Annotated in this window: 80 protein-coding genes and 1 pseudogene (1 of these 81 cut by a window edge); 34 read left to right on the top strand and 47 right to left on the bottom strand. The window is 68.6% G+C overall.

Translation table 11 applies throughout. The features are described 5' to 3' along the window. The first annotated feature begins 106 nt into the window (after positions 1-106). Positions 107-1,012, top strand: a complete 906-nt coding sequence (locus MKD38_RS16120) for a polysaccharide deacetylase family protein (protein WP_252678215.1) — start codon at positions 107-109, stop codon at positions 1,010-1,012. Positions 1,013-1,103: 91 nt separating this feature from the next. Here MKD38_RS16120 and MKD38_RS16115 read toward each other — a convergent pair whose 3' ends face one another. From MKD38_RS16115 to MKD38_RS16100, 4 genes are all read right to left on the bottom strand, one after another. Beyond that, positions 1,104-3,209, bottom strand: coding sequence for a heavy metal translocating P-type ATPase (locus tag MKD38_RS16115; protein ID WP_252678213.1), 2,106 nt, complete (start codon positions 3,207-3,209; stop codon positions 1,104-1,106). Between the two features lie 346 nt (positions 3,210-3,555). Continuing rightward, entirely contained in the window at positions 3,556-3,966 is a 411-nt protein-coding gene (locus MKD38_RS16110; protein WP_252678211.1) for a VOC family protein, read from the bottom strand. Positions 3,967-4,082: 116 nt separating this feature from the next. Beyond that, positions 4,083-5,552, bottom strand: coding sequence for a heavy metal sensor histidine kinase (locus MKD38_RS16105; RefSeq protein WP_252678209.1), 1,470 nt, complete (start codon positions 5,550-5,552; stop codon positions 4,083-4,085). Continuing rightward, positions 5,549-6,238: a heavy metal response regulator transcription factor gene (locus MKD38_RS16100; RefSeq protein WP_018008628.1), complete on the bottom strand. Its 690-nt coding sequence runs from the start codon at positions 6,236-6,238 to the stop codon at positions 5,549-5,551. The genes MKD38_RS16105 and MKD38_RS16100 overlap by 4 nt, the downstream gene beginning before the upstream one ends. A 209-nt stretch (positions 6,239-6,447) precedes the next feature. Between MKD38_RS16100 and MKD38_RS16095 the strand changes: the two genes are divergently transcribed. Then, positions 6,448-6,885: a hypothetical protein gene (locus tag MKD38_RS16095; RefSeq protein WP_252678207.1), complete on the top strand. Its 438-nt coding sequence runs from the start codon at positions 6,448-6,450 to the stop codon at positions 6,883-6,885. Between the two features lie 41 nt (positions 6,886-6,926). On the opposite strand, the gene MKD38_RS16090 is transcribed toward MKD38_RS16095, so the two are convergent. After that, positions 6,927-7,178, bottom strand: a complete 252-nt coding sequence (locus MKD38_RS16090) for an H-NS family nucleoid-associated regulatory protein (RefSeq protein ID WP_371925703.1) — start codon at positions 7,176-7,178, stop codon at positions 6,927-6,929. 305 nt (positions 7,179-7,483) lie between these two features. Here MKD38_RS16090 and MKD38_RS16085 point away from each other — a divergent pair, with 305 nt between their 5' ends. After that, on the top strand, positions 7,484-7,759 hold the full coding sequence (locus tag MKD38_RS16085; RefSeq protein WP_252678203.1) for a hydroxyquinol 1,2-dioxygenase: 276 nt from the start codon (positions 7,484-7,486) through the stop codon (positions 7,757-7,759). Positions 7,760-7,802: 43 nt separating this feature from the next. Here the strand turns inward: MKD38_RS16085 and MKD38_RS16080 are convergent, their stop codons facing one another. Together MKD38_RS16080 and MKD38_RS16075 are read right to left on the bottom strand one after the other, a co-directional pair. Continuing rightward, entirely contained in the window at positions 7,803-8,690 is an 888-nt protein-coding gene (locus MKD38_RS16080; RefSeq protein ID WP_252678201.1) for a beta-keto acid cleavage family enzyme, read from the bottom strand. After that, entirely contained in the window at positions 8,687-9,664 is a 978-nt protein-coding gene (locus MKD38_RS16075; RefSeq protein ID WP_252678199.1) for a 3-hydroxyacyl-CoA dehydrogenase family protein, read from the bottom strand. Before MKD38_RS16075 ends, MKD38_RS16080 begins: the two co-directional genes overlap by 4 nt. Positions 9,665-9,798: 134 nt before the next feature. On the opposite strand from MKD38_RS16075, the gene MKD38_RS16070 reads away from it, so the two are divergent. Beyond that, positions 9,799-10,749, top strand: coding sequence for a LysR family transcriptional regulator (locus MKD38_RS16070; RefSeq protein WP_252678197.1), 951 nt, complete (start codon positions 9,799-9,801; stop codon positions 10,747-10,749). Positions 10,750-10,760: 11 nt separating this feature from the next. Here MKD38_RS16070 and MKD38_RS16065 read toward each other — a convergent pair whose 3' ends face one another. After that, entirely contained in the window at positions 10,761-10,931 is a 171-nt protein-coding gene (locus MKD38_RS16065) for a hypothetical protein (RefSeq protein ID WP_252666461.1), read from the bottom strand. 264 nt (positions 10,932-11,195) lie between these two features. Between MKD38_RS16065 and MKD38_RS16060 the strand changes: the two are divergent. Both MKD38_RS16060 and MKD38_RS16055 read left to right on the top strand, forming a co-directional pair. Then, a pseudogene (locus MKD38_RS16060) lies at positions 11,196-12,083 on the top strand (NAD(P)-dependent oxidoreductase); the annotation flags it as partial. Between the two features lie 170 nt (positions 12,084-12,253). After that, on the top strand, positions 12,254-12,430 hold the full coding sequence (locus tag MKD38_RS16055; RefSeq protein ID WP_082819097.1) for a glycine zipper 2TM domain-containing protein: 177 nt from the start codon (positions 12,254-12,256) through the stop codon (positions 12,428-12,430). Positions 12,431-12,499: 69 nt separating this feature from the next. On the opposite strand, the gene MKD38_RS16050 is transcribed toward MKD38_RS16055, so the two are convergent. Next, complete coding sequence (locus MKD38_RS16050) at positions 12,500-13,321, bottom strand: glycosyltransferase family 2 protein (RefSeq protein WP_252678195.1); 822 nt, start codon at positions 13,319-13,321, stop codon at positions 12,500-12,502. 39 nt (positions 13,322-13,360) lie between these two features. Beyond that, the gene (locus tag MKD38_RS16045; RefSeq protein ID WP_252678194.1) at positions 13,361-13,621 is read right to left on the bottom strand and encodes a phosphopantetheine-binding protein; all 261 of its coding nucleotides are present in this window, start codon (positions 13,619-13,621) and stop codon (positions 13,361-13,363) included. Positions 13,622-13,886: 265 nt separating this feature from the next. Here MKD38_RS16045 and MKD38_RS16040 point away from each other — a divergent pair, with 265 nt between their 5' ends. The 9 genes from MKD38_RS16040 to MKD38_RS16000 all read left to right on the top strand — a co-directional run bounded on the left by MKD38_RS16040 (position 13,887) and on the right by MKD38_RS16000 (position 23,852). Continuing rightward, positions 13,887-14,615: a COG4648 family protein gene (locus tag MKD38_RS16040; RefSeq protein ID WP_252678193.1), complete on the top strand. Its 729-nt coding sequence runs from the start codon at positions 13,887-13,889 to the stop codon at positions 14,613-14,615. Positions 14,616-14,664: 49 nt separating this feature from the next. Next, entirely contained in the window at positions 14,665-16,422 is a 1,758-nt protein-coding gene (locus MKD38_RS16035) for an AMP-binding protein (RefSeq protein ID WP_252678192.1), read from the top strand. Next, positions 16,416-17,390 (top strand): lysophospholipid acyltransferase family protein, encoded by a 975-nt coding sequence (locus MKD38_RS16030; RefSeq protein WP_252678191.1) that lies wholly within the window; start codon positions 16,416-16,418, stop codon positions 17,388-17,390. Before MKD38_RS16035 ends, MKD38_RS16030 begins: the two co-directional genes overlap by 7 nt. 17 nt (positions 17,391-17,407) lie before the next feature. Then, a complete protein-coding gene (locus MKD38_RS16025; protein ID WP_252678190.1) occupies positions 17,408-18,034 on the top strand; it encodes a LolA-related protein in 627 nt (208 codons plus the stop codon). Next, positions 18,031-20,445 carry an MMPL family transporter gene (locus MKD38_RS16020; RefSeq protein ID WP_252678188.1) on the top strand — a complete coding sequence of 805 codons (2,415 nt, stop codon included), beginning with the start codon at positions 18,031-18,033 and terminating at the stop codon, positions 20,443-20,445. Before MKD38_RS16025 ends, MKD38_RS16020 begins: the two co-directional genes overlap by 4 nt. Then, positions 20,442-21,290 (top strand): polysaccharide deacetylase family protein, encoded by an 849-nt coding sequence (locus MKD38_RS16015; protein WP_252678187.1) that lies wholly within the window; start codon positions 20,442-20,444, stop codon positions 21,288-21,290. The genes MKD38_RS16020 and MKD38_RS16015 overlap by 4 nt, the downstream gene beginning before the upstream one ends. A 65-nt stretch (positions 21,291-21,355) precedes the next feature. After that, entirely contained in the window at positions 21,356-22,558 is a 1,203-nt protein-coding gene (locus MKD38_RS16010) for a beta-ketoacyl-[acyl-carrier-protein] synthase family protein (protein WP_252678186.1), read from the top strand. Between the two features lie 9 nt (positions 22,559-22,567). Next, positions 22,568-23,380, top strand: a complete 813-nt coding sequence (locus MKD38_RS16005) for a beta-ketoacyl synthase chain length factor (protein WP_252678185.1) — start codon at positions 22,568-22,570, stop codon at positions 23,378-23,380. Continuing rightward, positions 23,373-23,852 carry a hotdog family protein gene (locus tag MKD38_RS16000; protein ID WP_252678184.1) on the top strand — a complete coding sequence of 160 codons (480 nt, stop codon included), beginning with the start codon at positions 23,373-23,375 and terminating at the stop codon, positions 23,850-23,852. The genes MKD38_RS16005 and MKD38_RS16000 overlap by 8 nt, the downstream gene beginning before the upstream one ends. 24 nt (positions 23,853-23,876) lie before the next feature. Here MKD38_RS16000 and fahA read toward each other — a convergent pair whose 3' ends face one another. The 3 genes from fahA to MKD38_RS15985 all read right to left on the bottom strand — a co-directional run bounded on the left by fahA (position 23,877) and on the right by MKD38_RS15985 (position 27,388). Then, a complete protein-coding gene (gene fahA / locus MKD38_RS15995; protein WP_252678183.1) occupies positions 23,877-25,139 on the bottom strand; it encodes a fumarylacetoacetase in 1,263 nt (420 codons plus the stop codon). A gap of 136 nt (positions 25,140-25,275) precedes the next feature. Next, the gene (gene hmgA, locus MKD38_RS15990; RefSeq protein ID WP_252678182.1) at positions 25,276-26,595 is read right to left on the bottom strand and encodes a homogentisate 1,2-dioxygenase; all 1,320 of its coding nucleotides are present in this window, start codon (positions 26,593-26,595) and stop codon (positions 25,276-25,278) included. A gap of 409 nt (positions 26,596-27,004) precedes the next feature. Further along, positions 27,005-27,388, bottom strand: a complete 384-nt coding sequence (locus MKD38_RS15985) for a helix-turn-helix domain-containing protein (protein ID WP_252678180.1) — start codon at positions 27,386-27,388, stop codon at positions 27,005-27,007. Between the two features lie 338 nt (positions 27,389-27,726). On the opposite strand from MKD38_RS15985, the gene MKD38_RS15980 reads away from it, so the two are divergent. The 3 genes from MKD38_RS15980 to MKD38_RS15970 all read left to right on the top strand — a co-directional run bounded on the left by MKD38_RS15980 (position 27,727) and on the right by MKD38_RS15970 (position 29,871). Further along, a complete protein-coding gene (locus MKD38_RS15980; protein WP_252678178.1) occupies positions 27,727-28,341 on the top strand; it encodes a TetR/AcrR family transcriptional regulator in 615 nt (204 codons plus the stop codon). A gap of 166 nt (positions 28,342-28,507) precedes the next feature. Continuing rightward, the gene (locus MKD38_RS15975) at positions 28,508-29,524 is read left to right on the top strand and encodes an alpha/beta fold hydrolase (protein WP_252678176.1); all 1,017 of its coding nucleotides are present in this window, start codon (positions 28,508-28,510) and stop codon (positions 29,522-29,524) included. Between the two features lie 14 nt (positions 29,525-29,538). Then, positions 29,539-29,871 (top strand): DUF2917 domain-containing protein, encoded by a 333-nt coding sequence (locus MKD38_RS15970; protein ID WP_252678174.1) that lies wholly within the window; start codon positions 29,539-29,541, stop codon positions 29,869-29,871. Between the two features lie 178 nt (positions 29,872-30,049). On the opposite strand, the gene aliA is transcribed toward MKD38_RS15970, so the two are convergent. Genes aliA through badH form a run of 4 tightly spaced genes read right to left on the bottom strand, consistent with a single transcriptional unit; the run spans position 30,050 to position 34,508 of the window. Further along, positions 30,050-31,693 carry a cyclohexanecarboxylate-CoA ligase gene (aliA, locus tag MKD38_RS15965; RefSeq protein WP_252678172.1) on the bottom strand — a complete coding sequence of 548 codons (1,644 nt, stop codon included), beginning with the start codon at positions 31,691-31,693 and terminating at the stop codon, positions 30,050-30,052. Positions 31,694-31,743: 50 nt separating this feature from the next. Continuing rightward, positions 31,744-32,895 (bottom strand): cyclohexanecarboxyl-CoA dehydrogenase, encoded by a 1,152-nt coding sequence (gene aliB, locus MKD38_RS15960; RefSeq protein WP_252678170.1) that lies wholly within the window; start codon positions 32,893-32,895, stop codon positions 31,744-31,746. A gap of 26 nt (positions 32,896-32,921) precedes the next feature. Continuing rightward, positions 32,922-33,704 (bottom strand): 2-ketocyclohexanecarboxyl-CoA hydrolase, encoded by a 783-nt coding sequence (gene badI / locus MKD38_RS15955; RefSeq protein WP_252678168.1) that lies wholly within the window; start codon positions 33,702-33,704, stop codon positions 32,922-32,924. 36 nt (positions 33,705-33,740) lie between these two features. After that, positions 33,741-34,508, bottom strand: coding sequence for a 2-hydroxycyclohexanecarboxyl-CoA dehydrogenase (gene badH, locus MKD38_RS15950; RefSeq protein WP_252678166.1), 768 nt, complete (start codon positions 34,506-34,508; stop codon positions 33,741-33,743). Positions 34,509-34,647: 139 nt separating this feature from the next. Here badH and MKD38_RS15945 point away from each other — a divergent pair, with 139 nt between their 5' ends. The 5 genes from MKD38_RS15945 to MKD38_RS15925 all read left to right on the top strand — a co-directional run bounded on the left by MKD38_RS15945 (position 34,648) and on the right by MKD38_RS15925 (position 39,462). After that, positions 34,648-35,169 carry a MarR family winged helix-turn-helix transcriptional regulator gene (locus tag MKD38_RS15945; RefSeq protein WP_252678230.1) on the top strand — a complete coding sequence of 174 codons (522 nt, stop codon included), beginning with the start codon at positions 34,648-34,650 and terminating at the stop codon, positions 35,167-35,169. 237 nt (positions 35,170-35,406) lie between these two features. Further along, the gene (locus tag MKD38_RS15940; protein WP_252678164.1) at positions 35,407-35,700 is read left to right on the top strand and encodes a GYD domain-containing protein; all 294 of its coding nucleotides are present in this window, start codon (positions 35,407-35,409) and stop codon (positions 35,698-35,700) included. 174 nt (positions 35,701-35,874) lie between these two features. Further along, on the top strand, positions 35,875-36,099 hold the full coding sequence (locus MKD38_RS15935) for a DUF2188 domain-containing protein (RefSeq protein WP_018008595.1): 225 nt from the start codon (positions 35,875-35,877) through the stop codon (positions 36,097-36,099). Positions 36,100-36,151: 52 nt separating this feature from the next. Then, complete coding sequence (locus tag MKD38_RS15930; RefSeq protein WP_252678229.1) at positions 36,152-37,198, top strand: AI-2E family transporter; 1,047 nt, start codon at positions 36,152-36,154, stop codon at positions 37,196-37,198. A gap of 164 nt (positions 37,199-37,362) precedes the next feature. Beyond that, positions 37,363-39,462: a TonB-dependent siderophore receptor gene (locus MKD38_RS15925; protein WP_256505060.1), complete on the top strand. Its 2,100-nt coding sequence runs from the start codon at positions 37,363-37,365 to the stop codon at positions 39,460-39,462. A 50-nt stretch (positions 39,463-39,512) separates the two neighbouring features. Here MKD38_RS15925 and fdhF read toward each other — a convergent pair whose 3' ends face one another. From fdhF to MKD38_RS15900, 5 genes are all read right to left on the bottom strand, one after another. Then, entirely contained in the window at positions 39,513-42,335 is a 2,823-nt protein-coding gene (gene fdhF, locus MKD38_RS15920; RefSeq protein ID WP_252678160.1) for a formate dehydrogenase subunit alpha, read from the bottom strand. A gap of 26 nt (positions 42,336-42,361) precedes the next feature. Then, positions 42,362-44,071 (bottom strand): NADH-ubiquinone oxidoreductase-F iron-sulfur binding region domain-containing protein, encoded by a 1,710-nt coding sequence (locus MKD38_RS15915; RefSeq protein WP_252678158.1) that lies wholly within the window; start codon positions 44,069-44,071, stop codon positions 42,362-42,364. 182 nt (positions 44,072-44,253) lie between these two features. After that, positions 44,254-45,573: an oxalate/formate MFS antiporter gene (gene oxlT, locus MKD38_RS15910; RefSeq protein ID WP_252678156.1), complete on the bottom strand. Its 1,320-nt coding sequence runs from the start codon at positions 45,571-45,573 to the stop codon at positions 44,254-44,256. 637 nt (positions 45,574-46,210) lie between these two features. Continuing rightward, positions 46,211-46,429, bottom strand: a complete 219-nt coding sequence (locus tag MKD38_RS15905) for a hypothetical protein (RefSeq protein ID WP_062802902.1) — start codon at positions 46,427-46,429, stop codon at positions 46,211-46,213. Positions 46,430-46,555: 126 nt separating this feature from the next. Beyond that, complete coding sequence (locus tag MKD38_RS15900; RefSeq protein WP_252678154.1) at positions 46,556-47,479, bottom strand: LysR family transcriptional regulator; 924 nt, start codon at positions 47,477-47,479, stop codon at positions 46,556-46,558. Between the two features lie 303 nt (positions 47,480-47,782). On the opposite strand from MKD38_RS15900, the gene MKD38_RS15895 reads away from it, so the two are divergent. Next, the gene (locus MKD38_RS15895) at positions 47,783-48,724 is read left to right on the top strand and encodes a LysR family transcriptional regulator (protein WP_252678152.1); all 942 of its coding nucleotides are present in this window, start codon (positions 47,783-47,785) and stop codon (positions 48,722-48,724) included. Between the two features lie 115 nt (positions 48,725-48,839). Continuing rightward, the gene (locus MKD38_RS15890; RefSeq protein ID WP_012356314.1) at positions 48,840-49,145 is read left to right on the top strand and encodes an HAD family hydrolase; all 306 of its coding nucleotides are present in this window, start codon (positions 48,840-48,842) and stop codon (positions 49,143-49,145) included. A gap of 54 nt (positions 49,146-49,199) precedes the next feature. Here the strand turns inward: MKD38_RS15890 and MKD38_RS15885 are convergent, their stop codons facing one another. Together MKD38_RS15885 and MKD38_RS15880 are read right to left on the bottom strand one after the other, a co-directional pair. Beyond that, positions 49,200-49,658: a DUF2269 family protein gene (locus MKD38_RS15885; RefSeq protein ID WP_252678151.1), complete on the bottom strand. Its 459-nt coding sequence runs from the start codon at positions 49,656-49,658 to the stop codon at positions 49,200-49,202. Continuing rightward, positions 49,640-50,920, bottom strand: a complete 1,281-nt coding sequence (locus tag MKD38_RS15880; RefSeq protein WP_252678150.1) for an SDR family oxidoreductase — start codon at positions 50,918-50,920, stop codon at positions 49,640-49,642. Before MKD38_RS15880 ends, MKD38_RS15885 begins: the two co-directional genes overlap by 19 nt. 12 nt (positions 50,921-50,932) lie before the next feature. Here MKD38_RS15880 and MKD38_RS15875 point away from each other — a divergent pair, with 12 nt between their 5' ends. Both MKD38_RS15875 and MKD38_RS15870 read left to right on the top strand, forming a co-directional pair. Next, complete coding sequence (locus MKD38_RS15875) at positions 50,933-51,487, top strand: hypothetical protein (RefSeq protein WP_252678149.1); 555 nt, start codon at positions 50,933-50,935, stop codon at positions 51,485-51,487. 262 nt (positions 51,488-51,749) lie between these two features. After that, positions 51,750-52,364, top strand: a complete 615-nt coding sequence (locus tag MKD38_RS15870) for a TetR/AcrR family transcriptional regulator (RefSeq protein WP_252678148.1) — start codon at positions 51,750-51,752, stop codon at positions 52,362-52,364. Here MKD38_RS15870 and MKD38_RS15865 read toward each other — a convergent pair. From MKD38_RS15865 to MKD38_RS15820, 10 genes are all read right to left on the bottom strand, one after another. After that, positions 52,331-53,908, bottom strand: coding sequence for an AMP-binding protein (locus MKD38_RS15865; protein ID WP_252678147.1), 1,578 nt, complete (start codon positions 53,906-53,908; stop codon positions 52,331-52,333). The two genes, MKD38_RS15870 and MKD38_RS15865, sit on opposite strands and share 34 nt — an antisense overlap. A 137-nt stretch (positions 53,909-54,045) precedes the next feature. Beyond that, positions 54,046-54,483, bottom strand: coding sequence for a PAS domain-containing protein (locus MKD38_RS15860; RefSeq protein WP_252678146.1), 438 nt, complete (start codon positions 54,481-54,483; stop codon positions 54,046-54,048). Between the two features lie 156 nt (positions 54,484-54,639). Continuing rightward, on the bottom strand, positions 54,640-55,890 hold the full coding sequence (gene frc, locus MKD38_RS15855) for a formyl-CoA transferase (RefSeq protein ID WP_252678144.1): 1,251 nt from the start codon (positions 55,888-55,890) through the stop codon (positions 54,640-54,642). Positions 55,891-55,930: 40 nt separating this feature from the next. After that, positions 55,931-57,670 carry an oxalyl-CoA decarboxylase gene (oxc, locus tag MKD38_RS15850; RefSeq protein WP_252678142.1) on the bottom strand — a complete coding sequence of 580 codons (1,740 nt, stop codon included), beginning with the start codon at positions 57,668-57,670 and terminating at the stop codon, positions 55,931-55,933. 432 nt (positions 57,671-58,102) lie between these two features. Continuing rightward, positions 58,103-59,500: a Re/Si-specific NAD(P)(+) transhydrogenase subunit beta gene (gene pntB, locus MKD38_RS15845; protein WP_252678140.1), complete on the bottom strand. Its 1,398-nt coding sequence runs from the start codon at positions 59,498-59,500 to the stop codon at positions 58,103-58,105. A 16-nt stretch (positions 59,501-59,516) separates the two neighbouring features. Beyond that, positions 59,517-61,076 (bottom strand): Re/Si-specific NAD(P)(+) transhydrogenase subunit alpha, encoded by a 1,560-nt coding sequence (locus tag MKD38_RS15840; protein ID WP_252678138.1) that lies wholly within the window; start codon positions 61,074-61,076, stop codon positions 59,517-59,519. A 37-nt stretch (positions 61,077-61,113) separates the two neighbouring features. Beyond that, positions 61,114-61,896 carry a fumarylacetoacetate hydrolase family protein gene (locus MKD38_RS15835; RefSeq protein ID WP_252678136.1) on the bottom strand — a complete coding sequence of 261 codons (783 nt, stop codon included), beginning with the start codon at positions 61,894-61,896 and terminating at the stop codon, positions 61,114-61,116. Positions 61,897-62,106: 210 nt separating this feature from the next. Continuing rightward, entirely contained in the window at positions 62,107-63,339 is a 1,233-nt protein-coding gene (gene frc, locus MKD38_RS15830; protein ID WP_252678134.1) for a formyl-CoA transferase, read from the bottom strand. Between the two features lie 314 nt (positions 63,340-63,653). Then, positions 63,654-64,373: a GntR family transcriptional regulator gene (locus MKD38_RS15825; protein WP_018008574.1), complete on the bottom strand. Its 720-nt coding sequence runs from the start codon at positions 64,371-64,373 to the stop codon at positions 63,654-63,656. Between the two features lie 268 nt (positions 64,374-64,641). Further along, a complete protein-coding gene (locus MKD38_RS15820; RefSeq protein ID WP_252678132.1) occupies positions 64,642-65,619 on the bottom strand; it encodes a 2-dehydropantoate 2-reductase in 978 nt (325 codons plus the stop codon). A gap of 187 nt (positions 65,620-65,806) precedes the next feature. On the opposite strand from MKD38_RS15820, the gene MKD38_RS15815 reads away from it, so the two are divergent. The 3 genes from MKD38_RS15815 (at position 65,807) to MKD38_RS15805 (ending at position 69,113) form a co-directional block, all read left to right on the top strand. Continuing rightward, positions 65,807-66,571: a TerC family protein gene (locus MKD38_RS15815; RefSeq protein WP_252678130.1), complete on the top strand. Its 765-nt coding sequence runs from the start codon at positions 65,807-65,809 to the stop codon at positions 66,569-66,571. A 107-nt stretch (positions 66,572-66,678) separates the two neighbouring features. Further along, entirely contained in the window at positions 66,679-68,292 is a 1,614-nt protein-coding gene (locus tag MKD38_RS15810) for an OpgD/OpgG family glucan biosynthesis protein (protein ID WP_252678128.1), read from the top strand. A 128-nt stretch (positions 68,293-68,420) separates the two neighbouring features. Next, positions 68,421-69,113 carry a GntR family transcriptional regulator gene (locus MKD38_RS15805; protein ID WP_092309989.1) on the top strand — a complete coding sequence of 231 codons (693 nt, stop codon included), beginning with the start codon at positions 68,421-68,423 and terminating at the stop codon, positions 69,111-69,113. A 22-nt stretch (positions 69,114-69,135) separates the two neighbouring features. Here MKD38_RS15805 and yedA read toward each other — a convergent pair whose 3' ends face one another. From yedA to MKD38_RS15755, 10 genes are all read right to left on the bottom strand, one after another. Next, the gene (gene yedA, locus MKD38_RS15800; RefSeq protein WP_252678126.1) at positions 69,136-70,011 is read right to left on the bottom strand and encodes a drug/metabolite exporter YedA; all 876 of its coding nucleotides are present in this window, start codon (positions 70,009-70,011) and stop codon (positions 69,136-69,138) included. Positions 70,012-70,227: 216 nt separating this feature from the next. Next, a complete protein-coding gene (locus MKD38_RS15795) occupies positions 70,228-70,413 on the bottom strand; it encodes a hypothetical protein (RefSeq protein ID WP_116296542.1) in 186 nt (61 codons plus the stop codon). 188 nt (positions 70,414-70,601) lie between these two features. Further along, a complete protein-coding gene (locus MKD38_RS15790; RefSeq protein ID WP_252678124.1) occupies positions 70,602-71,486 on the bottom strand; it encodes an SDR family NAD(P)-dependent oxidoreductase in 885 nt (294 codons plus the stop codon). 86 nt (positions 71,487-71,572) lie between these two features. Then, positions 71,573-71,959, bottom strand: a complete 387-nt coding sequence (locus MKD38_RS15785; protein WP_252678122.1) for a hypothetical protein — start codon at positions 71,957-71,959, stop codon at positions 71,573-71,575. Between the two features lie 52 nt (positions 71,960-72,011). Further along, positions 72,012-75,116, bottom strand: a complete 3,105-nt coding sequence (locus MKD38_RS15780) for an efflux RND transporter permease subunit (RefSeq protein WP_252678121.1) — start codon at positions 75,114-75,116, stop codon at positions 72,012-72,014. 9 nt (positions 75,117-75,125) lie between these two features. After that, a complete protein-coding gene (locus MKD38_RS15775) occupies positions 75,126-76,244 on the bottom strand; it encodes an efflux RND transporter periplasmic adaptor subunit (protein ID WP_252678120.1) in 1,119 nt (372 codons plus the stop codon). Next, the gene (locus MKD38_RS15770; protein WP_252678119.1) at positions 76,244-76,813 is read right to left on the bottom strand and encodes a hypothetical protein; all 570 of its coding nucleotides are present in this window, start codon (positions 76,811-76,813) and stop codon (positions 76,244-76,246) included. Before MKD38_RS15770 ends, MKD38_RS15775 begins: the two co-directional genes overlap by 1 nt. Then, on the bottom strand, positions 76,810-78,027 hold the full coding sequence (locus MKD38_RS15765) for a TolC family protein (RefSeq protein ID WP_252678118.1): 1,218 nt from the start codon (positions 78,025-78,027) through the stop codon (positions 76,810-76,812). The genes MKD38_RS15770 and MKD38_RS15765 overlap by 4 nt, the downstream gene beginning before the upstream one ends. A 100-nt stretch (positions 78,028-78,127) precedes the next feature. Continuing rightward, the gene (locus MKD38_RS15760; RefSeq protein WP_252678117.1) at positions 78,128-78,472 is read right to left on the bottom strand and encodes a hypothetical protein; all 345 of its coding nucleotides are present in this window, start codon (positions 78,470-78,472) and stop codon (positions 78,128-78,130) included. A gap of 148 nt (positions 78,473-78,620) precedes the next feature. Beyond that, positions 78,621-79,787, bottom strand: a complete 1,167-nt coding sequence (locus MKD38_RS15755) for an acyl-CoA dehydrogenase family protein (protein WP_252678116.1) — start codon at positions 79,785-79,787, stop codon at positions 78,621-78,623. A 305-nt stretch (positions 79,788-80,092) separates the two neighbouring features. Here MKD38_RS15755 and MKD38_RS15750 point away from each other — a divergent pair, with 305 nt between their 5' ends. The 3 genes from MKD38_RS15750 (at position 80,093) to MKD38_RS15740 (ending at position 84,265) form a co-directional block, all read left to right on the top strand. Further along, positions 80,093-81,406, top strand: coding sequence for an acetyl-CoA hydrolase/transferase family protein (locus tag MKD38_RS15750; RefSeq protein ID WP_252678227.1), 1,314 nt, complete (start codon positions 80,093-80,095; stop codon positions 81,404-81,406). 40 nt (positions 81,407-81,446) lie between these two features. Then, entirely contained in the window at positions 81,447-82,655 is a 1,209-nt protein-coding gene (locus MKD38_RS15745; protein WP_252678114.1) for an acetyl-CoA C-acetyltransferase, read from the top strand. 77 nt (positions 82,656-82,732) lie between these two features. After that, complete coding sequence (locus MKD38_RS15740) at positions 82,733-84,265, top strand: class I adenylate-forming enzyme family protein (protein WP_252678112.1); 1,533 nt, start codon at positions 82,733-82,735, stop codon at positions 84,263-84,265. 25 nt (positions 84,266-84,290) lie between these two features. Here MKD38_RS15740 and MKD38_RS15735 read toward each other — a convergent pair whose 3' ends face one another. From MKD38_RS15735 to MKD38_RS15725, 3 genes are all read right to left on the bottom strand, one after another. Further along, positions 84,291-85,193: a LysR family transcriptional regulator gene (locus tag MKD38_RS15735; RefSeq protein WP_252678110.1), complete on the bottom strand. Its 903-nt coding sequence runs from the start codon at positions 85,191-85,193 to the stop codon at positions 84,291-84,293. 74 nt (positions 85,194-85,267) lie between these two features. Further along, a complete protein-coding gene (locus MKD38_RS15730; RefSeq protein ID WP_240987846.1) occupies positions 85,268-85,840 on the bottom strand; it encodes an AraC family transcriptional regulator in 573 nt (190 codons plus the stop codon). Positions 85,841-85,982: 142 nt separating this feature from the next. Continuing rightward, positions 85,983-86,891, bottom strand: a complete 909-nt coding sequence (locus MKD38_RS15725) for a LysR family transcriptional regulator (RefSeq protein WP_252678108.1) — start codon at positions 86,889-86,891, stop codon at positions 85,983-85,985. 159 nt (positions 86,892-87,050) lie between these two features. On the opposite strand from MKD38_RS15725, the gene MKD38_RS15720 reads away from it, so the two are divergent. Next, positions 87,051-87,307, top strand: partial view of a M20 aminoacylase family protein gene (locus MKD38_RS15720; RefSeq protein WP_252678225.1) — the beginning only. 925 nt of this gene lie beyond the right edge of the window; the window shows 257 of its 1,182 coding nt (coding positions 1-257); its start codon is at positions 87,051-87,053; its stop codon lies off the right edge, out of view.

Here is an 87,307-nt window from a genome sequence, read left to right as displayed (position 1 = left end):
CGAGATCGGCATGGAAGCGGCGCTGCGGCGCATCTTCGAGGCGTACCGGGGCAAGGTGGTCGAGGCCCGCACGCTGGTCGATTCCGGCAACTGAGCGCGCACGCACATGGCACGGATCGCCCTGAAGGTCGACGTCGACACGCTGCGCGGCACGCGCCAAGGCGTGCCCCGGCTGCTGTCGCTGCTGGCGGCCGCGCAGGCGCAGGCCACCTTCCTGTTCAGCCTGGGCCCGGACCATACCGGCTGGGCGCTGCGGCGCGTGTTCCGGCCTGGCTTCCTGCGCAAGGTGTCGCGCACCTCGGTGGTGTCGAACTACGGCTTGCGCACGCTGATGTACGGCGTGCTGCTGCCCGGTCCGGATATCGGCCGCAAGGGCGCCGCCGAGATGCGCGCGGCGCGCGCCGCCGGGCATGAATGTGGCATCCACACCTGGGACCACGTCTACTGGCAGGACAACGTGCGCGAGCGCGATACCGCCTGGACCCGCGACCAGATGCAGCGCGCCTTCGCGCGCTTCCGCGAGATCTTCGGCGAGCCTCCGGCCACGCACGGTGCGGCCGGCTGGCAAATGAACGAGGCCGCGTTCCGCCAGATCGACATCTGGGACATGGCCTACGCCTCTGACGGCCGCGGCACCGCGCCCTATATCCCCACCATCGCCGGCGTGCCTTGCCGCCACGTGCAGATGCCGACCACGCTGCCGACGCTGGACGAGCTGATCGGCACCGACGGCCTGACCGAGGACAACGTCCACACGGCCCTGCTGAAACTGACCGCAGGCACGCGCGACCATGTGTTCACGCTGCATGCCGAGCTCGAAGGCGGCAAGCTGGCGCACGTGTTCGAACGGCTGCTGGCGGGCTGGCGTGCGCAGGGGCACGAGCTGGTGTCGATGGGCACGTGGTATCGCGGGCTGGATTGCACGACGCTGCCGCGCCTGCCGGTGACGTGGGGGGAGATTCCGGGGCGGAGCGGGGAGTTGATCGTGCAGCCCAACGTGGCATTGCGCTGAATCGCAGCCCACGCCGTATGAGCAAGGCTCCCCTCTCCCGCAGGCGGGAGAGGGGAGCAAACCGCGAGCGTGATACACCTCCTTGCAGTGATCACCCCCCGCGCCGCGCCCCCACACGCAGCCCATTGAACACCACCAGCAAGCTCGCCCCCATATCGGCGAACACCGCCATCCACATCGTCCCCATCCCCAGCACCGTCAGCACCAGGAACACGGCCTTGATACCGAGCGCCAGCGCGATGTTCTGCCTGAGGATGCTGGCGGTGCGGCGCGACAGCCGGACGAAGGCCGGGATCTTGCGCAGGTCGTCGTCCATCAGCGCCACGTCGGCGGTCTCGATCGCGGTGTCGGTGCCGGCGGCGCCCATGGCGAAGCCGACGTCGGCACGCGCCAGCGCCGGGGCGTCGTTGATGCCGTCGCCGACCATGCCGATGCGGCCGCCGCGGGCATGGGCCGCGTCCGCCAGCGCGGCGATGGCATCGGCCTTGTCCTGCGGCAGCTGATTGCCGCGCGCTTCGTCGATGCCGACCTGCGCCGCGATCGCCTGTGCCGTGTGCGGGTTATCGCCGGACAGCATCAGCGTCTTGACGCCCAGCGCATGCAGCTCGGCAATCGCCTGGCGGCTGGTGTCGCGCACGGTGTCGGCCACCGCGAACAGCGCCAGCGCGGTGGCCGCGCCCCGGCCGTCCACCCGCGCCAGCAGCACCACGGTCTTGCCCTCGCGCTCCAGCGCCTCGAGCCGCGCTTCCAGCGCCGGCGAGCATGCGCCCATCTCATGCACCAGCCGGTGGTTGCCGAGCCGGTATTCGACGCCCTGCACCGTGCCGCGCGTGCCGCGTCCGGCCAGCGCCTCGAACGTTTCCACCGACAGCGTGGCAATGCCGTCGGCCTGCGCCGCGGTGGCCACCGCGCGCGAGACCGGATGGTCGGAGCGCGCCGCCAGGCTGGCGGCAATGGCGCGCGCGTGCGGGACATCGTCGGCCAGCAGCGCGTGGTCGGTCTGCGCGGGCTTGCCGTGCGTGATGGTGCCGGTCTTGTCCAGCGCCACCCAGGCCAGCTCGCGGCCCTGCTCCAGGTAGACCCCGCCCTTGACCAGGATGCCGCGCCGCGCCGCCGCGGCCAGCCCGCTGACGATGGTGACGGGCGTCGAGATGACCAACGCGCACGGGCAGGCGATCACCAGCAGCACCAGCGCCTTGTAGATCCAGTCCACCCAGCCGCCGCCCGCCAGCAGCGGCGGCACCACCGCCACCGCCAGCGCGATCGCGAACACCGTGGGCGTGTAGATGCGTGCGAACTGGTCGACAAAGCGCTGCGTGGGTGCGCGGCTGCCCTGCGCGGCCTCGACCGCGTGGATGATGCGCGCCAGCGTCGAGTCGCTGGCGGGCGCGGTCACGGTGTATTCGAGCTCGGCGGACTGGTTGATCGAGCCCGCGTAGAGCGCATCGCCCTCGGCCTTGTCGACCGGCACGCTTTCGCCGGTGATGGGCGCCTGGTCCAGCGCCGACTGGCCGCGCACGACCTTGCCGTCGAGCGCCACGCGCTCGCCCGGGCGCAAGCGCACCAGCGTGCCGACGGCCACGCCAGCGGCCGGCACGGTGTCCCAGCTGCCATCGGCGCGGCGCACCGTGGCAAGTTCCGGCGCCATCGCCATCAGGCCGCGGATGGCATTGCGGGCGCGGTCCAGCGACGCCGCCTCGATGCGCTCGGCCAGCGCGAACAGCACCATGACCATCGCGGCTTCCGGCCACTGGCGCAACAGCAGCGCGCCGGTCACGGCGATGCTCATCAGCGCGTTGATGTTCAGGTTGCCGTTGCGCAGCGCGATCCAGCCCTTGCGGTAGGTGGTGAGCCCGCCCAGTGCCACCGCCGCCAGCGCCAGCACCGCCGGCAGCCACGGCAAACCCAGGCCCAGCCATTCCGTCGCCTCGGCCCCCAGCGCGGCGACACCGGCCAGCGCCAGCGGCCACCATGGCTTGCGTGCGGTGGTTTCGGGCAGGACCTGCTGCGCGGCTTCGGCGCTGAGCGGGACCGGCCGCATGCCCAGGCTTTCGATCGCGCGGGCCACCGGCTCCGCCGACGGCAGCGTGTGGTGCACCGTCAGCACGCGCTGGATCAGGTTGAATTCGAGCGCGGCGATGCCGGCCATGCCGCCCAGCTTGTTGCGGATCAGCGTTTCCTCGGTGGGGCAATCCATGGCGTCGATGCGCCAGGCAGCGGTGCTTGCGCCGGCCGGTACCTCGACCCGAGCCGGCGGCGTCAGCGCGACGGTGGACGCGCACCCGCCGCCGCAACACGCGGCAGGTGCCGGTTCCGGGGCGTGAGCGTGAGCGTGGCCGTGGTGATCGTGCTCATGCGCATGGCAGGCGCCATGCGACCTATCGTGCTGTACGGCGTGATCGTGTGGAAGAGCGTCTTCAGGTGACGTGCGAGCCATGTCTTGTTGTTCGCGCTGGTTTGACCTGATGACATTGAAGACCCTGTAGTGGCTACAGAGTCAAGCGGCATGGCCGTCGTGGTGCCGGCCATGCCGCGGCGGGCCGCTAGTGCTCGCAGTTGACCATCCACGACATGCCGAAGCGGTCCACCAGCATGCCGAAGCCTTCGGCCCAGAAGGTCTTCTGGTACGGCACCACCACCTGGCCGCCCTGGCTCAGGCCGTCGAAGATACGCTGGCCTTCGTCGCGGCTGACCTCGCCTACCGACAGGCTGAAGCCGCTGAATGCCGGGCGCTCGCCGGGACGGCCGTCGGAAGCCATCACCTGGTTCTCGCCAATCTGGAGATTGGCGTGCATCACCTTGTCCTTCCAGTCATCGGGCACCGCCATGCCCTGGTCCTGCGGCGCTTCCTTGTAGCGCATCGCAAACGTGACCTGCGCTCCCAGCACCTTGCCGTAAAAAGCCACCGCCTCGTCGAAGCGGCCGCCGAAGTCCAGATAAGGTTGCACCTGCATGTTGCTCTCCTGGTTATCCATCGGGTTGCATGACATGGAACTGCCGGACGCGCCGCAGCGGCGCGCCCGGCACGCGCGCCATTATCCGCGCGCGCAAGGCAAGTGCAAGAGCGGACTCAGGATACAGCCGCGGGGGCGGAAGGCAGCGACATCGGCACCGGCTCAGCCGGGAACTGCAGCGTGAACACGGTCAGTCCGTCGACGCTGCGCACCGTCACGCTGCCGCCGTGCAGCCGCATGATGGTGTCGACGATGGCCAGGCCCAGCCCGGTCGACGCCGCCGAGTTGCGCCGCGACGGATCGGCGCGATAGAAGCGGCCGAAGATATGCGGCAGCGTCTCCGGCGGAATCGCCGGGCCGGGGTTGCTGACGCGGATGCTGGTGCCCGTAGCGCCGCCGGTGCCGGTGCCCGCGGCCGTCGGCGCGCGCGCGACGTCGACCCGCACCGTGCTGCCCGCCGGCGCATGGCGCAGCGCGTTGTCGAGCAGGTTGGTCACCGCGCGCCGCAGCAGCGTCTGGTCGGCCTCCACCGGCGCGGAGCCGGAGACCGTCAGCACCACCTCGCGGTCCGCCGCCACGGCTTCGAAGTACTCGGCCATCTTGTCGAGCTCTTCGCGCGCGTCCAGCGTGCGCACGTCCAGCGCCACCTGCGCATGGTCGGCGCGCGCGAGGAACAGCATGTTCTCGATCATGCGGGCCAGGCGCTCGTACTCCTCCAGGTTGGACTCGAGCAGCGCTTCATACTCGGCGCTCTTGCGGCTCTGTGCCAGCGTGACCTGGGTCTGCCCGATCAGGTTGCTGATCGGCGTGCGGAAATCATGTGCCAGGTCGGCCGAGAACTCGGACAGCCGCGAAAAGCTGTCCTGCAGCCGCGCCAGCATGTCGTTGAGCGCGGCCGCCAGTTCGCGCAGCTCCGCCGGCGCGCTGCCCACGTCGAGCCGCGTGGCCAGGCGGCTGGTGGTGACCGCGGCGGCGTCGGCGGCCATGCGCCGCAGCGGCCGCAGCGCGCGCCGCGCCAGCGCAAAGCCCAGCCCGGCGGCCACCGCGGCGCCGCACAGCGTGGCCCACAGCAACTGGTGGCGATACTCGCGGATCAGCGCCACGCGATAGCCGGCATCGCGCAGCACCACGATTTCGACGGCCTTGTCCGAGTCGCCCAGCTGGCCCAGCGCGGCAATGCCGCGCGAGGGCACGCCGTTCTTGGGGCGCCAGGTCTGCAGCATGCCCTTCTCGGGCTGCGTGGTGGCCGGCAGCACGCGCAGCGGCGGCACGGTCTCGTTGCGCGGGTTCAGCGTCACCAGCGGCTCGCCCTGGCGCGTGCGCACCACCAGGATCAGGCCCTCGTGGCCCATCGCGATATCGGCAAAGCGGTGGGTATCGGCGCGGATCTCGGCTTCGCTGCGCACCTCGCGCAGCAGGTGGCGCACCAGCAGCACCTCGCCCACCAGCTCGCTCTCGTCGCGCCCTTCGAGCTGGGCCGACAGCGCGCTCGACAGGTAGGCCGCCACGCTGGCCAGGATCGCCGCGGTGGCCAGCCCGTAGGCCAGCGCCAGCCGCGTGGTAAGCGAAGACGGCAGCCGCATCATGCGTCCTGCACCCGCTCGTCGCCGTCGTCCAGCACATAGCCCATGCCGCGCCGCGTATGGATCAGCTTGCGCGGGAACGGGTCGTCGACCTTGGCGCGCAGGCGCCGGATCGACACGTCGACCACATTGGTGTTGCTGTCGAAATTGACATCCCACACCTGCGAGGCGATCAGCGAGCGCGACAGCACCTCGCCGCGCCGGCGCGCCAGCAGGTACAGCAGCGCGAACTCCTTCGAGGTCAGGTCGATCTTCTGGCCGGCGCGCACCACGCGGCGGCGGATGGCGTCGATCTGCAGGTCGGCCACTTCGATGAATTCGCTCTCGCGCAGCGGGCCGCGGCGCAGGATGGTGCGGATGCGCAGCACCAGCTCGGCAAAGGCAAAGGGCTTGACCATGTAGTCGTCGGCGCCGAGCTCGAGGCCCTTGAGGCGGTCCGACAGCTCGTCGCGCGCGGTCAGGAACAGCACCGGCGTGTCGCGCTCGCGGCGCAGTTCGCGCAGCACTTCCCAGCCGTCCAGGCCGGGCAGCATCACGTCCAGCACGATCAGGTCATAGGGATGCTCGCGCGCGTGGGCCAGGCCGTCCGCGCCGTCGCGCGCCAGGTCCACCACGAAGCCGGATTCGGTCAGGCCCTTGTGCAGGTAGTCGCCTGCCTTGGGTTCGTCCTCGACAATCAGGATACGCATGATTCAGTCACTTTCGGGCGGCCCAGTGCCGCCATGGCGTAACGCTAGCCGAGGATGGCGGCAAATGGGTAAAGATTGCAGAAATGTCATCGCCATGCCAACGCATTAACACGGCATGGCCGCGCAGATCCCCGGTAGAATGCGCGCTCACCTCCCGTGCGCGCGACTGTCCCGCGCGCACCGTCTCCCATTCTGCCGGTTTCCCTGCGATGAAACGCCTGCCTAGCTCCTTGTTGCTGTCCCTTGCCCTGCTTGCGCCCGCTGCGGGCATCGCGGCGGACGCCCGGATGTGCGGCGCGGTGCAGGCGGCTGCCCTGTCGCTGCCGGACCGCCATGTCGCGGCCAAGCTGGCAGCGGAAGCGTCGCTGGACGGCGCCGCCGACGCGGGCTGCGGCGGCAGCGCGGTGCGCGTGATGGCCGAGCCGGCCGGCGCCGGCGCGCCGTTGCAGCTGGGCGAGCCGGAGGCTCCGCAGGACACTGCCGCGGGCACTGCCCCGCAGCCTGCCGCGGCTGCCGACGTGCTGCGCGAGCTGCCGCCCGAGGTGTTCGTGCACCGCTCTCATGTGGCGCCCATGGCCACGCCGGCGGCATTCACCGGCATCCTGCCGATGCTGCCGGTGCTGCGGCTGCTGCCCCCGCACTGCTGAGCTCGACGCTCACACGGAATTAGCAGGGACCTGGCAGCGACTTAATCGACGCGGAAAAATTCGATCGACTGCCCGGCGTTGACCGCCCGCTGCAGCCAGTCAGGATATTCGCCCTGCCCGTCCCAGCTCTGGCCCAGGGCATTGCGGTACAACGGGCGCGCGCCCGCGGGCTTCGGCGCCGCGGCGGTGGCCGCCGACGGCGCGGCTTCTTCGGCGCCTGCCGATGCCGTCGCAACGTTGTCGAAGCACCCGGCCTCGACCAGGTCGTCGAGGGTCAGGGCATGACGGTCCATTTGCTCGCGGATCCACGCCACCGCAGCGAGTTTGGCTGAATCAGACTCGGACATGACTCTTGTGAGAGGCCCGCTGCATTTCCGCGGGCAATGAAAAACCGGCGATGGAACCACAGGCCGGTCGGACAGCCATGATTCTACAGCCTTTGCCCGGCGGCAGCTTCTCCGGCGTGCTTGCGGTGCCGACTAATGCCCGCGGGATGACGGCATTGTCATGTGGCGGTCATGCTCGTGTGGGTGGCCGACACCTAGACTAGCCACACCGCCGCCCATTCCGGGCCGGCAACCTTACGGAGAAGCGATCCATGCATGCACTCAGGCAAGTCTTTGTCGCCACCGCCCTTATTGCCGGCGTTGCCGGCGCCGCGCAAGCCGCGCCACGCAGCGTCGATCCGTTCAGCGATGGCGCGCACGGCATCACCAGCACGCGCAGCCCGTTCACCGACGGTGCCAACGCCGCGACCGGCACCCGCAGCACCTTTGCCGATGGCGCGCACACCGCGACCGGCGCGCGCAACCCGTTCGCCGACGGTGCCCACAACCCCAACGGCCCGCGCGACAGCTTCAGCGACGGCGCCTGATGGCCCCTGACGGCTCATTAAAGCGCCGCGCGGCGCGCCCTCCTCAGCGCACCTCGCCGTAGATGCGGCGCGCATCGGCCGCGACCGCGATCGGCCGGCCAAGCGTCAGCCCGCCCTGCACCGCCTGCGCCACCAGCGCATGGTTGCCGGGCGCACGGCTGCCGTCGCGCAACAGCAGGTTGTTCTCGAAGCCCACCCGCACATGGCCGCCGAACGCGGCGGCCGCGGTCACGCAGGCATTCTCCTCGCGACCGAACGCGCAGATCGCCCACGGCAGCGCATCGCCACCCTCGGCGGCGGCCTGCAGGAACGGCAGCAGGTCGTGCGGCGACGACACCTGTCCCGCCGCGTAGCGTCCCAGCACATACAGCACCGACCACGCACCCGGCGGCACCATGCCGCGCGCGCGCATTTGCTGCCAGCGGCGCACGTCGGCCGCGTCATACAGGATCACCTGCGTCATCACGCGTTCGCGCGCCAGCCAGGCGAAGAACGCCGCCAGTTCGCTGTCCGCGATTTCCGGCACCGCGACTTCGCGCAGGCCGACCGAGACCGCCTCGGGGCGCAGCGCGCGCACCATCGCCATCTGCTCGGCGGCCTGGTACACGCCGGCGGCCTCGCTGGTCACCTGCACCAGCAGCGCGTCGCCGACGGCCTGCCTGACTGCCGCCAGCGCGTCGCGGTAGGTCTGCACATCTAGCGAATGGCGGCCCTCGGCATCGCGCACGTGCATATGCATCATGGCGGCGCCGGCTTCGAGGCAGGCACGCGCTTCCGCCGCCAGCGCCGCCGCGGTCAGCGGCACCGCGGGATGGTCGCTGGCGCGCTTGTAGGCGCCGTTGGGCGCCACGGTGACGATCAGCGGCGAGTCGGCCAGTGCGGCGCGCTGCGCGGCAGTCTCAGTGCCGGCCTGGGAGGGGGTATGGGTCATGGCTGGATCTCGGGCAGTTCGGGCGCGATCAGCGCCAGGCCGGCGCGCAGCAGTTGGTCATAGCGCGCGCGCTCGGCGGCGATGGTTTCGGGCGTCCATGCGTAAAAACCTTCGCCGCGCTTCATGCCGTGGCGACCGTCGGCGGCGCGCTCGGACAGGCAGCGCGCGGGATGGTCGTCGTTGCAGAAGGTCGGGTACATGGTGGCGCCGGCGGCCGCATGCACGTCGATGCCGGCGTGGTCGCGCTGCAGCACCGGTCCCGCCGCCAGGAAGCGAAAGCCGAAGCCGAAGCGCACCGCCGCATCGACGTCCTCGGGCGAGGCAATGCCGCGGTCGATCAGGCTGAAGGCCTCGCGCGACAGCGCATGCTGCAGCCGGTTGGCGAGGAAGCCGGGCAGGTCCTTGCGCACCTTCACCGGCACCATGCCGCAGCGGCGCATGAACGTGGCCAGCGCGTCGGCATGGCCCTCGTCGCTGGCCTCGGCCATCACCACCTCGACCAACGGCACCAGGTGCGCCGGCATGAAGAAGTGCAGGCCAAGCATGCGTTCACGCGTGTCCAGGCCGGCGCCGATCGCGCTGATGGGGAAGCTGGAGCTGTTGCTGGCCAGCAGCGTGTGCGGGCGCGCACGCGCCACCAGCTCGGCAAACAGCGCCTGCTTCAGCGCCAGGTCCTCGGGTATGCATTCGATCACCAGGTCGACCGATGCCCAGTCCACGGCGTCGAGCGTCGCCGCCACCGCAAGCCGTTCCGCGCCCGCTTCACGGCCGATTGCGGCGAGGTTGGCGCCCACGCGCGCGGGCAGCGCGCCGGCACGCCCGGCATCGGGTTCGACCATGGTGGTGCGGCACAGCGCGCGGGTCAGCACCACGGCGACATCGGCGCCCATGGTGCCGCCGCCCACCACCACGGCATGGGCGGCGCCTGGCCGGCTCAGGGTGGATGGCGTTGACGCGGGGGTGGCGTTGGACATGGTTTCTCCTGGCATCCCGCCAGTGTAGAGAAGCCGCTTTGATTGAAGAAGTCGATTTTCTGGATAAAATGATCACCAAACCAGATCAATCGACTTGAGGGTCCGGCCACGGCTGCCGCCGTACCGCCGCTCGCATGAACATCAACCTGTCGATGCGCGACATCGAAACCACGCTGGTGCTGGGCCGCACGCTGAACTTCCGCCAGGCCGCCAGCCAGTTGCACCTGTCGCAATCCGCCCTGTCCACGCAGATCCTGCGCATCGAGGAAGCGCTGGGCGTGCGCCTGTTCGACCGCACCACCCGCACCGTGCGCCTGACCGCGGCGGGCCAGGTCTTCATGCAGCAGGCCGCGCTGCTGCAGGCGGCGTTCCGCGGCGCCATCGACGCCGTCACCGGCATCGCCAGCGCCGAGCGTGGCCAGGTGGCGGTGGCCGCGCTGCCATCGCTGGCGGCGCGGGTGCTGCCGCGGGTACTGATGGCCTACCACCAGGCCCGTCCCGAGGTCGCGCTGAAGGTGTTCGACACCCTGTCCGGGCCGGCCTTCGACCTGGTGCGCGCCGGCGATGTGGATTTCGCGCTGACCGCTGCCAACCCGCAGCAGGCAGACCTGCAGTACGAGCCGCTGCTATCGGACCGCTTCGTGCTGCTGATCCCGTCGGCGCACCCGCTGGCGCGCAGCCCGGGCCCGCTGCGCTGGGCCGATACCGCCGCCGCGCCGCATGTGTCGATGACCCATCCCAGCAGCGTGCGCCAGTACGCGGAATGGGCCTTCCTGCAGAACCGCATCCGCTTCCAGCCGGTGTTCGAGGCCGAACGCCTGGCTACCATCGCGGCCATGGTGGAATGCGGCTTCGGCGTGGCCGCGCTGCCTGAGATCGCCGCCGGCACGGTGCGCCAGCCCGGCATTGTCGAGCGGCTGCTGACCGCGCCGGTGACCGAGCGCTCGATCGGCCTGGTGACCCCACGCAACCGCAGCCTGTCGCCGGCGGCGGCCGAGCTGGCGGCGGCCGTGCGCGCGCGGCTGGCCAGCCCGCCGCTGCAGGATGCGGAGGCGGTGGCGGCCCGCAGCCGCAAGACGGGGTAACAGCAGGGATGTCAGGAAGGGTCTTTGGTACGGGTACGCGAGACGGCCGCCATGATGCCGATGCCGAGCACGATCAGGCAGGCAATGCCGATATAGACCGGCGCCAGCCCGGCCGTCGACAGGCCCCAGGCAATGCCGCCCACCAGGACCAGCAGGCCGATGATATATAGCGCGAATGACATGAGTCGGCTCCTTCGGGGGTGCAACCTGTGTTCAATGTAGGCAGCGTGCGCGGCGCAAGGGATAGGACAAGGGCGGATGCTGGCGTAGGCGGGTTCTGACCCGCTTGTGACTTGTCAGGGTCTTCGCCGCCCCGAGCCTGTCATGCCACAGCACCCGCGGTTCTGTATCTGTCCGCGGCGCCACCCGGCCCTTATACTCGGGGACCGGCGCTCGGGGACCGGCGCCCCGCGCCGCACCGATCCCGAACATCAAACAAGCAACGGAGCAGCAGCATGCGTGTCGCATTCCTCGGACTGGGCGTCATGGGTTTCCATATGGCCGGCCACCTGGCCGCCAAGGGCCACGAGGTCACGGTCTATAACCGCACCGCCGCCAGGGCGCAGGCCTGGGTCGAGCGCTTCGGCGGCAAGGCCGCCGCCACCCCTGCGCAGGCGGTGCGCGATGCGCAGGTGGTCTGCTCCTGCGTCGGCAACGACGACGACCTGCGCGCGGTGCTGACCGGGCGCGACGGCGCCTTCTTCGGCGCGCCCAGCGGTTGCATCTTCGTCGACCACACTACCGCCAGCGCCAACGTCGCGCGCGAGTTGTGCGCGGCGGCCGGCGAGCGCGGCCTGCACTTTGTCGATGGCCCGGTCTCGGGCGGCGAAGTCGGCGCGGAAAAAGGCATCCTGACCATCATGTGCGGCGGCGACGCCGACGCCTTTGCGCGCGCCGAGCCGGTCATCGCCGCCTACGCGCGCGCCGTCACCCGCATCGGCGAATCCGGCGCCGGGCAGCTGGCCAAGATGGTCAACCAGATCAGCATCGCCGGCCTGATCCAGGGCCTGTCCGAAGCCATCGCCTTCGGCGAGCGCGCGGGCCTGGACATGCGCCTGGTGCTGGACGTCATCAGCAAGGGCGCGGCCGGTTCCTGGCAGCTCGAGAACCGCGGCCCCACCATGATCGACAACCGGTTCGACTTTGGCTTCGCGGTGGACTGGATGCGCAAGGACCTGGGCCTGTGCCTGGACGAGGCCCGCCGCAACGGCGCGGGCCTGCCGGTCGCGGCGCTGGTGGACCAGTTCTATGCCGACCTGCAGCAGATGGGCTGTGGCCGCGCCGACACCTCGTCGCTGATCAAGCGGCTGCGCCAGCACAGCGACCAGGGCTGAGGCCACGGGCACGCCACCCCTGCCGTCGTCCGATTCCTACAGGGCAATCGGCGCCTCACGGAAGGGCCGCGCTGCATCACCCGCCTAAAGTGGACGCATGGGGGCCCGGCCGCTGCAATGTCTTCCCGAGACGTCGTGCGGCGGGTCCGGCCACGAGGCAGGAGACCATCATGTGGAAACTCGCAGGCGCGCTTCTGGTAGGCGCAAGCATGGCGCTGGCCGGCTGTACGGCGGCGGGCGCTGTAGCCGGCGGTGTCGCCGGGCATGAACTGACCGACGGCAGTGCCGCCGGCACCATCGGCGGCGCCGTGGTGGGTGGTGTGATCGGCCACGAGCTCGGCGACTGACGGCCCCTAAGGGGCCGCCCCGCTGACTGGCAACCAGGCCGCTGCGCGCGGCCTTTTTTTTGCCGTGGGCTACGCCGGGTGGTGGCTGGACGACCGGCGCAAGCGCCGCCACAGCAGCACTGGCAGCCGCACCACGAGGCCGGCCAGCAGCCGCAGGTGCATGCCGGTCAGCAGCAGGTTGTCGCGCAGGTAGCGGAAGTGGGAGACGCCGCCCTCGCGCTTGCCGAAGTAACGCACCGGCGCGTCGAGGTTGACAGGACGCACGCCGCGCCAGCACAAGCGCACCGCCACCTCCGGATCGAAATCGAAGCGCCGCATCCAGTGGCTGTGCTGCATCACCGCACGCAGCGGCGCGATCGGGTAGACGCGAAAGCCGAACAGCGAATCGCCGATGCCGGCCCACAGCGTCTCCACGTCGACCCAGAAGTTGGACATGCGGCGCCAGTAGACCCGCTCGCGCGGCGCGCTGGCGTCGAAGCGCGGGCGGCCCAGCACCATCGCGCCGGGGTCGCGCTGCGACGCCGCCATGAATACGGGAATCAGGTGGGCCGGATGCTGGCCGTCGGAGTCCATCACCAGCACATGCGTGTAGCCGGCGGCCGCGGCCCGGTCGATGCCGTGCAGCACCGCGGCGCCCTTGCCCTGGTTGCTCGGCAGCACCAGCACCTGCAGCCCCGGGTCGGCGGCGGCCTGCGCCTGCAGCCACTGCGTGCTGCCGTCGGTGCTGCCGTCGACCACCACCCACACCGGGGTCCAGGCCGCGCGCGCGCCGCGCAGCACCTCCTGCAGGCGCTCGCCGGGGTTATAGCTGGGGATCAGCACCAGGTGGGTCGCCGAAGGCTCGGCGCCGCCTTCCACCAGCGCCGGCGCGGGCGTGGCTTGCTGCGGCATGTCGTGGTCCTGTCCGGGCTGGAGGAAACGGTGGCTGGGCTAGCGCGTGCGGTGTTGCGCCAGGTAGGCGGCCAGGCTGCCCAGGGAGGTGAAGATGGTCTTGTTGTCGGGATTGTCCGAGCGCAGTTCGACGCCGTACTTGCGCGATACCAGCAGGGCGATCTCGAGAATATCGATCGAATCCAGCCCGAAGCCTTCTCCGTAGAGCGGGGTGGCGGCGGTGACGTCCTCCAGCCGCAGTTCGGCGATGTCGAGTTCGTCGAGGATCAGGCGGGCAAGTTCGGTTTCGAGTTCGGTCATGTTGCTAGATGGCTGGAACGCCGCTGCGCCGCCCGTGCCGGGCACGAGGATCCCGGTGCGGGCGTCGGGCACCCGAATGCTATCAAACGGGGCATTCCCGGGCCAGTCGAGAGAAGTTTAGTAACAACATCAACAACCTATTGGGGAATCATGATCGCGTCCGGAGGGTCTTTTGGGGTATAAAGCGTTCGCTTCGCATGCCGCCCGGTGCCTTTCCGGCGCACTGCACGCCAAGCGCCTTACGCAACACACCAAGCCGCCACAGATGCCTTCGAGCCAGCCCGTCGACCGCCTTTCCCCGCCCGCCGCCATGCCTGCGCCGGACGCTGCCGCCCCGTGGTGGCGGCGCCATGCCTGGATCGGCGCGGTGGCGGCCTTCGTGGCCTACGAATCGGCCCTGCATCGCGCGGCGCACCAGCCCGGCGCCGAGGTGGCCGCGCTGTGGCTCGGCGCGGCGCCGTTCCTGCTGATCGGCTTCGTGGCCTGCCGCCAGCTGGCCGGGCGCGTGCCCGCCGTGCTGGCGCTACTCGCCGGCTGCGCAGCGCTGTGGCTCTGGCGCGCGCCGCTGTCCGGCCATTTCGGCTGGACCTACTACCTGCAGCATGCCGGCGCCAATGCCGCGCTGGGCGCGATGTTCGCCTTAAGCCTGCGCCGCGGCCGCACCCCGCTCTGCACCCAGATCGCCACCGCCATCCACGGCACGCTGTCCGCCGCGCATGCGCGCTACACGGTGCGCGTGACCCAGGCCTGGACGCTGTTCTTCGCGGCGATGGTGGGGGTGTCGACGCTGCTGTTCGTGCTTGCGCCGGTGACGGCCTGGTCCAGCTTCGCCAACCTGGCCACGCCGGTGCTGATCGCGCTGATGTTCGTGGGCGAGGCCCTGTACCGCCGCATCGCCTTTCCGGACATGCGCCACCGCGGCCTGCTCGATGCCGTGCACGGCTACCGCGCGCTGATGACGGCCCGTGCGGACCGGCCCGGGTTGCCGCGCTGAGGCGCCGCCATCCGGCCCCGGCCCCGCGCCACAGGCACAGGCTCCGTCCATGACCTCATTCCCCATCGTTGCCCACGCTGCGCCCGACGACATCATCGCCTGGGTGCACGGACGGCCCGTCACCGTGCGACAGTTCCTCGCCGATACGGCCCGCCTTGCAGCGGCCTTGCCCCACGGCGGCCATGTCTTCAACGCCTGCACCGACCGCTACCGCTTTACCGTGGGCCTGTGCGCGGCGCTATTGACGGGCAAGCCCACGCTGCTGCCGCCGTCGCACACGCCCGAGACGGTGCGCCAACTGCTCGCCTTCGCGCCCGACGCCTTCTGCCTGCATGACCAGCCCGACGCGGCCTTCGCCATGCCGGCGCTGCACTACCACGATGACCTGGCCGCCACCGCCGCCGACGGCCCTGTCGAGATCCCCCAGGTTCCGGCGGCACAGGTCATGGCCTACGTGTTCACGTCCGGCTCGACCGGCACGCCGGTGCCGCATCGCAAGACCTGGGGCGCCATGGCCGGCAGCGCGCGCGCCGCGGCGCAACGGCTCGGCCTGCTCGACGGGCGCGCCTGGACGCTGGCCGGCACGGTGCCACCGCAGCATATGTTCGGCCTCGAAGCCACCGTGATGCTGGTGCTGCAGGGCCGCGCAGCGCTGGTGGCCGCGCCGGCGTTCTATCCCGCCGACGTCAGCGCTGCACTGGCCGCGGTGCCGGCGCCGCGCGCGCTGGTCAGCTCGCCGGTGCATCTGCGCACGCTGGTGCAATCCGGCCAGGCGATGCCGGCGGCCGACCTGGTGCTGTGCGCCACCGCGCCGCTGGGACGCCAGCTGGCCGCCGAGGCCGAGGCGCTGTTCGGCGCGCCGCTGTGCGAGATCTACGGCAGCACCGAGACCGGACAACTGGCCACCCGCCGCACCGCCCAGGAAGACACCTGGACACTGGTCCCCGGAGTGCGGCTGCAAGCCCGCCCCAACGCCGCCGGCGACCCCGGCGCAGTCGGCGACCCCGGCGCAGCCGGCAACGATACCGAGATCTGGGCCGAGGGCGGCCATATCGAACAGCCGGTGCCGCTGGGCGACGCGATCGCGCCGCTCGACGCGCAGCGCTTCCTGCTGCATGGGCGCAAGGCCGACCTGCTCAATATCGCCGGCAAGCGGACTTCGCTGGGCTACCTGAATCACCAGCTCACCGCGATTGACGGCGTGCGCGACGGGGCGTTCTTCATGCCCGACCACGCGCATGAAGGCGACGCGCAAGGGCACGTGGTGCGGCTGGTGGCCGTGGTAGTGGCGCCGGGCGTGGCGCCGGCCCGGTTGCAGCAGGCGCTGCGCGCACGGATCGACCCGGCCTTCATGCCGCGCCCGCTGTACTTTGCCGACCGCCTGCCCCGCAATGCCGCGGGCAAACTGCCGCGCGAGGCGCTGGCCGCGCTGGTGGCCACCCTGTCCGGCACCCAGGACCGCGCTGCCGCGCCGCCGCCAGGCTTTGTCATCGACGCCGGCCATCCTGCCATGGCCGGCCATTTCCCGGGCCATCCGATCGTGCCGGGCGTGGTGCTGCTGGACCATGCCGTGCTGGCGCTCGGCACCGCGCTGGGCCGCCCGCTTGCCGTCGCGCAGGCGAACATGCTGAAGTTCCTGAGCCCGGTGCGTCCGGGCGAGCGCGTGGAGGTGCTGCACCAGTCCGAGGCGGTCGCCGAAGGCACCGAGACCATCCGCTTCACGCTGTGCAGCGCCGGGCGCGATGTCGCCAGCGGCACGCTGCAGGTGCGTGCCGACGCGCCGCAAGCCGGAGCCTTGCCATGCTGAGCTGGCTGTGGCGGCGCCAGGCGCCGCTGGATACGGAATGGTCCAGCCGCGAAGAGCGCGGCAGCATCACGCTGCTGCGCGTCATGACGTGGATCTCGCTGGCGCTGGGCCGGCCCGCCGGGCGCGTGGTGCTGCGCGCGATCGCCGCCTATTTCATGCTGTTCGCGCCGGCGGCGCGCCATGCCTCGCGCGCATACCTGGACCGCGTGCTCGGACGCCAGGCCGGCTGGAGCGACGGCTACCGGCACGTGTTCACCTTCGCCTCGACCATCCACGACCGCATCTACCTGCTCAACGGCCGCTTCGACCTGTTCGATATCCGCCTGCATGGCGAGCACCTGCTGGAAGCGGCGATAGCGCGCGGCCGCGGCGCCATCCTGCTGGGCGCGCACCTGGGCAGCTTCGAGGTAGTGCGCGCGCTTGGTCGGCGCCATCCGGACATGGAGGTTGCGATCACCATGTATGAAGAGAACGCGCACAAGCTCAACGACGTGCTGCAGTCGATCAACCCGGCGATGCGCCAGGACGTGATCGCGCTGGGCCGCTTCGACACCATGCTGCGCGTGCGCGACTACCTGGACCGCGGCTATATGATCGGCATGCTGGCCGACCGCACGCTGTCGCAGCGCGCCACCGACCCTGTACAGCAGTGCGATTTCCTCGGCGCGCCGACGGGCTTCCCCACCGGCCCGCTGCGCATGGCGGCCATGCTGCGGCGGCCGGTGTTCTTCATCACCGGCCTGTACCGCGGCGGCAACCGCTACGATGTCCATTTCGTGCCGCTGGCGGATTTCACCGAGACCGCGCGCGGCCAGCGCGAAACCGCGGTGCAGGCGGCGCTGGCGGACTACGTGCGACTGCTGGAGCGGTTCAGCCGCGGCGCCCCGTACAACTGGTTCAACTTCTATGACTTCTGGCACGCCGGCCCGCCGCTGTCCGAGCAGCCGCCGCCGGGCAACGAGCCCTAACCCGTGAGCCGCCTCTGATGTGCTTCTCCGCGCGCCCTATCCGCTATCTGTCGTCGACCCTGCTGGCGAGCGCCCTGCTTGCGCTGGCGCCGCTGACGGCCACGGCCGCACCCGCTGCGCCGCCGGCCACCGCCGCGTTCGGCGTCGACCAGCTGATGTCCACGCTGGCGCAGCGCAAGTCCGGGCGCGTGCTGTTTACCGAGACCAAATACCTGGCGCTGCTCGACAAGCCGGTGCAGTCCTCGGGCGAACTGCGCTTCACCGCACCCGACCACCTGGAAAAGCGCACGCTCTCGCCCAAGGCGGAAAACCTGGTGCTGCACGGCGACATGCTGACGGTCGAGCGCGACGGCAAGCGCTACACGCTGCCGCTGCAGAACTACCCCGAAATCGCCGCCTTTATCGAGAGCATCCGCGCCACGCTGGCCGGCAACCGCGATGCGCTGGAGCGCTATTACAAGCTCGGCGTCGAGGGCCGTGCCAGCCGCTGGACGCTGACGCTGACGCCGGCGGACTCGCGCATGGCCGCGGCCGTCAGCCAGGTGCGCATCGAGGGCCGGCAGGATGTGCTGGACCAGGTCGAGATTCGCCAGGCCGACGGTGACCGCTCGGTGATGAAGATCCGCCCGGCCGCGAGCCGATGAGCGCGGCACCGCGCCGCCTGGCGCTGGCATTGTGGGTGCTGGCACTGCTGGCCTGCGCCGCGGTCGTCAGCCGCACCAGCTTCACTGCCGACCTGTCCGCCTTCCTGCCGCGGTTGCCCAGCGCCGAGCAGCAGTTGCTGGTGAACCAGCTGCGCGACGGGCTGGTATCGCGCCTGATCCTGGTCGGCATCGAAGGCGGCGATGCCGAGGGCCGCGCCAGGATCTCGCGCGCGATGGCGGCGCAACTTCGCGGCGACCGGCGCTTCGCGTCGGTGCAGAACGGCGAGCCGGTCAACCAGGCGGCGGACCGCGAATACGTGTTCGCGCACCGCTACCTGCTCAGCCCGGAGATCACGCCGGAGCGTTTCAGCGAACACGGGCTGGCCCAGGCGGTGAATGATTCTTTCGCACTGCTGGCCTCTTCCGCCGGGCTCTTCACCAAGTCATTGCTGCCGCGCGATCCGACCGGCGAGGTCGCGGCGATGCTGGCGCAGCTCGATGCCGGCCAGCGCGTGCCGATGCATGCCGGCGCGTGGGCCTCGCGCGACGGCAAGCGCGCACTGCTGCTGGCGCAGACCGCCGGCGCGGGCTCGGATACCGATGCGCAGGCAGAGGCGATGGCGTTCGTGCAGCAAGCCTTTGCCAGCGCCGCCGCGGCCGGCCCCTACCAGCTGGTGATGACGGGCCCGGGCGTGTTCTCGGTCAAGGCGCGCGACACCATCCGGCACGACGTCGAGCGGCTCTCGACCATCGGGCTGGCCATCATCGTCACGCTGCTGCTGGCGGTGTACCGCTCGGTGCCGCTGCTGGTGCTTGGGCTGGTGCCCGTGCTCAGCGGCGCGCTGGCAGGCATTGCCGCGGTCAGCCTGGGTTTTGGCGGTGCGGTGCATGGCCTGACGCTGGGCTTCGGCACCACGCTGATCGGCGAAGCGGTCGACTATTCGATCTACCTGTTCGTGCAGTCCGCGCAGTACACGCGCAATGGCCGGCGCGACGAACGCGCCTGGCTGGGCGGCTTCTGGCCGACGGTGCGCCTGGGGGTGCTGACTTCGGTGTGCGGCTTTGCGTCGTTGCTGCTGTCGGGCTTCCCGGGGCTGGCGCTGCTGGGCCTGTATTCGATCGCGGGGCTCGCCACCGCCGCGCTGGTCACGCGCTTCGTGCTGCCGCAGCTGGTGCCGGCCACGCTGCAGCTGCGCGACGTCGCCCCACTGGGCCGCAAGCTGCAATGGCTGGCCGCGCGCGCGCCCCGGCTGCGCTGGCTGGTGCTGCTGCTTGTAGTGGGCGCCTGCGTGGTGCTGGTCCAGCATCGCGGCACGCTGTGGGGCCGGGAACTGCAGGCGCTGAGCCCGGTATCGGCCAGCGACCAGGCGCTCGACACCTCGCTGCGCGAGAACCTGGGCGCACCGGACGTGCGCTACCTGGTGGTGGTGTCGGGGCCGGACCAGGAAGCCGTGCTGCAGGGCGCGGAGCGCGTCGCGCATGAACTGGAACCGCTGGTGGCGCAGAACTTTATCGGCGGCTACGAGAGCCCGGCGCGCTACCTGCCCAGCGCCGCCACCCAGCGCGAGCGCCAGGCCAGCCTGCCGCCTCCTGATGTGCTGGCGCAGCGACTGCATGCTGCCATCGCCGGCCAGCCGGTGCGCGCATCGGTATTCGCGCCCTTCCTGGCGCAGGCCGAAGCGGCCCGCACCGGGCCCCTGCTGCAGCGCGAGAGCCTGCGCGGCACCTCGATGGCGCTGGCGGTCGACGCGCTGCTGGTGCAACGCAACGGCCGCTGGAGCGCGACGCTGCCGCTGCGCGCGCCGGTGCATGCGCCGAGCCATGCCAGCGCGGCCGACGGTGTCGACAGCGCCGCGGTGCGCGCGGCGATCCAGCGGGCCGGCGTGGCCGATACGCTGTTCGTCGATCTGAAGGGCGAATCGGACCGGCTCTATGCCAGCTACCTGCGCGAGGCCCTGCTGCTGTCGCTGGCCGGACTGCTGGCGATCATCGCCCTGCTGGCGCTGGCGCTGCGCTCGCCGCGCCGGGTGCTGGCGACGGTACTGCCGCTGGCCGCCGCCGCGGTGGTGGTGCTGGGCGGCCTGGCGGCGCTGGGCCAGCCGCTGACGCTGCTGCACCTGGTGGGGCTGCTGCTGCTGGCCGCGGTCGGCTCCAACTACGCGCTATTCTTTAATGGCCCGGCGGCAGACGGCCAGGCGGCTGGCGCTTCGCCGCACACGCTGGTGTCGCTGCTGCTGGCCAACCTGACCACGGTCGCCGCGTTCGGCCTGCTGTCGCTGTCGAGCCTGCCGCTGCTGCAGGCCTTCGGCCTGACGGTCGGCCCCGGCGCCGTGCTGGCGCTGTGGTTTGCGGCCATCCTCGCGCCCGCGGCCTCGCCCGCGGCAGCGGCGAAGGCCGGGAGTGCAACATGAAGCCGCTATCCGCACCGGGCGTTGCCCTGCCCGAGGGTTCTCCCAGCCGCCCCTGGCGGCCCACCCCGCTGCTCTATGGCGCCGCCGCGATGCATGTGGGTGCCGTCGGCGCGATGCTCGCTTATCCGCAAGGCCTGGGCTGGGGCCTGGCCGGCATCGGCGCATCCCATGTCGCGATGTGCGCGGCCGGCCTGTGGCCGCGCAGCACCTGGCTCGGCCCCAACCTGCTGCGGCTGCCGCCATCGGCCGAAGGCTGCGTGGCGCTGACCTTCGACGATGGCCCCAACCCAGACCTGACGCCGCGGGTGCTCGACCTGCTGGACCAGCACGGCGCCAGCGCGACGTTTTTCTGCATCGGCGAGCGCGCCGCGGCGCATCCCGAACTGTTGCGCGAGATCGTGCGCCGCGGCCACGCCGTGGAAAACCACAGCATGTACCACCGGCTGCACTTCTCCACGTTCGGGCCCGGCCGCATGCAGCACGATATCGCCGCCGCGCAGCAGGTGCTGACGCAGATCACCGGCCAGGCGCCGCGCTTTTTCCGCGCCCCGGCAGGGCTGCGCAATCCCTTCCTGGAGCCGGTGCTGTGCCGGCTCGGGCTGCAACTGGCGGCCTGGACCCGGCGCGGCTTCGATACCCTCAGCGGCAACCACGCCGCGCGCGTGGCCCGGCGCCTGGCCGGCAGGCTGGCCGCGCGCGACATCCTGCTGCTGCACGACGGCAACCCCGGCCTGGACCCTGCCGGCCATCCCCATTGCACCACCGTGCTGCCGGGCCTGCTGGCCGCGATCGATCGCGCCGGACTGCGCTGCGTGACGCTGCGCGCCGCGGTGCCGCCGGGCTGAGCCGCCGCGGCTTGTTACAATTGCCGCTGCCTTCAGAGATTCCTTCCATTCGCCTCACCGAAGCTGTGTCCCCGCTCCTGTTCTCGCATTTCACGGCCACCAGCTGCCTCGGCGCCGGCCTCGACGCCACGCTGGCGGCGCTGCGCGCGCAGCGCGGCGGCCTGGCGCCGTGCCGCTTCGGCGACGTCGCCCTTGATACCTATGTCGGCGAAGTCGCCGGCCTGGACGCCGTCACGTTGCCGGCCGCGCTGGCCGAGTTCGACTGCCGCAACAACCGGCTGGCGCAGCTGGCGCTGGAGCAGGACGACTTTGCCGCACGCGTGCGCGAGGCGGCGGCACGCTACGGCGCCCACCGCATCGGGGTCTTTCTCGGCACCAGCACCGCGGGCGTGCTGCAGACGGAACTGGGCTACCGCCAGCGCGATCCGGCCAGCGGCGCGCTGCCGTCGGACTTCCACTATGGCGGCACGCACAACCCCTACTCGCTGCCGGCGTTCCTGCGGCAGCAGCTGGGCCTGGCCGGGCCCGCGGCGGCGGTGTCGTCGGCGTGCTCGTCCGGCGCCAAGGTGTTCAGTTCGGCGCGGCGCATGCTGGAGGCCGGGCTGATCGATGCGGCGGTGGTGGGCGGCGTCGACTCGCTGTGCCACACCACGCTGTACGGCTTCAATGCGCTGGAGCTGTTGTCGCGCCAGCCGTGCCGGCCCTACGACGTGGCCCGCAACGGCATCTCGATCGGCGAGGGCGCAGTGTTCGGCCTGCTCGAGCGCGTGACCGGCACGGTGCCGGACGATGCCATCCTGCTGGCCGGCATCGGCGAATCGAGCGACGCCCACCATATGTCGACGCCACACCCCGCAGGGCTCGGCGCGCGCATGGCAATGGCGCAGGCGCTGGCCGGCGCAGGCGTCGCGCCCGCGCAGGTCGGCTACGTCAACCTGCACGGCACCGCCACGCGCAGCAACGACGCCGCCGAAGCGCTGGCCATGGCCGCGGTGCTGCCCGGCACGCCGTGCAGCTCGACCAAGGGCGCCACCGGCCATGCGCTGGGCGCGGCCGGCGCGCTCGAGGCGGTGATCTGCGCGCTGGCGCTGCGCCACGGCCTGGTGCCGGCCGGCATCAACACCACGCAGCCAGACCCGGCGCTCGACGTGAACTACCAGCTCGCCAACCAGGACACGCCCTTGCGCTTCGCGATGAGCAATGCGTTCGGTTTCGGTGGATCCAACTGCAGCCTGCTGTTCGCCCGTGCGGACGCGGTTGCTCACTGAGCCAGCGCCATGCCCCAGCCCGTCTATCTCGAAAGCATCGGCCTGCTCGGCCCTGGCCTGAGCGGCTGGCAGCAGGCCAGCGCGGTGCTCGCCGGGCGCACGCCCTATGCGCACGCCGCCACCGAGCTGCCGCTGCCCGTCGGCCTGCCCCCGGCCGAGCGCCGCCGCACCGGCCCCACCGTCCGGCTGGCGCTGGGCGTCGGCCAGCAGGCGGTGGCGGCCAGCGGCTGCGATGCCGCGCAGCTGCCGACGGTCTTTACCTCGTCCAGCAGCGATGGCCACAACTTCCATGCCATCTGCGAAGCGCTGGCGCAGCCCGAGCCGCTGATGTCGCCCACGCGCTTCCACAACTCCGTGCACAACGCGACTGCCGGCTACTGGTCGATCGCCGCCGGCGCGATGCGCGCCTCCAACGTGCTGTGCGCGATGGATGGCAGCTTTGGCGCGGGGCTGCTGGAAGGCGTGCTGCAGGCCAGCGCCGATGCCGAGCCCTGCCTGCTGATTGCCTATGACACCGGCTATCCGGAGCCGCTGCACAGCTGCCGGCCGATTCCCGACCCGTTCGGCGTGGCCCTGCTGCTCGCGCCGCAACCGAGCGCGCGCTCGCTGGCGCGTATTGAGGTGTCGCTGACGCAGGCGCTGGCCACCGCGATGCCGGACGCCGCGCTCGAAGCACTGCGCCAGTCGGCCCCGGCCGCGCGCGTGCTGCCGCTGCTGGCCGCCATCGCCCGCGGCGAGACCGGCACGGTGGTGCTGGATTATCTGGACACGCTGCGGATCGAAGCCGAAGTCACCAGCCTCGGCAGCCAGGCCCATGCCTGAAGCGATCAGGGACCGCGCCTGGATCGCGGCGCGCATTCCGCACCAGGGCAGCATGTGCCTGCTCGACGGCGTGGTGGCGTGGGACGCGGCATCAATCCGCTGCACGGCAACCAGCCACACGCATGCGGAGAATCCGTTGCGTGCGCAGGGCCGGCTGGCAGCGGTGTGCGGGATCGAATATGCCGCGCAGGCCATGGCCGTGCATGGCGCCCTGCTGGCCGAGGCCGCGCAGGCAGGCGGCGCGCCGCAGCGCCCGCGCACGGGCTATCTTGCGAGCGTGCGCAAGCTGGTGCTGCAGGTGGAACGGCTCGACGACATCGCGGCGCCGCTGGAAGTCTCGGCGGAGCGCATCAGCGGCGAAGGTGCCAGCGTGCTCTACGCCTTTGCAGTCAGCGCCGCGGGACGTACGCTGCTGACGGGTCGCGCGGCGGTCATTCTCGATGCCGCCGCGCTTGGCGCTGACGCCGGCTGAAGCCTGCCGGCCAGCGCCCTCGCTTCAACGCGCCGGCAGGATCTTGCCCGACACCGTACCGAAGCCGACGCGATAGCCGTCGCCCTGGCAGTAGCCGGTCATGATCACGTCGTCGCCGTCCTGCAGGAAGCTGCGCTGGCTGCCATCGGCCAGCGTCAGCGGCTCGGCGCCGTTGCGGGTCAGCTCGAGCAGGCTGCCGTAAGAGTCCAGCGTGGTGCCGCTGATCGTGCCCGAGCCCATCAGGTCGCCCACGCGCACGTTGCAGCCCGACACCGTGTGGTGCGCCAGCTGCTGCGCCATGGTCCAGTACATCGCCTTGAAATTGGTGCGGCAGATGGTGCTGGGGGCCGCTGCGCCCGCGGGCTGCAGCGCGACTTCCAGCGCGATGTCGTAGGCGTTCTTGTCCTGTTGCTGCAGGTAGGGCAGCGGCTCGGGCGATTGCGCGGGATTGTCGCGGCGGAACGGCTCGAGCGCTTCCATGGTGACCACCCACGGCGAGATCGAGGTGCCGAAGCCCTTGCTGTTGAACGGCCCCAGCGGCACGTATTCCCATTGCTGGATATCGCGCGCGCTCCAGTCGTTGAGCAGCACCATGCCGAACATATGCGCCGGCGCGTCGGCGGTGCTGACGGGCTCGCCCAGGGCCGAGGGCTTGCCGACGATAAAACCCATCTCCAGCTCGAAATCCAGCTTGCGGCAGGCGCTGAAGACCGGGCGCGCCTCGTTCGGCAGCTTGATCTGGCCATTGGGGCGATGCAGCGGCGTGCCGCTCACCACCACCGAGCTGGCGCGGCCGTTGTAGCCGATCGGGATTTCCAGCCAGTTCGGCAGCAGCGCATTGTCCGGATCGCGGAACATGCGACCGACGTTGGTGGCGTGCTCCTTCGACGAATAGAAGTCCGTGTAGCCCGGGATCTCGACCGGCAGGTGCAGGGTCGCGGCCGACATCGGCACCAGCGCCCGGTCGCGCAAGGCGGCGTTGTCGCGCAACGCGGCGTCCGCACCGGACAGCAGCGCCGTCAGGCGCCGGCGCGTTTCGCTCCAGACCGGCTGGCCCAGCGCGATGAAGCGATTGAGACTGGTCGCGGCAAAGGTGCCCCGGGCCGCTTCAGGCAGCAGGCCCGCCTGGTCCAGCGCGTTGAGGTCCACGACCTGGTCACCGATGGCAACGCCGACTCTGAGCGCCTGGCCTTGGGTGGAAAACACGCCGTAGGGCAGGTTTTGCAGCGAAAAATGGGTGTTGCCGTCGTTGGCGCTGTCGATCCAGCTGGTTTGGGGGGCGGTCATCGGGATACTCCGAAAATTTTGGTGGCACTTGTCACATGCGGTGACGCGTCACGCCTGGCGGGCGCCTGCCCTCTCCCCCGGTCTCTCTCCCGCTTGCGGGAGAGGCGAGAAAACCGGGCGGGCCAGGCGGCCGGGATTAGCGGGTGTTCGGGTTGAAATGCTTCTTCAGGCCTTGCCAGCAGGTGTAGTACTCCTGCTGCAGCGACGCCGACTGCGCCGCGTACGGCGTCGGGCGGATCACGCCCGGTGTTTCGAACATGAACGCCATGGTGTTTTCGATATGGTGCGGCGTCGAGGTGTCGGCAACGCTGGCCTTCTCGAACGTCTCCGCATCCGGGCCGTGACCGCTCATGCAGTTGTGCAGGCTGGCACCGCCGGGCGCGAAGCCTTCGGCCTTGGCGTCATAGACGCCGGAGATCAGGCCCATGAACTCGCTGGCGATATTGCGGTGGAACCAGGGCGGGCGGAACGAGTCCTGCATGGCCAGCCAGCGCGGCCCGAAGATGACGAAGTCGATGGTGTCGACGCCCGGCGTATCCGATGGCGACTGCAGCACCAGGAAGATCGACGGGTCCGGATGGTCGTAGCTGATCGAGCCAATGGTGTTGAAGCGGCGCAGGTCGTACTTGTACGGCGCGTAGTTGCCGTGCCAGGCCACCACGTCGAGCGGCGAGTGGCCGATGTCGGCGCGCCACAGGTTGCCCTGGAACTTGGCCACCAGCTCGAAGCTGCCCTCACGGTCTTCATAGCTGGCCACCGGCGAGAGGAAGTCGCGCGGGTTGGCCAGGCCGTTCGAGCCGATCACGCCCAGGTCAGGCAGCCGGAACAGCGCGCCGTAGTTCTCGCAGATATAGCCGCGCGCCTCGCCGTCGGGCAGTTCCACGCGGAAGCGCACGCCGCGCGGGATCACCACGATCTCGTGCGGCTCGACTTCCAGGCGGCCGAGTTCGGTCACCATCAGCAGCCGGCCCTGCTGCGGCACGATCAGCATCTCGCCGTCGGCGTTGTAGAAGAAACGGTCCTGCATCGAGCGGTTGGCCAGGTACAGGTGGATGCCGCAGCCGGTCATCGCCTCCGGGCCGCCATTGCCGGCCATGGTGACGATGCCATCGACAAAGTCGGTCGGCACGGACGGCATCGCCGGCGGGCTCCAGCGCATCTGGTTCGGCGACGGCGGCACCTGGTCGAAGCGGCTCAGGAAACGCGACTGTTCGACCAGGGTGAACGGCTTGTGCATTGCCGCCGGGCGGATGCGGTACAGCCACGAGCGGCGGTTGTGCGCGCGCGGCGCCGTGAACGCCGTGCCCGACAACTGCTCGGCATACAGGCCATAGGGTGCGCGCTGGGGTGAGTTCTGGCCCACCGGCAGTGCGCCCGGCAGGGCCTCGGTGGCGAATTCGTTGGCGAAGCCGGACATATATCCGTGCTCGGCAAGCTGGGTATGCGTGAGGTCCATGGTGTGTCTTGCGTCTCCGGGTGGGTCCATCAGCGCAGCGCTGGCCGCACGGCGCTTGAATTACGTATTGCGCAATGAATTTACCATATCGTAATCTTCGGAGCCGGACGTGTCAAACCGCGGTTGCGCGCGGGCAGCACGCGTCGCTCTTGCAGTTGTAGGCGGCGAACCGGGAAATTGGGAGGATGCCGCTGGCGGGCGCCGGAGCGGCTGGAACACGGGAAGGCTTGAAAGCGCCGGCTCAGGCAGTCAGGCCTGCGGCGTCATGGCTGTCCGGTGCCAGAAACGGCTCTCGGGACAAAAGCGGCTCGGCGCGCGCCGGAGGGCACGCGCCGCTTGCGGTGGGTGGCCTGGAGGCCTGCTGCCGAACCGGCCCGCACAAGCGTGCGACCGGCAGGCAGAAGGCGAATCAGACCGGTTTGTGGCCCTCGCCGGTACCGGGGCCGAAACTGCCGCCGGAGGCCGGTGTCGCGGCCGGTGCCGGCGCGCTGCCAGCGGGCTGGCCGGCCATCGAGGCAGCGGTCACGCCGCCGTTGCGGCTGGCAATGAAAGCGTTGACGTCGGCGGCAAGGTGCTGCGGCGCCAGCACCACTTCCAGGCCCAGCGCCTCGCAAGCCGCCAGGAAGGTCGACATGCGGGGGTCGGCCTGGCCTGATTCTGCCCGGAGGTAGGCCTCCCGGGAAATGCCCGCCTTGCGGGCGACGTCCTCCTGCTTGAGCTTGCGCGCGCGGCGCAGCGCCCGCAATTGCCGGAACGGTTCGCTAGCGCCTCTCGGCACGGCTGTACTGTTCATGTCGGTCTCCAGTCACCAGTGAAAAAAAGTGCGCGGACGTGCATTCGAGTATAGAGCACGCAAAGCGTTCCGTATGTAACCGCCGGAACACTTTGTGCAGATTTCTTGCTGGCCCGTCATCTTGCGCCGGCATCTACCGGGAGGCGCCCATCCAAGCGTCGGACAGAGCACAACCCCTTCGCGCCGCCTTGACATTAACGGGCCCTCGGAACTTGCGTTGACGTCACATGCATAGCTGTATGACGTTATGGCCTCCCCAGCACAACAACGCAAGTCGGGGCAACTACCATGCATCCGGTTTCGTTGACAAACCGACCGGTCGTGCTATTCTTCGCTGCATGCAGAAAGGACACCTCACCCGCAAAGCCATCATCGAGCAGGCGCTGGACGCCGCCGCCAAGGTCGGCTTCGAGCAGTTGTCGCTGGCTACGCTGGCGGCCGACACCAATATGTCCAAGAGCGGCCTGTATGCGCACTTCAAGTCCAAGGAGATGCTGCAGCAGGCGGTGCTGGACCTGGCGGTGGAGCGCTTCGGCGACATCGTGATCCGGCCGGCAATGCGCCAGCCGCGCGGCATGCCGCGGCTGCAGGCGCTGTTCGAGGGCTACCTGGAATGGCTGGGCGGCACGGTGACGCAGGGACGGTGCCTGTTTACGGCGCTGGGGCAGGAGTATCGCGACCGGCCCGGCTCGATCCGCGACCTGGTGGTGCAGTCGCTGAAGGACTGGCACAGCACCGTCGCGCGGGTGGTGGGGGACGCCATCGAAGAAGGCCAGTTCGGGCCGCACGTCGACCCGCGCCAGTTCGCCTTCGAGCTGTCCGGCATCGGCATGGCCTTCCAGCAGTCGTTCAAGCTGCTGGGGCGGCAGGATGCGGAAGCGATGGCACGGCACGCCTTTGCGGCCCTGGTTGCGCGCGCCGCGGCAGGCGCGCCTCATGCCGCGGGGACATGACATCGGCGCCGGCGCTATCCCGCCGGCGGGCAGCAAACCGCTCCGGCGGGCTTTTTTTGTACCGAAAAAAGCACGACTGGTCGGTCTTTAAAGAAGCGCGAGACGCCGCCGGTCCGCCCGGTTCCGATGACGCCGCGCAATCCAGAATCCATTGGAGGTGCAGGTCGTGACGCAAGCAGTCTCTTCTCCTTCCCCGGTTTCCCCTTCTCCCGCCGTGGCGGCGGCGGCATTGCGCACCACCGATGCCTCGCCTCCAGTCAGCCGCGAGGGCACCTTGCAGCGTGCCCTGATGGGCCTGCAGCGCTTGCGCTGGCAAGCCGGCAGCGTGCTGATGCCTGCGGCGACGGCACGCCGGCTCGAGCGCATCTGGTTCTGCCCGCCGCGGGGTGCCGCCACCTCCGCTGCCCGGCATGCGCTGGACAGCGCGCGCGCAGACTGGGCCCTGGTCACCGGCCATGGGCCCAGCCGGCGCGTGCGGGTCTACCGCTGGGGCAGCGCCGGGCCGGTGGTGCTGCTCGCCCATGGCTGGGGCGGCCATGCAGGCCAGTGGCATGCGGTGATCGACGGCTTGCTGGCGGCGGGCATGCGGGTCGTCGCCTTCGATGCGCTGTCGCACGGTGCCTCCGATGCCGGCACTCGCGGCGCCGCCCAGACTTCGGTGCTCGAGATGTCGCGCTCGCTGCTGGCGGCAGCGTGGCATGCCGGCCCGGTCCATGCCGTGGTGGCGCATTCCCTCGGCGGCGCGGCGGCGGCGCTGGCGTTGCGCGAAGGCCTGCCGGCACGCGCCGCGGTGCTGCTGGGCACGCCCGCCGACATGCGCGCGGCATGCGCCGCGCTGGCGTGGCAACTGGGCGTGGCGCCGGCCGTGCTGGGCCGCATGCAGCGCCACAGCGAACGCTGGCTGGGCTTGCCATGGTCGGCCTTCAACGTGCCGGACCTGGGCCGCGTCCGCCCGGTGCCACCGACGCTGGTGATCCATGACCGCGACGACAAGGAAGTGCGCTGGGAAGACGGCGCGGCCATCGCTGGCGCCTGGCCTGGCGCGCGGCTGGAGACCACCACCGGCCTCGGTCATCGCCGCATCCTGCGCGATCCCGCGGTGATCCAGCGCATCGCCGAATTCATCCGGCCGCCATCCGGGCCGCGCCAGCTGCCGGTATCCGCCAGCCTGGCCGTGGCCTGAACCCGGAGACCATCATGTACCTGGTAAGCAACGATATGACCGCCACCCTGCCCGCCCGCAGCTCGCTGCGGCTGGTCGCCGGGCCCGGCGAGCGGGTGGCGGTGCGCTGCACCGCCGGCGAGCTGTGGCTGATCCGCGATGGCGATCCGAAGGACACGGCGTTGATGGCAAGCGAGTGCTTTACCTTGTCCGACGCCGGCCATGTCGAGCTGTATGCGATCACCGCCGCTTCTCTGCATGTCACCCGCTGCAAGGCGGCACCGGACCCCGCTCGCGACGCATGGCGACAGCGGCTATGGCGCTGGCTGGGTCCGCGCAGCCACGGCTATACCGGCGCCGGGCACTGACCCGAGCCATTGCCCTCGACCCGCCGCCCCGTCTGCCATCCGCCGGCAGCCCCCTGCTTGCTTGCCGCGCACGCGCGTTTGCGGATGGGGTACGGGTCATGGCGGTTAATTGCGCAATTGCCGTTGGCAAAACGTCGTTAAGCTTGCCCCCGCGCGCCGGATACCGCCCGGCGCAGCGTCAGCCCGCATCCTCCAGCAGCATCTCGCGCAACCGGAACTTCTGGATCTTGCCGGCAGGCGTGGCCGGCAGCGCATCCCGCACCACCAGTTTCTCGGGAATGTATTGCAGCGCCATCTTCTGCTGTCTGAGCCAGTCGACCATGCCGGCCAGGTCGATGGACTGCCCTGCCCGCGGCACGACAAACGCGCACGCACGCTCGCCGAGGCGCGCATCGGGATAGGCCACGATCGCCACCTGCGCCACCGCGGGATGCCGGTACAGCAGGGTCTCGACTTCCAGCACGGGAATGTTCTCGCCGCCACGGATGATCACGTCCTTGCTGCGGCCGGCGATGCGCAGGTAACCGTCCGCGTCCAGCCGGGCCAGGTCGCCGGTGTCGAACCAGCCGTCGGCATCGGTCCCGTTCAGTTGCGGGCGCTTCAGGTAGCCGCCGAAGTTGGAGCAGGCGCGCACCAGCAGCCGGCCGGTCGCGCCCACGGGCACGTCCGCGTCGGTGCCGTCGACCACGCGGATCGCCACGCCGGGCAGCGGGCGGCCGTCGGTGGTCGACGCGCGCTCGTCGCTGTCCTCGGGCAGCGTGGTGGTGACCGCGCCGTTCTCGGTCATGCCCCATGCCGACACGATGTGTGCGCCCAGCGCCTGCCGTGCCTGCTCGACCAGCGTGCCCGGAATCGGCGCGCCCGCGCACAGGAAGATCCGCAGGCTCGGCACCGGCACGCCGGACCCGGCCACCACGCGCGCCAGGTCGGTCAGGAATGGGGTGGAACCCATGGTAAAGGTCACACCCTCGTCGCGGATCAGCGCGGCGGCGCGCGCGGGATCCCAGATGTCCTGCAGCACCGCATGCGCGCCCAGCATCACCGGCATCATCAGGCCATACATGAAGCCGGTCTGGTGCGCCATCGGCGAGGCCATCAGCACCACGTCGTTGCCGGTGAGATGCAGCCGGCCGGCATAGGCGACGATGTTGGAGAACAGCGTGTTGGCGGTATGCATCACGCCCTTGGGCTCGCCGGTGGTGCCGGAGGTGTAGATCAGCTGCGTGACGTCATCCGGACCGGGGCGGCTGCGCAGCAGGATGGCGGCGGCTTCGGCGTCGTCTTCCCAGTGCGGGACGCTCAGCAGCGCCTCGAAGCTGTCGTCGCCATCGCCATCGACCACCACGGCATGGCGCAGCGCGGGCAGCGCATCGCGCAAACCCCGCAGCATCTGCGCATGATCGAAACCGCGGAAGGCCTTCGGCACGACCACCACCTTGCTTTGCGCGTGCACCAGCATGAACGACAGCTCGCGCTCGCGGAAGATCGGCATGACCGGATTGAGCACCGCGCCCAGCCGCGCGCAGGCCAGGTACAGCACGCTCAGGTGCCAGCCGTTGGGCAGCTGGCACGAGACCACGTCGCCGGCAACGATGCCGAGGCGGGAAAGCCCTAGCGCCACGCGATCGGCCATGCGCGCCAGCTCCCGCCAGGTGAAGCGCGTCACGTGCTGACGGTCGATGCTGAGCGCCGTCAGCGCGGGGGCGTCGGGCCGCTCGCGCACGCAGGCGGCAAGATAGTCGTTGATGGTACGGTCCTGCCAGTGCCCGGCGGCAATGCTGGCGGCACGGCGCGGCGCGATCAGTACGGCGTCGAAATCCATGGCGGTCTCCTCGTTGTTGTGTGCTGCCCAGTCGTTGCATCAGGCGCGCGTCAGGCCGGCACCGCTTCGCGCCCGGCGCGGGTGCGCGCGATGATGGTCTTCATGATCTGCGGGGTGCCGTCGCCGATCTGGAAGCCGAGCACATCGCGCAGGCGCTGCTCCATCACGCCGCGGTCGTAGCCGCCATGGCCGAAGCACAGCAGGCACTGGTGCACCGCGTCGTAGGCCAGCTTCGGCGCCCACCACTTGCACATCGCGGCTTCGGCGGTATGCGGCAGGCCGCGGTCCTTCAGCCATAGCGTCTGCAGGCACAGCAGCCGCGCGCCCTGCACCTGGGTCTCGAAGTCTGCCAGCGGGTGCGACACGCCCTGGAATGCCGACAGCGGCTTGCCGAAGGCCTGGCGTTCCGCCACATAGGTCCAGGTCTCGTCCAGCGCGGCCTGCGCGACCGCCAGCACCTGCAGCCCGATCAGCGCGCGCGAGAAATCGAAGCCCTGCATCACCTGCACGAAGCCCTCGCCTTCCTTGCCCAGCAGGTGGCTGGCCGGCACGCGCACATTCTCGAAGAAGATCGAGCCGCGTCCGATTGCGCGCTGGCCATGGCAGTCGAAGCGGTTGCGGGTGATGCCCGGCAGGTCCATCGGCACCAGCAGCGCCGACACGCCGCGCGCGCCGGCCTCCACCGAGCCGCTGCGCGCGAATACCACCGCGGCATCGGCCTGGTCGGCGGCGGAGATCGAGGTCTTCTCGCCGTTGAGCACGTAGGCGTCGCCGTCGCGTTCCATGCGCAGGCGCAGGCTGGCAGCGTCTGAGCCCCCGCGTGGCTCGGTCAGTGCGATCGCCAGCAGCGCTTCGCCGCGCGTCAGGCGCTGCAGCCACGGGCCTGCGATTTCCGGCCGCGCGTGGTGCGCCAGGATCTGCCCGTTCAGCGAAGCCAGCAGGTTGATATACGACAGGCTCAGGTCGGCGCGCGCCACCGCTTCGTGGATCACGCCCGCCGCGAGCGAGCCCATGCCCTGCCCGCCATACGGTTCCGGCAGCTCGGGCGCGATAAAGCCCATCTCGCCCATCTCGCGCATCAGCGCGCGGTCCAGCACGCGGGTCCGGTCGCGCTCCAGGCAGCCGGGCGCGACGCGCGCGTCGGCAAAGCGGCGCGCGTGTTCCGCCAGCGCCATCAGGTCTTCGTCAAGGTAAGGGTTCATGGTCTTCTCCGCACGGTCCGGTCGGCTTACTTCGCGTACTTGCGGAAGTCCGGCTTGCGCTTTTCCTGGAAGGCGCGCACGCCCTCGCGCGATTCCTCGGTGTCGTAATAGAGCTTGAGCGCGTACATGCCCATGCCGGCGATGCCGCCCTGGTGCGCGGTGTCCATGTTGAAGGAGCGCTTGGCGATGGCGAGCGCGGTCGGGCTCTTGTCCAGGATCTCGTCGCACCACTTCTGCACTTCGGCGTCGAGCTGCTCGTGCGGCACCACGGCGTTGACCAGCCCCATCGCCAGCGCTTCGGCAGCGGTGTAGCGGCGGCACAGGTACCAGATCTCGCGCGCCTTCTTTTCGCCGACCACGCGTGCGAGGAAGGCGGTGCCATAGCCGGGATCGACCGAGCCGACCCTGGGCCCGACCTGCCCGAACACGGCCTGGTCCGAGGCGATGGTGAAATCGCAGATCGTGCACAGCACGTTGCCGCCGCCGATGGCATAGCCCTGCACGCGCGCGATCACCGGCTTGGGCACGTCGCGGATGGCGTTGTGCAGCTCTTCCATCGGCAGGCCGATGGTGCCGCGGCCGTCGTACTGGCCTTCGTGCGCGGACTGGTCGCCGCCGGTGCAGAAGGCCTTGTCGCCGGCGCCGGCCAGCACGATCGCGCCGATCTCGCGGTCATAGCCGGCGCGGTTGATGGCGTGGATCAGCTCGTCGCAGGTGCGGCCGCGGAAGGCATTCATCTTTTCCGGGCGGTTGATGATGATCCAGGCCGCGCCGTTGCGCACGTCATAGCGGATGTCTTCGTATTGCATGGTCGTCTCCGTTGTCTTGGTTGTGATGGCTGGCGCTCAGCCGTTCATGGTCAGCCCGCCCGACACGCTCAGCACCTGGCCGGTGATGAAGGCGGCGTCGTCGCCGGCAAAGAACAGCACCGCGCCGGGCAGGTCGTCGGGCTGGCCGATGCGGCCCAACGGGATCGAGCGGGTGAAGGCTTCGACCAGCTTGTCGGGGTTGCCCGCGCCCTGCTTGTAGTCTTCGAACAGCGCGGTATCGGTCGGTCCCGGGCACACCACGTTCACGGTGATGCCATGGCGCGCATGCTCGCGCGCGATGGTCTTGGAGAACGACACCAGCCCGCCCTTGCACGCGGCGTACACCGCCTCGCCGGACGAGCCCACGCGCGCGGCATCGGAGGCGATATTGACGATGCGTCCGCGCCGGCGCGCCACCATGCCCGGCAGCACCGCGTGATGCATGTGCAGCGCGCCGGTCAGGTTGATGGCGATCAGCCGCTCCCACTGCGCCGGCTCGGTCTTGACGAACGGCCGGAACACATCCCATCCGGCGTTGTTGACCAGCACGTCGACAGGGCCCAGTTCCTGCTCCACCGCCGCCACTGCCGCATCGACGCTGGCGCGATCGGTGATGTCGCAGCGCACCGCCAGCGCGCGGCCGCCGGCTTCGCGGATCTGCGCCGCCACGCGTTCGCCCGCCTCCGGGTTCAGGTCGAGCACTCCCACCGCCGCGCCCGCACGCGCAAAGCGCAAACAGGTTGCGCCGCCGATACCGCCACCGCCGCCGGTCACGATGACCGTCTTGCCTTCGAGTCCTTGCACAGCCGTTCTCCTTCCAGGGTTCCGGTGCTATCGTGCCGGCGGTGCCGCCGCCACATGCGCCTTCATTTACGTAAATATATTGACTTATACTAGGTGCGACCGACCCCGTGTGCAAGGCCGCTATCCTTTGGAAATCACTATGGTTAACCCCGACCAGGGAGGCGAACTCCCGAGTAACGCGCGCATGGAACTGGCCAACCGGCTGTTCTTTCGCCTGTACCAATGCGCAAACATGTTGCATAAAACCGGCTCGCGAGCCGTCGAAGCGGAAGGCTTGACGACACAGCAGTGGGCCGTGCTGGGCGCGCTGTCGCGGCCCGAAGCCGCCGATGGCATGAGCGTCGGCGATCTGGCCCGTTACCTGATGGTGAGCCGCCAGAACCTGTCCGGGCTGGTCAGCCGGATGGAACGGGACGGCCACGTCACGCTGGCGCCTGACGGGCGCGACCGCCGCTCGCGGCTGGTGCGGATGAGCGAGCCGGGCCGCGAGGTCTGGCTGCACCAGGCGCAGCCGAAGATCCGGCAGTACTACGAACAGGCGCTGGACGGTTTCTCCACCAACGACCTGACGCACACGCTGCATTACCTGCTGAAACTGCTGGACAACATGCGCGCGCTTGATGCGCCGGAGGGTGGCGACAGCGGGCCGGCACAGGACTAAGGCGGGTGCTGTATCAGGACTGATACATAGCGTGCTGCGGCGTGGTGGCAAGCACCACAGCATCTGCCGCTGCGCGGCGCGCCACGCCGGCTGGCGCGCGATATGCGTCGGTGTGGGGTTGCTCAGGGGCCCTGGCACTGTGCCGGGACACCCTGAACCACTGCCCCGGCTTGCTGCGATCGGTCGCGTGCGCGCAGCCGGGACGGCGTTCGATCGATCCTTACCGGAGATCCCGCCATGACCCGCTATATCGTGCTAGCCAGCTTCACCGACCAGGGCATCCGCGCCGTCAAGGACACCACCAAGCGCGCCGCCGCGGTGCGCGAGATGGGCGCGCGCTTCGGGGTGCAGATGAAAGACATTTACTGGACCCTGGGCAAATACGACATCGTGCTGACCGTCGAGGCCCAGGATGACGCCAGCATGACCGCGTTCGGGCTGGCGGTCGGCGCGCTGGGCAACGTGCGCACGCAAACGCTGCGCGCCTTCAACCTCGACGAGATGCAAGAGATTATCGACAAGATGAGCTGAGCCGCCCTGCCACTTTCCTCGCTATGAAGAACGCCCGCCATGGGCGCCTGGCGGGCGTTGTCGCTGCTGGCTGGTGCGCTTTTTCCGGATCTCCGACGGCCTTGTCAGACGGCACCCGATACCTGGGCCGCGGCACAGCGCTGACACTCATACTGCCAACTTCCGGAGAGCGCCATGCCAGGCAAGAATATCCATGTCGTGCCGACCCATAACGGCTGGGCCGTCGAAGCGGAAGGACGCTCCGGCAACCAGCAGCGATTCACTTCGATGGCTCATGCGATTGCTACCGGCACGGAGAAGGCCCGGCGTGCCAAGGTCGAGCTGCTGATCCATGGCAGGGATCACCAGATCATGGAGCGCAACTCATTCGGAAACGCTGCCGGTGACGCCGACGGGTAATTGCATGGCACCATCGGCATCGTTCCTGGGCGAATCTACTCGCGACAACCCGATGCGCAATTTGAAAGGTTTTTACATCCTTCTGGTCGCCGTCAGCATTGCTTTTATCTGGATACTGCTGCCCTTCTACAGCGCGATCCTGTGGGGCACGATACTGGCCATCCTGTTTCATCCCATGCAGCGCAAGCTGACGGTGCGATTCCGCAACCGGGAAAATCTCGCGGCGCTGACCACGCTGCTGGTCTGCGTGCTGATGGCCATTGTCCCGGTGTTCCTGATGATTGCCACGCTCGCGCAGGAAGCGGCCTTTGCCTACCAGCAGATCCGGACCGGCAAATGGGACTTCGGGCAATACTTCCAGACCGCCGTGCAGGCCCTGCCGGCTTCCGTCGAAGCGTGGCTGAACGAGATAGGACTGGCCGACGTAGCGGGGCTGCAGGCAAAGCTGACTGAAGGTGCCGCCCGCATCAGCCAGTTCATGGCGGCCCAGGCAGTTGCCATTGGCCAGAACACGCTGCAGTTCGCCGTCGGCCTCGGCGTCATGCTGTACCTGGTGTTTTTCCTGCTGCGTGACGGCGCGGTGATTTCCCATCGCTTGCGCGAGGCCATGCCGCTCAACGACGCGCACACCCGCCGGCTGGTCGGCCGCTTCACCACCGTGGTCCGCGCCACGGTCAAGGGCAACGTGGTCGTGGCGGTGGTCCAGGGAATACTGGGCGGCCTGGCGTTTCTGCTGCTGGGCATCAACGGTGCGTTGCTGTGGGGCACGCTGATGGCGTTCCTGTCCCTGCTGCCGGCCGTCGGCGCCGCACTGGTCTGGGGCCCGGCCGCGATTTACTTCTTGCTGGCAGGCCCGGTCTGGAAGGGCATCGCGCTCATCGCCATCGGTACCCTCGTCATTGGCGCGGTGGACAACCTGCTGCGCCCTGTCCTCGTCGGCAAGGACACCAAGCTGCCGGACTGGGTCGTGCTGATATCGACCTTGGGCGGCATGTCCGTGTTTGGCATCAATGGCTTTGTGATAGGTCCGCTGATTGCGGCGCTGTTTATGTCGTGCTGGGATATTTCGGTGATCGAGGATCGCGACGAGACCATGTGACCGGCCCACGCTGCCATTTCGCGATTTCGCGATTTCGCGATTTCGCCATTTCGCTTGTTTCAGCATGTTGACGAAGCAACTTTCCATGCGCCGATAAAATTTCTAGAAACAAGAATTATTCTCATCTATTATTCGGCCTTTCGTTGCTTTCGTCCCGGGCCGTCATGCTTTTCCGCCGTCTTGCCATACCCGCTGCTGCCAGTTCCCTGCTCCTGCCTGCCGTTGTCTCCCACGCCGCCGAAGAACCCGCCACGCTGCCGTCCGTGACGGTCAGCGCCGCCGCTGACGGGCAGACCGACATCGGTTTCGCCACGCGCCGGGCGGCCGGCGTGACCAAGTCGGGCGAAGCCGCGGCCGACGCCGCGCAATCGATCACCGTAATCACGCGCGACCTGCTCGACAGCCAGCAGGCGCAGAACCTCAGCGACGCGCTGCAGAACTCGGCCGGCGTAGTCACCAACACCTTTGGCAGGCGCGGCTGGGACGACTTCATCATCCGCGGCCAGCGTGCCTCGGAATCGATCTTTGCCGACGGGCTGCTGGTCGACAGCAACAACCGCGTGGCGCAGGAACTGTTCGGCGTGGAGCGCGTGGAAGTGCTCAAGGGGCCGGCCTCGATACTGTTCGGCGCGGTGCAGCCCGGCGGCCTGGTCAACATGGTCAGCAAGCGCCCGCGCGCGGAACTGTTTGGCGAACTGGGCCTGACCGTCGGCAACTATGGCTTCCGGCAGATGACGGTCGATGTGGGCACGCCGCTGGCCAAAGACAGCAAGGCCGCGTTCCGCCTGAACGGGCTGATGATGAACAGCGACGATCCGACCGACTTTGTCTGGTATCGCAACCGCTGGATCGCGCCGTCGCTGACGCTCGACCTCGGCGCGCGCACGGACTTCACCATCCTGGCCAGCCACAACCAGCGCAACTACGTGCGCCAGCAGGGCCTGCCCGTGAATGGCACGCTGGTGCCGAACCGCAATGGCGTGGTGCCGGCCAACCGCTTTATCGGCGAACCGGATGCGCCGTCCTATGACGGCGAGCAGAACCGCATCGGCTACGCGCTGACGCACCGCTTCGACTCGGGCTGGACCCTGAACCAGAACCTGCGCTACCAGACCTCGTCGCTGACCGGTACGCTGGTATCGGCCGGCACCATGGCGCTCAACAGCCAGTCGATGAACCGCAGCGGCACGCAGCAGAATTTTTCGGGCAATTCGTTCGGCGTCGACACCAACGTGCAGCGGACTTTTGCGTTCACGGGGCACGCCCACAGCGTGACCTTCGGCATCGACTACCGGCATACCAAGGAAGACCGCCTGCAGAAGACGTGCCGCGTGGCCGCGCTGAACGTCTACAGCCCGGTCTATGGCGCCAGCATCAACTGCCCTTCCGCCTATAGCGTGGATGCGACCGATACGCTGGATGCGCTGGGCCTTTACCTGCGCGACCAGGTCCGCATCGGGCAGCACTGGACCGTCACCGGCGGCGTGCGCTACGAATCCGCGCGGACGGGCACAACCGACCGGCTCGCCTCGTCGCGTACCGACAATGACAACAACGCCGTCACCGGCAGCGCCGGCGTGATGTACGACCTGACGCACTGGGCGCGACCGTACGCGAGCTTCGCCACGTCGTTCCTGCCCAACGCCGGCACCGATGTCAGCGGCGCCACCTTCAAGCCCGAGAAGGGTCGCCAGTACGAGGTCGGCGTCAAGTTCGACATGCCGGACAAGTCCGGCCTGCTGACGCTGGCGGCGTTCGACCTGACGCGCACCAATGTGCTCGGCAGCGATCCGGTCAACACGGGTTTCAGCATGGCCGTGGGCGAGCAGCGCTCGCGCGGGCTGGAAGTGGAACTGACGCAGGATCTCGGCAATGGCCTCAGCGTATCGGCGGCCTACGCCTACATCGCCAGCGAAGTCACCGAGGACACTACCGCCGCCAACGTCGGCAAGCCGCTGAACAGCGTGCCCCGGCACAGCTTCTCGCTCTGGAGCCAGTATCGCCTGCGCGGCGCGCTGGCCGGTTGGTATGTCGGTGCCGGCGTGCGCGGCGAGAGCGCCAAGCGCGGCTACAGCTTCAACTACACCGTGCCGGGTTATGCCGTCGCCGATCTTGCCGTCGGCTACGTGGCCTCGCACTGGCGCGCGGCATTCAACGTCAAGAACGTGTTCGACAAGATGTACTACGCGGGCGGCCTGAACAACAACGTGCTGCCGGTTGGCAATCCGCGCGTCGCCATGCTCAATGTGACGATGAATTATTGAGGCTGGGGTGGTGTCCCGCCTGCGATGCGAAACACCACCGGTCCTCGCGGCTAGGCCGAAGCGGGCTCGAGGATCTGTCCGCCGCCATAGCTAGACTGCACCGGCACCGCTCCACCCGCCGTCATCCTGATCGCGCAATACTTGAACTCGGGAATCTTGCCGAACGGGTCCAGCGCCGCGTTGGTCAGCTTGTTGATCGCCGCCTCGTAGTAGCAGAACGGTACGAACACGGCGCCGCGCGGCGTGCCGGCATCGGCGCGGGCATAAAGCGTGACCTCGCCGCGCCGCGACGACAGCGTGACCACGCCGCCGGGCGTGCCGCCGAGCGCGTCGAGGTCCAGCGGATGCACCAGCGCCACCGGGTCCGGCTCGATCGCGTCGAGCACGCCGGCGCGCCGCGTCATGCTGCCGGTATGCCAGTGCTCGAGCTGGCGCCCGGTGATCAGCACCATCGGGTAGTCGGCATCGGGCCGCTCGGCCGCCGGAATGATATCGGCCTGCACGAAACGGCCCCGCCCCGTCGCGGTCGGGAAGCTGTCGGTGAAGATCACCGGCTCGCCCGGATCGCCCTCTTCCTTGCACGGATACGTCACCGCGTGTTCGCGCTCCAGCCGCTCCCAGGTCACGCCGCCGATGCTCGGCATCGCCTGCCGCATCTCGTTGAACACGTCCTCGACGCTGTCGTAGCGCCAGTCCAGCCCCAGCTGTGCCGCCATCCGCTGGACGATCCACAGGTCCTGGCGCGCCTGCCCCGGCGGATTCAGCGCCTGCCGTCCGAGCTGCACGGTGCGGTCGGTGTTGGTGAAGGTGCCGGTCTTTTCGGGGAAGGCCGAGGCCGGCAGCACCACGTCGGCCAGGTACGCGGTCTCGGTGAGGAAGATGTCCTGCACCACCAGGTGGTCGAGCGAGGCCAGCGCTTCGCGCGCATGCTCGGCGTCGGGGTCGGACATCGCCGGGTTCTCGCCCATGATGTACATGCCGCGCACTTCGCCGCGCTCGATCGCCTGCATCACCTCGACCACGGTCAGGCCGGGCTGGCGGTCCAGCGGCATGCCCCACAGCGCCTCGAAGCTGGCGATCGCCAGCGGATCGTCGACGCGCCGGTAGTCCGGATACATCATCGGGATCAGCCCCGCGTCGGAAGCGCCCTGCACGTTGTTCTGCCCGCGCAGCGGATGCAGCCCGGTGCCGGGCCGGCCGATCTGGCCGGTCATCAGCGCCAGCGCGATCAGGCAGCGCGCGTTGTCGGTGCCATGCACGTGCTGCGACACGCCCATGCCCCACAGGATCATCGAACTGTTCGCGGTGGCATAGACCCGCGCGACCTCGCGGATGGTTTCGGCGTCGATGCCGCAGATCGGCGCCATCAGCTCGGGGCTGTACGCCGCCACGTTGCGCTGCAGCTCGTCGAAGCCGATGGTGCGGCTGTCGATGAAGTCCTGGTCGACCAGGCCCTCGTTGACGATCACATGCATCATCGCGTTGAGCAGCGCCACGTCGGCATCGGGCTTGAACTGCAGGAAGCGCCAGGCGAAGCGCGCCAGGTCGGAGCGGCGCGGATCGGCCACGATCAGCTTGGTGCCGTTCTTCACGGCGTTCTTGATCCAGCTGGCCGCGACCGGGTGGTTCACGGTCGGGTTGGCGCCGATCACGATCACCACCTCGGCCTTGTCGACATCCATCACCGGGTTCGACACCGCGCCCGAGCCGATCCCTTCCAGCAGCGCCGCCACCGACGAGGCATGGCACAGCCGCGTGCAGTGGTCGACGTTGTTGCTGCCGAAGCCGGTGCGCACTAGCTTCTGGAACAGGTAGGCCTCTTCATTGCTGCCCTTGGCCGAGCCAAACCCGGCCAGCGCGCGCTTGCCATGGGTGTCGCGGATCTGCGCCAGCTTGCCGCCGGCCAGCGCCAGCGCTTCTTCCCAGCTGGCTTCGCGGAACACGTCCATGACGTGGTCCGGGTCCATGACGAAATCACCCTGCTTCGGCACGCCGTCGCGGCGCACCAGCGGCACCGTCAGCCGCTGCGGATGCTGGACGTAGTCGAAGCCGTAGCGGCCCTTCACGCACAGGCGCTGGTGGTTGGCCGGGCCATCGCGCCCTTCCACGAACAGGATACGGTTGTCCTTGACGTTGTAGGTCAGCTGGCAGCCGACGCCGCAGTACGGGCACACCGACTCCACCTGCTTGTCGGGCACCGCCAGCGCCGCATCGCGCGCGGGCATCAGCGCGCCGGTCGGGCAGGCCTGCACGCATTCGCCGCAGGCGACGCAGGTGGAGGCGCCCATCGGATCGTCCATGTCGAACACGATGCGAGCGTCGTCGCCGCGCAGTGCCAGCCCGATCACGTCGTTGACCTGTTCGTCGCGGCAGGCGCGCAGGCAGCGGGTGCACTGGATGCAGGCATCCAGGTTGACCGCGATGGCCGGGTGCGACAGGTCCGCCGCCACGCGCTCGCGCGGGGCGAAGCGCGGCTTGCCGACTTCCAGCCGGGCGGCCCATTGGTCAAGCTCGTTGTGGCGCGTGTATTCCGCTTCCGGCATGTCCGACTGCAGCAGTTCCAGCACCGTGCGCTGGGCCCGGCGGGCGCGCTCGGATTCGGTCTGCACCTGCATGCCTGCGGCGGGATAGCGGCAGCAGGACGGCGCCAGCACGCGCTCGCCCTGGATCTCGACCATGCAGGCGCGGCAGTTGCCGGCGGGCTCGAGGCCGTCCTTGTAGCACAGGTGCGGCACGTCGAAGCCTTCGCGCTGCGCCACCTTCAGCAGGCTTTCGCCGGGCTGCGCGCTGACTTCACGGCCGTTGAGGGTGAAGGTGACGGCTGGCTCGGCGGATTCGACTAGCGCGCGTTCGGCGCGGGTCAGTGCATTCATGTCTGTCTCTCAGGCTCGGGCCAGCATCAGGCCAGTTCGTGCGGGAAGTACTTGATCACGCAGTCGACGGGGTTCGGCGCGGCCTGTCCCAGGCCGCAGATCGAGGCATCGCGCATCACCGCGGACAGGTCATCCAGCGCCGCCAGGTCCCACTTGGGCTGGCGGATCAGGTCGAGCGTCTTGGCCGTGCCGGTGCGGCACGGCGTGCATTGCCCGCACGACTCATGCTTGAAGAAGTGCATCAGATTGCGCGCCGCCTGCGTGGCGCTGTCGTGGTCGGACAGGATCACGATTGCGGCCGAGCCGATAAAGCAGCCGTAGGGCTGCAGCGTGTCGAAGTCGAGCGGGATATTGCCCATCGCCGCCGGCAGGATGCCGCCCGACGCGCCGCCCGGCAGGTAGCCGTAGAACGCATGGCCGTCGAGCATGCCGCCGCAGTATTCGTCGATCAGCTCGCGCACCGTGATCCCGGCCGGCGCCAGGTGCACGCCAGGTCGTTTGACCCGGCCCGAGACCGAGAACGAACGCAGCCCCTTGCGCCCGTTGCGCCCTTGCGAGGCAAACCACTCGGCGCCCTTCTCGAGGATGTCGCGCACCCAGTACAGGGTTTCGAAGTTGTGCTCCAGCGTCGGCCGGCCGAACAGGCCCACCTGCGCCACATAGGGCGGGCGCAGCCGCGGCATGCCGCGCTTGCCTTCGATCGATTCGATCATCGCCGATTCTTCGCCGCAGATATACGCGCCCGCGCCGCGGCGCAGCTCGATGCGCGGCAGGCCCGGGACCGGAGGGTCCTGCTGCAGCTGCTGCAAGGCTTCGGCCAGCAGCGCGCGGCAGCCGGCATATTCGTCGCGCAGGTAGATGTAGATCGCCGCCACATCGACCACATGCGCCGCGATCAGCATGCCCTCGAGGAAACGGTGCGGATCGCGTTCCAGGTAGACGCGGTCCTTGAAGGTGCCGGGCTCGCCCTCGTCGATATTGACCGCCATCAGCCGCGGCGCGGCTTCGCCGCGCACGATGCGCCATTTGCGCCCGGTGGGGAAGCCCGCGCCGCCCAGGCCGCGCAGGCCGGAATCCTCCATCGTGGCCAGCACCGCGGCCGGGTCGAGCCCGCCGCCGGCCAGCGCCTTCAGCACGGCATAGCCGCCGTCGCGCCGGTAAGCGTCATAGTCGATATGCGGTTCGGGCGCATGGCGCACCGCTTTGGCCTGCACGGCGGCACCGATGGCCTCGGCCGTCGCCGCATCGACCGGGTTCTGCCCGACCAGCGCGGCCGGCGCCTTCTCGCAGCGGCCGATGCAGGGGGCGGCGATCACGCGCACCTCGGTGCCGAGCAGCGCCGGCAGCTTGTCGATCAGCGCCTGCGCACCGGCCAGCTCGCAGGCAATGCCCTCGCATACGCGCACGGTCAGCGCGGGCGGCGGCGCGATCTGGCCGTCGGCATCCTCGCGCACCACGTCGAAGTGGTGGTAGAAGGTGGCGACCTCGTAGACCTCGGTCATCGACAGCCGCAGCTCGCTGGCCAGCGCGACCAGGTGCGGCATGGCAAGCTGGCCGTAGCGGTCGCTGATGCAGTGCAGGTGTTCGATCAGCAGGTCGCGCCGGCGGGGCATGTCGCCCAGCGCCACGCGCACTTCGGCCAGCGCGGCCGCGTCGACCTGCCGGCCCTTGGGCTGGCGGCGCTTGCGCTGCCGGCTGAGGCCGGTGGCCTCGAGGGGAATGACAACCTGGTTCATGGCGTGCCTGGATGTTTGTTTGTGGGGTTGCGCTGCGCGATCAGGAAGGCGCCCGGCAGGCCGCCCTCCTGTCGTGCCTTGTTGTTGTCGTATTGTGCTACCGGGCGCGGCGGCTGTGCAGGCATCGCAGCCGCACGCGCCCGGGTACTGCCGGCGCCGGTGGCGCCGTACTGCTTTCTTCATCAGGTCAGGTCTTCGGGCACGGTACGGTAACCCATCGGCGCAGCGGTGTTGGCATGCACGTACTTGCGGGCATGGGCCTCGCGCATCGGCTTGAGCACGAACAGCGCCATCGCCGCGGTCAATGCCGCCATGCCCGAGGCCACCATGAACACCGCGTGCCAGCTGCCGGTGGCGGCGGTGATCACGCTGGAGAACGGCACCAGCAAGGCGGCCGTGCCCTTGGCGGTGTACAGCAGGCCGGCGTTGGTCGCGGCAAACTTGGGCCCGAAGGTGTCGCCGCAGGTGGCCGGGAACAGGCTGTAGATCTCGCCCCAGGCGAAGAACACCACCCCCGTCAGGATCACGAAGGCAACCGGATGGTGGCCGTACTTCGACAGCAGCAGGATGCCGACGGCCTCGACCGCGAAGGCGAAGAACATGGTGCGTTCACGGCCGATGTGGTCGGAGATCCAGCCGAAGAACGGACGGGTCAGGCCATTGAGCACGCGGTCGATGGTCAGCGCGAAGGTCAGCGCCGGCAGGGTCAGGCCGAGGATGGAGATCGGCGCCTCATGCAGGCCGAAGTCCTTGGCGATCGGACCCAGCTGCGCGGTCGCCATCAGGCCGCCGGCGGCCATCATCACGAACATCGCGTACATGACCCAGAAGATCGGCGACTTCAGCACCTCGCGCGGCGACGCATTGTAGGTGGCCGCCGCCTTCAGCGTGCTCTTGACCTCGCTCAGGATCTTGGCCGACGGCGGGTACAGGGCCATGCCGAGGATGAACACCACCAGCCCCTGGCCCAGGCCGAACCACAGGAAGGCCGCTTCATAGCCCGAGGTCTTGATCATGTTGGCGATCGGCACCACGGTAAGCGCCGAGCCGGCGCCGAAGCCGGCCGCGGTAATCCCCGCCGCCAGGCCGCGGCGATTCGGGAACCACTTCAGCGCATTGCCCACGCAGGTGCCATACACCGCGCCCGCGCCCAGGCCGCCAATGGCCGCCGCGACGTACAGCATGGGCAGCGAGGATGCCACCGAGTTCAGCGCCCAGGCCACCGCGCACAGCAGGCCGCCGCCCACCACCACCGGGCGCGGGCCATACTTGTCGACGAGGTAGCCCTCGATCGGCACCAACCAGGTTTCAGTCACCACGAAGATGGTGAATGCGACCTGGATCGCGGTGCGGCCCCAGCCGTATTTGTCGTCGATCGGGTTGACGAACAGGGTCCAGCCATACTGCATGTTGGCGATCATCGCCATGCAGATCACGCCGAATACCAGTTGCACCCACGGCGACGCAAAGCGGGACGTGGACTCCCTCTGCTGCAATTCCATGATGTCTCCTTATAGCGGCGAACCGCCAAGGTGGAAGATGGGCGCCTTCAGACGCCTCTGCGTGACTCTCGGTCTAAGAACAGCTGAGCCGTTCTAGTGCTATACGGTATGTGATATATCAGGTAAGTCAAGCGTATTCGTCGCGGCTGTGCAGCATGCAGCCGCGTTACCTGGTGCCATAGCCGCCACTGACAACGCGCGATTGGAGCGCAGACGGCATCAATGGTGGTTTCGGCAGCATCAAGAGCCCTTGGAAATCAGGCAGTTACCTTGCGTCGGATCATAAATCGGCCGACGCACGGCATCCGCAAGCATGCCGGGGATCGCGCCATCGAAAAACCGGGAAAACGATCGGTTCGGGAAAGTCCCTAGATGCAGACATGGCTGTCTGGCGGTGTCCGTATCGATATGGAATGTCGGGGAATCCACCCGGGGACTTGGCACACGCAGTGGCCGATGGTGGACAAGGAGCGCGCAAAGAGGCGCCAGAGCGTTGGCGATTGCGAACCGAGGGAAGGACCAGGAGGTGGAGATGAAGAGAGCGGCCGTTGCTCGACGTGATGGTCGCAAGGGATGCCGGCCGCTACAAGCCCTGCGTTCAGCGCTTCAGCGCGAAAGCGCCGCGCGCCAACGTGCTTCAGGCATAGGCCAGTTCACCGGCGGCCGGCACGATGCGCGACGCGCTGGCGCGGCCCACGCCGTCGCTGTGCTGGTCCGAGCCCAGGCCGGCGAAGCGGCCGTGGTCCTGCGCGGTAACCAGCACGTCCATGGGCAGGCGCGTGGCCAGCAGTGTGGTCACGCCCACACCGACAGCGATCAGGGCCAGGCCAAGGGCGACGAGAAGAGCGACTTCCATTTGAAAACTCCAGTAGCGTTGTGATCAGGAGTTTCCATTATATGCTGCGCCGCACTATGTGTAAATATCCTGTATGTAATATATCAATAGAGGGTACGCACTAACCCAACACTCTCCTCGCCCTCCTCAAACCGTCGTCGCTTCGCGCCTGCGGACAGGCGGCTCCTGGTACTCCTGTCCGCGCAAGGCATCCCAGATCGCGGCGGCGTTGGGCTTGAGGGACCGGCTCTTTCGTCGCACCAGCATCACGGTCGATGTCACTTGCGGCCGCAGCGGCCGCATCACGGCGGCCGGATGCATGCCGCCGGCTTGCGCCCGCGACGGCACCACGCCGATGCCCAGCCCGAGCGCCACCATGCCGAACACCGCCGCGAAATGGCCAAGCAGCTGCAGCGAGCCCGCGCGCACGTGATAGCTGCTGAGTGCCTTTTCCACCACGGGCTGCACGCCGCATTGCTGGTCCAGCGTCAGCACGCTGGCATCGCACAGGTCGCCCCACCCTACGGTGTCGTGCTGGGCCAGCGGGTGCTTGGCGGGCAGCACGGCGTGATAGGCGTCGACGCACAAGGGCTCGCAATACAGGTCGTCGCCGGCGCGCGGATCGGTGGCGATGCCGAAGTCGACCTCGCCGCTGCGCACGCTCTGCAGCACCGATTCCTGCGGACGATCCTTCAGGTGGATGGCGATCGCCGGCCACGCCTGCCGGCAGCCGGCCAGCCAGGTCGGCAGCGACATCGAACTCAGCACCGGGTCCGACGCGATCTGCACCAGGCCCTGGCATGGCCGGCTGGCGCTCTGGCTGTCGCGCAAGGTCTGCTCCACTTCCTCGACCAGGTGGCAGATGCGCTGGGACAGGTGCTGGCCCGCGTCGGTCAGTTCCACCTGGCGCGTGGTGCGGTCGAACAGTCGCTGGTCGATCTCTTCTTCCAGTTCGCGCACGCTGCGGCTGACCGCGGATTGCGTCAGGCCCAGTTCGCCGGCGGCGCGGGTAAAGCTCTTGTGCCGCGCCACGGCGGCAAAAGCCTTCAGTTGCGGGAGCGAGATATTCATGGCCTGCCCCCCTGCCCCGCGCCGGCATGGCTGAGGTGAATCCTGTCTTCAGGCACGGCATGGCGCCGTGGTGCACGCACGGTTGCGTTCAATCCGGTCACGGTTGTCTCCTGGTTTGCGTGGCTGTGGGCAGCCATCGTTGTTGTCGGCCATGATGGCCGGCGGCGGGCTCCTGCGCTGCCGGAGTGCCGGATTCGGGCGGGAAATGTCGAACGGACGATTGATGCTACTTGAATCTAAGATCAGCACTGCATAAAGTTTTTTATCGTTTATATAGCCGATCGTTTATAGGATGGAAGCAGGATGAAGAACGCCACGCTGCGGCAGCTGAAGGTCTTCGAGACCGTTGCCCGCCATCTGAGCTTTTCCCGCGCCGCCGAGGAACTGCACCTGACCCAGCCCGCGGTGTCGACCCAGGTGCGGCAACTGGAGCACCACGTGGGGCTGCCGCTGTTCGAGCAGCTCGGCAAGAAGATCTACCTGACCCCGGCGGGTCATGAAATGCTGCATTACAGCCGCAGCATCATCCAGCAGTTCCGCGAGGCCGAAGACGCCATGTCGCAGCTCAAGGGCATTTCCGGCGGGCGCCTCAATGTCGCCGTGATCAGCGCCGGCGACTACTTCTTTCCGCGGCTGCTGGCGGAATTCATGGACCGCCATGAGGGGGTGACGCTGAACCTGGCCGTGCACAACCGCGAGGAACTGCTGCATCAGCTGGCCGGCAACCTGACCGACCTTGCCGTGATGGTGCGCCCGCCAGAGGGCATGGACACCATCAACGAGGCCTTTGCCCCGCACCCTTACGTGATCGTCGCCGCGCCCAGCCACCCGCTGGTGGGCGAGCGCAATATCCCGCTGGCCGAACTGGCCGACGAAGCCTTTGTCTCGCGCGAGAAAGGCTCGGACACCTGGAACTCGATGCAGGAAGGCTTTGCCGGCCGGCTGTCGAACCTGCGCATCGCCATGGAGATCAAGAGCACCGAGACCATCAAGCAGGCGGTGATCGCCAATATGGGCATTGCTTTCCTGTCGGCCCATACCGTGGGCCTGGAGCTGCAGGCCGGCAAGCTCGCCGTGCTCGATATCGAAGGCTTTCCGGTGATGCTCAACTGGTACGTGGTGCACCGCAAGAACAAGCGGCTGCCGCCGGTGGCGCTGGCGTTCAAGCAGTTCCTGATGGAAGAAGGCGCCGACCTGATCCAGACCATCACGGGGGTGGAAGGCTTGATCCGCCAGGATGCCTGACCGGTTGCATAAACGATGATTTATGGTTTTGCTATGAAACTTTAATTATCGTAAATCTATCGCCATCCCTATGCTTGTCTCAACCAACCGCCAGCGCGCATCCGAGGAGACCAGCATGAACCCAGCCCAGCAGGAAAGCCGCCACGCCGCCATCACCGTCGGCGCCGACAACCAGCCGATCCCGCGCGAGACCCAGCTCGCGGCGTATAACGCGGCCTTCATCGAACTGGGGCTGCGCTTTCGCTGGGATGCCGCCATGTATGAGTGGCTGTGCGGCATCGAATGCGAAAAGGGACGGGTGGCCCGCTATATCGAGGAACACCACCCTCACCTGCTGGCCGCCTACGACGCCGCGTTCCTGAGCGGGCTGATTTTCGAGAAAAAGAACGAGTACCTGCGCGCGGTCGGCCATCTCAACTGAGCGGCCCGATCGGTTCACGGCGAGGCGCGCGACAGCAGCCTCGCCGTTTTTTGTTCAGCTGACCTTGGCCACCATCAGGTAGAAGATGGCCAGGAACGAAAGCAGCGCCGGAATGCCCAGCCCGAACCACCACCAGAACAGGCGCCAGTAGGTGCGCGGCAACTGGGGCCCGTTGCAGTCCAGCGCCACGTCGCGCATGCGCTTCTGCAGCCAGACCACCGGCAGCCAGCAGGCAATGGCGACGGCGTAAAGCACCACCGACCACTTCAGCCACGGCACCGACCACGAGAAGCCGGCCATCTTCACCAGCACATAGCCGGTCAGCGGCTGCAGGATGGCAGTGGAAGCGGTGAAGATCCAGTCGGCGATCACCACCATGCGCGCGGTCGCGGCAACCGTGCGGACATTGCGGGTCAGCGTCGCGCCGACCAGGTAGAAGGCGCTGCCCACGCCGGTGCCGAACAGGAAGGTGGCCGACAGGATATGCAGCCATTTCAGCGTGACGTAGTCCATGTCCGCTCCTCGGTCAGGTGCAGCCACCACAGCACGGCCAGCATCGGCACGTTCTTGCTGAGCGGGCCATACGGATGCAGCCAGTATTCCGGCAGGCGCACGCTGATGATGGCCGTGTAGCCCAGGATCAGCGCGATCTGCGCGAGCCACAGCCACCGCGGGCGCCGCGGCAGCACGCACAGCACGCCGAAGGCCAGGTCGAGCAGCGCGGCGCCATACAGCGCCAGCGGCTGCAGCGCCGCCGGCACGCCCGCGCGCGCAAGCAGCGCGTAGCTGTCGGCCACCGGGTACAGCCCCAGCGAAACCGCCGCGGTGACGATCCACACAAAGGCCAGGCTCCAGCGCAGCAGCGGATGGATCCAGCGCTGCAGCGCCTGCGCGCGCAACGCGCCGCGCAGTCCCTGCGGGATGAATGCGGGCACCGCCCGCGGCGGCCGCCCGAGCACGCGCTCGAGCCCGGACGGGTCGGCCACGCTGCCCTGGTCCAGCATGGTCAGCGCATCGCGCCCCAGCACGCCGCCGGTGGCGCGTTCGGCCAGCGGCATCACCGCCCGCGCCAGCGCGCGCGGCAGTGGCAATACCCAGGCCTTGCCGCGCAAACCCAGGCCATGGCGCAACGCCTGCAGGTAGCCGGCCAGCGGCATCGGCGCCGGGCCCACCAGCGCGAGCCGGCCGGAGCGCCACGGCGCTGCGCCGCCCCACTCGGTCAGCAACGCCACGATGGCCTGCGCCACGTCGTCGACATGGACCGGCTGCACCGGCTGCCTGCCGCCGCCCGGCAGCGCCAGGCAGGGCAGCGTCGCCAGCGCGCAGAACAGCTGCGCACTGGTGCCGTCGGCACCGAACACCAGCGACGGCTGCAGCACCACGGCATCGATGCCGAGGCCGAGCAGGTGCTCGTCGGCCGTGCGCTTGCTGCGATGGAACTCGGTCAGTGCGTGTTCGTCGGCACCCAGCGCCGACATTTGCACCACCAGCCGCACGCGCTGGCGCAGGCAGGCCTCGAACAGCGCCTGCGGCGCGGCGCGGTGCAGCACGTCGAAGCGCTGCGTCGCGGTCTCGCGGAAGATGCCGACCAGATTGACCACCGCGTCGACATCGACCAGCAGCGGCGCCCAGTCCGCCGCCGCGATCATCCGCGCGAAATCGACGGCACGAAATTCGCTTGCCGTGCAGGCATGGCCGCCATGCGGCGCTTCGGGTGCATCGTGCGCAGGCACGTGCCGCACCCCCGCTATCACATGGAATCCTCGATCCAGCATTGCGGCACAGGCATGCCGGCCGATAAAGCCGCTGGCGCCGAGCACGAGCACACGCTGGATGCGGCCACGGTGCTGCGCCGGGCCGCGGTCTCGGGCACTTGCGCCAGCCTGTTGTCCACCGGCATGCTCGCCTGCGGCGGCAGCGTCGACTGCGGCAGCGCGTTCGCGCCCGTCAACGCCGTCAGCCACTGGATCTGGGGCGATCGGGCCATTCACACCAACCGGCCGTCGGTGCGGCATACCGTGCTGGGCTATGTCATCCATCATGCGATGTCGGTGTTCTGGGCGGCGTTCTACGAAGGCGCGATGGCCGTCGGCGCCACACCTGGCGAGGTCCATCCCGGCGCGCGTCCAGCCGCGTCCCCCGCGGCGCCGACGCGCGTGCTCGGGGGCCTCGCGATCGCGGGCATTGCGTGCTTCGTCGACCTGAAGTGCACGCCCCATCGCCTCACCCCTGGCTTCGAGCGCCGGCTGTCGCCCGGCATGCTGGCGCTGGTCTACGTCGCCTTCGGTCTGGCCTTGCCGCTGGGCGCGATGGTGCTGCGGCAAGCCGGACGGCGCGCTTGAGTCCTGCCCGCGCTCGCCGCCTGTGTCCGTCCTGCTGCACGCAGCGCCAGTAATTTTCACATGGCTCTCCCGCTTTTACCGTTTCCGCCGTGCGCGGGCCGGCCTTCGCGTTGTGCCCGGCAACGCGCTGCACCAGTCGTGCAAGCTCCACGCCACCGCGCGCCCGGCGTCATGCTGCAGCGCATTCGGGAATCGTCGTAACATACCGCTCCCAACCGAGATCGAACCCGCCGGCGGCAGCCGGACGCACCCCGCCCGCTTCATGGCCACGCGACGCACCGACGAAGACTTTATCCAGGACCTGACGCGCCTGCTGTGCAGCGAAGGCGTCTCGTCGCTGACCATCGGCGAGATCGCGCAGCGCATGCGCTGCTCGCGGCGGCGCCTGTACGAGATCGCGCCGACCAAGGAGGCGCTGTTCGTCGGCATCTGCCGCGATGTGCTGGCGGCCAACCTGGAGCGGGGCTTCGCCGCGGCGCGCCGCGAGAGCGATGCCGCGCGCGCCGTGTCGGCCTACCTGCATGCCGCGCTGAATACGTCGGGACTGAGCAAGGCGGCGCTGGCCGACCTCGATGCCATCGACAGCGGCCGGGCCGTGTTCGACGCGTACCAGCTGGCGCGCGTACGCGGGCTGGAAAGCCTGCTCGAGGCCGGCATGCGGCAAGGACTGATGGCACCGCACAATCCGCGGCTGGTGTCCGAAGCGATCCTCGGCGCCGCGCATCGCCTGCGCAGCCAGCAGTTCCTGAAGGACACCGGGATGAAGATGGGCGATGCCTTCAGCGAGTTCTACGAGATCATCCTGAACGGCCTGCTCTGCAGGCCGGACGCCGATGGCCCCACTCAGGCCACCTGCCGCTCCTGTCCGCCCCAGTAACGCCCGCGGATGGCCTTGCGGTCGATCTTGCCCAGCGCCGTCAGCGGCAGCGCATCGGCGAACACCACCTGCTTGGGCGCATTGACCACGCCCTTGTGCCGGGTCACGTGGGCGATCACGTCGGCCTCGGTCAGGCCGGTACCGGGGCGGGCCACAACCACCGCGGTCACGGCCTCGCCCCACTTGGGGTCGGGCACGCCGATCACCGCGGACATGGCGATGGCGGGATGCAGCGCCAGGCAATGCTCGACTTCGCTCGGGTACACGTTGAAGCCGCCGCTGATGATCATGTCCTTGGCGCGGTCGACCAGGTACAGGAACCCTTCGCTGTCGCAGCGCGCCATGTCGCCGGTGTGCAGCCAGTCGCCGGCAAAGACCCTGGCATCTTCCTCCGGCCGGTTCAGGTAGCCCTCCATCACCAGCGGGCCACGCACGCACAGCTCTCCCACCTCGCCCGGTGCGACTTCCCGCAACTGCGCGTCGAGCAGCCTGACCTGGTTGCCGGGGATCACCTTGCCGCAAGAGCGCAGGCGCTCGGGATGGTCCGGATCGTGGTCGCGCGGGCTCAGGTAGCTGATGCACATCGGTGCCTCGGCCTGGCCGTAGATCTGCCCGAACACCGGGCCGATGCGGCGCAGCGCGTCGGCCAGGCGCACCGGTGCGATCGGCGCCGCGCCGTACAGCACCAGTTCCAGGCTGGACAGGTCGGCCGTGTCCAGGCCATCGCAATCGAGCAGCCCGTAGATCTGCGTGGGCACCAGGAAGGTCAGGTTGATGCGGTGCTCGGCCACGCGCCGCAGGAAATCCGCCGGGCTGAACTTGTCGCACAGGTAGATGGTGCCGCCGCGCAGAAGGGTCGGCAGGAACAGGCTGCCGGACGCGTGCGAGATCGGTGTGGTGACGAGGTAACGCACCTGCGCCGGCCATTCGTAGGTGGCCAGCATGTACTGCAGCATCGTCACCGAGGTCCGGTGGGTATGCAGGATGCCCTTCGAACGTCCGGTGGTGCCGCCGGTGTACGACAGCTTGCTGATCTCGGTCGGATCATCGCCGGGGACCACGGGCGCGTCATCGAAGGCGGCGGCGGCGCGGGCCAGGCCGGGGCCAAACTCGCCGTCGTCGAGCGGCAGCACCTGCAGCCGCGTACCGGCGGCGAGCGCGTGCGCCCGCTCGGCGAAGCGGGCGTTGTCGACCACCAGCGCCTGCACGCCCGCGTCTTCCAGCACGAAGGCATGGTCCGCTTCCGCCGCCATCGGGTGCAGCGACACGGCCTTCAGCCCGGCCAGTTGCGCGGCGATGATGGCCGCGACCGCCTCGGCGCGGTTGCCGACCAGGAAGGCCACGGCGGCCTGGCGCGCCAGGCCGCGCGCGGCCAACAGCCGCGCGATGCGTGCGCTGTGCCGGGCCAGCGCCTCATAACTAAGCGTGACGTCGTCGCCGACCACGGCGGGTACGCCAGGCCGTGCCCGCAGCGCCGCGGTATAGAGCTGGCCGACGGTCGCGCCGCCGTGGACGACCGCAGCCGCCGGAGCCTGACGGGCCATGTTGTCTCCCTGGAATTGTTGTGGTCAGGCTCCCAATGTAGGGGCCGCTCGGTACCACGTCAACGCTTTTGGTACCGAGAAGGCCGGGTTAATGCAGGCTGAAGCGGTGTGCAGGGGTCACTCAGGCAGCGGGGGCCTCAGGCCTGTTCCTTGACCTGGTTCTCCAGCTCGACCAGCCGCTTCTTCAGCGCCCGCTCTTCCTGGAAGCGCACGGTCTCGTCGCGGATCACGGCGACGATGCCGGTGATGGCGCCGGCGGCGTCCTTGAGCAGCGCCACGGTGAAGGCGATCGACATCGCCTTGCCGTCCTTGTCCACCGCCGGCACCTTGAGCAGGTCATGGCCGTAGCGGGTGATGCCGGTCGCCATGGTCTTGTCGTACCCCTCCCAGTGCCGCCCACGCAGCCGCTCGGGGATGATCAGGTCCAGCGACTGGCCCATGGCCTCGGCCTGGGTGAAGCCGAACATGCGCTCGGCCGCCGGATTCCACAGCGTGATGGCGCCCTTGGCGTCGGAGATGATGATGGCGTCGCCGATGGCGGACACCAGTTGCGCGTAGTCGATCTGCTCTGTCATGGGGATTCCCTCTCGTCATCTACAAACGGCAGCGGCTGGGGCGCGCCGGTGCCATCAAGGTAGCGTGCCACATCGCGGCGCCACAAGCAAAAACGCCGGAGCCCGCTGTGCGCGCGGCCCCGGCGTCGGCGTCGGCACAGGTGCCGGCGGTCGGCGTCAGATCACCTGGGACTCGCGCAGGCGCTTGATGTCTTCCGCACCGTAGCCCAGGCCGGCCAGCACCTCTTCGCTATGCTCGCCCAGCAGCGGCGAACCCGTGATCTCCGGCTTCAGGTCGGAGAACTTGATCGGGCTGCCCACCGTCAGGTAGCTGCCGCGCTCCTTGTGCGGCACCTCGGTGATGCTGCCGCTGGCACGCAGCGACGGATCGGCGGCGATCTCCTTCATCGACAGCACCGGCGAGCAGGGGATGTCGAACTTGCGCAGGATGTCGACCGCCTCGTACTTGGTCTTGTCCGCCAGCCATTCCTCGATGGTGTTGAAGATATCGAAAATATGCGGCTGGCGCGCCTTGGGGGTGGCGTAGTTGGGATCGGCTATCCATTCCGGCTTGCCCAGCGCCTTGCAGATCGGCTCCCAGGCATGGCCCTGGATGGTGAAGTAGATATAGGCGTTGGGATCGGTCTCCCAGCCCTTGCACTTCAGCACCCAGCCCGGCTGACCGCCGCCGCCCGCGTTGCCGCCGCGCGGCACCACGTCGCTGAAGCTGCCATGCGGGTACTGCGGGTACTCTTCCAGGTAGCCCAGGCGGTCCAGGCGCTGCTGGTCGCGCAGCTTGACGCGGCACAGGTTCAGCACCGCGTCCTGCATCGACACCGCCACCTTCTGGCCCTTGCCGGTCTTGTCGCGGCCGATCAGCGCGGTCAGGATGCCGATGGCCAGGTGCATGCCGGTGTTGGAATCGCCCAGCGCCGCGGCGGAGACCGTGGGCGGGCCGTCCCAGAAGCCGGTGGTCGAGGCCGCGCCGCCGGCGCACTGCGCCACGTTTTCATAGACCTTCAGGTCTTCGTAGTGGTGGCCATCGCTGAAGCCCTTGACCGAAGCCACGATCATCTTCGGGTTCAGCTCGTTGATGCGCTCCCACGAGAAGCCCATGCGGTCCAGCGCGCCCGGGCCGAAGTTCTCGACCAGCACGTCGGACTCGCGGATCAGCTGCTCCAGGATCTTCTTTCCGTCCGGCTTCTTCGTATCCAGCGTCAGGCTGCGCTTGTTGGAGTTGAGCATGGTGAAGTACAGCGCGTCGACATCCGGGATGTCGCGCAACTGCGTGCGCGTCACGTCGCCGGAACCCGGGCGCTCGACCTTGATCACGTCGGCGCCGAACCATGCCAGCAGCTGCGTGCAGGCGGGACCCGCCTGGACGTGCGTGAAGTCGATGATCTTGATGCCGTTGAGTGGGAGGTTCACGTTCGTCTCCTATTGGATTAGGGGGTGAAATTCGGGTGGATTACTTCTTGGCCGAGCTTTGCGGATTCAGGTTGGTCAGGCGACCGCTTTCGGTGCCGGCTGCCGGATCGATGACGGCGTTGACCAGCGTGGGCTTGCCCGAGCGCAGCGCTTCGTTCACCGCGGCCTCGAGTTCCGCCGGCGTGGTGACGTTGGCGCCGACGCCTCCGAACGCTTCCATCATCTTGTCGTAGCGCGCACCCGGGACGAAGGTCGTGACCGCCGGGTCGCTGCCGCCGGTGGGGTTCTTGTCGATGCCCTTGTAGACGCCGTTGTTGTTGAAGATGACGATGCAGACCGGCAGGTTGTAGCGGCAGATGGTCTCGACTTCCATGCCCGAGAAACCGAAGGCACTGTCGCCGCACAGCGCCAGCACCGGCTTGCCGGTCTCGACCGCCGCGGCCACCGCGTACCCCATGCCCACGCCCATCACGCCCCAGGTGCCCACGTCCAGGCGCTTGCGCGGCTCGTACATGTCGATCACGGCACGGGCGTAGTCCAGCGTGTTGGCGCCTTCGTTGACGAACGAGATGCCGGGGTTGGCCTTGACCACATCCTTCAGCACGCTCAGCGCGCCGTGGAAGTTCATCGGCGCGGCCTCCTTGGCCCTGGCCAGGGTCTCGGCCATCTTCGCCAGGTTGGTGTCCCTGCGGTCGGCCACCGCGTTCAGCCAGTCGGCGCCCGGCTTGGCGAAGTCATTGCCGATCTTGTCGAGCAGCGCCGTTACGCATGAGCCGATGTCGCCCACCACCGGCGCGGCGATGGCGACGTTGCTGTCCATCTCGGTCGGCGCGATGTCGACCTGGATGAACTGCTTGGGCTTGCCCCAGGTCTTGCCCTTGCCGTGCGACAGCAGCCAGTTCAGGCGGGCGCCGACCAGCAGCACCACGTCGGCCTCGGCCAGCACATAGGAGCGCGCCGCCGAGGCCGACTGCGGATGCGTATCGGGCAGCAGGCCCTTGGCCATCGACATCGGCAGGTACGGGATGCCGGTCTTTTCGACCAGCTTGCGCAGGTCTGCCTCGGCGCGCGCGTACGCGGCTCCCTTGCCGATCAGGATCAGCGGGCGCTTGGCAGTCTTCAGCAGCGCGACGGCGCGGTCGATCGAATCCGGTGCGGGCAGCTGGCGCGGCGCTGGGTCCACCACCTTGATCAGCGACTTCTTGCCCTTTTCGGCTTCCAGCGACTGGCCCAGCAGCTTGGCCGGCAGGTCCAGGTACACGCCGCCCGGGCGGCCCGACACGGCGGCGCGAATGGCACGCGCGACACCGACGCCGATGTCCTCCGCGTGCAGCACGCGGAACGCAGCCTTGGCGTGCGGACGGGCGATGGCCAGCTGGTCCATCTCTTCGTAGTCACCCTGCTGCAGGTCGACGATCTCGCGCTCGCTCGAGCCGCTGATCAGGATCATCGGGAAGCAGTTGGTGGTGGCATGTGCCAGCGCCGTCAGCCCGTTCAGAAAGCCCGGCGCGGAGACGGTCAGGCAAACGCCCGGCTTCTGCGTCAGGAAGCCCGCAATCGCCGCGGCGTTGCCGGCGTTCTGCTCGTGGCGGAAGCTGATGACGCGCATGCCGTTGGCCTGCGCCAGACGGGCCAGATCGGTGACCGGGATGCCGGGCAGGCCGTAGATGTTTTCGATGCCATTCAGCTTCAGCGCGTCGATGACCAGATGAAAACCATCGGTTTGTGCCTGATGTTCTTCCGCGGCGTGACGCTGCAGCTCGTTTCCGACTTCTGCCATGGTTGCTTCCTTCTATGCAAATTGACTGGGGTGGGAATTTTTGTGACTCAGGCTGCCGCGGGAGTGCTTTGGGCCCGCTTCGCTACGACTTCCGACATGCTTGGTCTCCTTTTGGACTTGTGTTCGTGGTGCGCGGGCGCTGTGCCCTGCTGCGGTCGGTCCGGTTCGTTCGACCGGTCTTGATGACATACGGTATGTGATATATCAGAGAACGGCAAGCTATTTTCCATCTCTGTGGCCAACTTTCGTCAGTGCACTGCAGCAAACCTGGCCGGATCTGCGGGTAAATCAGCGCAATTCCTCAATCCACGCCATTTATTCGCATTTCGCACCAATACAGACGTTCGACCTGAAGTCGCCTTAAAGGGGCGTTTTCAGCTCACAGATATATCACATACAACGTTCCACGCTGCTGACGGCGGCTCCGACACGTCACGCGGGTACCTCCTCCAGCTGCCGCAGCAATGCATCGACGCTGCCCTTGGCATCGCCAAACCACATGCGCGTGTTGTCCTTGTAGAACAGCGGGTTGTCGACACCCGCGTAGCCCGCCGCCATGCTGCGCTTGGACACCACCACGGTCTTGGCCTTCCACACCTCCAGCACCGGCATGCCGGCAATCGGGCTGGCGGGGTCCTCCAGCGCACCGGGGTTGACGATGTCGTTGGCGCCGACCACCAGCACCACGTCGGCCTTCTCGAAGTCGTCGTTGATCTCTTCCATTTCCAGCACGATGTCGTACGGCACCCGCGCCTCGGCCAGCAGCACGTTCATGTGCCCCGGCAGGCGGCCGGCCACCGGGTGGATGCCGAAGCGTACGTTGACGCCCTGCGCCCGCAGGCGCCGCGCAATCTCGCTGATGGTGCCCTGCGCCTGCGCCACCGCCATGCCGTAACCCGGCACGATGATGACCTCGTTGGCGTCCTTCAGCAGGCTGCTGACTTCCTCGCTCGACACCGGCAGCACCTCGCCCTGCTCGGTCGCCGCGCCCTGCGCCTGCACCGCGCCGAATCCCCCGAGGATCACCGACAGGAACTTGCGGTTCATGGCCTTGCACATGATGTAGCTGAGGATGGCGCCGCTCGATCCCACCAGCGCGCCGGTGATGATGAGCAGGTCGTTGCCGAGCATGAAGCCGGTCGCCGCCGCCGCCCAGCCCGAGTAGCTGTTCAGCATCGACACCACCACCGGCATGTCGGCGCCGCCGATGGCCAGCACCAGGTGCGCGCCGACCAGCAGCGCGATCACCGTCATTGCCGCCAGCGGCACCAGCCCCTGCTGCGGGTCCGGTGCGCTCAGGAAGGCATAGCCCAGCCACACGCACACCACCAGCGCGCCGGCGTTGAGCACGTGGCGCCCCGGCAGCAGCAGCGGCTTGCCGCCCATGGTGCCCTGCAGCTTGAGGAAGGCGATGATCGACCCGGTGAAGGTGACCGCGCCGATCAGGATGCCGAGGTAGGTCTCGACTTCGTGGATCGCCTTCTCGACGCCGCCGAGCGTGGTCGGCTCCAGGTAGCTGGCATAGCCGACCAGCACCGCGGCCAGGCCGACGAAGCTGTGCAGCACCGCCACCAGCTGCGGCATCTGCGTCATCTCGACGCGCTTGGCCAGCATGGCCCCGGCAATGCCCCCCACCACCATCGCCACGATGATGATGGCGATGCCGTCGGGACTGCCCGCCAGCACCGTGGTCATGACCGCGATCACCATGCCGGCGATGCCAAGCATGTTGCCGCGCCGCGCGGTGGCGGGATGGCTCAGTCCGCTCAGGCTGAGGATGAACAGCGCGCTGGCGGCGAGGTAAGCGATATTGCTGATTCCGGATGGCATGGTTCTCTCCCTGGCCTTAGTCGCGCTGGAACATCTTCAGCATGCGCTGCGTCACCAGGAAGCCCCCGGCGATATTGATGGTGGCCACCAGCACCGCGCAGCCCGCGATCACCGCCGTCAGCAGCGACGGCTTGCCCAGCTGCACCAGCGCCCCAACCACGATGATCCCGCTGATGGCATTGGTCACGCTCATCAGCGGCGTGTGCAGCGCCGCGGTGACGTTCCACACCACCTGGTAGCCGACGAAGATCGCCAGCACGAACACCGTGAAATGCGCCATGAAGGCTGGTGGCGCCACCGCCCCCAGCCCCAGCAGCGCAGCGGCCGCCAGTGCCAGTGCCATCAGCGTCGTGCCGGTGCGGCTGCGCGGCGGCGCGGTTTCGGCCGGCACCGGAACTTCCGCAGGGGCCTGCTGCTGCGGCACCGCCACGGTCAGCGGCGGTGGCGGCCAGGTCACCGCGCCCTGGTGCAGCACCGTCGCGCCGCGGATCATCTCGTCGTCCATGTTCACCACCAGCTGGCCGTCCTTGCCCGGCGTCAGTTCGCTCAGCAGGTGGCGGACATTGGTGCCATAGAGCTGGCTCGCCTGCGCCGCCATGCGGCTGGGCAGGTCGGTGTAGCCGATGATGGTGACGCCCTCGCGGCGCACGCTTTCACCCGGCACGGTCAGCACGCAGTTGCCGCCCTGCTCGGCGGCCAGGTCCACCACCACGCTGCCGGCGCGCATCAGCGCGACGGTGCCGGCTTCCAGCAGCTTGGGCGCCGGCTTGCCCGGGATCAGCGCGGTGGTAATGATGATGTCGACCTCGCGCGCCTGCTCGGCAAAGAGCCGCATCTCCGCTTCGATAAAGGCCGGGCTCATCTCCTTGGCGTAGCCGCCGCTGCCGCTGCCGTCCTCTTCGATCTCGACCGTGAGGAATTCCGCGCCCAGGCTCTCGATCTGCTGGCGCACCACTGGCCGCGTATCGAAGGCGCGCACCACCGCGCCCAGGCTGCGGGCCGCGCCGATCGCCGCCAGCCCCGCCACGCCGGCGCCGATCACCAGCACGCGCGCCGGCGGGATCTTGCCCGCGGCGGTGATCTGCCCGGCAAAGGGACGGCCGAAGGCATGCGCGGCCTCGATCACCGCGCGGTAGCCGGCCATGTTGGCCATCGAGCTGAGCGCATCCAGCTTCTGCGCGCGCGAGATGCGCGGCACGCAGTCCATCGCCAGCACCGTGGCGCCGCGCTGCGCCAGGCGCTCCAGCATCGGCATCTGCTGCGCCGGCCAGACAAAGCCGATCAGCGTGGCATGCTTCTTCAGCAGCGCCGCTTCTTCCACCCCCAGGCTGGGGTGGACCTGCGGCGGGCGCACCTTGACCACCACGTCGACCGAGGCCCACAGGCTGGCCGCATCGACAATGGCCGCGCCGGCGGCGCGATAGTCGTCGTCCGAGAACGACGCTTCCAGGCCGGCACCGGTCTCCACCACTACCTGGTAACCGAGCTTGAGCAGTTCCTTGACCGAGTCCGGGGTGGCGGCAACGCGCCGCTCGCCCGGGTGGACCTCGCGCGGCACACCGATCGTCATTGGCATGGCATTCACCGTTTCAGGAAAGGGATCTGGCGCCGGCTCAGCCGCGCACGTGGTTGACCAGCGAGCCGATGCCGGCGATCGACACCTCGACCACGGCGCCGTCCTTCATCGAACCCACGCCCAGCGAGGTGCCCACGGCAATCACGTCGCCCGGCATCAGCGTCAGGTCCTGCGAGATCCGGCTGACCTGTTCCTCGGGCGAGAAGATCATGTCCGACAGCGGGTAGTTCTGCCGCTCCACCCCATCCAGCCGCGTGACCACGCTGGCGGTCTTCCAGGGGAAGCCGGTGACGATGGCCGGGCCGATGCAGCCGAAGGTGTCGAAGCCCTTGGCGCGGGTCCATTGCGGGAAATTCGGATCGGCCGTGATCAGCTCGGCCGCGGTCACGTCGTTGACGATGGTGTAGCCGAAGATGTGGGCGCCGGCCTCCGCCACCGTCACGTTGCGCGCCTTCTTGCCGATGACGATGCCCAGCTCGCCCTCGTAGACGATCTTGCCGTCGTAGCTCTTGGGGCGCTGCACCGCGTCGTTGGGACCGGCCAGCGATGTCGCCGGCTTGATCAGGAACAGCGGGTGCGTCGGCACCGGCTTTTCCAGCTTGCGCGCGAGCGCGTGGAAGTTGTTCCACAGCGCCACCACCTTGCCCGGCGCGCACGGCGCGACCACGGTCAGCGCGGCGCGGTCATGCACGGCGCCGGTGGGGCCGGGATGGTCGAAGCCGTCGCGGTCATATTCGACCACGCGGTTGGGGTCGGCCTCGTCGAGGCGGCCATGGCCGATGCTGCCGTCGGCGCGGCGAAAACGTATCCAGGTTTGCACAGCATGCTCCTTGCGCAGGCAAAGGAAGGCCCCGCCTGCGCCGATGTCGGTTGCAGGGATCGTCAAGAATTGGAAGGGAGAGCGAGCGCGAGGTCGACGTGTCCGCCCGTCGTTCCCGCGCAGGCGGGAACCCAGTGGCTTTGAAAGACGCTGGATTCCCGCCTGCGCGGGAATGACGCCGGTACGCTCACGCAACCGCTGGCAAGCGCCTCATACCGCGCCGGCCAGCTTCATCGCAGCGATCTGCGCGGGCGTGCGGCCCAGCCACTCGAGGATCTCCTCGGTGTGCTCGCCCAGCAGCGGCGAGCGCTCCACCTGCACCGGCGAGGCCGACAGCGTGATCGGGCAACCCAGCTGCACGTAGTTGCCGCGCTGCGGATGCTCCAGTTCGACCAGGTAGCCGCGCTGGTACAGCGACTCGTCCTCGATCAGGTCCTTCATCGACAGGATCGGGCCGCACGGCACATCGACCTCGTTCAGGGCCGCCATCACCTCGAACTTGCTGATGCCGCGGGTCCATTTCTCGATCACGGCAAAGCAGTCGGCCAGGTGCTTGAGGCGGGCTTCGGGCGTGGCGTAGTCCGGGTTGGTGATCAGCTCTTCGCGCCCGCACAGGCGCATCAACGGCTCCCAGCCCTGCGGCTGGATAATGACGTAGACGTAGTCGTTGGGGCCACCCGGCGCGCAACGCAGCGCCGCGCCCGGCTGCCCGCCGCCCGAGGCATTGCCCGCGCGCGGCACGTGGTCGCCGAAGTCCTCGTTGGGATATTCACGTAACGGCCCGTTGGCCAGGCGCTGCTGGTCGCGCAGCTTGACCCGGCACAGGTTCAGCACCGCGTCCTGCATCGCCACTTCCACGCGCTGGCCGCGGCCGGTGTGTTCGCGATGCAGCAGCGCGGCCAGGATGCCGACCACGGCATGCACGCCGGTGCCGGAGTCGCCGATCTGTGCGCCGGTCACCGTGGGCACGCCGTCGGCGTCGCCGGTGGTCGAAGCCGAGCCGCCCATGCACTGCGCCACGTTCTCGTAGGCCTTGCAGTCCGCGTATGGGCCTGGGCCGAAGCCCTTGATCGAGGCATAGACCAGGCGCGGGTTCAGGTCCTGCATGTGGTCCCAGTCGAAACCCGCGCGCGCCAGCACGCCGGGACCGAAGTTCTCGATCAGCACGTCGCTGCGCTGGATCAGGTCTTCGAGCAGCGCCTTGCCTTCGGGCGTCTTCATGTTCAGCGTCAGGCTGCGCTTGTTGGAGTTGAGCATGGTGAAGTACAGGCTGTCGGCGTTCGGCACGTCGCGCAACTGGCTGCGCGTGATGTCGCCGCGTCCCGGCATCTCCACCTTGATCACGTCCGCGCCCAGCCACGCCATCAACTGCGTCGCCGACGGGCCCGCCTGGACATGGGTCATGTCCAGGATGCGCACACCTTGCAGGGCTTTGGTTTCCATTGCGAAGGGTCTCCTCTTCCGCTATTTGTAGTCTCTGATGACATACGGTATGTGATATATCAGAAGAGAGCAAGAGGAGTTTGGCGCTTCCGGTGCAAATATCGACGATGCGACGCAGCAAGCGCCGGCGATCCAGTGAAGGAAGGCATAAGAACCGGCGTTTTCAGCGCTGTGCGAGCATAAAGGCCTAAGCGCTTTTCACATTGATATATCACACACCATTTAGCGAAATGCCCTTCGCATGTCTGGCGCGGCCCCAAAAGCAAAGCGGCGGACCGGAGTCCGCCGCTTTTTGCGCCTGGCTGCTGCCCGTATCAGTCCAGGAAATCGCAGTGCTTCTCGACGTAGTCGGCGAGGTCCAGCGAATGCTGCCGCACCAGCCGCTCGGCCAGTTCGGTGTCCCGCCGCTCCAGCGCCTCGATGATGCGCAGGTGGTCGACGATCGACCGTGCCGCGCGGTCGCTCTGCGAAATGGTCATCTTCCGGATCGCGCGCACGTGGATAAAGATGTTGCGGATCGTGTCCATGATGATCTGCGACTTGGACAGCTGCACGATCGCCTGGTGGAACGCGATATTGGCGTCGGAATACTCTTCGATGTGCTCGGCCGGGGTGGAATCGCGGAAGCTGTCGAACATCCTGCGCAGCTGCGCGATCTCGGCGTCGGTGGCGTTTTCGGTGGCCAGCCGGGCCGCCATGCTTTCGAGCGCGGCCCACATCTGGATCATCTCGACGATCTCGCGCTTGGTCTTGCGCATGATGTAGATGCCGCGCCGCGGCACGGTGCGCAGGAAGCCTTCCTGCTCCAGCAGCGTCATGGCTTCGCGGATCGGCGTGCGGCTGACGCCCATGGCCTCGCTCAGCACCCGCTCATCCAGCCGGATCTCGTCGCGCGACTGGTAGATGTCGGCGTCGGCGATGGCCTGGCGCAGCATGGCGTAGGCCTGGTCGCGCAGGCTCGCGCCGGCGTTGATCGGTTGTACCGACAGGGACAGCCCGTTGGGCTGGACGATGGATTGGCTTTGCGCAGACATGGATTTGCTCGTGTGAGACCGGCGGCCGGGCCGCCGGAATGGCGCCCTCCGCATTGCTGCACAGCTTAGCAAAAACGCCTGACCCATTATGAAAACGCATCAAACGATGCGCGCTCCACATGCATCGGCACAAAAGCGGTGCGCGGCCTGTCGTATATGGTATATCACAATCGCCCTGCCTTTCGACTTCGCGAGCCGGGAACACGTCACGTCGCGTGCCCGGCCCGCCCCTCGGGGGACGCCTGACCCGGTGGCATCCCCCTGCTCCTCAGGCGGCAAGCTTGGCCATCGCGTCGCGCTGCTTGATCAGCCCGAGCACGGCATCGCACATCGGCGTCGGCTCGCCCACCAGCCGCCCCATTTCCTGCACCACCGTCAGCAGCGGGTCGATTTCCATGGCCCGCCCCGCCTCCAGGTCCTGCAGCATCGAGGTCTTGTGCGCGCCCACGGCGCCGGCGCCGTCGATGCGCCGTTCCACGTCGACGCGGAACTTCACCCCGAAGCGCTCGGCGATGCCCTGGGCCTCCACCATCATCTGGCGCGACAGCTCGCGCGTGGCGGGGTCGGCGGTGATGACATCGAGCGTGGCGTGGGTCAGCGCGCTGATCGGGTTGAAGCACAGGTTGCCCCACAGCTTGAGCCAGATCTCGTCGCGGATGTTGTCGCGCACCGGGGCGTCGAGGTCGGCTGCCATCATCATTTCGCTGAGCCGGGTCACGCGCGCGGAGCGGCTGCCGTCCGGCTCGCCCAGCGGGAACTTCTTGCCGTAGACATGCTTGATCACGCCCGGCGCGACGATTTCGGCGGCCGGATAGACCACGCAGCCGATGGCCCGCTCCGGCCCCAGGCGCTGCCACTGGCGCCCGCCGGGATCGACGCTCTCCAGCGTGCGGCCGGCCAGCTCGCCGCCGTGCTTGTAGAAGTACCAGTAAGGAATGCCGTTGACGCCGGTCACGATCGCGGTATCACGCCCCAGCAGCGGCTGCATCTGGTCTACCACGCCGGGCACCGAATGCGCCTTGAGGGTGATGAACACATAGTCCTGGGGCCCGAGTTCGCGCGGATCGCTGGTACTGCGCACCTTCGCGACCCGCTCCTCTCCATCGATCAGCAGCTTGACGCCGTGCTCCTGCATCGCCGCGAGGTGGGGTCCGCGCGCGACAAAGCTGACCTCGGCTCCCGCGCGCGCCAGCTGCGCCCCGACATAGCCGCCGATGGCACCGGCGCCGTAGATACAGACTTTCATATGCTGCCTCCTTGATGGCTCGATTGGATCTTTTGATATATCACATACTATATTCCATGACGACACATGGCAACCTGCCAATCGCCCTCTCGGGCGCGCCTTTATCTTTATGTGACAGGCTGCGCGGCCAAGCGACGCTGCGCTAACATGAAGCCTGCATGCGCCCTCCCATCACTCCGGAGCCTTCATGGAAGCGACGTTGGCATTGCTGCAGGATCCCGCCGCCTGGGCGGCGCTGGCCACGCTGGTGGCGATGGAAATCGTGCTGGGGATCGACAACCTGATCTTCATCTCGATCCTGACCAACAAGCTGCCCGCGGAGATGCGGGAGAAGGCCCGCAAGATCGGCATCAGCCTGGCGCTGCTGCTGCGCCTGGGCCTGCTGGCGACCATCGCCTTCATCGTCACGCTGACCCAGCCGCTCTTCACCGTGCTGGGCCATGGGCTGTCGTGGCGCGACCTGATCCTGATCGCGGGCGGCGGCTTCCTGGTGTGGAAGGCCACGCGTGAAATCCATCACCACGTCACCGCCGCCGAGGAAGGCGAGGAAAGCGGCACGACCCAGGCGGTGCACAGCTTTGCCGCCGCCATCGGCCAAATCCTGGTGCTGGACCTGGTGTTTTCGATCGACAGCATCATCACCGCGGTCGGCATGACCGAACACGTGCAGATCATGTTCGTGGCCGTGATCGCGGCGGTGATGGCGATGCTGTTCGCGGCGACCCCGCTGGCCAACTTCATCAACCGCAACCCGACCATCGTGATGCTGGCGCTGGCCTTCCTGATGATGATCGGCATGACGCTGATCGCCGAAGGCCTCGGCACGCACGTGCCCAAGGGGTACATCTATACGGCGATGGCGTTCTCAGCCTCGGTCGAGGGGCTGAACATGCTGGCGCGACAACGGCGCCGGCAGCGCCGCGCCGCGCGCGAGGCGAGCGAGGTGCGGTGAGGCGCCGGCGCCACCCGCTGTAACAGAGGGTGTCCGAACTTTTCCGCGGCGCCGGCGTCTTTTACAGTTCTGCTCAATCCCGGACAATAAAAGGACGCTTTCACCACATGATGAACCGCCGCACCCTGCTGGTTTCCGCCAGTGCCTCTGCCGCGCTTGCCGCACTCGGCATTACCCCATCGGTGCTGGCAGCCAGCCGGATCAAGCTAGGCGAGGCCCAGCCGTTCGGCTTCGACGCCCTGATCGAGCGCGCCCGCGCGCTGGCCGGCAAGCCGTACGCGCCGCCGCCCGCGCCGCCCGCGGACGTGCTGGCCAGGATCGACTACGACGCCCACGGCAAGATCCGCTTCCGCACCGAGGATGCGCTCTTTGCCGGCGGCCCGGGCCAGTTCCCGGTCACGTTCTTCCATCTCGGCACCTACTTCCGCAGCCCGGTGCGCATGCATGTGATCGAGCGCGCTAAAGGCGGCACCGGCAAGGCACGCGAGATCGTCTATGACGATGCTTACTTCGACATGCCGGCCGACAGCCCCGCGCACAAGCTGCCGCCGGGCAGCGGCTTTGCCGGCTTCCGCTTCCAGGAAAGCCGCCTGGGCGACCAGAAAACCCGCGACTGGCGCAAGAACGACTGGGTGGCCTTCCTCGGCGCCTCGTATTTCCGCGCGATCGGCGAGCTGTACCAGTACGGCTTGTCCGCGCGCGGCATCGCCATCGACGTCGCCGAAGCCGGCAAGCAGGAAGAATTCCCCGCCTTCACTCACTTCTGGTTCGACACGCCCGAGGGCAACAGCGACACCGTCACGGTCTACGCGCTGCTGGATGGACCAAGCATCTCCGGCGCCTACCGCTTCGTCATGCAGCGCGCCAAGGCCGTGATCATGGACGTCGAATGCGTGCTGTTCCTGCGCAAGGACGTGGCGCGGCTGGGGCTGGCGCCGCTGACCTCGATGTACTGGTTCTCCGAAAGCATCAAGGGCACCGCGGTCGACTGGCGCCCCGAAGTGCATGACTCCGACGGCCTGGCGCTGTGGAACGGCGCCGGCGAGCATATCTGGCGACCGCTGAACAACCCGCCGCAGACCACGGCCTCAGCCTTCGCCGACGACAACCCGAAGGGCTTCGGGCTGCTTCAGCGCGACCGCCTGTTCGACCACTACCAGGACGGCGTCAACTACGACCGCCGTCCGAGCCTGTGGGTGGAGCCGCGCGACGGCTGGGGCGCCGGCTCGGTGCAGCTGGTGGAGTTGCGCACCGACGACGAGATCCACGACAACATCGTCGCCATGTGGGTGCCCAAGGCGCCGGCCAAGGCCGGCAACACCTACCGCCTGCGCTACCGGCTGCACTGGGCGGCCGACGAGCCCTACCCCTCGCCACTGGCGCGCTGCGTGGCCACGCGCCTGGGCAACGGCGGCCAGCCCGGACAGCCGCGGCCCAGGGGCGTGCGCAAGTTCATGGTCGAGTTCAAGGGCGCGCCGCTGGAGAAGCTGCCCTTCGGCGTCAAGCCCGAAGCGGTGCTGACCGCCTCGCGCGGCACCTTCTCCTATGTCTTCACCGAAGCCGTGCCCAACGGCGTGGCCGGGCACTGGCGCGCCCAGTTCGACCTGACCACCGACGGGGCCCAGCCGGTCGACCTGCGGCTGTTCCTGCGCCTGAACGGCAAGCCGCTGTCGGAAACCTGGCTGTACCAGTACCACCCGTTCCAGTCACCGGCGGGCTGACGCCCCCGCCGCGGGGGGCTGGCGCCGGGCCAGCCCCTTTACACCTTATTGCGACACCGTGATGTCAGGCGGGCGCGAGCGGGTATGATGGCTGGCTACGACAGTTCCACTGCATCCGCCAGCCTCACATGATTTCTCAAGAGTTCGCCGGCGCCGCCGAGAGCGGCCAGGCTGCATCGCTCCCGCGCTCGGAGCGCGCCTACCAGCAGCTGCGCGCCGCCATCCAGGCCGGCCAGCTTTCCCCTGGCACCCGGCTGCGCGAGGTGGAACTCGCCGAATCGCTGGGATTGTCCCGTACGCCCGTGCGTGAAGCGCTGTCCCGGCTGGAATCCGAGGGCCTGGTCGTCAACGAGCCCAATCGCGGCATGATGGTGACGCAGCTCGACGCCAGCATGGTCAGCGAGCTGTACGTGATGCGCGAAGTGCTGGAAGGCACCGCCGCCGCGCTGGCCGCGCGCCACGCCACCGACGTCGAGATCTCGCTGCTGCGCGATATCGTCGAGCGCGACCTCGCCATCGCCGACGACCCCGACCGGCTCGCGCTGAACAACCGGCTGTTCCATGAAACCCTGCACCGCTGCGCCCACAACCGCTACCTGCTGAAGACGCTGCGCTCGCTGCATGAATCCATGGCGCTGCTCGGACGCACCACGCTGGCGGTGCCGGGGCGCGCGCGCAGCTCGTACGAAGAACACATCTCGCTGGTGGAAGCGCTGGAGCAGCGCGATCCGACGCTGGCCGAGCAGATCGCGCGCCGCCATATCCAGCAGGCCTACAAGGTGCGGCTGTCGCTGTGGATCCAGGAGCAGTCGGGTCGCTGAGGGCCCCGCCCGCACGGTGCCGTCAGGCCGCCTGGGTCCGCGCCGTGCGCAGCGTGCCCAGGCTCAGCACCAGCAGCGCCGCCAGGATCAGCACCACCGCGCCCAGCGTCTGCGGCGCGATCTGTTCACCGCCCAGCCACGCGCCCATGGCCAGCGCCACCGGCGGGTTCACGTAGACATAGCTTGCCGCCAGGGTCTGGCTGACCGTCGAGACCAGGTACATGTAGGCGGAGAACGCCACCAGCGACCCCGCCACCACCAGGTAGACCCAGGCCCAGCCGGCCTGCGCGCTGACTGAAGACGGCCACGGCTCCTGCCGCAGCAGCGACAGCGCCATCAGCACCACGCCGCCGATCACCATCTCCGCGGCAAACGCCGCCGCCCCTGGCGGCAGGTCCAGCCGGCGCGCCAGCTGCGAGCCGAAGGACCAGCTCGCCACCGCCAGCAGCAGCGCCACCACGCCGCCGGTGCTGACCTGGAACTCCGCGCCCGCGGTCAGCACCAGGATGCCGGCGCTGCCGATGGCGATTGCCACATACTCATACCACTTCGGCCGGTTGCCGAAGCACGCGCCCCAGATCAGCGCAAAGATCGGCATCGACCCGATCATCACCGTGGTCGCGCCAGAGGAAATGGTCTGCTCGGCAATGGCAGTGAGACCCATGCCGCCCACCAGCAGAAACAAGGCCGGCACAGCGCAATGGCGCAACTGCCGCGCCGATGGCATCGGCGTGCCGCGCCACGCCAGCCACGCGGCCAGCAGCAGGCCCGCGCACAGGAAGCGCGTGCCCATCATGAACAGCGGCGGAAAGCTCTCCAGCGTAAAGCGGATCGCCAGGTAGGTGGTGCCCCAGACCACATAGGTGATCAGCAGGCACAGCAGCACAAGCGCAGACATGGGGCGGACCGGTTCGGAAAAGGCATTCAAGATAGCCGTGTCCGCCGCCGCGGCAAAACGAAAAGTGCTGGCAAGCCTTGTGAAAGTTGCTCACAAAGCACTCCGGCACCACAGGCAAAACAAAACCGGCCGCGTTCACCCGGACGGGCGCACGGTTGGCCGGTTCTTCAACGCAGCCCGGACGGGCCGCAACTACCGTACTGCTGTCGCCAGCGATCAGCCGTTGGCGTAGGCCACCTTGGCCTGGCGGGCCTGGCTTTGCAGGCGCTCGATCACCGACTGCACGGCGGCGATGGCCCGCTTCACGTCGTGGGCGAAGCCCAGGCTTTGCGTGCCGAGCTCGCGCTCGATGAGTTGGCGTTCCAGTTGATCGGTCAGCTTGATATCGGATTGGGTGTTCATGGCGTCCTTCCTTTCGGGATTACCCTCATGGGGTTTTCCCTGATTGTAGCAAAAGAATTGTCGCAATGCAGCATTAGGTGAAAGTACGTATGCTGGGACACCACAAGCTGTGCCGGATGAAATACTTCCCGGTGGACTGTGTGACGATTAAGGCCGAGGCTCGAACGCTCGATCGCCGGGTCTTGGCATCAAACCAGTCTTGTTCCTGTCACGCGGGCCAGTTCGCCCAGCAACCGATCCTGGAATTTCGTGTCGCGGACGAGGGCGTGCGGCTCCTGCAACCGCTGGTGGTACCAATACCCGCCGCTGATCAGCGCCCGCGGATCGTTGCTGGTAGCCAGCCACTCCTGGGTCAGATGTCCCAGCCGAAGGTCGTCCGGCGCATTCGCACCCCCCATCTTGGTGGGAACCCAGCCCGGATCGACTGCGTTGCTGTAGACGTCGGGCCACAGCCGCGCCACGGCTGCCGCCAGGGTCGTGATGAAAAGCTTGCTTTCCGAATAGCCAGCTGTGCCGGTACGCCCGGACCAGTCGATGCCGTCAAGACTCGTCCGGCCACCCTTGTGCATGCTGCTGCTCAGGTAGATCAGCCGCCTGGGGCGCCGGATCAGCGCCGTGAGCAGGTACGGCGCGACGACGTTGACCATCAGGACCTGGGGCCCTGACAGGATCCCCGCGTTGTGGATCACCGCGTCCATCGTGCCAATGGCGTTGACCTGCCGGGCCAGGTCCCGTGTCTGCTTCAGGTCGGAAAGATCGCCGATGGTTGCGATGGCACCCTGCTCCACAAGCTCCCTGACGGCGGGCAGCCGCGCCTGGGAGCGAACGTGCACCACCACCTCATGCCCGTCGCCGAGCAGCGTCCGTGCCGCGGCATGGCCGAGTCCGTCGGACGAGCCAGTGATGAAGATGCGGGACTTACGTCCGCGGCTTCGTTGAGCGGGCGTCACGGCGGACTTTGTAGCGGGACTGGACGCGGGTTGCGCCATCGCGGCAGCGACGGTCAGCAGCGGCGCCATGACCAGGCTGGCGCCCAGTTGCGCACCGTTCAGAATGAGTTTGCGACGGTCCATGGCGCCTCCTGCTCAGCATGAAGGTTTTTGAAACAGGCGATTCATTAAGTGTTGCCGGTTAATGCACAGAGTCAAGGGAGCGCCCGTCATTTCGCCACAAAGCGCGCCGTGACGGTCTTGCCGTCCGCAAACCGGATCGTCGCCACCAGCTTGGAGCCGGCCTGCAGTTGCAGCTTGTCGGCCGCGACCAGTGCATTGTCCGCGCCGGGGTTCAGCGCCGTTTCGGTCTTGCGGGTGCCGGTCAGCACCGTCAGCTTGCCGCTGGCACCGGCCACGGGCAGCTTCCTGTCATGGTCGTCGACATAAATCGTGACCGCGCCATCCCGGTTCACCAGTTCGAACTGCAGGTCGCTGGCAACCTGCACGATGCCGCCGTATTGCGCGGGCTTGGCGCCGTGCGCCATGGCTACGCCGGAAAACCCGGACAGTGCGAGACTGCCGGCAAACACCATGGCCGAGATCTGTTTCTTCATCGTTTACTCCGTTGCTGCAGCGGCTTGGGGGCGCCGCTGCCAAAGCCCTGAATCAATACGTATCCTCCGGCTGCTGTGACAGGATGCGCTGCAGCGGGCGGCGCCCGAACAGCCAGAACGCCAGCGGCGTCAGCACGGAATCCAGCAGGGTCGAACTGACCAGCCCGCCGAAGATCACCACCGCCACCGGATGCAGGATTTCCTTGCCGGGCGCATCGGCCGACACCAGCAAGGGCACCAGCGCGAAGGCCGCGACCAGCGCGGTCATCAGCACCGGCGTCAGCCGCTCGAGCGAGCCGCGCACGATCATCGGGATGCCGAAGGTCTCGCCTTCGAAGCGGCACAGGTTGATATAGTGGCTGACCTTCAGGATGCCGTTGCGCGTGGCAATGCCGGTCAGCGTGATAAAGCCGACCATCGACGCCACCGACAGGCTCAGCCCCGCCAGCCACATTGCGATCACGCTGCCGATCAAGGCGAACGGGATATTGGCCATGATCACCAGGGTCAGCGTCGACGAGCGGTAGCGCGAGTAAAGCACCAGGTAGATCAGCGCCAGCGACACCAGCGACAGCAACACGATGCGCCGCGTGGCCTGCTCCTGCGCCTGGAACTGGCCTTCGATGCTGACGAAATAGCCGCCAGGCAGTCCGGCACGCGCCGCCGCTTCGCGCACTGCGCCGACGATCTTCGACATATCGGAGCCGTCGGTATTGGCATAGACCACGATGCGGCGCCGGCCGTTCTCGCGGCCGATCTGGTTGGGGCCGTCGCCCTCCTCGACGTCGGCGATGGCGGATAACGGCACCGCGCCGCGCGGCGAATCCAGCATGATGCGGGACAGGTCCTGCGGCGTACGGCCGCTATCGGCCAGGCGCACCACCAGGTCGTGGCGGCGCACGCCGTCGATCAGCTGGGTAACGCGCGTGCCGTCGGACAAGGTCTGCAGCGCCTTCAGCGCCTCGCCGGCGGGGATGCCGTACTGCGCGGCCTTGCGATAGTCGAGCCGCACATTGACCTGCGGAATCAGCACCTGGCGCTCGACCGTGATATCGACCAGGCCCGGGATCGTGGCCAGGCGCCCGCGCACGTTCTCCGCCAGGCCACGCAGCGTATCGAGGTCATCGCCATAGATCTTCAGCGCGATCTGCGCCCGCACGCCGGACAGCAGGTGATCGAGCCGATGCGAAATGGGCTGGCCGATCGCCACCGACGCCGGCAGCCCGGCAAGCTGCGCGCGGATCGCGGCCATCACCTGCTCGCGGCTGCGCACGGAGGGCTTCAGGTCGATGTCGATCTCGGAGGCATGCACGCCCTCGGCATGTTCGTCCAGTTCGGCGCGGCCGGTGCGGCGGCCCACCCGGGTCACTTCCGGCACCTGCCGGATCAGCGTTTCCGCCAGCGCGCCGATACGGTTGGCTTCGGCCAGCGAGGTGCCGGGATTGAGCATCAGCGACATCACCATCGAGCCCTCGTTGAAGCCCGGCAGGAAGGCACGCGGCAGCCACGGCACGGTGACGGCCGCCAGCACGGCCGCCACCGCGGCTACCGATAGCACTGCCCGCGCGCGCGGGAATGACCAGTCCAGGATGCGGGCATCGACCCGCTTGAGCCACGCCACCAGCCGGCTGTCGGGATGCTCGAGCCGCTTCATCCGCGGCAGCAGGTAGTACGACAGCACCGGCGTCACCGTCATCGACACCAGCATCGACGCCAGGATCGATACGATGTAGGCGATCCCCAGTGGCGCGAACAGCCGCCCTTCGATACCCGGCAGCGCAAACAGTGGCACGAACACCAGCACCACCACCAGCGTGGCATAGACAATGCCGGAGCGCACTTCGATCGAGGCGCGCCAGATCGTCTCCAGCACCGATGGCGGGTCGTCCATGGCGGCGCGCTGCCGCAGCCGGCGCTGGATGTTCTCGACGTCGACGATGGCATCGTCGACCAGTTCGCCGATGGCGATGGCCAGGCCGCCCAGCGTCATCACGTTGATCGACTGGCCCAGCAGGTGGAAAGCCAGCGCGGACACCGCCAGCGACAGCGGTATCGCCACCAGCGAGATCGCGGTGGTGCGCGCGCTCAGCAGGAAGGCGAACAGGATCACCGTCACCATGATGGCGCCATCGCGCAGCGCCTCGACCACGTTGCCGATCGAGGCTTCGATAAAGTCGGCCTGGCGGAACAGCACCTGCGGCGCGGACAAGCCCTGCGGCAGCCCCTGCTTCAGTTCGCCAAGCGCGGCTTCCAGGTCGCGCGTCAGGCGCACGGTGTCGGCCGCGGGCTGCTTCTGCACGCTGACGATCACCGCGGGCTTGCCGTTGAAACCGGCGTCGCCGCGCTTGAGCGCAGCGGCGTAGCGCACGCCGGCCACCTGCTCCAGCAGCACCGGCGCGCCGTCCTTGTAGGCGACCGCAACGCCCTTGAGGTCGTCGAGGCGGTTGGTGCGGCCGAGATGGCGGATCAGGTATTCGCGGCCGTTCAGGTCGATGAAGCCGCCACTGGTATTGGCGGCGAAGTCCTGCAAGGCGCCCTGCACCTGCGCCAGCGCCACGCCGAATTGCGCCATGCGCGCGGTATCGGGCTCGACCCGCAACTGCCGCACCTCGCCGCCGATCGGGATCACCTGCGACACGCCGGGCACCGACAGCAGGCGCGGGCGCAGCACGAAGTCGGCATACTCGCGCGCCTGCATCGGGCTGGCCCGGGCCGGATCGATCGGCAAGGCAATCAGCATGATCTCGCCCATGATCGACGAGACCGGCCCTAGGATGGGCGTGATTCCGCCCGGCAACTGCTCCTTCACCAGCGCCAGCCGCTCCGACACGAGCTGGCGGTTGCGGTAGATATCGCTGCCCCAGTCGAATTCGGCGTAGACGATAGACAGGCCGACGCCGGACACCGAGCGGACCCGCGTGACGCCGGGCATGCCGTTCAACGCAGTCTCGATCGGGAACGACACCAGCAGCTCGACTTCCTGCGGCGCCATGCCGCCCGCTTCGGTAATCACGGTCACCAGCGGCTTGTTCAGGTCCGGAAATACATCGACCGGCGTGCGCCATGCGGTGAGGCCGCCGTAGACCATCAGGATCAGGGCGAAGGCCAGTACCAGCAGCCGGTTGCCGAGGCTGGCGCGAACGATCCAGTTGAACATGCGCGCCCCTCAGCGGATCTGGTTGATCAGCGCCGCGCCGGACACCACCACCCGGTTCTCCGGCGACAGTCCGCGGACCACGACCACGGTGCGCGCATCGAGCACGCGCGCCTCGACCGGCTGCGCGATAAAGCGCTGCGTGCCGGACTTGATCCACACCACCGGCAGGTTGCTGGCGTTGCGCACCAGCGCCTCGCTCGGCAGGGCGATGCCCTGGACGTTATCGCTGAGCGTGGCGACCACCGTCACGGGCTGGCCGACGGCCAGCGGCACGTCGTTGGCGGTCAGACGGAATGTCAGCGGCACCGCGCCGTTCTTCAGGCTGCGGCCGGCACCGACGAATTCCAGCTTGCCGCCGGTGCCGCTGGCCAGCGCACCGCCCTTGATGCGGTTGGCCAGCGAACTGTCCGCGCTGCTGGCCTCGATCAGCAGGCGGGCGGGATCGACCACCTCGTACAGCACGTCTGCGGCGGCAACCACCTGCCCCGCCAGCACATTGGCGCTGGCGATCACGCCGCTGGCCGGCGCGGTCAGCGTATCGGTCTGGTGCAGGCTCTTGCCGACCGCATCGCGCTGGCCGGACAGGCTCTGGACCTCGGCGCGGGCCGCTTCGATTTCCTTGCGCGGGATGCTGTCCGTCAGCGACTCCAGCCGCTGCAGCCGCTGCCGCGCCAGCTTCAGGCTGGCGCTGAGGTTGGCGAACTGCGCCTGCTGGTTGCCGATGTCAAAGGGCTCGCTCTTGTGGCGCAGCACGGCCAGCGCCTGGCCCTTGCTGACGCGCTGCCCCAGCACCGGGAAGCCGCCCGGCGGCGGTTCGATCCAGCCCGGGTGGCCCGCTTGCAGGCGCCCGCCCGCGTTCGGATCGATCGCCACCACGGCGTTCAGTTCGACGGTCACCGGGTGCGCGGCTTGCTGCGGCATCGCGGTCCGTATGCCCATGCGGCGCTGGGCCAGCTTGGGCACCTGGACGCTGCCGTCTGGCAGCCGGGCCAGGCCACTGCCCGACACCGCGGCCGGTGCATCGAGGTGTTCCCCGTTCGGGCCGTGCGCGCCGGGCCCGGCCAGCGCCGGCATGGTGGTCCAGGCGGCCAGCGCGACCGCCAGGGTTGCGACTTTGGTGGTCTTCATCACGCCGTGCCTCCTTTCCTTTTGCCAACGCGGCGCTTCACGCCCCAGGCGCCTGCTGCCACGACCGCCGCGAGCAGGACCAGCCACGGCCAGCGCGCCTGCCACCACGCCATGCCGTGGTCGCGTTCGTCCGCGGCAACGTTCAGGGTGCCTTCGATCAGGTCCGACTCGTTGCCGGTGACGAGCGTAAACACCAGCGCATGCTGGCCGGGCCGGCGCAATGCCTGCAGCAGTTTCTCGTCGGTAAAGGCATAGTCGCCGGCATCGGCGTGCAGCTTGCCCGGGGCCTTGATGCCGTCGAACTCGACCTCGAGCGTGCCGTCGAGCACCGGCTCGTTGGTGACGTAGCGGTCGACCATGACGGAGAGTTCGTCCGTGGCAAGGGTGCCCACCAGTTCGAACGCCTCCGTATGGGCTTCGATGGTCGGCTGGGAATGAGCCGCCGCGCCGGTGTCGGCGGGCGCGTCCAGGTGCTCGCCATCGGGGCCGTGGGCACCGGGGCCGGCGTGCGCTGCCGGCACGTCGAGCGCGAGCGTCAGGAACAGGACAAGAAACAACTGGCGGATCATGGCAGGACTCCGAGCGCCTGGTTGAGGGTGGCAATGGCGATGCCGCGACGGGCACGCTGGCGCGCGAGGTCGGCCTCGGCTTCCAGCGCCTGGTTTTGTGCGCGCAGCACTTCCGGCAAGCCGATCTCGCCGGCATTGAAGGTCTTGCGCAGCAGCGCCGCCCGTTCGGACAGCGTGGCGCTGCGCTCTTGCGTAAGGCCGAGCTGCTGTTCGGCCAGCCGCAGCGCGGCCTGCGCCGCGTCGATCTCGGCGCGGACGTTGCGTTCGGTGCGCGCGAGCTCGGCCCGCGCTGCCATCAGCTCCGTCTGCGTGGCGGTTTCGCGCGGCAGGTTGCGCGCATCCGTGGCGAACGGGATCCTGACGAACAGGCCGACGGTCTGGTCGCCGGGCATGCCGCCGCCGGCCCGGTCATTGCGGTACATCACGCCGACTTCGGGCGGGTCGCGGCGCGATTTGCGCAGGTAGCCCAGCTGGCGTTCGCTGCGCAACACGGCCTGCTGCACCGCTTCCAGGCGAGGATGGGTGACGGCATGGCCCGCAGGGTCTGCCGCCGGCGCCGCCGTTTCGTCGTACCGTAGCGGCAACGCGGAGACGCCGGTGGCTTGCAGCAGCCGCGCCTTCGCCTCGACCACGCGGGCCTCGCTGTCGGCGAGCAGGCCCTGTGCCGCCAGGTCGTCCTGCTGCGCCAGCAGCAGGTCGGTGCGCGCCAGGTCGCCGGCGTTGACGCGCCGGCGTACATCGTCGCGCAGCGACGCGGCGATGCCGGCGCGGCGCTGCATCACCTCGCGCTCGTCTTCGACGGCCGCCAGTTGCCAGACGCGTTCGCGGACTTCGGCGGCAAGATTCAGTCGCGCCAGTGCAGCGCCGGCCTCGGCCTCGGCCGCATGGGCGTCGGCCAGCTCGCCGCGTGCCGCGCGCTGCCCTGGCAGCCACACCGGCACGCCCAGCTGGACCTCGCTCTCGCGCAGGCCGCGCCGTTCGGTCCAGCGGTCGTCACGGTGCAGCAGGCCGAGCGTGGGCGGCCCGGCGATCAGCGCGTCGGCCTGGACCCGGCTGGCCGCCGCCTCCAGGCGCCGCCCCTCGGTGGCCTGGAAGGCGACGGAGCGCTCCCAGGCGGCATCGAACAGCGCGCGCAGATCGGCCGGCGCGGACTGGCCATGGGCCGCGGGCATCAGCAACGCCGATGCCACCACGGAGATAAAGAACTTGTGCATGGAATCCCCAACGCAGATTGCGACAACACAGGCAATGCGGCGGGGCGCGGCGCAAAGGCTTTGCGCCACGGCAGGCAATCAGCAGATCAGTGCCCCGCCGTCAGGCGGGCGCGCGAGGGGGGCGTAACGGGGGACTGCCGCCAGGGTCGGGGATGCGGCCGCCGAGGAACAACGGCTCGCGCTGCGTCTGCAGCGTCAGCGGCGGCACCATGCCGGCCGGCAATGGCGCCTGGAAGTGGGTGCCGTAGTCGAAGTCGAGCTGGTGCGAAGCCGAGGCCGCGGAATCGTCGAAGGCGATCTCGCCGTCCTCATCATGGTGATGCGGAATGTGCTCGGCGTGCGCGGCCATGTGGTCCGGCGGCAAGCCGGCGGAGTGCGCGAGCTGCCGCTGCGCTGCGGCCAACGCCTGCAGCGGCAGGATCAGCATCAGGAGCAAGGCAATCATGCGCGACATAGGGCGGGATTCTACCCGACCTGCCGGCACCGGCGCGAGGCCGTGGCGCCGAATGCCGTAAGCGCCGCCCGAAACGCATTGACGCCGTTCACATCCGGCAGGAGCGCAGGCAAGCCGGTCGACCCTGATGCCATGCCGCTCAGAAAGACCGCGGCAGGCCCAGCACGTGTTCGGCGACGAAGGAGTAGATCAGGTTGGTCGAGATCGGCGCTACCTGGTACAGGCGCGTCTCGCGGAACTTGCGCTCGACATCGTATTCGCAGGCAAAGCCGAAGCCGCCGTGGAACTGCAGGCAGGCGTTGCCGGCCTCCCAGCTGGCCTTGGCGGCCAGGTACTTGGCCATGTTGGCCTGCGCGCCCATGGACTCGTGCTTGTCGAACAGCTCGCAGGCCTTCCAGCGCATCAGGTTGGCCGCCTCGAGTTCGATGAACGACTCGGCGATGGGGAACTGCACGCCCTGGTTCTGGCCGATGGGGCGGCCGAACACTTCGCGCTCCTTCACGTACTTCGTGACCCGGTCCATGAACCAGTAGCCGTCGCCGATGCACTCGGCGGCGATCAGGGTGCGCTCGGCATTGAGGCCATCGAGGATGTACTTGAAGCCCTTGCCCTCTTCGCCGATCAGGTTCTCCTCGGGGATCTCCAGGTCCTCGAAGAACAGCTCGTTGGTCTCGTGGTTGACCATGTTGGGGATGGGGCGCACCGTCAGGCCCTGCTTCTGCGCCTGGTGCAGGTCGACCATGAAGATCGACATGCCCTCGCTCTTCTTCTTCACCTCGGCCAGCGGCGTGGTGCGCGCCAGCAGGATCATGAAGTCGCTGTGCTGCACGCGGCTGATCCACACCTTCTGGCCGTTGACGACGTAGCGGCCGTCCTTTTTCACCGCCGAGGTCTTGATCTTGGTGGTGTCGGTGCCGGTGGTGGGCTCGGTCACGCCCATCGACTGCAGGCGCCATTCGCCCGAGGCGATCTTCGGCAGGTACTTTTCCTTCTGCGCCTGGGAGCCGTGCCGCAGCAGCGTGCCCATGTTGTACATCTGGCCGTGGCAGGCGCCGGAATTGCCGCCGCAACGGTTGATCTCTTCCATGATGACCGAGGCTTCAGTCAGCCCGAGGCCGGAGCCGCCGTATTCCTGCGGAATCAGCGCCGCCAGCCAGCCGGCAGCGGTCAGCGCGTTGACGAAGGCCTCGGGATAGGCGCGCTGTTCATCGACCTTGCGGAAGTACTCGTCGGGAAACTCCGCGCACAGCGCACGGATGGCATCGCGGATTTCGTGGAAATTGTTCGAGAGGGTCTGTTCGATCATGGCGCTGCCTTGCAGTCGGTCTGTGTCTGTGGCGGCGTGGCGGATGGCCCACGCCGCGTGATAGCCGCAATGGTCGCGGCGTTCGGCCGGCGGGACAATCAGCGATTTCGAAAGCGCGCCTTCCACGCGGCTTAAGTCGGGGCAGGCGGCGCCTCCTTCAGGCCGTTCACCAGTTTCGCAATCGCCAAAGCCGGCCATTGGCATTGTCGAATAGCGCAAACGCGGCTTTGGCGACATGCTTCGGGCTATCCGGCCCCCGCCGCCCTATGTCCGGCCGCGTGCCGACCGAACGTTTCCCCGTGGACATGCACGACCTGGCCTCCCGACTGCAAACCCTGATCCGCCCCGGCGACCACCTCTGGTGGGGACAAGCCACCGCCGAGCCGCTGACGCTGACGCGCGCGCTGGTGGCGCATCGCCATGCCATCGCGCGCGGCGGGCGCTTCAGCGTCTTCGTCGGCATCGGCCAGTCGGACACGCTGCAGCCGGAACAGGCCGACGTCATCGACTTCTTCGGCTATGCCGCCAGCGGGCCGCACCGCCGGCTCGCCGGCGCGGGCGTGCTCGACATCGTGCCGAGCCATTATTCGCACCTGCCGGGGCTGATCCGGCACGGCACACTGCGCGCGGACGTGGTGCTGGTGCAGGTCTCGCCCGCTGACGAACAGGGGCGCCACAGCCTGGGCCTGGTGCACGAGTACCTTCCCGCCGCGCTCGACCGGGCCCGCGTGATCATTGCCGAAGTGAACCCCGAAGTGCCGTGGACCCACGGCAGCCGTTATCTCACCGCCGAACAGATTGGTCTGCGGGTCGAAGCGGAGTGCCCGCCGATCAGCCTGGAGCGCGGCGCTCCTGGCCTGGCCGAACGAGCCATCGCCCGCCATATCGCCGGCTGGATCGAAGACGGCGCGACCCTGCAGATGGGCATCGGCAACCTGCCCGAGGCGGTGGTGGCGGCGCTGCATGACCGCCGCGACCTGGGGCTGCACAGCGGCGCGGTGGGCGACGGCATTGCCGCGCTGGCCGAGGCCGGTGTGCTGACCAACGCACGCAAGAGCATCGATACCGGCATCGGCATCGGCGGCATCCTGATGGGCAGCGAGCGGCTGCGGCGCTGGGCACATCGCAACCCGCGGCTGCAGTTGCGCGAAACCGCCTATACCCACCATCCCGAAGTGCTTGCCAGCGTGGACAAGCTCACCGCGATCAATGCGGCGATCGAGGTCGACCTGACCGGCCAGGTCAATGCCGAAGTGGCCGCCGGCGTCTATGTCGGCGCGGTCGGCGGCGCGGTGGATTTCCTGCGCGGCGCCGCGCGCAGCCGCGGCGGCCTGCCGATCGTGGCACTGCCCGCCACCGCCAAGGGCGCGAGCCGCATCGTCGCGCAATTGTCCGGCCCGGTCAGCACGCCGCGCGCCGATGCCGGGCTGATCGTGACCGAGCATGGCGTCGCCGACCTGCGCGGCCAGACCCTGTCGCAGCGCGTGCGCCGCATGCTGGACATCGCTGCCCCCGAACACCGCGCCGACCTGGAGCGCCAGGCCCATGCGCTGCTGCGCCAGTGCGGCGCGGCCTTCGTCGCCCTTCCCAACCTTCCCGGAATGGCGCCCACCGACTAACTTGATGGTTCACCCGATACCGAATTCCAAGGAGACTTCCATGCGCAGAGCTGCAATCGTCACCCCCCTTCGCACCCCCGTCGGCACCTTCGGCGGCAGCCTGCGTCCGGTTCCGGTCGAGGAACTGGCCGCGACCGCCGTGCGCGCGGTGGTGGAACGCAGCGGCATCGACCCGGCGCGCATCGACGACGTCGTCTTCGCCCAGTCCTACGCCAACAGCGAAGTGCCGTGCGTGGGCCGCTGGGCGGCGCTGCAGGCCGGCCTGCCGGTGGAAGTGCCGGGCATGCAGCTGGATCGCCGCTGCGGCGGCGGCCTGCAGGCCATCGTCACGGCCTCGATGATGGTGCAGAGCGGCGCCGCCGACGTGGTGATCGCGGGCGGCGTCGAGAGCATGAGCAATATCGAGTACTACACCACCGATATGCGCTGGGGCGCGCGCTCCGGCAACGTGCGCTTCTTCGACCGGCTCGACCGCGGCCGCGAACGCTCGCAGCCGGTGGAGCGCTTCGGCAAGATCTCCGGCATGATCGAGACCGCCGAGAACCTGGCGCGCGACTACGGCATCAGCCGCGAGGATGCCGACGCCTTTGCCGTGCGCAGCCACCAGCGCGCCGCGGCGGCGTGGGAGGCCGGACGCTTCGACGCCGAGATCGTCCCGGTGCAGGTGCCGCAGCGCAAGGGCGAGCCGGTGGCGTTCACGCGCGACGAAGGCTTCCGTCCGCAGACCACACTCGACAGCCTGGCCAAGCTGCGCGTGCTGATGCCGAACGGCACCGTCACCGCGGGCAATGCGAGCCAGCAGAACGATGCCTCGGCCGCCTGCCTGATCGTGGCCGAGGACAAGCTCGCCGAACTCGGCCTGACCCCGATGGCCTCGCTGGTGGGCTGGGCCGCTGCCGGCTGCGAGCCTTCGCACATGGGCATCGGCCCGGTGCCGGCGGTGAAGAAGCTGCTGGCGCGCCTGAACCTGACGCTGGACCAGATGGACCTGGTCGAGCTGAACGAGGCCTTCGCCTGCCAGGTACTGGCCGTGCTCAAGGGCTGGGACTGGCAGGACCAGGACGCGATCGAGCACAAGCTCAACGTCAACGGCTCGGGCATCTCGCTGGGCCATCCGATCGGCGCCACCGGCGTGCGCATCCTGGCCACGCTGCTGCACGAATTGCAGCGCCGCGGCGGCCGCTACGGCCTGGAAACCATGTGCATCGGCGGCGGCCAGGGCATTGCCGCGGTGTTCGAACGCTATTGATGCCGCAGCGGCGGCGTGGAGCCTGTGCTTGCCGCACGCACGCCGCACGCTTTGCCCCGCACAACGACGCCCTAAACATGCCACCGGACCGAGCCCCCCTCACCCGCATCAGCGACATCCCGCGCCACTGGGCCGCGCACACGCCCGGCCATGTCGCCGTCATCGAAGAAGACCGAAGCACCACCTATGCGCAGCTGTGGGCCGGCATCGAGGATGCGCAGCGCTACCTGCAGTCGCACGGCGTGGGCAGCGGCGACCGGGTGCTGGTGGTGGCCGAAAACTGCCTGGCGGTGGTCACGCTGGTGTTCGCCCTGGCGGAGCTGGGCGCATGGCCGGTGGTCGTCAACGCGCGCCTGTCCGAGCGCGAGATCGAGGTGATCCGCGCCCACTGCCACCCGCGGCTGATGCTGTTCACCCACGCGGCGTCGCCGGATGCGTTGCGCCACGGCGTGCGCTACCGCGCCCGCGAAATTGCCCCGGTCGGCCTGGGCCCGCTGATGGCCGGCGCCGTCGACGCCACCGCCATGCGCGAGCCCGAAGCGCTCGCGCGCGACGTGGCCGCGCTGATCTACACCTCGGGTACCACCGGACAGCCCAAGGGGGTGATGGTCACTCACCGCGGCCTGCTGCACTTTGCCGACGTGACCGTGGCCTCGCGCCGCATGCAGCCGGACGACTGCGCCTACGCGGTGATGCCGATCTCGCATGTATTCGGGCTGGGCACGCTGCTGGTGTCGACGCTGCACGCCGGCGCCAGCCTGTACCTGTGCGCGCGCTTCAACGCGGCGGACCTGACCGCGGCGATCCGCGGCGGCGCGATCACGCTGCTGCAGGGCGTGCCGACCATGTTCAGCCGCATCCTGGCCCACGTGCGGGCCACCGGCGCGCCCTTGCAGCCGTCGCCGCGCCTGCGCTATCTCTACACCGGTGGCGGCCCGCTCGACCCCACGCTCAAGCGCGATGTCGAGGCAGTATTCGGCCAGCCGCTGCACCACGGCTACGGCATGACCGAATACGCAGGATCGATGTTCGTGACGCGCATGGACCGGCCGCGCGCCGATTGCGCCGCGGGCGAGATCGTCCCGGGCGCGGACCTGCAGGTGGTCGGGCCCGACGGCAAGCCGGTGCCGCCGGGACAGCCCGGCGAACTCTGGATCCGCGGGCCGGGCGTGATGCGCGGCTACTACCGCGCGCCCGAACTGTCCGCCGCAGCGCTGCGCCCCGGTGGCTGGCTCAACACTGGCGATATCGGCCGGCTGGATGCCGACGGCGCCTTGTTTATCGTCGGCCGCACCAAGGACCTGATCATCCGTTCGGGCTTCACCGTCTACCCGATCGAAGTCGAATCGGTGCTCAACACGCATCCGTCGGTGCGCGTGTCGGCCGTGATCGGCCAGCCCGCCGCGGACGGCAACGAGGAAGTGATCGCCTTCGTCGAAATCCGCGAGGGCGAGCGCTTCGACGCGCCGGCGTTACATGACTACCTGGTCGGGCGCCTGTCGCCCTACAAGCGCCCCGAGCGCATCGTGCGCGTGGCGGCGATGCCGACCACGGCCAGCGGCAAGCTGCTCAAGCACCAGTTGCGGCAGTCGCTCGCGGGCCAGGCGTAGCGCGCAGGCGTGCGGCGGTGCTGCTTCAGTCCTGGCGCCCCTGCCCGTCTTCCACCAGCAGGTCCACCAGCTTGCGTGCGAACAGCGGCAAGGCGTCGAGGTCGGCCACGCAGATCTGCAGCTGGCGCTCGGCCCATTCGTCGTCGAGCTGGACGATGCGCAGCGCCATGGCCCTGGCATGGCGGCGCGCGGTGGTCTCGGGCAGCACGGCCAGGCCGACATTGGCCTCGACCATGCGGCACGCGGTCTCGAAATTGCTGACCTGCACGCGCCAGCGCAGGGTGCGCTGCAGGTCCGCCGCGGCGCGCTTCAGGAAGTTGTGGATGGCGCTGTCTTCGGGCAGGCCGATGAAGTCGTAGTCGAGCGTATCGATAAAATCCACGCGCCCGCGCTCGGCCAGCGGATGGCTCAGCGCGGTCGCCAGCACCAGCCGGTCGCGCCGGTATGGCATGACCTCCAGCCCTTCGGTGCGCACGTTGCCGGCGATGATGCCGATATCGACGATGCCCTCCAGCACCGCGCGCACGATATCCGGGCTGAGCCGTTCATGCATGTCGATGGTCACGTCCGGATGGCTGACCAGGTAGCTGCGCAGCACCGCCGGCAGGAACTCGCTCATGGCGGTGGTGTTGGCGAACACGCGCACGTGGCCTTTGACGCCCGCCGCGTATTCCTGCAGGTCGCCGCTGAGCTGCTCCAGCTGGCGCAGCACGCGGCGCGCATGGGCCAGCAGGGTCTCGCCCGCACCGGTCACCTTCACGCCCTGGCTGCTGCGGCTCAGCAGCTTGACGCCGACGTGTTCCTCCAGGTTCTTGATGCGCGTGCTGGCCGCGGCCAGCGAGAGGTGCGAGCGCTGCGCACCGCCGGTCAGGCTCTGTGCCTCCGCGATATGCGTGAACAGTTTCAGGTCGACCAGATCAAAGCGCATGACATCATTCCCGGGCGTAGCGGCGGATTATCGCGCAAACCGCGTCATGGAACACCCCTGAGCCGCGCCGCGATTCACGCGACCGAGCGCTGCCGCGGCATGGCGCGCCCGCCGGCCAGCCTTCGCGCCGCTTCCAGCGAGACGCCGAAGCGATCATAGAATGCGCTGTCCAGATCACCGCCGGCCGGCCAGCCGACCCGGCGCCTGGCCTCGGCAAGGCCCGCTTCGCCCGCCATGACGTCGAACAGCAGCCGCATCAGCCGTTGCGTGCGGCACAGGTCGGTCAGCGCGGTCCCCTGCGCGAACAGCGCGCGGCGCAACTGCGCCGCCGACATGCCGAGCCGTTCCGCGATAAAGGCTGCGTTCCAGGCGTACTGCGGCTGCAGGAACACCCGCTTGGCAATGCGGTGATGCAGGCATTCGGAGGGTTGCGCCGGGGTCAGCCCCAGCAGCTCCAGCGTGCATGCGGCCGGCTGGGCACTGCTGCCATCCAGGCGCAGCGCAAACGCCTCGAACGGCTCGAGGGTGGCCTGCTGGCCGGCCAGCAGCACCCGTTCGTAGCCGCGCCGCCGGACCACCACCCTGCCGCGCTCGGCGCCGACCGACAGCGGAAACGCCAGCAACAGCTGCTGCAGGCTGGCGTGCATGGAAGACTGCAGATGGACATGCATGGCGGAGCGCGAATGGCGGACAGGATCAAGCTGCATGATCGCCGCAATCCGGCCCGCGCGCCTCTGCCATTCCCGAACACTCCGTTCGCCGCTGCCGCATGCCGGTGCCGGTGCGCGTTCAGGCCGCCGGAAACGCCTTGACCAGGTGCCGCAGCAGGCCGTCGGCGACCGGCGACAAGTGCCGGCCGGCACGGGTCAGGATGTGGATGCGGCTGTTGTTCAGGATGGGATTGGCCAGCGGCAGCGACACCAGCTGCCGCAGTTGCGGTTCCTTCAGCGGCACCGAGCGCGCCGTCAGGATATAGCCCAGCCCCATCGCAGCGTACTCCCACAGCACCTTGAAGGAGTTGGTGACCAGCATCGGCTTGAGCGTGATGTGCTCGTCCAGCTCGGCCGCCTGCACGTGCTTGCGCACGCCGAACGACCCCGCCAGGAACGCGCCCTGGTGCTGCGCCAGGTCGGCCAGCGTCAGCGCGCGGCGACGCCGTGCCAGCGGATGGTCCTTGTGCACGTGCGCGCGGATTGGCGACAGCCGCGAGTAGTGCGAGTGCAGCCGCGCATCGTCGGGCGGCTGGAACACGAAGCCGATATGGGCCAGGTCCTCGAGCAGCAGGCGCACGGTCTCGTCGGTGCCCGCCACCTGGATGCTGCAGGTGACGTCGGCGTGCTTGCGCAGGAAGCCCTGCAGCACCGGTTCCAGCACCAGGTCGACAAAGCCCTCGCCAAAGGACAGTTCGACATGGCCGCGCTGGGCGTTCTTCAGGTTGTTCACTTCGGCCACGAAGGTGTCGTTCAGGTCCTGCTGGCGCCGGGCAAACAGCGCCAGCAGCCGCCCCGCGTCGGTGGCCACCACGCCGCGTCCGCGCCGCTCCAGCAGCGTCAGTCCGGTGTCCTGCTCCAGCTTGGCCACGGCCCGGCTGACCACCGAGGGGTCCAGTTCCAGGACTTCGGCGGCGCCGCGTACCGAGCCGGTCTCGATGATCTGCAGCAGGCACAGCGCCCGCTTGCGGTCCAGCACGTCTTCCATCTCTTGGTCTCCACCTGGCGGCGCGCCACGGTGTGGTACCGGCCGCGCCACGATCTCTTATCGTTGCATTTTATACAACGATTTGTCGCTACCGTTGTCATGGTTTCGGCGCGCGGGTGCGGAGAGAATGCAGTGGACCACCACGCTCCCCCTGCCCCCATGACCGATACCTTGCCCGCCGACCTGCAGCGATCCATCCAGACCCTCGCGCCGGAGTTCGTCGCGATCCGGCGCAGGATCCACGCGCATCCGGAGCTGGCCTTCGAAGAGCGCCAGACCAGCAACCTCGTCGCCGAGCAACTCGCGGCATGGGGCTATGCCGTGCATCGCGGCCTGGGCACCACCGGCGTGGTCGGCACGCTGCGCAAGGGCCACGGCAGCAAGGCGCTGGGCATACGCGCCGACATGGATGCGCT

Origin of the sequence: Cupriavidus sp. WGlv3, assembly GCF_023952475.1 — a bacterium.
Lineage (GTDB): Bacteria > Pseudomonadota > Gammaproteobacteria > Burkholderiales > Burkholderiaceae > Cupriavidus > Cupriavidus phytorum.
The sequence above is the reverse complement of the archived record's forward strand: the minus strand, read 5'-3'. Positions and strand labels throughout refer to the sequence as shown.

Excerpts from the sequence above, each read along its gene's own strand:
- MKD38_RS15730 (WP_240987846.1), bottom strand. The coding sequence starts at position 85,840 with ATGCACGCCAGCCTGCAGCAGCTGTTGCTGGCGTTTCCGCTGTCGGTC.
- MKD38_RS15745 (WP_252678114.1), top strand. The coding sequence starts at position 81,447 with ATGCGCAGAGCTGCAATCGTCACCCCCCTTCGCACCCCCGTCGGCACC.
- MKD38_RS15805 (WP_092309989.1), top strand. The coding sequence starts at position 68,421 with ATGATTTCTCAAGAGTTCGCCGGCGCCGCCGAGAGCGGCCAGGCTGCA.
- MKD38_RS15815 (WP_252678130.1), top strand. The coding sequence starts at position 65,807 with ATGGAAGCGACGTTGGCATTGCTGCAGGATCCCGCCGCCTGGGCGGCG.
- MKD38_RS16120 (WP_252678215.1), top strand. The coding sequence starts at position 107 with ATGGCACGGATCGCCCTGAAGGTCGACGTCGACACGCTGCGCGGCACG.
- MKD38_RS16005 (WP_252678185.1), top strand. The coding sequence starts at position 22,568 with ATGCCCCAGCCCGTCTATCTCGAAAGCATCGGCCTGCTCGGCCCTGGC.
- MKD38_RS15945 (WP_252678230.1), top strand. The coding sequence starts at position 34,648 with ATGGTTAACCCCGACCAGGGAGGCGAACTCCCGAGTAACGCGCGCATG.
- MKD38_RS15940 (WP_252678164.1), top strand. The coding sequence starts at position 35,407 with ATGACCCGCTATATCGTGCTAGCCAGCTTCACCGACCAGGGCATCCGC.
- MKD38_RS15725 (WP_252678108.1), bottom strand. The coding sequence starts at position 86,891 with ATGGAAGACGTGCTGGACCGCAAGCGGGCGCTGTGCCTGCTGCAGATC.
- fahA (WP_252678183.1), bottom strand. The coding sequence starts at position 25,139 with ATGACCGCCCCCCAAACCAGCTGGATCGACAGCGCCAACGACGGCAAC.
- MKD38_RS16100 (WP_018008628.1), bottom strand. The coding sequence starts at position 6,238 with ATGCGTATCCTGATTGTCGAGGACGAACCCAAGGCAGGCGACTACCTG.
- MKD38_RS15770 (WP_252678119.1), bottom strand. The coding sequence starts at position 76,813 with ATGATCCGCCAGTTGTTTCTTGTCCTGTTCCTGACGCTCGCGCTCGAC.
- MKD38_RS16030 (WP_252678191.1), top strand. The coding sequence starts at position 16,416 with ATGCTGAGCTGGCTGTGGCGGCGCCAGGCGCCGCTGGATACGGAATGG.
- MKD38_RS15780 (WP_252678121.1), bottom strand. The coding sequence starts at position 75,116 with ATGTTCAACTGGATCGTTCGCGCCAGCCTCGGCAACCGGCTGCTGGTA.
- MKD38_RS15980 (WP_252678178.1), top strand. The coding sequence starts at position 27,727 with ATGCAGAAAGGACACCTCACCCGCAAAGCCATCATCGAGCAGGCGCTG.
- MKD38_RS15785 (WP_252678122.1), bottom strand. The coding sequence starts at position 71,959 with ATGAAGAAACAGATCTCGGCCATGGTGTTTGCCGGCAGTCTCGCACTG.
- MKD38_RS16070 (WP_252678197.1), top strand. The coding sequence starts at position 9,799 with ATGAACATCAACCTGTCGATGCGCGACATCGAAACCACGCTGGTGCTG.
- MKD38_RS15810 (WP_252678128.1), top strand. The coding sequence starts at position 66,679 with ATGATGAACCGCCGCACCCTGCTGGTTTCCGCCAGTGCCTCTGCCGCG.
- aliB (WP_252678170.1), bottom strand. The coding sequence starts at position 32,895 with ATGAACCCTTACCTTGACGAAGACCTGATGGCGCTGGCGGAACACGCG.
- fdhF (WP_252678160.1), bottom strand. The coding sequence starts at position 42,335 with ATGAATGCACTGACCCGCGCCGAACGCGCGCTAGTCGAATCCGCCGAG.
- MKD38_RS16020 (WP_252678188.1), top strand. The coding sequence starts at position 18,031 with ATGAGCGCGGCACCGCGCCGCCTGGCGCTGGCATTGTGGGTGCTGGCA.
- MKD38_RS16080 (WP_252678201.1), bottom strand. The coding sequence starts at position 8,690 with ATGACCCATACCCCCTCCCAGGCCGGCACTGAGACTGCCGCGCAGCGC.
- yedA (WP_252678126.1), bottom strand. The coding sequence starts at position 70,011 with ATGTCTGCGCTTGTGCTGCTGTGCCTGCTGATCACCTATGTGGTCTGG.
- MKD38_RS15970 (WP_252678174.1), top strand. The coding sequence starts at position 29,539 with ATGTACCTGGTAAGCAACGATATGACCGCCACCCTGCCCGCCCGCAGC.
- hmgA (WP_252678182.1), bottom strand. The coding sequence starts at position 26,595 with ATGGACCTCACGCATACCCAGCTTGCCGAGCACGGATATATGTCCGGC.
- MKD38_RS15755 (WP_252678116.1), bottom strand. The coding sequence starts at position 79,787 with ATGATCGAACAGACCCTCTCGAACAATTTCCACGAAATCCGCGATGCC.
- MKD38_RS15880 (WP_252678150.1), bottom strand. The coding sequence starts at position 50,920 with ATGCTGGATCGAGGATTCCATGTGATAGCGGGGGTGCGGCACGTGCCT.
- MKD38_RS16035 (WP_252678192.1), top strand. The coding sequence starts at position 14,665 with ATGACCTCATTCCCCATCGTTGCCCACGCTGCGCCCGACGACATCATC.
- MKD38_RS16065 (WP_252666461.1), bottom strand. The coding sequence starts at position 10,931 with ATGTCATTCGCGCTATATATCATCGGCCTGCTGGTCCTGGTGGGCGGC.
- MKD38_RS15985 (WP_252678180.1), bottom strand. The coding sequence starts at position 27,388 with ATGAACAGTACAGCCGTGCCGAGAGGCGCTAGCGAACCGTTCCGGCAA.
- MKD38_RS16110 (WP_252678211.1), bottom strand. The coding sequence starts at position 3,966 with ATGCAGGTGCAACCTTATCTGGACTTCGGCGGCCGCTTCGACGAGGCG.
- MKD38_RS16045 (WP_252678194.1), bottom strand. The coding sequence starts at position 13,621 with ATGACCGAACTCGAAACCGAACTTGCCCGCCTGATCCTCGACGAACTC.
- MKD38_RS16115 (WP_252678213.1), bottom strand. The coding sequence starts at position 3,209 with ATGGATTGCCCCACCGAGGAAACGCTGATCCGCAACAAGCTGGGCGGC.
- MKD38_RS16015 (WP_252678187.1), top strand. The coding sequence starts at position 20,442 with ATGAAGCCGCTATCCGCACCGGGCGTTGCCCTGCCCGAGGGTTCTCCC.
- MKD38_RS15905 (WP_062802902.1), bottom strand. The coding sequence starts at position 46,429 with ATGGAAGTCGCTCTTCTCGTCGCCCTTGGCCTGGCCCTGATCGCTGTC.
- MKD38_RS15925 (WP_256505060.1), top strand. The coding sequence starts at position 37,363 with ATGCTTTTCCGCCGTCTTGCCATACCCGCTGCTGCCAGTTCCCTGCTC.
- MKD38_RS16025 (WP_252678190.1), top strand. The coding sequence starts at position 17,408 with ATGTGCTTCTCCGCGCGCCCTATCCGCTATCTGTCGTCGACCCTGCTG.
- MKD38_RS15840 (WP_252678138.1), bottom strand. The coding sequence starts at position 61,076 with ATGCCAATGACGATCGGTGTGCCGCGCGAGGTCCACCCGGGCGAGCGG.
- MKD38_RS15820 (WP_252678132.1), bottom strand. The coding sequence starts at position 65,619 with ATGAAAGTCTGTATCTACGGCGCCGGTGCCATCGGCGGCTATGTCGGG.
- MKD38_RS16105 (WP_252678209.1), bottom strand. The coding sequence starts at position 5,552 with ATGATGCGGCTGCCGTCTTCGCTTACCACGCGGCTGGCGCTGGCCTAC.
- MKD38_RS15790 (WP_252678124.1), bottom strand. The coding sequence starts at position 71,486 with ATGGACCGTCGCAAACTCATTCTGAACGGTGCGCAACTGGGCGCCAGC.
- MKD38_RS15895 (WP_252678152.1), top strand. The coding sequence starts at position 47,783 with ATGAAGAACGCCACGCTGCGGCAGCTGAAGGTCTTCGAGACCGTTGCC.
- MKD38_RS16055 (WP_082819097.1), top strand. The coding sequence starts at position 12,254 with ATGTGGAAACTCGCAGGCGCGCTTCTGGTAGGCGCAAGCATGGCGCTG.
- MKD38_RS15775 (WP_252678120.1), bottom strand. The coding sequence starts at position 76,244 with ATGAAGACCACCAAAGTCGCAACCCTGGCGGTCGCGCTGGCCGCCTGG.
- MKD38_RS15860 (WP_252678146.1), bottom strand. The coding sequence starts at position 54,483 with ATGACAGAGCAGATCGACTACGCGCAACTGGTGTCCGCCATCGGCGAC.
- badI (WP_252678168.1), bottom strand. The coding sequence starts at position 33,704 with ATGCAATACGAAGACATCCGCTATGACGTGCGCAACGGCGCGGCCTGG.
- MKD38_RS15825 (WP_018008574.1), bottom strand. The coding sequence starts at position 64,373 with ATGTCTGCGCAAAGCCAATCCATCGTCCAGCCCAACGGGCTGTCCCTG.
- MKD38_RS15740 (WP_252678112.1), top strand. The coding sequence starts at position 82,733 with ATGCCACCGGACCGAGCCCCCCTCACCCGCATCAGCGACATCCCGCGC.
- MKD38_RS16095 (WP_252678207.1), top strand. The coding sequence starts at position 6,448 with ATGAAACGCCTGCCTAGCTCCTTGTTGCTGTCCCTTGCCCTGCTTGCG.
- MKD38_RS15935 (WP_018008595.1), top strand. The coding sequence starts at position 35,875 with ATGCCAGGCAAGAATATCCATGTCGTGCCGACCCATAACGGCTGGGCC.
- MKD38_RS15870 (WP_252678148.1), top strand. The coding sequence starts at position 51,750 with ATGGCCACGCGACGCACCGACGAAGACTTTATCCAGGACCTGACGCGC.
- MKD38_RS15865 (WP_252678147.1), bottom strand. The coding sequence starts at position 53,908 with ATGGCCCGTCAGGCTCCGGCGGCTGCGGTCGTCCACGGCGGCGCGACC.
- MKD38_RS15735 (WP_252678110.1), bottom strand. The coding sequence starts at position 85,193 with ATGCGCTTTGATCTGGTCGACCTGAAACTGTTCACGCATATCGCGGAG.
- MKD38_RS15890 (WP_012356314.1), top strand. The coding sequence starts at position 48,840 with ATGAACCCAGCCCAGCAGGAAAGCCGCCACGCCGCCATCACCGTCGGC.
- MKD38_RS16050 (WP_252678195.1), bottom strand. The coding sequence starts at position 13,321 with ATGCCGCAGCAAGCCACGCCCGCGCCGGCGCTGGTGGAAGGCGGCGCC.
- MKD38_RS16090 (WP_371925703.1), bottom strand. The coding sequence starts at position 7,178 with ATGGACCGTCATGCCCTGACCCTCGACGACCTGGTCGAGGCCGGGTGC.
- MKD38_RS16085 (WP_252678203.1), top strand. The coding sequence starts at position 7,484 with ATGCATGCACTCAGGCAAGTCTTTGTCGCCACCGCCCTTATTGCCGGC.
- MKD38_RS16075 (WP_252678199.1), bottom strand. The coding sequence starts at position 9,664 with ATGTCCAACGCCACCCCCGCGTCAACGCCATCCACCCTGAGCCGGCCA.
- oxlT (WP_252678156.1), bottom strand. The coding sequence starts at position 45,573 with ATGGAATTGCAGCAGAGGGAGTCCACGTCCCGCTTTGCGTCGCCGTGG.
- MKD38_RS15875 (WP_252678149.1), top strand. The coding sequence starts at position 50,933 with ATGCCGGCCGATAAAGCCGCTGGCGCCGAGCACGAGCACACGCTGGAT.
- MKD38_RS15765 (WP_252678118.1), bottom strand. The coding sequence starts at position 78,027 with ATGCACAAGTTCTTTATCTCCGTGGTGGCATCGGCGTTGCTGATGCCC.
- MKD38_RS15795 (WP_116296542.1), bottom strand. The coding sequence starts at position 70,413 with ATGAACACCCAATCCGATATCAAGCTGACCGATCAACTGGAACGCCAA.
- oxc (WP_252678142.1), bottom strand. The coding sequence starts at position 57,670 with ATGGCAGAAGTCGGAAACGAGCTGCAGCGTCACGCCGCGGAAGAACAT.
- MKD38_RS15930 (WP_252678229.1), top strand. The coding sequence starts at position 36,152 with ATGCGCAATTTGAAAGGTTTTTACATCCTTCTGGTCGCCGTCAGCATT.
- MKD38_RS15900 (WP_252678154.1), bottom strand. The coding sequence starts at position 47,479 with ATGAATATCTCGCTCCCGCAACTGAAGGCTTTTGCCGCCGTGGCGCGG.
- MKD38_RS16040 (WP_252678193.1), top strand. The coding sequence starts at position 13,887 with ATGCCTTCGAGCCAGCCCGTCGACCGCCTTTCCCCGCCCGCCGCCATG.
- MKD38_RS15750 (WP_252678227.1), top strand. The coding sequence starts at position 80,093 with ATGCACGACCTGGCCTCCCGACTGCAAACCCTGATCCGCCCCGGCGAC.
- MKD38_RS15885 (WP_252678151.1), bottom strand. The coding sequence starts at position 49,658 with ATGGACTACGTCACGCTGAAATGGCTGCATATCCTGTCGGCCACCTTC.
- MKD38_RS16000 (WP_252678184.1), top strand. The coding sequence starts at position 23,373 with ATGCCTGAAGCGATCAGGGACCGCGCCTGGATCGCGGCGCGCATTCCG.
- MKD38_RS15760 (WP_252678117.1), bottom strand. The coding sequence starts at position 78,472 with ATGATTGCCTTGCTCCTGATGCTGATCCTGCCGCTGCAGGCGTTGGCC.
- pntB (WP_252678140.1), bottom strand. The coding sequence starts at position 59,500 with ATGCCATCCGGAATCAGCAATATCGCTTACCTCGCCGCCAGCGCGCTG.
- MKD38_RS15915 (WP_252678158.1), bottom strand. The coding sequence starts at position 44,071 with ATGAACCAGGTTGTCATTCCCCTCGAGGCCACCGGCCTCAGCCGGCAG.
- frc (WP_252678134.1), bottom strand. The coding sequence starts at position 63,339 with ATGGAAACCAAAGCCCTGCAAGGTGTGCGCATCCTGGACATGACCCAT.
- aliA (WP_252678172.1), bottom strand. The coding sequence starts at position 31,693 with ATGGATTTCGACGCCGTACTGATCGCGCCGCGCCGTGCCGCCAGCATT.